Raw genomic sequence first — 115,343 nt, 5'->3', positions numbered from 1 at the left:
CAGTCCGAGCCGCCCATCTTCGACAGCGTGGGGGCCTCACCGCCGGTGTACCGGGTGACCTGGTCGAGGGTGTCGGAGGGTACGAAGAGCCGGTCGCCGGGCTGCCCGCGCTTGCTGGGGGCGTACTCCAGCACGAGGTACTCGCGGGTCGCGCCGGAGATCGTGCGCTGCACCATCTCCACGAACCGGCCGATGCCGTGCTGCTCGTGGACGACGAAGTCGCCGGGCCGCAGCGACAGCGGGTCCACGGCGTTGCGCCGGCGCCGCGGCGCCATGCGGCGCATGTCCTTCGTCGACTGCCCGCCGACACCGGTGATGTCGGACTCGGTCACCAGGGCCGCCTTGAGCCCCTCGGCGACGAAGCCGTGCTCGACGCTGGCGGTCGTGACGGTGACGACCGACGGGGCGGGTTCCTCGACGAGGTCGTCGACCAGCCGCGCCGGGACGTCCTCCCCGGAGAGCATCTCCACGAGGCGCTTGGCCGGGCCGTGGCCCTCGGTGGTCACGACGATGCGCCAGCCGGCCGAGGCGAGGTCGCGCAGCTCGCGCAGCGCCTTCTCCGTCTCACCGCGGTAGCCGGTGACGTCGCGCGCCCCGACCCGCAGGATCCGCACGTCCTCCAGGTCGCGCAGCTCCTCGTCCTCCACCAGGGAGGTGATGGACCACCAGGGGCGGCCGGTGGCCTCGGCGTGCGCGCGGACCTCGGCGAGGGTCGCGAACGAGGACGCCCCCAGGTCCACCGGCGTCTGCCCGCCCGAGGCGGCGTTCACCCACGCCGCGTCGAGGAACTCCGCGCCGGTGGCGACGAGGTCGTGGGCGCGGGCCCGGACCTTCTCGGGGTCGGCCAGCACCACGTGGGTGCCCGCGGGCAGGACGTCCAGCAGCGGCTCCATGCCGTCCACGAGGGCCGGGGCCAGCGACTCCATGCCCTCCACGGCGATGCCCTCGGCGAGCTTGGCCAGCACGTCCGCGGCGCCGGGCAGCGTCTCCGCCAGCTCCCGGGCGCGCTCGCGGACGGCGTCGGTCAGCAGCAGCTCCCGGCACGGCGGGGCCCAGACCCCGTCGGGCTCGACCTCCAGGGTGCGCTGGTCGGCCACGGAGAAGGAGCGGACCTCCTCGACCTCGTCGCCGAAGAACTCCACGCGCAGCGGGTGCGGTCGGGTGGGCGGGAAGACGTCGAGGATGCCGCCGCGCACGGCGAACTCGCCGCGGCGCTCCACCATGTCGACGCGCGTGTACGCCGCGGCCGCGAGCGCCTCCACGGTGGCGTCCAGCCCGACCTCGTCCCCGGCGCGCAGCCGCACCGGCTCCAGGTCGGCCAGCCCCTTCACCAAGGGCTGCAGCACGGCCCGCACGGGCGCGACGACGACGCGGACCTCCCCCGTCGTCGGGTCGTCCGGGGACGGGTGGGCCAGGCGGCGCAGCACGGCCAGGCGCTGGGCGACGGTGTCGCTGCGGGGCGAGAGGCGCTCGTGGGGCAGCGTCTCCCAGGCGGGGAACTCCGCGACGGTGTCGTGCGGGAGGTAGCAGCGCAGCCAGGTGGCCGTGTCCTCGCACTCGCGGCCGGTGGCGGTGACGACCAGCAGCGGCCGCTCGGCGGCGAAGGCGGCCAGGAGCGCGGGGCGCACCCCGACGGGGGCGACGACGTCGAGGGCGCTGCTGCCACCGTCGTGGGCGGTCTCGACGGCCGCGCGGACGGCGGGGTCGGTGCGCAGGACGTCGAGCAGGCCGGTGAGGCTCACGAACACTCCGGTGTCGGGAGGGGCATCGAGGGGGTGCGACCAGCCTACGACCGACCGCCGACACGGGCCCCGCGGCGTTGGAGCGGTGGGCCCCGGCACCCCGGTCGCTACTGTCGCGGCGTGTCCGACCACGCCGTGCACTCCCCCGACGAGCCGCTCCCGACCCGCCGGACCCGCCGGACCCACCGGACCCGCCGGCGCCGCGCGGGACGCCGGCGGGTCCTGGTCGCGCTGGGCGTGGTCCTCCTCGTGCTGCTGGCGTGGGTCGTGGCGGTCGCCGTGTCGGGGTACCAGGCGGGCCGGGCGCTGCAGCGGGTCGCCGACCGGGTGCCGACGCTGGAGCAGCAGGTGCGCGCGCAGGACTTCGCGGCGGCGACGGGCACCGCGGCCGCGGTCGCGCGGGACGCGGCGGCCGCCGACCGGGCCACCGGGCAGTTCCCGTACCGGTGGGCCCAGCACGTCCCCTGGGTGGGTGACCAGCTGGCCGCGGTCCGCGGCGGCGCGCACGCGGCGGCGCTGCTGGCCGGCCCGCTGCCCGGCGCCCTGCAGACGGCCGGGAACGTCGTCGCGGACGGCCTCGTCTCGGCCGACCAGCGCGTCGACGTCGAGGGCCTGCAGGAGCTCGCGCCGGTCCTCACCGACTACCGGGGCCGCGTGGAGGCGGCCCGCTCCGCGCTGCGCGAGGGGGACAGCCCCCGCGTGCTGCCGGCGATCAGCAGCCGCCTGGCCCCGGTGGCCGAGCAGCTCGACGAGGTCGCCGCGCCGCTGGACACCGCGGTGCGGGTGCTGCCGCAGCTGCCGCCCCTGCTGGGCGCCGACGGGCCGCGCACCTACCTGGTGGCGTTCACCAACCCCGCCGAGATCCGGCCCGTGCAGGGCATCGTGGGCGCCTACGCCTACCTGACGATCGACCGGGGGGCGATCTCGCTGACGGCGACGGGCACCGACAACGACCTGTACGCCGCCCGGGCGGACACCTCCGCGGTGAGCGCGGAGTTCGCGGCCCTGTACGGCCAGGACACCTCCATCGTGCAGAACGTCACGGCCGGCGGCAGCGCCGACGAGGCCGGGGCCCTCACCGCGTCCCTGGTCACCGACGCCGGGCTGCCCACCCCGGACGTCGTCGTCTTCGTCGACCCCGTGGGGCTGGCCCAGCTGCTGGGCGAGGACCACGCGCCGCTGCAGCTGGGCCCCTTCGGTGAGGTGGAGACGTCGGACCTGGCGAGGGTCCTCATGTACGACGCCTACGTGACCTACGGGGCCGACCAGGACGCGCGCAAGGCGTTCCTGGCCGCGACGTCGGCCGCCGCCTTCGAGGCGGTGCTCTCCGACGGCCTGTCCACCGCCGCGCTCGACGGCGCCCGCGCGGCCGTCGACTCCGGTCACCTGGCGGTGTGGTCCTCCACCCCGGCCGAGCAGGAGGCCCTCGTGGCGGCCGGGGTCGCCGGGGTCCTGGGCGACCCCGCGCAGGCCGGTCCCGTGGCGCGGGTGGGCCTGACGAACACCGAGCCGTCGAAGCTGGACTACTGGGTGCAGCCGGCCTTCGAGGTGTCGGCCCCGTGCACCGCGGCGGGCCAGGGGCGCAGCTCGCTGACGCTGACCCTGACGAACACCGTGCCCGAGGACGTCCCCGACTACGTGGCCAACGCGACGGCCCGCCGCGCGGCGGACCGGCGGACCGCGCAGGAGACGGTGTCGCTGTGGGTGGCGCCGTGGGTCGGGCTGGAGGGGGCCACCGTGGACGGCGAGGCGGTGGGGACCGCGGTGGACTCCGAGGAGGGCTGGCGGCTGGTCCGGCTCACGGTGGACCTGCCGCCCGGGACCCCCGTCGTCGTGCGGTGGTCGTTCAGCGGCTCCGCCGCCGCCCTCCCGCGCACCGTCACCGGCCCGACGACGGCGAGCACACCCGAGGTCACAGCGGGTAGCTGTACTCCATGAGCGTTCGCCCGTCCGTGTGGATGTCGTCACTCCGATCGCAACACGTCACACGAACAGGGGCGATCAACTGGACTGCCGGGGTGACGTTCCGTCATCCTGGGGGGCGCCTCGCGATCACAGGGTTCGCCGAGGCACCGATAGTGGGGGGAACCACCGTGCGCAAGACCACCGCCCGCCTGGCAGCTGCCGGGGCCCTGACCGTTGCCGCTCTCGGCGCCACCTCCGGGGCGGCCTTCGCGAGCAACTACGCGCCGGCCACGCCGACGCCGAGCGTCTCCGACGTCGTCACCCCGTCGGCCAGCCCGACCACCTCGCGCTCCACCACGCCGGCCGCCGTCGCCGACACCGGCGACGAGCTGGCCTACACCGGCGCCGACGTCCTGCCCTGGGCCGCGGCCGGCACCGTCCTCGTGCTGGGGGGCGCGGGGATGGTCGTCGCGAGCCGTCGCAAGCCGGGGCGCTCGCACTGAGCTGACCGACCACCACGAAGGGCCGCCGGGATCTCCCGGCGGCCCTTCGTCGTTCACGCCGGTCCCCGGTGGTGGAGCCGGTGGCCGGGGCGGCTCAGCGTCCCGCCAGCGCCTCGACGAGTGCTCGTGAGGCCAGGGGGGCGATGTTGTTGGGGTCCTCGTACGACAGCTCCAACCGGACGGACACCGTCAGCTCCTGCTCCGGGTAGGCCACGACCTGGGCGATGGCCGAGAAGTGGCCGTACCCCTCGGCGTGACGAACACCGTCGGCACCCGTCCAGCAGGGGCAGTAGGCCCACACCCCGAGCCCGCCGTCCTGGGCGTCGAGCGTCGTCATCCGGTCCACGAGGTCCGCCGGCAGCAGGGTCCGCTGCACCAGCAGGGCGTCGTAGAACCTCGTCAGGTCCGACGCCGTCCCGGTGACGTCCCCGGAGCCCTGCCCGACCCAGCCCGGCACGGCCGGTTTGTCGGCGTGGAGGGACGGCGTCCCGGCGCGCGCCGAGATCCGGTCCACCAGGGCCGGCCAGCTCTCCCCGGTGACCTCCTGCGCGGCCAGCGACAGCCAGAGGTAGTTCGCCGTGCTGTAGCGGTACCCGTCGACCCGCGGCTGGTCCAGGGACAGCTGCAGGTACGACTGCGGGGTGTAGCTCGTCAGGGCGTTCCAGGCCGGGGAGTCCTGCGGCCCTCCCAGACCGCTCGTGTGGCTCAGCAGCTGCCGGACGGTGGGACGCGCGCCGAAGCGCGTCGCGTCGATCCCCGGGACGTCCGGGACCGGCTCGTCCAGCTGCAGGCGCCCGGCTGCGACCTGCTCCAGCACGACGGCCGCGGTGACGGTCTTGCTCACCGACAGCCAGTCCTGGCGGGCGCCGTCGGCGGGGCCGACCTGCCCCCCGCGGACGTACGTGCCCGACCACGTGCTCTGCCCGGAGCGGACGGTGACCTCGGCCCGGTCGACCATCGGGGACGCGGCGCCCCACTCCTGCAGAGCGGTTCGGAGGTCTCCCGACGGCAGGTCCGCCAGCGGGGCCGACCGGGGCGCGAGCCGGCCGGAGGTGTCGTCGTCGGGGGTGCCGACGACGACGCGACCCGACGGCGGCGGGAGCGCGGCCAGGGCACGGGCGCTGAACACCTGCGTGAGCAGCACGCACACGACGGCGAGGGGCACGCTGGCGCCCACCACCGCGCGCAACGCCGCGGCGCCGGCCGCTCGCGGGCGACCCGGGAGGGGCACGACCCGGACCGACCGGACCGCGGCCACGTCCTCGACCCACCCGAAGGCGAGGACGGCGACGGCGGTCAGGACCACCGTCCCGCCCAGCAGGAGGGCTCCCGAGCGGTGTCCGGTGCTGATCCCCAGGAGGGTGCCGACGAGCAGGATCGCGACGGGGTGCCAGAGGTAGATGGTCATGGCCCGACCGCTGACGAGGGTCGTGGCCCGTCGGACCGCCGCCGCCCGAGCGCACCGGAGCACCAGCGGGGAGCAGCTCGTCAGCAGCGCGAGCCACGCTCCACCGGTCAGCACGAGCGTGATCCAGGACGCGGTGACCGGCTGCCCCTGCCACCAGGACGTCCTGCTCCACAGCAGGGCGCCGCCCATGAGCACCGCGCCGCACACGGCGAGGAGCAGGGAGTGCCTGCGCGCCGGGTTCGGCGTCGGCCAGTCACCTCGCCGGCCCGCGGCGATCCCGAGGACGACGAACACGCCGTAGCAGCAGTAGTCGCCCAGCCCCGACGTCAGACCGGAGCGGTGGACGGGCTGGAAGTGCTCGAACAGCTCCAGCCCGACGGCGGCCGCGGCCAGGACCGCGCAGCCGACGGCCGGTCGCGCGGCGAGGCGGCGGAGCAGCGGGCTGGTCAGGAGGAACCACACGTGCGCCCGGACGTACCACAGGTGGGACGACAGCCACCCGCCGTCCACGCCGGGACTCAGGGGGTCGGCCAGCGGGAGGATCCAGGGCAGCACCTGGCGCCAGCCGGGGAACGGCACCTCGACGTCGGACCAGGTGGCGAACAGCACCGCCGCGATCCCGAGCGACGCCCCGAAGAACCACAGCGGGACGAGGATGCGGCGCAGGCGGTCGAGCAGGACGGAGGCGCCGGGCGTCTGCCGCGCTCCCAGGAGGTAACCGGAGCAGAAGAACAGCAGCGGGACCGCGGGCAGCAACCACGTGATCCACGGTGCGGCGACCGCGTGCCAGGCGACGACCCGCAGCAGCCCGAGGCTGCGCAGGAGGTCGATGACGGGGTTGCGCGAGGTGGCGGGGCTCACGGGAGCCGTCGGCCGGGTGACGGCTGCCGCGGTGGGGCCGCTCACTCGTCACCGCCGCGTCGCACGGACCTGGGGGGAGGCGGTGTGCCCGGGGACGTCCGGGAGCCCGACGGGTCGGTTGGTCGCACGGTGCGCACGCACCCTTCTCGAGGACCCACCGGGGTGGGGCTGGGATGGACGGACCACGCCGGAGCACCGGCGCGGCGCGGGAGTTCGAGGGCGTCGCGGTGCGACGTCGAACTCGTCGTCAGGACGCCCGCAGGTCGATGGTGCGGGCCTCGGGACGGCGGGGACGGGGCAGGTGCGCACGGTCCACCGGGACCGGGGGCGACGTCCGCTGCCACAGGACGGGGAGCTGCACGTACGCGGTGACGAGGTTCAGCGTCAGGACGGCCCACCACTCCCCGAGACCGTGGGTCAGCGCACCGTGGATCAGCCCCGTCCACAGCAGCAGCTGGCTGACGGTGATCCACACCTTGGCAAGACGGAGGATCTGCGAGGCCAGCGGCGCCGCTCCCCTGCCCGCTGCACCGGTGGGCACCCACTCGCGCGTGCGGCCGCGGACGACGTGGAAGATCGCCACCGCGTGGGCGAAGGAGTAGAGGAGCTGGACCCTCAGGACCTCCAGGCGCCACCTGCTCCTGAAGACGACCGGGAGGAGCACCAGCCACAGGACCAGGCTCCCCAGGAGCCAGACGCTGTTGACCGGGTGGACCATCGACGGGAACAGGAGGACCATCGCGATGGCCGGCACGAGGGCGAACGTGGCGTTGACGCCCGTGCTGACGTAGTAGAGGAACCCGGACCAGAAGCACAGGCGCTGCCGGAAGGTGATGTGCGGTTCGCGGTGGAAGCTGCGGTCCATCAACAAGGACATCGACCCCGTGCACCACCGGTACTGCTGGTTCAGGAAGCCGGACAGGCTGTCCGGGCAGACGCCCTTGCTCACCAGGATCGGCACGTAACGCACGTGGAACCCGACGCGCAGCAGGTTGACACCGGTGTGCACGTCCTCGGAGTGACCGATCTGGGCGAACCCGCCCGAGCGCTCGAGGGCGGCCCTGCGGTAGACGGCACACGTCCCCACGCAGATCGCCGCGTTCGAGCGGTCCCGGGCGGGCTGGATCCAGCGGTAGAAGAGTTCCTGGGTCGCGCCGGCGCACCGCTGCAACCACCCCAGCGACGTGTGGGTGTCGAAGAACTGCGGGCTCTGCACGATGCCCACCGAGGGTTCCTCGAAGTACGGCACCAGCTCGTGGAGGTAGTCCGGACGCGGGACGAAGTCGGCGTCGAAGACCGCGATCAGGTCACCGTCGGTCACCCGGTACCCGTGGCCGAGGTTCCCGGCCTTCTTGAGGTGCCCCCTGTCCGGTCGCACCTCATAGCGGAAACCGTGGGCCTGCGCCAGGGCCGCGACGTGGGACCGGTCGCTGTCGTCCAGGACCACCACCGTGAGCCGTCCCGGCCACTGGAGCGCGGCCACGTGGCGGAAGGTGTTGGCGATGAGCTCGACCGGTTCCCCGGCCGAGGGGAGGAAGACGTCCACCGACGGGTGGGCGTCCGGACGGTACGCGGCGACCCTCGCTGCGTGGTCCGACCGGCTGGTGCGCTTGCCCCGCAGCGACGAGCTCAGCGACACCACCTGGGTCAGCGCGTACAGCACCACGGGGACGAGCAGGATCGACGTCCACACCCGGGAGGTGGCGAAGGCGACGAGCGAGTAGGCGATCATCGTGAACGACAGCGCCTGCACCACGAGGAGCCACCGGTGCTGCCGGCCCATGTACCACTGCTTCTCCGCGTCGTCCGGGGGCGACGGGAGGTACCCCTGGACCTCCGTGCCGCGGGGCGCCACGGTGAGCGTCGCCCCCCTCGCCCCTGGTGTCACGGACGCGCCTCGGCGACCTCGACGGCGGTCAGGTCGATGACCACCGGAGCGGCCGCGGGACGCGGGGCGGGGACGTCGGCCACGTCGACCACGCGGGGCCGGGGGACGGCCACGGTGATCCCAGGCACCTGCAGCCGGGCGAGCGCACGCAGCGCGGCCGGGACGGTCTCCATCAACGGCACGGCGAGCATGGACACGACGATGACGACCGCCCAGCCGAGCAGGGCCCACGCCACGTTCCCGAGCGTCACCCCGACCCCGATCCCGAGGGCCATCACGGTGGCCAGCGCCACCTGCGGCCGGAACACGGCGAGGGAACTCCCGGCTCCACCCCGGCCGCCCTTCGGCGTCACCTTGAACGACAGCCGCTTGCCGCGGACGACCCCGACGAACGCGAGGAAGTAGACCGGCTGGACGAAGATGCCGATCAGCCGTCCGGGCAGCATGACCCCGCGCTCGATCCCCGGCCGGACGTTGAGGCGGTTCATGAACCAGTTGTGGACGTTGCGCCACACCAGGTACGGACCGTACGCGACGACGAGCGGCAGGAGCTCGATGTCCGCCGAGGCGATGCCGGAGACGAAGTAGAACAGCAGCAGCGCCGCACCGACCACGAAGGCCACACCGCTGAAGTAGTTCTGCTGCAACCAGAGGTAGAGGATCCGGCCCGGCCAGTCCAGGCTCCGCAGTCGTCCGGGGGTGATGCGGGCGAGGATGTCGAAGCAGCCGAAGGCCCAGCGCATCTGCTGGTTGACGTAGGCCAGCCAGGTGGTGGGTCCCTCACCGATGGCCAGCGGCTGCGGGACGTACGTGCTCTTCCAGCCGGCCGCGTGCAGCTTGATCCCGGTGGCGAGGTCCTCCGTCAGGTGCCCCTCGTAGAACCCCTCGGCCTGCAGCGCGGCGACCCGCACCACGTGGTTGGCGCCGAGCATGAGCGCACGACGCTGCCCGCTCAGACCCCGCAGCACCGAGCCGTAGAAGGAGTACAACTGCTGCGCCGCGGCCCTGGCCACGAAGGAACCGGTGTTCCCGTAGATCTGGGGGGTCACGACCCAGGCCACGTCGGGGTCGTGGAACTCGGCCAGCGTGGTGGTGAGGAAGTCCGTGCGGACGGTGAAGTCCGTGTCGATCTGGGCGACGAAGTCGTACCGACTGCCGTGGGCGGCGTACCAGGCGTTGTGGTTCCCGCCCTTGGTCCGGGCCGCGAAGACCCCGCCGTCTGTGTTCCACTCCGGGTGACCGGACCGCGTGAAGTAGTGGACGCCCAGTTCCCGGCACAGGGCCTTGACCGAGTCGTCGTCACCTTCGTCCAGGACCCAGGTGTCGTGCTCGTAGTCCGCGGCCTGCATGGCCCGCAGGGTGTTCTCCAGCATGCTGATCGGCTCGCTGCCGGGGACGAAGGTCGTGATGAAGGCGACCCGGCGACCGGGTTCCAGCGCCGGCCGGACCACCTCGGGACGGACGGTCGCCGCCAGGACGTGGCTCAGCGCGTCCATGACGATGCGGTGCCAGATCACCGCGGACAACAGCACGAAGAGCGTGATCTCCAGCCAGCGGCCGCGCGGCAGGCCCGTGCTGACGAGCCGGTCGGGGTTGAACCAGTACGTGGCGAAGAACAGGAGGGAGGAGGCGCCGAAGACGATCGACGCGGTCCACAGGCGGCGTCCCCGACGGGTCATGCCGGAACCTCGCGTGCGCAGGTGGTGTTCACGAAGTGCCTTCCATCGGTTCGGGGCGCAGGCTGCCGGTCAGCACGGGTGCGCTGGGACGTGCCCACGGGGCGGTGTCGGTGCGACAGCGAACCTCGAGGCGACCGCCTCGCTGTCAGGAAGTTAGGTACGGGGCATGCGCGCGACAAGCGCCGTGACCCGAACGGCACTCGGCGCGGACCCACTCGGCCCAACGGCGGGCGAGTATTCACCTGCACAGCGTCACCTCGGGACGTCGAACGCGTCCGTCTCCGCAGCAGTCGCCTACTCTGAGTACGTGCCCGCCCCTCACCGTCCCCCGCCCCACGAACTCGTCGACGTGGCCCCGAGGACGACGACGCGTCGCACCGCGGTGGCGGCCCTGGTCGGGACGACCGTGCTGTTCGGAGGCGGCTGCACCAGCGGCTCAGGAGGGAACACGGACGGCGCGAGGCCCCCGGCGACCCCTGCGCGGAAGCTCGTGTGGGAGGACGACTTCGACGGGCCGGCCGGCGCTGCGCCGGACCCCTCCAACTGGACGCCCGAGCACGGCGGGGGTGGCTGGGGCAACGGGGAACTGCAGACCTACACCGACGACATCGCCAACCTCGCCGTCGACGGTGCGGGGAACCTCGTGATCACGGCTCGTGCGCTGACGACGGGCGCGGGCACGTCGTGGACCTCGGCCCGCATCACGACCTTCGGGAAGCGGACCGTCACGAACGGACGGGTCGAGGTCCGCGCGAAGGTTCCCCGGGGGCAGGGGATCTGGCCGGCCGCCTGGACCCTCGGCCAGAACATCCAGGACGTCGGCTGGCCCGCGTGCGGTGAGATCGACGTCGTCGAGAGCATCGACGACGCGACCGAGGTCCTGCAGACCGTGCACGGCCGCAGGGCCGACGGCGAACGCTGGTACCGGACCCTCACCGAACCGGTCTCCGCACCGTTGTCGGAGGACTTCCACGTCTACGCCGCGGACTGGACCCCCGACGCGGTCGTCTTCTCCGTCGACGGCCGGACGACCGGTCAGGTGCGCCGCAGCGACCTGGGCGGGGACGAGAAGTGGCCCTTCGACGCGGCGCAGTACGTGCTGCTCAACGTGGCCGTCGGGGGGCGGTTGCCGGGGTACCCCGACGACACGACCCCCACCACCGCGTCCATGCTCGTGGACCGGGTCAGCCTCTACGAGTGAGGGGTTGCACCAGCAGGTCCGGCAACCCCTCCGGAACGCCCCGCGGGAACAACGCCCCCACCTGGTTCCGGTACCGCCCGATGACCCCGGCCTTCCCCGCCGGGACGGCGAACCGCGTCGCCCCCGCGGGCACCCCCGCCTCCAGCACGTAGGGCACGTCGGCGTACCGCACGACCCGCTGCCCCGTCCGCCGGCCGGCCCGCACGGCCGCCTCCCCCACGAGGACGTGGTCGACGTGCCCGCCGATCCCGAGGGGGGCGACGAGCACGGTGGGCAGTCCGGAGGGTTCGGCGAGCAGTTCGGCGAGGAGCCGGTCGACGGCGGGGACGGCGGGGTCGCGGCGGGACACGACGCCGCGGGACAGGTGGAACTTCCACGTGGGGTAGACGTGGGCGAGCTCGGGGACGAGGGCGGGGACGCGGGGGTGGCGGCGGAACAGGGCGTCGGGCAGCCCGGCGTGCAGGGCGCGGGCGCCGCACGCCGCGACGGCGTCGGTGTCCTCGGCCCGCCGCTCCGCGAACAACCGCGGCGCCGAGGTGGCGCCGCACTGGCGCAGGAACGCCCGCGCGGACAGCGTCAGCGGCGCGGAGCACTCGGTGAAGAACGTCGCGACGGTCGCGGGCCACCCCCGCTCGGCGAGCGCCTGCAGCAGGTTCCCGCAGGACAGGACGCCGTCGTCGAGGTGCGGCGACAGGACGATCCACCGGGAGGGCCCGTGGGCGTCGAGGTCGAAGGGGGGCAGGTCGTCGTGCACGTCGCTCACGCTCCCGCCCGCACGGTCGCGAGGCGCCGGTACAGGTCGTCCTGGCGGCGCGCCACGTCGTCCCAGTCGTAGCCGCGGGCGTGGTCGCGCCCGGCGCGGCCCATCGCCTCGACGGTCGCGGGGTCGCCGGCCAGGGCCGCCAGCGCCTCTCCGTAGGCGTCGACGTCGAAGGCGGGCACGAGGACGCCGGTGCCGGGGACGACGACCTCGCGCAGGGACGGGATCTCGAACGCCACGACGGGGGTGCCGCAGGCGAGGGACTCGGCCGCGACGATCCCGAACGTCTCCTGCCGCGAGGGCATCGCCACGAGCAGGGCGGTGGCCAGCAGCGCGTACTTGGCCTCACCCTCGACGCGGCCGGCGAACACGACGCGGTCGGCGATGCCGAGGGAGGCGGCGAGCGCGGCGACGGCGGGGCGGCCGGCGCCGTCCCCGGCGACGACGAGGCGGCCGGGCAGCCGGTCGGCGACGGCGGCGAAGGCGGGCAGCAGCAGGTCCAGCCCCTTCTGCTCCACCTCCAGGCGGCCGAGGAAGACGACGTCGTCGCCGCGGACCCCGCGGGCGTCGAAGGCGTCGCGGACGACGCCGTTGGGCAGGACGACGACCTCGGCGGCGGGGTTCATGTCCCGCAGCCGGTCCCCGAGGTCCTCGGACATGGCGATGAGGGTGCGGTGCCGGCGGACGCCGAGGTTCTGCACCCAGTGGAACGGCAGGTGGTACTGCCGGGCCTTCTCCTCGGCGCCGAGCCACTGCACGACGGCCACGACGGGGGTGGTCGTCCACAGCTGCGGCAGGAAGCTGCCGACGGGGGCGCCGAAGTCCTCGACCACCAGGTCGGCCTCGTAGCGGCGCAGCGCGAACGGCACGGCGAGGAAGTAGCTGACGATGCCGCCGAAGTAGCCCAGCGGCAGCCCGACGGGGACCCAGCGGACGCCGTTCTCGACGCGTTCGACGGCGCCGGGGTAGCTGGACACCAGGACGGTGACGTCGTGGTCGCGGGCGAGGCGCTCGTCGATCTCGCGGGTGCGGACCGCTCCCCCGCCCGAGCCGGGTTTGCGGGGGTCCTCGAACCCCAGGTGCAGGATCCGCAGCCGGCGCGCGGGGTCGGTGACGTCGGGGGCCGCCGTGGGGGCGCCCACGGCCCGCAGGCCCAGCAGCGCCAGCCCGGCCCCGACGACGAGGGCCAGCAGCACCCAGGCCACCGGGTGCGGGCGCAGGGGCAGCAGGGCGGCGGCGAGCAGGACCGAGCCGGCCAGGACGGGCAGCGGCAGCGCGAACGCGGGCCGCCACGTGCGGGGGACGGCCAGGAACAGGGCCAGGGCCGTGAGGACGAACCCGGCGAGCGCGCCCGCGGCCAGCCCGGGGACCCCGCCGAGGAGGTACCCGGCGACGAGGGCCACGACGTGCCCGGCCAGGGCCGCGGTCTGGGCCAGGACGGACCGCCGGTACAGGGCCCGGGCCTGCACGTGGGTGGCGAGCAGCACGACCCAGCCCAGCACGAGCCCGGCCGCGGACGTCCACGGCAGCACGCCCGACAGCGCGTAGCCGGCGGGGAGGACGACGCCCAGCAGGGACGACGGCGCGACCGTCAGCGCGGCCGCGTAGGGCGCGCACAGCAGGGCGTAGGCCACCGAGGTGCGGCGCAGGACGCGCGCGGACCCGGCGGGGTCGCGGACGACGACGGCGAACACGGACGCGCTCAGGGCGGTCGCCACGAACAGCGGCACGCGGGAGACGATCACGGCCGCCTGGTACGTCGAGGCCTGGGCGGCGTCGTCGGCCAGGACGGCGACGAGGACGAGGTCGGTGGAGGTGAGCACGGCCACGAGGCCCTGCACCCCGACGACGCCGACGGCCGGCGCCCACAGGCGGCGCAGCCGCAGGACGCCCCGCACGGGGCGCAGGTCGCCGCGGGCGACGACGACGCCGACGGCCACGAGCAGCAGGGACCCGGCGAGGAAACCGCCCAGGGCACCGGCGGCGCCGGCCCCGGCGACGACGAGCACGAGGCCGACGACGACCTTGGCCAGCACCTCCCCGATGCGCCCGGCGCCCAGGAGACCGAGGCGTTCCTCGCCCTGCAGCAGCCCGACGCCGGTGGCGGAGCAGAACACCAGGAACACCCCGGCGGCCAGCACCAGGCAGGCCGGGCCGGAGGCGAAGCGCGTGCCCAGCAGGTACGTGACGAGGCCGCCGGCGGCCCCCAGGACGAGGTTGGTGCACACGGAGAACCACAGCGCCGCGCGGCGGTCGGCGCGCGAGCGCGCCTCCAGCAGCGCCTGGGCCAGGACCCACGACACGGACGTGCTGGCGACGGTCCCGGCGGTCAGCAGCAGCGCCTGCCCCGCACCGACGACCGCGAACTGCGCGATGGGCAGGACGTGCGTCAGGACCAGGGAGAAGGCGTAGTTCACGACCCCCACGACGAGGGAGGCGATCGTCAGGACGCGGGCGCCCCGGGCGGTCGCGGTGGTGCTCACCGGGCCCCCGTCAGCAGGTCGGCGCTGGTGGCCAGGCGCATCCGCGAGCACAGCGCCAGACCGAGCCGGTCCATGACCTCGGAGGCGACGGCCTGGTCGCACCCGTGCAGCAGGACGTGCAGGGTGCCGTCCTTGACGACCCACTCGTCGGAGCGGCGCAGGACCTGCGGCAGCCGGGTCAGCAGCGCCTCGCGGTCACCGCCGAAGCCGCGCAGGTCGGCCTCGACGAGGACGGACAGGTCGCTGGACTCGCGGCGCGAGCGGGCGCGCCGGGCGTCGACCTCACCGGCGACGACCCCGGCGAGGCGTTCGGCGCTGGTCTCCCAGGAGAACGACCCGGCCCACTCGCGGCAGCGGTCGGCCATCGCGGCGGCGGCGCGCGGGTCGGCGAGGTCGCGCAGGGCGGTGTCCAGGCCCGCGGCCAGGGAGCTGCCGGTGGGGATGATCCAGCCGGTGCGGCCGGGGACGACGGAGTCGCGCAGCCCGGGGACGTCGTAGGCGACGGCGGGGACGCCGGCGGCGTTGGCCTCGATGACGGTCAGGCCCCAGCCCTCGGCCTGGGAGGGGGCGGCGGTGACCCAGCCGGCGGCCAGCAGCGCCTCGCGCTCGGCGGCGGAGACGAAACCGTGGAAGGTCACCACGTCCTCGAGGCCCAGTTCGCGGGAGCGGGCCTGCAGCGCGGCGCGCTCGGGGCCGTCGCCGGCGATGTCGACGCGCAGGTCCGGGTGCGCGGCGAGCAGCTCGGGCACGGCCTCCAGGAGCAGGTCGAACCGCTTGTGGCTGACGAGGCGGCTGACGACGACGACGTGCGGGGTCGCCGAGCGGGTCCCCGCGGGGACGGCGGGGGCGTGGGCGGTGCCGTTGGGGACGACGTGGATGGGGCCGCGCAGCCGCAGCCGGCGGCGCACGTCGCGGCGGGTGGAGGGTGAGACCGCGACGACGGGCCGGGCGCCGTAGACGCGCCGGGAGGCGGGGCCCTCGAGGAACTGCCCGATGCGGCTGAACGGCCAGGAGAAGTGCAGGGCGAACTGCTCGGTGTGGACGTGGTGGACGACGAGCACGACGGCCCGCCGGCGGCCGGCGAACAGGGGCGCGAAGAACGGGATGCCGTTCTGGAAGTCGACGACGGCGTCGAACTCGCGGCGGTGCCGGAGCAGGAACCAGGCGGCGGCGAGGTACACGCCGAAGGTGCCGCCGCCGCGGACGACCCGCATGCCGCGGTCGACGTCGGTGCGCGCCGAGCCCTCGTGCCGGGCGGTGAACAGCGTCACGTCGCTGCCGCCGGCGACGAGCCGTTCACCGGTGTTCCAGGTGTAGACCTCGGCGCCACCGGCCAGCGGGTGGGTGCGGTCGCGCCAGTTCAGCAGCAGTACCCGCCTGCCCTGCAACGGGAAGAGCGCCTCCTCGGCGGGCGTGCGGGTCTCGACGGTCATGCGGCGCTCCCGGCGGGGGTGGGCCAGCGGTTCGCGGCCCGGTGGATGCGGACGGTGTCGGAGAAGGAGCGCAGGCCGTCCCGCAGGGGCGAGAACGTGGAGCCGGGGACGTCGGTCCACAGCACGGGGACCTCCACGATGGGGTGGCCGGCGCGGCGCATGCGGGCGAGGAGCTCGACGTCGAAGCTGAAGCCGTCGATGGTGCAGTCGTCGAGGACGGCGCGCACGGCGCGGCCGTCGAAGAACTTGAACCCGCACTGGCTGTCGGCGACGTCGGGCAGGAGGGAGCGGGCCGCGAGGCGGAACACCGACCCGCCGAGGCGGCGGAAGGAGCTCTGCTTGACGACGCGGTCGGCCTCGCCGGCGTTGCGGGAGGCGATGACGACGGGCGCGCCGTCCGCCAGCAGCGGCAGCACCCGGTCCAGGGTGTCCATCGGGGTGGCGAGGTCGGCGTCCATGAACCCGACCCAGCGGGCGCAGCTGGTGGCGAAACCCCGGCGCACGGCGCTGCCCTTGCCGCGCTGGCGGCAGCCCAGCAGGTAGACGGGGACCTCACCGCGCGCGGCGGTCGCCAGGTCCGAGGTGCGGTCGACCGACCCGTTGTCGACGACGACCACGGCGCTGGTCAGCGGGAGCCCGGCCAGGTGCTCGACGGCAGCGGCCAAGGTGGCGGGCAGCCGCTCCTCCTCGTCGTAGGCGGGGATGACGACCTCGAGGTCGACGGCGGGGCGGTCGGTGGCGCTGAGGCCGTCCTGCAGCCCGCCGTGGCGGGACGCGACGTCGACCCCGGCGTCGAACCCGTCGACGGGGGTGTCGATGGCGGCGTTGGCGCGGGCGAGCGCCTCGAAGGCCGCCAGTTCCCGGGCGACCGCCGCGGGCGCGGGACGGCCCGGCGTCCCGGGCACGTCGAGGACGTCGGCGCGTGGACCGGTCTGGTCGCGGGGCACGTCGGGCATCACGGGAGGACTCGCTTCGTGGTCGGCGGGGTGCCGGTGGCACCCGGTACGTCCTGGTGGATCGGCCGCCGGGTGGCGGACCGTGAACGCCGGAGGGGTCCCGGCCGCGTTTCGGGCCCCGGTTTCCCCCGACCGGGCCAGCGGGCCGGCCGGTGCGACCGGACCCGTTGCGGCCCAGCGGGTCGGCAGCGGCGCCGGGGCCGGTGGCGAACGGGTGGCGCCGGGTCACGCGCCGCGGCCGGCCTCACCCGGTCGCGCGGGGGCCCTCACCCGTCCGGCGCAGCGCCGGTCCGGGCACCGGCGCGCGCCGGACGGGTGCGGGCCCGGAACGCTGGAGAAGACCGCCCCGGTGGCCGATCAGAACCGGGACACCCGAGCCCCGACCACCGCTGGAGAACCCCCGATGGCCCTCGCCCTGCGCGCCGGCGCGTCCCGACCCGCACCCGGGTCGCACCGCGCCACCGCCGCCGCGGCACGAGCGGCCGGCTGGGCCCGGCTGCGGGCCCACGGGCCGGCCCTCGCCGTCCTCCTCGTGGCGCTGGCCGCGCGGCTGCACCGCATCGACACCTCCTACGAGATCCACATCGACGAGGTGTCCTACGCCGACACCGCGACCGCCGTCGCGGACGGCGGGGGCCTGACGATGTTCGGCGTCCCCTTCCACCTGCACCCGCCGGGCTACTTCGTGCTGCTGGCGCTCGTGGAGAAGGTCCTCGCCGTGGTCGGGATCACCGAGCCGGACCGGTTCGCGCAGGTGCTGCACCTGCGGCCCGTGGGGGCCGTGCTGGGGTCGGTGACGTGCGCGCTGGTGACGCTGCTCGTGGCCCGCCTGGCCGGCTGGACCCCCGCGGTGCTGGCCGGGCTCGTGCTGGCCCTGGACCCCTTCGCCAACCGCTGGGACACCCGGGTCTTCCTGGAGGCGCCCGCGACGCTGTTCAGCGTCGCGGCGGCCAGCTGCCTCGTCGCGGTGGTGCAGCGCGAACGGCCCCGCGGGCGGCTGCTGGTCGGGACCGGGCTGGCCGTCGCGGCCTGCACGCTGTGCAAGGAGCCGTACGCGTTCCTGTCCGTCCTGCCGTCGACGGCCCTGTTCGTGACCGGGCGGCTGGCCCGCCGCCGGGACACCGGCACGGTGCTGGGGGTCGCGGTCGCCGCCAACCTGGGGCTGCTCGCGGCGCTGGCCGCGGCCGGGGAGCTGGGCGACTGGTGGACCGAGCAGGGCAGCGGGCTGCGGCGGCTGGTGGGGCTCGACCAGCACACCGGGTACAACGCGCCGGGGGCCCAGTCGGCGTCGTCGAGCATGACCGAGCACCTGGGCACGTTCGCCCCCAGCGTCGTGCTGGCCCTGGTGGGTGCGGTGTCCTGCGCGCTGGTCCTGCTGCCCCTGCTCCCGCGGCTGTGGCGCACGCGGCGGCTCCTGGACGACCCCGTGCGCGCCGGCCGCGCCGTCACGTCGCTGTGGACGGGCTGCGCCTTCGCCTACGTCGGGTACGCCTTCTGCTTCGGCACCTTCGAGGAGCAGAACGTCTCGATGCTGCTGGCGCCGTCGGCGACGGGTTTCGGGGTGCTCGTGGGGCTGGTGCTGACCCGCCCGAGCCGGGTGCGGGTGGTGGCGACCGGGCTCGTCGTGGGGGTTCTGGTGGGGGTGCAGCTGACGTCCTGGGCGACGGTGCACAGCCGTCACGACGACTCGTACGTGCAGCTGAAGCGCTTCCTGGACGCCCGGGTGCCGCTGGACGCGCGGATCGCGGCGACCGAGGAGACCGGGCAGTTCCTCTTCGGCGACCACGACCTGTCCGGCGCGCACACGACGGCGGCGCTGACCTCCGAGCACGTCGACTTCGTGCTGCTGTCCACCGAACTGGTCTCGCGCGGGTACGGGACGGCGTCGCCGGAGCTGCTGGAGGCGCTGCAGCGGCGCGGGACGCTGGTCTTCACCTCGACGGGTCAGTCGTTGGGCCGTCTGCAGCTGTGGGACGTGCGGTCGGTGACCGGTGGGAGCGGACGGGTGAACGACCTGGAGCTGCCGGCCGTCCCCTGACGTCACGCTGCGCGAGGACGGGGCCGGGAACGGCGGCCCTGCACGGGTCCGCCCGGGGGACGGGGGCTACAGACCGGCCCCCCGGTGCCGAGGACCAGGGGGTGTTCGCAGGGATCCCCGTCGACCGGCGCCGCTTCCTGGCCACCGGTCTGTCCAGCGCCGTCCTCGGCGCCCTGGCGGCGACGGGCGCACCCGCGGCGTGCGCCGTCCCGGGCGGACGGCGCACGGTGAGCGGTGCCGCGGCGGCCGGCGTGCCGGTGCGGACCGCGCCGGTCGTGGGGGTCCTGGGCTCCGACGCGCGCACCGCACCGGACCTGTCCGCCGCCGGCCTGACCTCGGTCACCCTGCAGGTCGCCTGGGACGCGGCCCAGCCCGTCGCGGGGGCGGCCCTGGCCGCCGGCTACGTCGCGCGGCTGAGGGCCCGCACCGCCGCCTACCGCGCGCAGGGCCTGTCTGTCGTCCTGGACACCGGGCTGCAGTACCCGCCGCAGTGGGTGCTGGACCTGCCCGACGCGCGGTTCGTCGACCAGTTCGGCGCCCGGCACACCGCGACCACCGAGTCCGGGGAGAACGTCCCCGACGCCGTGTGGAACCCGAAGGTCCGCTCGGCCCAGGCGGCGTACCTGTCGGCGCTGGGCGCGGCGCTGGGCCGCGGGACGTTCTCCGCGGTCCGCGTCGGCGGCCTGCTCACGGGGGAGCTGCGGCTGCCCCGCGACGCCCACGGCGCGATCGAGGCCACCACCGGGACCGGCTCGTGGTGGTCGTTCAGCCGCTACGCCCAGGCCTCCTCCCCCGTGCCCGGCTACAAGCCCGGCGTCTGCCCGCGCGACCGGGCCAAGGACGCCCGGTTCCTGGAGCACTACCTGTCCTCCCTCGCCGCCTACCAGGACTTCCTCGTGGGGGCGACGGCGGCGGCGTTCAGCGGCGACCTGCTCGTGCTGTACCCCTCGTACGCGGTGCGCCCCGGTGACGTCGCCGGGGCCGTCGCGGCGGCGCTGTCGCGCGGGGCGGTCCGCTACTCCGAGCTCGTCCAGGGCCTCGACGTCGCCCGGCTCGTCGCCCGGCTGGCGACGTACCGGGTGCGGGCCGTCGTGTACTCGACGTGGCTGGACGGCCCGCAGTTCGGCACCGCCGACGGCGACCTGTCCCCCGTCGCCTACCTGGCCCGGCTCGCGGCACCGCTGAAGCTGTCCGTGGGCGGGGAGAACTCCTCCGACTCCGCCGAGGACCTGGCCGCGCTGCGGCTGTGCCAGCAGCGGGCCAAGGCGCTGGGGCTGAGCCACGTGTTCTGGTTCAACGACGTGACGGTCAACCGCGACCCCGTCCTTGCGCGGGCCCTGGCGCGCACCTTCGCGCCGTGACCGGCGGGCGCTGACCGGGGGCTGACCGGGGGGCGGGCGGGGGTGGACGGGGCGCGCGCTACGGTGCGGTCCCCCGCGGCACCCGAGGAGCGACGATGACGTTCACGTCCTGCGTGTTCGACGACATGGCCCGGCCCGACTACTGCGACCTGCACGCGATCGCGCTGCCCGCGGGAGCCCCGGCCGACCCCGCGGTCTGGGCCCGGACGATGTTCTCCCCGCGGGCGGCCCCGCCCTGGGTGGCCGCGGCCCTCGCGGTCCGCCAGGCGCTGGCGCCGCTGGTGGGTGTGCCCCGCGCCGGGCACGAGGCGTTCGGCGTCGTGCGGGTCGCCGGCGACGAGGCGCTCGTCGCGGTCGACGACGTCCACCTGGACTTCCGCTGCGCGCTCGGCGTCGACGTCGAGGCCGGGCGGGTGCGGTGCACGACGGCGGTGCGCCTGAAGAACCGGCGCGGGCGGTTCTACTTCCGGCCCGTGGCCCTCGCGCACGGCCCCGTCGTGGAGTCGATGCTGCGCCGGACGGGGAAGGTCCTGGCCGGGCACGGCTGAAACCGCTCAGGCGGGGGCGTGGAACTTCTGCTGCGCCGCCTCGAGGCCCTCGACGACGAGCTTCTCGACCGCGTCCGCGGCGTCCATCACCAGGAACGGCAGGTCCTTCTTCTCCGTGCTGGAGAACTCCTTGAGCACGAAGTCGGCTGGGTCCTGCCGGCCCGGGGGCCGCCCGATGCCGACCCGGACGCGGGCGTAGTCCTTGTCGCCCAGCGACTTCGAGATCGAGCGCAGACCGTTGTGGCCGCCTTCGCCGCCGCCGCGCTTGAGCCGCACCGAGCCGAAGTCGACGTCCAGCTCGTCGTGCACGACGACGAGGTGCTCGACGTCGGCGTCGAAGTACTTCACCAGTCCCGCGACCTGGCCGCCGGAGAGGTTCATCCAGGACGTGGGGGCGGCCAGCACCACCCGCGGCCCGGGGGCACCGCCGGGCAGGACGCCGAGGCGGACCTCGGCGACCCTGGCCCCGGACCGGTGCCGCTTGAAGGAACCCCGCGTGCGCGACGCCAGCTCGTCCAGCACGACCTGCCCGACGTTGTGCCGGGTGCGTTCGTACTCGGCGCCGGGGTTGCCCAGGCCGACGACGAGCCAGACGTCGCTCACGCGGTCAGTCCTCCAGCGACCGGTCTCAGGCGTTCTCGCCCTCGACCTCGGTGTGCTCCTCCTTGACGATGCCGGCCTCGGCCTCGGCGGCCTCCAGCTCGGCCTCGGCCTGGGCCGCGGTGGCGGCGGCGGTCACGACGACCACGAGCTGCTCGGGGTCACCGGCCAGGGAGGAACCCTCGGGCAGGGTGACCTGCGAGGCGGCGACGTGCGAACCGGCCTCCAGGCCCTCGATCGAGACGGTGACGGCGTCGGGGATGTGGGTGGCCTCGGCCTCGACGGACAGGGTCGTCAGCTCCTGCTGCACGACGGTCTCCGGGCCGGCCTCGCCCTCCAGGTGCACCGGGACGTCGACGGTGACCTTCTCGCCGCGACGCACGACCAGCAGGTCGACGTGCTCGATGAAGCCCTTGATGGCGTCGCGCTGGACGTCCTTGGGGATGGTCAGGTGCGACTGGCCCTCGAGGTCGATGTTCAGCAGGGCGTTGGAGTTGCGCAGGGCCAGCAGCGTCTCGTGGCCGGGCAGCGTCACGTGCAGGGGCGCCTCGCCGTGGCCGTAGACGACGGCGGGGATCTGGGAGCTGCGGCGGATGGCGCGTGCGGCGCCCTTGCCGAAGCTGGTGCGCTTGGTGGCGGTGAGCTTGGTCTCAGCCATGGTGGTCTCCTGGTCTCGGGGTGTGACGACGTGCGAAGGCCCCGGGAGAGGAAGCGACCCATCCACCGCGTCGATCACGGCGACGCTCACGCGTCCGCCCTCGCCGAGGCAACCGGGGACGAGTCTACCCGCTCCTCCGGCGCGCCGAGCGCGCCGGAGGAGCGGGCGGACCTCAGCTGTGCCCGTCGAACAGGCTCGTCACCGACCCGTCGTCGAAGACCTCGCGGATCGCGCGGGCCAGCAGCGGCGCGATGGACAGCACCGTCAGCTGCGGGAACTGCTGCGACTGCGTGATCGGCAGCGTGTTCGTCACGACGAGCTCGGAGATCGGGGAGTTCTTCAGCCGGTCCACCGCCGGGCCCGACAGCACCGCGTGGGTGGCGGTCGCGATGACGTCGGCGGCGCCGTTGGCCTTGAGGGCCTCGGCGGCCTGCACGATCGTGCCGGCGGTGTCGATGAGGTCGTCGACGAGCACGCAGGTGCGGCCCTCGACGTCCCCGACGACCTCGTGCACCTTGACCTGGTTCGGCACGTTCGGGTCGCGGCGCTTGTGGATGATCGCCAGCGGCGCGCCGAGGCGGTCCGACCACAGGTCCGCCACCCGGACCCGGCCCGCGTCGGGGGACACGATGGTGATGTTGGAGCGGTCGACGCGCTTGCCGACGTGGTCGGCCAGGATCGGCAGCGCCCACAGGTGGTCGACGGGACCGTCGAAGAACCCCTGGATCTGCGCGGTGTGCAGGTCGACCGACATGAGGCGGTCGGCGCCGGCGGTCTTGAACATGTCCGCGATGAGGCGGGCCGAGATCGGCTCGCGGCCGCGTCCCTTCTTGTCCTGCCGGGCGTACCCGTAGAACGGCGCGACGACGGTGATGCGCTTGGCCGAGGCCCGCTTCAGCGCGTCGACCATGATCAGGTGTTCCATGATCCACTGGTTGACGTTCGCCGTGTGGCTCTGGATGACGAACGCGTCCGAACCGCGCACGCTCTCCTCGAAGCGGACGTAGATCTCCGAGTTCGCGAAGTCGTAGGCGCTGGTCGGGACGAGCTCGGCGCCCAGGGCGCGGGAGACCTCCTCCGCCAGCTCCGGGTGCGCGCGCCCGGAGATGAGCACCATCCGCTTCTCGCCCGTGGTGGTGATTCCGGTCATCAGTCGGTCTCCTGCCCTTCGGCCCTTGCCCCGTCGGAGCTGTTGTCCTGCGCCCGCTGCGCCGCCTCGGCCGCGGGGGTTCCTGCGCGCTTCTCCAGGGTCCAGCCCTCGAGGTTGCGCTGCGGGGCCACGTTGATCGCGAGCGCCCCGGCGGGGACGTCCTTGCGGATCACGGTGCCGGCCCCGGAGTAGGCGCCGTCGCCGACGGTCACCGGCGCGACGTACATGTTGTCCGACCCCATCCGCACGTGGCTGCCGACGGTGGTGCGCGCCTTGCGGACGCCGTCGTAGTTCACGAAGACCGACGCCGCCCCGATGTTGGAGTGCTCACCGATGGTGGCGTCCCCGACGTAGGACAGGTGCGGGACCTTCGAGCCCCGGCCGATGGTGGCGTTCTTCGTCTCCACGAACGTCCCGATCTTGCCGTCCTCGCCCAGGCGGGTGCCCGGGCGCAGGAAGGCGAAGGGACCGACCTGGGCCCCGGCGCCGACGACGGCGGAGGACCCGTGGGTGCGTTCGACGACCGCCCCGGCGCCGACCTCGACGTCGGTGAGGGTGCAGTCGGGACCGACGACGGCGCCGGTGGCCACGCGGGTGGTGCCGTGCAGCTGCACCCCGGGCCGGAGCGTGACGTCGGCGGCGAGCTCGACGTCGTCGTCGACCCACGTGGTCGCGGGGTCCACGACGGTGACGCCCGCCAGCATCCAGCGGCGCAGGGTGCGGCGGTTGGCCTCGGCGGCGAGGTCGGCGAGCTGGGCGCGGTCGTTGACGCCGCGGATCTCCCACTCGTCCTCCAGCGCCAGGCCCTCCACGCGGGCCCCGTCGGCGCGCAGGATCGCCAGGACGTCGGTGAGGTAGACCTCGCCGGCGGCGTTGTCCCGGCCGACGCGCTCCAGCGCCGGGCGCAGCGCGGCGACGTCGAAGGCGTAGATGCCAGAGTTCACCTCGCGCACGGCGCGCTGCTCGGCGGTGGCGTCCTTGTGCTCGACGACGCCGGCGACGCCGCGCTCGTCGCGCAGGACGCGGCCGTAGCCGGTGGGGTCGTCCAGCTCGGCCGTCAGGACGGTCGCGGCGTTGCCGCCGTCGGCGTGGGCCCGCGCCAGCTGCGTCAGGGTCGGGCCCGACAGCAGCGGGACGTCGCCGTAGGTGACCAGCACCGTGCCCGTCAGGTCCGCCGGCAGGGCCCCCAGACCGCACTGGACGGCGCGCCCGGTGCCCGGGACGTCGTCCTGCAGGGCGACCAGGACGGCGGGGTCCTGGGCCTGCACCGCCTCCCGCACCCGGTCGGCCTGGTGCCGCAGCACCACGACGAGGTGCTCGGGACCGGCGGCGCGCGCGGCGCGCAGCGCGTGCCCCACGAGGGGGCGTCCCCCGAGCGGGTGCAGCACCTTGGGGGTGGCGGACTTCATCCGGGTGCCCTCGCCCGCGGCCAGCACGACGACGGCGACGGGGGCGGCGGGTGCGGCGGCGGGTGCGGTGGCGGGTGCGGCGGTGGGCTGGGCGGTGGTCACGCGGGGCGCGCTCCTCGCGGCTCGTCCGGTCGGTCCGCCCGGGTGCGGGGTCGGACCGGCCGGTGGCGTCGACGGACACGCCGAGGATAACGGCCCCGGGGGGCCCGTCCGGACACCCGCTCGGGGTGAGCTCCCGGGAGAGGATTCGAACCCCTACTGGACGGGACCAAAACCCGCCGTGCTGCCGTTACACCACCCGGGACGGTCGATGCGCCCCCATCCTGCCAGGCTCGCCGCCGGGGCCCGGACGCCCGTCCGGCAGGATGACCCCGTGACCCCGCCCCGTCCCCGCGCCCGGATGACGGGTGGGGAGCGCCGTGAGCAGCTCATCGGGGTGGGCCGTTCGCTGTTCGCCGGCAAGGGCGTCGAGGGCACCACGGTGGAGGAGATCGCGGCCGCGGCCGGTGTCTCCAAACCGGTCGTCTACGAGCACTTCGGCGGCAAGGAGGGGCTGTACGCGGTCGTCGTGGACCGCGAGATCGCCGCGCTGCTGGGGGCCATCACGCGCTCGCTGTCGGGCCGCGGGGCCCCCCGCACGCTGCTGGAGCGGGCCACGATCGCCCTGCTGGACTACATCGAGGGGTCCACCGACGGGTTCCGCATCCTGGTGCGCGACTCCCCGGCCCACCAGGCGACGGGCACCTTCGCCAGCCTCATCTCCGACATCGCCCGGCAGGTCGAGCACCTGCTCGTCGACGCCTTCGCGGCCCGCGGCTACGCCCCCGAGCGCTCGGGCATGTACGCCCAGATGCTCGTGGGGATGGTCGCGATGACGGGCCAGTGGTGGCTGGACACGCGCGAGCCGGCGAAGGAGGAGGTCGCCGCGCACCTGGTGAACCTGGCCTGGAACGGGCTGAGCGCCCTGGAGCCCGAACCGCGCCTGTCGCCGCGGGCGCGGCTCGCCGACCCCGAGGACCGGGCGCTGTGACGACGGGGTCCCCGCACCCGGCACCGGGCGGAGCACCGGACGCGGCGCCGGGTGGGGCGGCGGGCGGCGACGAGGTCGACCTCATCGTCGCCGCGTGGCGGCGCGAGGCCCCGCAGCTGGACGTCGAGCCCCTGGAGGTGCTGTCCCGGGTGGCGCGCCTGGCCCGGCACCTGGACCGGTTGCGGCGCGACGCCTTCGCCGCGCACGAGCTGGAGACGTGGGAGTTCGACGTGCTGGCCGCGCTGCGCCGCGCGGGCTCCCCGCACGAGCTGTCGCCCGGTCAGCTGCTGGTGGAGACCCTCGTGGCGAGCGGGACGATGACCAACCGGGTGGACCGCCTCGCCGGCCGCGGCCTCGTGGAGCGCCGCCCGGACCCCGCCGACCGGCGCAGCGTGCGGGTGCGGCTCACCGCGGCCGGGTCGGCCGTCGTGGACGCCGCGCTGGCCGACCTCGTCGAGGCCGAGCACCGCATGCTCGACGTCCTGGGACGCGAAGAGCGCCGAGCCCTCGCCACGTTGCTGCGGCGGGTCTCGGCGCCCTTCGAGCGGTGAGCGGGGGTCAGTACGCCCCGCGACCGCGGAGCACGGCCCCGGCGGTCTTCCACAGGATCATGAAGTCGAACGTGAAGGACCAGTTCTCGACGTAGCGGACGTCGAGGCGCACCGACTCGTCCCAGTCGAGGTCGGAGCGGCCGTTGATCTGCCACAGCCCCGTCAGGCCCGGCTTGACCAGCAGGCGCCGACGCATGTCGTAGCCGTACTCGTCGACCTCCTTCTGCAGCGGCGGGCGGGGGCCGACCAGGGACATCTCGCCGCGGACGACGTTGATGAGCTGGGGCAGCTCGTCGATCGAGTAGCGGCGCAGGAAGCGGCCGATCCGGGTGATGCGCGGGTCGACCTTCATCTTGAACAGGACGCCGTTGCCGTCGGTGGACTCGCGCAGGTCGATGAGCAGCTTCTCGGCGTCGGTGACCATCGAGCGGAACTTCATCATCGGGAAGGACTTGCCGTCCTTGCCGACGCGCTGCTGCTGGAAGAAGACCGGGCCCCTGCTGTCGAGCTTGATGGCGAGGGCCAGGACGAGGAACAGCGGGCTGAGGACCACCAGGGCCAGGCCGGCGCTGACGCGGTCGACGGTCGTCTTGGCCAGGCGGCGGACTCCTTCGAGCTCGGGGCGCTCGACGTGCAGCAGCGGCAGCCCGCAGACGGGGCGGATCGCGACGCGGGGCCCGATGACCTCGGTCAGGGCCGGGGCGACGACGAGGTCGGCGCGGGTGGCCTCCAGCTCCCAGCCCAGGCGGCGCAGGCCCGGGCCGTCGAGCTCGGGGCAGGCCGTGACGGCGACGACGTCGGCGTCGACGGTGGTGACGGCGTGCCGGACGTCGTCGAGGCTGCCGATGACGGGGATGCCCAGCTCGCGCAGCTCGGCGTCGTCGGCGGCGCTGCCCGGGCCGCCGGGGACGCAGGCGCCGACGATGCGCATGCCGTGGTAGCTGGCGCGGTGCAGCTGCCGGGCCATGCCCGCCACGGCGGCGCGGTGGCCGACGGCGACGACGGTCTGGCCGGCCTCGCCGCGGGAGCGGCGGGCGTGCAGCTGCTGGCGCAGGGAGTAGCGGCCCACGAGGGTCAGCAGGATCGCGATGGGGAAGGCCACGACGACGTACCCGCGGGCGATCTCGAGCCCGAAGGCCCAGGAGCTGGTGCCGACGAGGGCCACGACGGCCAGGCCGGCGGTCAGGACGCGGTGGAACTCCTCGGAACCGACGCCGAGGAAGCGGGGCTCGTAGGTGCGCAGGGCGCCCATCGCGACGACCCACAGGACCGGCAGCAGGACCGCGCACGCGACGACGGCCCGGCCGGAGGTCGAGGCCAGGTCGGCGGGCGAGCCGTTGAAGCGGGCGAAGAAGCCGACGAACGCGGCGAGCGCGGCCGACAGGGCGTCGACGGCGACGATCTTCTGCACGTAGGTGCGCTGCCAGGCGGGTGCGCGCTCGGCCACGCCGAGGGCGGTGCGCTGGCGGGGCACGAGCAGGCGCTCGCGGCGCGCTGCGTCAGCGGCCTCGTCCGCCGGGGATGTGCCGAGGAGCTGGTCGTCGATCTCCCCCGGCGCCGTCCTGGCGCCGGGCACGTCGCTGATGCTCAAAGTCCCCCCTGGACCTGGTCCCTCGCCCGTGGTCACCACGGGCGGCACCGGGGCCGGACGCCCCCACGCAGTGACCACCGGTGCGTGGCAGACAGTAGTAGAGGGCCACCCGAACGACGCAAGTGGTGACAGCCGCGTGCGCGCCCGCCGAGCACGAATCGACCGGTTGGGCTCACCCGTTCGACGCAATGGTCACCCTTGGCGACGGAGAGTGATCAATGCGCGTGGGCGCCTACCCTGGTGCCGTGGCACACCTGCTCGGCGGCGAGGCTCTCCGCCTGGAACACCCGACCCGCGTCGTCTTCGAGTCCATCACCCTCGGCGTCGACGAGGGCGACCGCATCGGCGTCGTCGGGCGCAACGGCGACGGGAAGTCCTCCCTGCTGGGGTTGCTGTCGGGACGGACCGAACCCGACGCCGGGCGCGTGACCCGGCGCGGCGGCGTCCGCGTCGGCGTGCTGGACCAGACCGACGACCTCGACCCCGCCGCCACCGTCGGGCACAGCGTCGTCGGCGACGCCGACGAGCACGTGTGGGCCGGCGACCCCCGGGTCCGCGACGTCATCGCCGGCCTGGTGGCCGACGTCGGCTGGGACGCCCGCGTCGGCGAGCTGTCCGGCGGCCAGCGCCGCCGCGTCGCCCTGGCCCGGGTGCTCGTGGGCGACTGGGACGTGCTCGTCCTCGACGAGCCCACCAACCACCTCGACGTCGAGGGCATCGCCTGGCTCGCCGCGCACCTGAAGTCGCGCTGGCCCGCCGGCGGCGGCGCCCTGCTCGTGGTCACCCACGACCGCTGGTTCCTCGACGAGGTCTGCACCACCACCTGGGAGGTGCACGACCGCGTCGTGGAGCCCTTCGAGGGCGGGTACGCGGCGTACGTCCTGCAGCGCGTCGAGCGCGACCGGCAGGCCGCCTCCGTGGAGGCCAAGCGGCAGAACCTCATGAAGAAGGAGCTGGCCTGGCTGCGGCGCGGGGCCCCCGCCCGCACGTCCAAGCCGAAGTTCCGCATCGAGGCCGCCAACGTCCTCATCGCCGACGTCCCCCCGCCGCGCGACCGCGTCGAGCTGTCCCGCCTGGCCACCGCCCGCCTGGGCAAGGACGTCGTGGACCTGCTCGACGTGTCCGTCGACTACGGCGACAAGCACGTCCTGCGCGGCGTCGAGTGGCGCATCGCCCCCGGCGAGCGCACCGGGATCCTCGGCCCCAACGGGTCGGGCAAGTCCACGCTGCTGTCCCTGGTCGCCGGGACGCTCGAGCCGACGTCGGGCCGCGTGAAGACCGGCACGACCGTGCGGGTCGGGATCCTCGACCAGCAGTTCCGGGAGCTGGCCGACATCGCCGGCGACCGCGTCCGGGAGGTGCTGGCCCGCACGAGGACGACCTTCCAGGTCGACGGCAAGGAGATGACGCCCGCGCAGCTGCTGGAGCGGCTCGGCTTCGCCCGCGAGCACCTCTCGGCCCGCGTCGCGGACCTGTCCGGCGGGCAGGCGCGCCGGCTGCACCTGCTGCTGGTGCTGCTGTCCGAGCCGAACGTCCTCATCCTCGACGAGCCCACCAACGACCTCGACGTCGACATGCTCGCCGCCATGGAGGACGTCCTGGACACCTGGCCGGGCACGCTGATCGTCGTCTCCCACGACCGGTACTTCGTCGACCGCGTCACCGACCAGCAGTACGCCGTCCTGGACGGCACGCTGCGGCACCTGCCCGGCGGCTTCGAGGAGTACCTGCGGCTGCGCGACGCCTCCCGCGCCGGTGCCCCCTCCCCCGCACCCGCCGCCGCGTCGCAGGAGCAGGCGGGACCGGGGCTCAGCGGCGCCGAGCTGCGGGCGGCGCAGAAGGAGATGTCGGCGGCCGAGCGGCGCCTGGGCCGGCTGACGGGCGAGATCGACGCGCTGCACCGCCGGATGGCCGAGCACGACCCGAACGACTACGAGGGCACGATGAAGCTCGCGGACGACCTCAAGGCGCTGGAGGGCGAGGTCTCGGCGCTGGAGGAGCGCTGGCTGGAGCTGTCCGAGGTCGTCGCCTGAGACACCCGCGCAGCCCTCACCGGAGGGGAGGGTCTGGGGCATACTCCACGGGGTGAGCGCGCAGCAGCCCCCGTCGGAGGACCGGCTGAGGCAGCGGGACGCGGTGTGGCGGCGCTTCGTCACGGCCGGGCAGGAGCTCGCCGTGGCCGACGAGACCGCCCGCACCGCGCACGGGTCCCTGGCCGAGCAGGAGATCGCGGTCTGGGTGGAGGAGCAGCGCCAGCTGCACGAGCGTGCCGAGGGCTGGCTCGCGGGCCGCCGGCTGCGCCGGGACCAGCGGGCGCGGCTGCGGCGGCTGCACGCCGCCCGGGAGCGCGCCGAGCGCGAGCACGCCCTCGCCGAGGAGCGCCTGGCGCTGGCCGTGCGGCACCGCGACGAGGCCGAGAACGAGCTGCGCCTGCTCGACGCCCCCTGACGCGCCCTGACGCGCCGGCCCGCTCGCCCCCGGCCCGGCCTCGGACTCGGACTCAGACGAGGGGTTCGAGCACCCGCGCCCCGGGCACCGGGCCCGTGGCCGTCCGCACCCGGCCGGCACCCACCACGGGGGCCAGCTCACGGGCCAGCCGGCGCGCCGCGGGCACCGACCCCGCCAGCAGCGCCACCGTCGGGCCCGACCCCGACACCACCCCCGCCAGCGCGCCCGCCTCCCGGCCCGCGGCCAGGGTCGCGACCAGCTCGGGGGCCAGCGAGCAGGCCGCCTCGGCCAGGTCGTTGGACAGGGCCGCCCCCAGCTCCTCGGGGTCACCGCCGCGCAGCGCGAGCTCGACGGCCTCCAGCCGCCCGTCGCCGAGCGCGTCGGCCCGCCCGTCCAGCGCGCGCAGCCGGTCGCACTCGGCGAAGACCGCCGGGGTGGACAACCCCGCCGAGCCCAGCACGAACACCCACGCGAAGGACGCCGTCGTCAGGACCGGGACCAGCTGCTCGCCGCGGCCGGTGCCCACCGCCGTGCGCCCGTGCAGGCCGAAGGGGACGTCCGAGCCCAGCTCGGCCCCCAGCTCGGCCAGCCCGTCCAGCCCCGAGCGCAGCTGCCACAGCGCGTCGCAGGCGACGAGGGCCGCGGCCGCGTCGGCCGAGCCGCCCGCCATGCCCCCCGCCACCGGCACGCCCTTGCGCACGTGCACGTGCACCGGCTCGTCGACCCCGGCGCGTTCGGCCAGCAGCCGCGCCGCGCGCAGGGCGAGGTTGGAGGAGTCCAGCGGGACGCCCGAGACGTCGGTGCCGTCGGCCGGCTCCACCGAGACGCCCCACTCCCGCGCGGGGGTGACGGTGACCTCCTCGTGCAGCGACACGGCCTGGAAGACGGTCACGAGGTCGTGGTACCCGTCGGGGCGGACCGGGCCCACCTGCAGCAGCAGGTTGACCTTCGCGGGGGCCTGCGCGGTGACGGCGACCACCCTCAGGACTCCTTCGCCGCGGCCGCGACGCGGGCGAAGTCCTCGACCGTCAGCTGCTCCCCGCGCGCCGACGGTTCCACGCCCGCGGCCCGCAGGACCTCCTCGGCGCGCGCGGGCGAACCGGCCCACCCCGCCAGCGCCGCGCGCAGCGTCTTGCGCCGCTGGGCGAAGGCGGCGTCGACGACCGCGAAGACCTCCTCGCGCGTCGCGGACGTCTCCGGCGCCGGGCGGCGGGTGAAGGCCACGAGCCCGGAGTCGACCCGCGGGACCGGCCAGAAGACCGGCGGCGGCACCGACCCGGCCCGCCGCGCGTGGGCGTACCAGGCCGTCTTGACGCTGGGCACGCCGTAGGTGCGGCTGCCGGGGCCGGCCACGAGGCGGTCGGCGACCTCGGACTGCACCATGACGACCCCGCCGCGCAGGGAGCCGAACCGGGCGAACATGGTCAGCAGGACCGGGACGGCGACGTTGTAGGGCAGGTTCGCCACGAACGCCGTCGGCGCGGGGCCGGGCAGCTCGGTGACGTCGAGGGCGTCGGAGAGCACGACCTCGAAGGACGTGCCCGAGCGGGCCCGCGCGGCGACCGTCGTGGGCAGCTCGGCGGCCAGCACGGGGTCGATCTCCACGGCCACGACCCGGTCGGCGACCTCGAGCAGCGCCAGCGTCAGCGAGCCCAGCCCGGGGCCGACCTCCACGACGACGTCGTCGGCGGTGAGGTCGGCGACCCGGACGATGCGCCGCACGGTGTTGCCGTCGACGACGAAGTTCTGCCCGAGGGTCTTCGTCGGTCGCACGCCGAGGCGCTCGGCCAGGTCACGGACGTCCCGGGCCGACAGGAGGGAGCTCAGAGCTTCTTGCCGCACACGGGCCATTGTCCGGCACCGGCGCGCTGGTAGAGCAGCTTGGCGCGGTAGGTCTGCTCCCCGGCCGAGGCCTGGCTCGGCAGGCCGCTGCCGCCGACGGCCCGCCACGTCTGCACCGAGAACTGGTACAGGCCGTGGTACTTGCCGCTGGCGGACACGATGGAGGGGTTGCCACCGGACTCGCAGGCGGCCAGGGCCGACCAGTTCAGGCCGTCGGCGCCCCCGCCCACCGAGCCCCCGCCGCCGCCACCGCTCGCGACGGGCGCGGCGGGCGCGGCCGCCACGACGGGCTTCGGCTTGGCCTTGGTGCCGACCTGGACGACCTCCTCGACGGGCGCGACGTCGACGACCTCACCGGTGGCGGTGTGCTCGGCGCGGACGCCGTCGCGGAAGACGTCGGCGTAGGTGACGGTCTTGGACCCGTCGACGCCGGCGGTGACGACCTTCTTCTCGCCCTGGAACAGGGCGTCGGTCCGCTCGGTGCGCGAGCCGTGGGCCAGCGGCACCTGCTCGGTGCTGGTGGAGCGGTCGACGCGCACGACGGTCACGGTCGCGCCGGCGACGAGCCGGTCGGCGCCGGCGTGGGACAGCTCGTCGCCCTCGCGCACCGTGACGCCGTTCTCGGCGAGCAGGGCGTTCACGTCAGCGGCGGTGCTCGTGACCTGCCGGGTCTGGCCGTCGGCGACGAGGGTCACGGCCTTGGGGGTGGTGACGTCCAGGGCGAGGCCCTGGCGGCCCAGCGGCTCCGAGCGCGAGGCCGACAGCTTCGCGCCGTCGGCGCGCACGTCGAGGTCGGCCAGGGCCGCGTCGACGGTCTGGGCGGTGGTCCAGTAGGTCTTCGTCTCACCGTCGACGGTGAGGGTGAGCTGGCGGCCGTAGCGGACCACGATGGTCTGGCCGTCGGTGATCTCGGTGTCGGCGGCGGGGGCGACGATGTCGTGCTCCCCGACGCTGATGCCCTGGTTCTCCAGGACGTCGGCGACGGTGCCGCCGAAGGCGCTGGCCTGCGTCCGCTGCCCGTCGGCGTCGACGGTGACGTCCTTGTCGAGGGCCGTGAAGGCGACGGTCCCGCCGACGACGGCGGCCAGGCAGGTGCCCCCGGCGACGAGGCGGACGGTCTTGGAGGTGCGGCGGACGGCGTGGGCGAGCGGGAACGGCACGAGGGATCCTTCGACGATGTGCCCGGGCACGAGTCCGGACACGGGCCCCACCGTGGAGGGACCCCCGTCCCCAGGTGACGCCGTTCGGTCCGGCCACCTCGATCCGGCCGACAGGAGCGGACCGTAACCGCTCCGAGACCTCTTCGACAAGTTGCCGTGATCGCTTGAAGCGGGTACGGGCCGGTGCGGGCGGCTCACCAGGGCCCGTACACGGCCTCCGTCGTGGCGGTGAGGGTGGCGCACAGCTCGTCCAGGTCGGCGCCCAGCGTGGCCGCCATGGACCGCACCGTCAGCGGCACCAGGTACCCGGCGTTGGGCCGGCCCCGGTGCGGCGTCGGCGTCAGGTACGGCGCGTCGGTCTCCACCATGACCCGGTCCCGCGGGACGGCCCGCAGCGCCTCGCGCAGCGGTTCGGCGTTCTTGAACGTCACCGTCCCGGCGAAGGACAGGTAGTAGCCCGCGTCGGCGCACTCGCGGGCCATGGCCGCGTCGCCGGAGAAGCAGTGGAAGACCGTCCGCTCCGGCGCCCCGACCTCGCGCAGGACCGCCAGGACGTCCTCGTGGGCGTCCCGGTCGTGGATCTGCAGGGCCAGCCCGAGGTCCTTGGCCAGCTGCACGTGGGCGCGGAACGCCTCCTGCTGCACCCCGACCCCGTCGGGGCCGGTGCGGAAGTAGTCCAGGCCCGTCTCCCCGACGACCCGCACGCGCGGGTGCCGGGCCAGCTCGGCGATCTCGGCGAACGCGGCCTCGTACTCCCCCGCCGCCACGAGGTCGGGGACCTCGTTGGGGTGCAGCGCGACCCCGCCCAGCAGCTGCGGGTAGCGGTCCAAGGCACCGACCGTCCAGCGCGCGGCCGCCAGGTCGCAGCCGATCTGGACGCTGCGCGGCACCCCGGCCGCCGTGGCCGCGGCCAGCAGCGCCTCCACGTCCCCGGGGGTCTCGGAGTCCAGGTGCGTGTGGTTGTCGACGACCGGCACGGCCAGCGGCTCGGGGGCCGGGGGCCGGGCGGAGCGGTCCGGGCTCACGACTGCAGCCGGCCCAGTTCCTCCTCGACGACGGCGGCGACGTCGAGCTTGGTGAAGATCGGCGTCGGCGCGGCCACCGGCGTGCCCGGCACGACCGGCTGCGACCCCCACGCGGGCAGCGACTCCCCGCGCCGGTAGTCGCCCGTGAGGACCGGGTAGGGGCGGCCGTCGTCGAGGTCGGTGACCTCGCGCAGCTCCGGCAGCGGCGAGACCGTGCCCGTCCCCCCGAACGCCTCGTGCACCTTCTGCGCCGAGTGCGGCAGGTACGGCGACAGCAGCGTGCGGCAGTCCGAGACGGCCTGGGCGGTGACGTGCAGGACGGTCCGCATCCGCTCGGGGTCGGAGTTCTTCAGCTTCCAGGGCTCCTGCTCGGTGAGGTACTTGTTCACCTCGCCGACCACGCGCATGGCCTCCCCCAGCCCCGCCCGCTGGCGGTGGTGCTCGATGAGGTCGCCCACCGCGCCGAACCCGGCGCGGGTGGTGCCCAGCAGGGTGCGGTCGGCGTCGGTCAGCTCACCCGCGGCCGGGATCTGCCCGACGTTCTTGGCGATGAGCGAGGCCGTCCGGTTGACGAGGTTGCCCCAGCCGGCGACGAGCTCGGAGGTGGCGCGGGTGGCGAACTCCTGCCAGGTGAAGTCGGAGTCGTTGTTCTCCGGCCCGGCCGCGGAGATGAAGTACCGCAGCGCGTCCGGCTGGTAGCGGGCCAGGACGTCGCGCACGTAGATGACGACGCCGCGGCTGGAGGAGAACTGCCTGCCCTCCATGGTGAGGAACTCGCTGGCGACGACCTCGGTGGGCAGGTTGAGGTTCCCGAACACCCCCGGCTCCCCGCCGCGCGCGCCGCGGCCGTCGTAGGCCAGCAGCTCGGCCGGCCAGATCTGCGAGTGGAAGGTGATGTTGTCCTTGCCCATGAAGTAGTACGACTCCGCGGACGGGTCGGTCCACCAGGAGCGCCAGGCGTCGTCGTCGCCGGAGCGGCGGGCCCACTCCACCGAGGCCGACAGGTACCCGATGACGGCGTCGAACCAGACGTACAGCCGCTTGGCGGGGTTGTCCTCCCAGCCGGGCAGCGGCACGGGGATGCCCCAGTCGATGTCGCGGGTCATGGCCCGCGGCTTGAGGTCCTCCAGCAGGTTCTGCGAGAAGTTCAGGACGTTGGGCCGCCAGCGGCCCGTCGCCGCGCGCGTCTGCAGCCACGACCCCAGCGCCTCCGAGAGGGCGGGCAGGTCGAGGTAGAAGTGCTCGGTCTCCACGAAGACGGGCGTCTCGCCGTTGATGCGGCTGCGCGGGTTCTTCAGCTCGATGGCGTCGAGCTGGTTGCCGCAGTTGTCGCACTGGTCCCCGCGGGCGCCGTCGTAGCCGCAGATGGGGCAGGTGCCCTCGACGTAGCGGTCGGGCAGGGTGCGCCCGGTGGACGGCGAGATCGCGCCCATGCCCTTCTTGGCCACCATGTAGCCGTTGCGGTGCACGGTGCGGAACATCTCCTGCACCACGGCGTAGTGGTTGGCGGTGGTGGTGCGGGTGAACAGGTCGTAGGACAGGCCCAGGGCCTGCAGGTCCTCGGCGATGACGCGGTTGTACCGGTCGGCCAGGCCCTGCGGGCTCAGGCCCTCCTGCTCGGCCTGGACGAGGATCGGGGTGCCGTGCTCGTCGGTGCCGGAGACCATGAGGACGTCGTGACCCGCCATCCGCATGTACCGGCTGAACACGTCGGAGGGGACGCCGAAGCCGGCGACGTGGCCGATGTGGCGCGGGCCGTTGGCGTAGGGCCAGGCCACCGCGGAGAGGACGTGGGTCATGCCGCGGAGTCTATTGGGCCGCCCCGGCCCGGGTCGCCCGGCGGCCGGGCAGGGCGAACAGGAACCCGGCCCCGACCCGCCGGCACAGCGTCTGGAACGCCAGGCACAGCCAGGTGAACGCCGCCGTCAGCGCGAGCGGGTAGAGCAGCACCACGCCCCACAGGACGGCGCGGGGCAGCCGCGCGAACACCGGCTCGGTGACGTCGGCCAGCGGGCGCTGCAGCACCACCAGCAGGACCCCGTGGACGGCGTAGACGGGCAGCGTGCGCCGGCCCAGCCGCAGCAGCGGGGCGGTCAGCCGCGGCAGGCGCGCGGTGGCCACGACCGCCAGCAGGACACCCACGACGACGGCCGCGGCGCGCGTCGGGACCTCCAGCACGGCGTCGGCGGCCAGCGGCAGCGGGACCACCCGCACGGCGCCCAGCACGAGCGCCAGCAGCGCGCCGAGGACGACGAGCAGGACCGGGCGCGGCCGGGACGACAGCGCCCGCAGCGCCGCCGGGAAGCGGGCGCCGGCCAGGAACCAGACGAGGTTCTCCACCACCGAGTGCGTGTCGCCGGAACCGGGCAGCAGCCCGGCGAAGGAGACGACGGCGAGCACCGCGGCCAGGGCCACCGGCACGGCCGCCGGCCACGCGCGCGTCAGGCGGGCCAGGACGAAGTAGAGGGCGAGGGCGTACAGGTACCACAGCCCGTAGGAGGCCGTCAGCAGCGCCTCGGGCAGCTCGGCGGCCCGCGGCGGGGCCATGTAGGTCTCCACGCCGACGGCCGCCGAGACCCCGGCGGCGAGCAGGATCCACAGCGCGTGCAGGTAGAGGTTCTGCCCCACCCGGGCCCGCAGCGTCGCCGCCCACGGCCGGCGCAGCGCCGAGGCGGCGAAGAAGCCCGAGACCGCGAAGAACAGCGGCATCCGCACCGGGCGCAGCAGGACGTCCACCCAGTTCCACACCGGCGGCGAGCCGGCCCGGACGAACCAGCGCGGCTCCGCCACGTCCAGCAGCAGGTAGGACACGTGCCCCACGACGACGAGCAGGATGCAGACCGCCTTCGCGGCGTCCGGCCACGACAGCCGGGCGCGCACCACGGAGGGCCCCCGCCCCTCGACCGGCGCCTGGACCCGTTCCGCCACAGCGTCGTCCGCCACAGCCGTTCCCCCCTCCGGACCGGATGACCGCGCACACGCTAGCGGCAGGGCCTCCCGCCGCGGGACAGCCGGCGGGGGACCCGCCGGGACGGGTCCAGGGGCTACGGTCGGGGCGTGGACTCGCGCCTCGAGAACGTCGTCGTCGACGCCGCGGACCCGCTGCGGCTGGCCCACTGGTGGCGGCAGGCCCTGGAGTGGCGCCTGGGGTACCAGGACGACCACGAGGTCGACGTCGTGCCGCCCGAGGGCGAGCCGGGCCTGGACCTGGTGTTCGTGCCGGTGGCCGACCCCAAGACGGGCCCCAACCGCGTCCACCTGGACCTGGACTCCTCCTCCCCCGCCGAGCAGCGCGAGACGGTCGCGTACCTGCTGGACCTGGGGGCCCGCCGGGTCGACGTCGGGCAGGGCGACGCGCCGTGGGTCGTGCTGGCCGACCCCGAGGGCAACGAGTTCTGCGTGCTGGACCCGCGGCCGGAGTACGACGGCACCGGCCGGCTGGCGGCCGTGGTCCAGCTGGCCCGCGACCCCGGCGCGCTGGCCGCCTTCTACGCGCCGCTGGTGGGCATGTCCCCGGCCCGCAGCTCGGCGCGGGTGGCGGCGCTGCGCGGGGACGGCGGCCCGTTCCTGGAGTTCGTGGCCTCCCCCACCCCGCACACGGTGAAGAACCGGGTGCACCTGGACGTGCGCCCGACGCGCTCGGGCGCCGGGCGGCGGCAGGTCCTGGCCCGGGCGGTCGAGGCCGGCGCGCGGTACGCCCCGCCCGTCCCGGGCGCGAGCTGGTCGACGCTGCTGGACCCCGAGGGCAACGAGTTCTGCGTGCTGGCCGAGCCGCGCTAGGGCGGCGGGCCCCTCAGCCCGCGGTGCTCTCGCGGACGACGAGGTCGCCGGAGACGGTCAGCAGCCGCGGCGGCCCGTGGTGGCCGGCGAGCCGGTCGGCCAGCAGCCCCAGCGCGAGGTCGGCCATCCGGGCCCGGTCCAGCGCGACCGAGGTGAGCGTGGGCGCCGCGAAGCGGGCCTCGTCGACGTCGTCCACCCCGAGGACGGCGACGTCCTGGGGCACCCGCAACCCCAGCCGCCGCAGCGCGTGCAGCGCGCCGAAGGCCACGAGGTCGTTGGCGGCGAAGATGGCGTCGACGTCGGGGCGGGCCGCCACGAGCGCCATCGTCCCGTCGAAGCCGTGCGCGCGGGTCCACTCCGGCAGGGGGCGCAGCAGCGTCGGGTCGAACCTCACCTTCGCGCGGCGCAGCGCCCGGCGGTAGCCCTCGACCCGCTGGGCGACCACCGGCGGGCGGGTGCTGGCCTCGGCCTTGTCGCCCAGGAAGGCCACCACCGAGCGCCCCAGCCCCAGCAGGTGCTGGACGGCGGTGTCGCCGAGGTCGACGGAGTCGATGGTGACGCGGTCGAAGCCGGAGCCCTCGCCGTACTCGCCGATGAGGACGGCCGGGGTGCTGTCGCGGCGCTGCTGCAGCTCCTCCACGGGCAGGCTCTGGGGGGCGAAGACGAGGCCGTCGACGAGGCGGACGGGGAAACCCGTGGCGACCTCGCGCTCGCGGTCGGGGTCGCCGTCGGTCTGCTCGACCAGCACCGTGAGGCCGCGCTCGCGGGCGGCGTCGACCAGCACCGCGGCGAGCTCGCCGTAGTAGGGGCTGGTGAGGTCGGGCAGGGCCAGGGCGACCAGGCCGGTCCGCCCCTGGCGCAGCTGGCGGCCGATCCCGTTGGGGCGGTAGTCGAGCTCGGCGATGAAGGCCTTGACCTTGGCGCGCATCTCGGGGCGCACGTGGGGGTGGTCGTTGACCACGTTGGAGACCGTCTTGATGGAGACCCCCGCGGCCTCGGCCACGTCCCGCAGGGTCGTGGGTCGCCGGCCGGGCGTCGACAGCGGGGGTGGGGGCACCGCCGCATTGTGCCACCGGGTGTCTTGACGACGACGCGGCTTTCGCGTTGACTGCCTTCCAACGTTGCAAGACCTCACACCGACGTGACGCCCCCCAGGAGAGCCACCGTGCGCACCGCCCGCCTCGCCCTCGACCCCGCCTTCACCGTGGGTCCGGTCCCCCGCCGGCTGTTCGGCTCGTTCGTCGAGCACATGGGCCGCTGCGTCTACACCGGGATCTTCGAGCCCGACCACCCCAGCGCCGACGAGGACGGTCTGCGGACCGACGTCCTCGAACTCACCCGCGAACTCGGCCCCACCGTCGTGCGCTACCCCGGCGGGAACTTCGTCTCCGGTTTCGAGTGGGAGGACTCCGTCGGTCCGCGCGAGGACCGCCCCCGCCGCATCGACCGCGCGTGGCGCTCGGTGGAGACCAACCAGTTCGGCCTCGCCGAGTTCGACACCTGGGCCCGCAAGGTCGGCACCGAGACGATGATGGCCGTGAACCTCGGCACCCGCGGCCTGCAGGAGGCCTGCGACCTGCTGGAGTACGCCAACCTCGACTCGGGCACGAAGTTCGCCGACCTGCGCAAGGCGCACGGTTCCAAGGACCCGTTCGACATCCGGCTGTGGTGCCTGGGGAACGAGCTCGACGGTCCCTGGCAGACCGGGCACAAGACCGCCGCCGAGTACGGCCGCCTGGCCGCCGAGACGGGCATGGCCATGCGCTCGATCGACCCCGACATCGAACTCGTCGCCGTCGGTTCCTCCAGCCGGGCCATGCCGACGTTCGGGGAGTGGGAGCAGACCGTCCTGGAACTGTCGTACCACGCGGTCGACTACGTCTCGCTGCACGCCTACTACCAGGAGCACGACGGCGACGCCGCGAGCTTCCTCGCCTCCGCCGTCGACATGGACCTGTTCATCGACCAGGTCGTCGCGACCGCCGACGCCGTGCGCGCCAAGGGCAAGCACACCAAGAAGATCAACCTCAGCTTCGACGAGTGGAACGTCTGGTACCAGACCAGGCCGCACCACGCCCCCGGTGTCCAGCCGTGGGACGTTGCGCCGCGCGTCATCGAGGACGAGTACTCCGTCACCGACGCCGTCGTCGTCGGCACCCTGCTGAACTCGCTGCTGCGCCACGCCGACCGCGTGCACATCGGCGCCCAGGCCCAGCTCGTGAACGTCATCGGCCTGCTGCGCAGCGAACCCGGCGGGGAGGCGTGGAAGCAGACCATCGCCCACCCCTTCGAGCAGGTCCGCCGCCTGGCCACCGGGAACGTGCTCCAGGTCGTCACCACGTCGGACAAGTACGAGACCGCGAGGTTCGACGCCGTCGACGTCGTGGACGCCTCGGCGACCTACGACGACGAGACCCTGACGGTGTTCCTGGCCAACCGCGACCAGGAGGACTCCGCCTCCGTCGAGGTCCCGCTGCGCGGTTTCGGCGTCGACCGGGTCTCGAACGCCAAGTACCTCGCCGCCGCCGAGGGCCAGGACCGGCACACCACGAACCTCGAGGGCGACCACTCCGCCGTCGGGCTGCGCCCCCTCCAGGACGTCACCGTCACCGAGGGCCTGGCCACCGTCGTGCTGCCGCCGCTGAGCTGGGCCGTCGTCCAGTTCCGCAAGGGCTGAGTCACAGCTCCTCGCGCCGGCGGCGCAGCAGTTCGACCAGCTCGACCGACTCGCCGTCGCGGGCGCCGCGGCCGATCTGCAGCGGAGGTTCCGCGGGGTCCACGTGGACCCCGCGGAACCGGCCGGCCAGGCTGGGGGCGACGTCGAGGACGTAGTACTCCCCCGCGGGCCCGACCCCCAGCGAGCCGTCGGCCCGCAGGTACCAGCCGACGACGTCGGTGCGGTAGCGCGCCGCCCCGGCCCGGGCCCGCAGCGGCCCCGGCACGCGCCCGCGCCGCAGGAGGTCGGCCGCGAACCCGCGCAGCAGCTCCCGGGCCCGCGCCGTCTCGGCCGCCCGCGAGCGCTCCCACCACTCCGCCGTCACGACGGCATCGTGCCCCCTCGGGCGCCCCTAGAGCAGCAGGTCCGCCGCACCGGCGAGCGGGCGCCAGGCCGGGACCTCCTCGCCGGCGGCGGCCGGCACCAGCGAGGGCAGCCGGTCGGCCGCCACGAGCGGGCCGAGGTCGAGCCGGGTGAGGTCGCCGATGTCCTCGACGGGCACCTGGAAGGTGCGGAAGCCGCCGAGCTCGGGGACCTGCTGCGCGCTGGGCGCGTCCAGCACCTGCTCGACCAGCGGCGTCTGGTCGAGCACGAAACCGGCGCTGGCCAGGACCGAGACCTCCTGGTCGGGGTCGAGGTCGGCCGGCTGCGGCAGCAGGTAGGCCGCGATCTTGTAGAACCGGCGCGGGACCCGGACCCCGCGGTACTCGGGGTCGTCGTCGGCGAACACGGGGCCGGTGACGACGACGAGGCGGGTGTCCCACTGCCGGGCGTGGGCCAGGACGTGGTCCTCCAGCCCCAGCCACAGCTCCGGCGACTGGTTGAACGTCGAGGCCTGCGGGGCGGCGTTGGCGTAGGAGAACGTGTCGGCGTCCGCCCGGGCGGCCTCGGCGCCCCAGCCCGGGTCGCGTCGCCGGACCAGGTGGCCGCGGTCGAAGTCGTTGCGGTCGTAGAGCGCCGCACCGGCCTGCTCGTCCGGGCCCAGCCGGGGGTCCAGGAACCACGCGTCCCCGCTGCGGGGCACGTCCACCAGGGACGCGCCGTCGACGGCCACGACGGTGGCGGCCGCCAGCCGGCGGTCGGGGCGGTGGACGATCGAGAAGTGCGTGTAGGGCAGGACGACGACCTCGGCCCCGTCCAGGGGCACGGGCAGCGGGACGTAGGGCCCGGGGGCCAGGAAGCGCGGGTCGTACCCCGCGCGCCCCGACAGGTCGGGGGTCCCGGCGCGGCTGACCTCCACGCCGGTGCCCAGCTGCAGTCCCGCACCCGGTGCCGTCTCGCTCATCCCCCCACCGTGGCACCGGCGTCCGACACGGGCCCCCTCGTGCGGTGACGACGGGGTGTCGGTCGTGCGCACGCTGCGCGAACACCGCCGCCGGGTTCAAGCTCCCGCCCCCCGCCGCCGACATCGACGCTGACGGGGATCAACCAGGGATCAACGTCGACGTCGAACGGAAGGGCGGTGCCTCGTGCCGGTGACCCGGGCCTGTGCCGTGCTGCCCGTGCTGCCCGCCGACCTGCCGGTGCTGGACGCCTGCCTGGAGCACCTCGTGGCCGCGGCCGACGAGTGCGCCGCCGCGGGGGTCCCCACCGTGCTCGTCCTGGCGGTGTCGGTGGGACCCGCCGCCCTGCGGCCGGTCCTGGACAGCTGGATCCCGCTGGTCGGGCTCCTCGACGACGTCGAGCTCACCGTCGCGGCCCACCCCGGCGCCCGCGACCGCGAGGACCTGCGGCGCCGCACCGCGCGGGAGCTGCCGGCCGCCCTGCCGGACCCCGCCTCCACCGTGGTGCTGACGACCACGTGCGACGTGGGGGTCGGACCGGACTGGATCGCCGAGCACGTGCGCCACCACCGGCAGGGCGCCCGCGCGAGCACCGGCCCGGTCGCCGGGCTCCCGGGCCCGCACGCGACCACGGCCAACCTGGCGCTGCGCGCGGACCTGCTGGAGCTGGTCCCCCTGGACATGGACGGCCCGGGCTCGAACGGCTCGGGGTCGGACGGCGTGGGGTCGGACGGCCCGGGGTACCCCCCGCTGGTCCACGCCCTCACCCCGGCGGTCTCGACCCTGCGGGTCACCCTTCCGGCGTTCCCCTGAGGTCCTCGGCCAGGATCGCCAGCAGCTCCCGGCGGGCCTTCTCCAGCACGTCCCCGGCGCGCCGGACGTCGCCGGGGCGGCCCGACAGCTCGATCTGCCGGTAGGTCATGGCCAGGGCGCCGATCTGGCGGCGGAACTCGTGCGCCCGTTCCCGGTCGGGGCCGCCGTCGAGGGTCTCCCACGGCGGCGGGGCGTCGCCGTACTCCTGCTCGACGTGGGCCCGGCCCTCGTCGGTCAGCGTGAACTGCTTGGGGTCGTCCGGGTCCGCCGCGACGAGCCCCTCGTCCTGCAGCTGCTGCAGGGTCGGGTACACCGAGCCGGGGCTGGGCTTCCACTCCCCCTCGCTGCGCCGGGTGACCTCGCCGATGATGCGGTAGCCGTTGCTCGGCCCCTCGGCGAGCAGGACCAGTACCGCGGCCCGCACGTCACCGCGCGGGCGGCGGCCGCCCCGCCCGAACCCGCCGCCGAACCCGCCCCGCCCCCGGCCCCCGGGACCGAAGCCGCCCAGGTCGAACGGGAAACCCGGGCCGAAGCCGCCGAACGGGCCGCCACCGCCGGGGCGGTGTCCCCGCGCGTGCTCGAAGTGGCCCCCCCAGGGGCCCGCGAACTTGTCGCCTCTCATGACCGCACCTCCGTGTCGACGCGACACCGAGTGCGTCGCGATGCCTCGACGATATATCGGTAGCGGTCAGAAGTGAAGAGGTGGGCGCGATGGGGCCTCCTCCTGGGGACCCGCCGGTGCTAGCGTGGCGGCAAGCGCTTACCAGACTCCGACGGTGGAGGATCCCGGTGACCATCGACCTGACCCCCGACGTGCGCGGCGCCCACGGCTTCGACGTCGAACCGTGGCGCTTCCGCCGCGAGGCGACCGAGGACGAGCGAGCGGCCCAGGCCGCCCACGTGCGCGGGCACGGCTGGACGCTGGGCGAGGACTGCTTCGTCAGCCCGCTGGCCGCCGTCGAGACCGAGGACCTCACCCTGGGCGACCGCAGCTACGTCGCCGCCCACGCCTACGTCAGCGGTTCCGTGCGGCTGGGCGCCGACTGCACGGTCAACGTCAACTCGGTCGTGCGGGGGGACGTCCGCGGCGGCGACGGGGTGCGCATCGGCGCGCACACCTCGCTGCTGGGGTTCAACCACGGCACCGCACCCGGTGTCGAGGTGTTCCGGCAGCCGCTGACTTCCCGCGGCATCGTCGTCGGCGACGACGTGTGGATCGGCTCGCACGTCGTCGTGCTGGACGGCGTGACCGTCGGCGACCACGCCGTGCTCGCCGCGGGAGCCGTCGTGACCCGGGACGTCCCGGCCGGGGCGGTCGTCGGGGGGAACCCCGCGCGGCGCCTGCGCTGGCGGGTCCCGCCGGCGGGGGCCACCGACGACCTCGCCGCCGCCCTGGCCGCCTTCGCCGACCGCGCCCGCTCCCAGGCCGCCGACGTGCTGGGCCGCTGCTGGGACCCGTCGCTGCCCGGCGGGCAGTTCCTGGACCGGCCCGGCGCCGGGCCGACCGTGCGCGCCCAGTGCGACGCCCTGGAGGTCGCCGCGTACCTGCTCGACGGGCCCCCGCCGCAGCTGCCGCTGGAGGAGCAGCTGGGCCGGTTGCAGTCGCTGCAGGACCCCGCGAACGGGATGGTGCGCCGCTTCGACCCCGACGGCGCCCCGCTCCCCGGGACCCCCGACCCCCGCGACGGCGACGTCCTCTACCACCTGCTGTGCGTCGGCTACGCGCTCGACCTGCACGGCCGGCGGTTCGACCACCCCGTCCGGCACGTCGCGCGGATGGACCCCGCGCAGCTCCTGCGGGAACTGCGCGCCCTGCCGTGGACGACGCGGGCCTGGGGCGCGGGCGCCTGGGTCGACGCGGTCGGGACGGGTTTCCGGTGGAACCTCGACCGCGGTGAACCCGGTGTCCCCGGCACCCTGGAGACGCTGTTCGGCTGGCTCACCCTGAACGCCGACCCGCGCACGGGCGCCTGGGGTTCGGCGGCGCCCGGCGAGGGGGCGCTGCAGGTCGTCAACGGCTTCTACCGGGCCTCGCGCGGGACGTTCGCGCAGTTCGGGGTCCCCCTGCCGCACCCCGAACGGCTCGTCGACACCGTGCTCGCGCACCTGCGCGACGAGCAGGTGTTCGCCGCGGACCGGCGCAACGCGTGCAACGTCCTCGACGTGGCGCACCCGCTGTGGCTGGCCGGCAAGCAGACGTCCCACCGCCGCGCCGAGGTCGTCGAGGCCGCGCGCGGTCTCCTGGCCGACGCGTTGCGCACCTGGCGGGACGGGCAGGGTTTCGCCTTCGCCGTCGGGCGCGAACCCGGGCTGCAGGGCACGGAGATGTGGCTGGCGGTCCTGTGGTTGCTGGCCGACCTGTGCGGGTTCGCCGACGTGCTGGGGTACCGGCCGCGGGGCGTGCACCGGCCCGAGGCGGCGATGTCGCTGCGGGAGTGAGGGTTCAGCGGAGGAGTTCCCTCACCGACCTGCGGCCCCGCGCCGCAGCGACCGCCCCGGCACGTGCCCGGTCCGCACGCCGTCCGCGACGACGGGGACACCCCCGACGAGCACGTGCGGGATCCCCACGGCGGGCCGGCGGGGTTCGGCGAACGTCGCCCCGGCGGCCACGGTGGCGGGGTCGAAGAGCACCAGGTCGGCGACCGCGCCCGGTCGCAGCACCCCGCGGTCGGTCAGCCCGAGCCGGCGCGCGGGGGCGGAGGTGAGGTGGGCGACGCACTCCTCCAGACCCAGGACCCCCTCCTCGCGCACGTAGTGGCCGAGGTAGTGCGCGAACGTCCCCCACGCCCGGGGGTGGGGCCTGGCGCCGACGAGCAGACCGTCGCTGCCGCCGGTGTGCCGGGGGTGGCGCATGATGGCGCGCACGTTCTCCTCGTGCCCGACGTGCTGCAGGATCGTCGTGCCCAGCCGGTCGGCGACGAGCAGGTCCACGAACACGTCGAAGGGGTCGGCGCCGCGGGCGGCGGCGACCCCTTCGACCGTGGAACCGACGACGCCCGCGAGGGCCTGCTCGCGCACCCCCGACACCTGCAGCGTCGCCCAGTCCACGACGACGCCGTGGCACCCGTCGGAACCCTCCACCTCCAGCGCGTGCCGCAGGCGGGGCAGGACGTCGGGGTCCTGCAACCGGCGCAGCGTCTCCGCCGGGCCGCCGGCGGTGGCCCAGCCGGGCAGCACGGCCGCCAGCGTCGTCGACCCCGGCAGGTAGGGGTAGGTGTCGAGGGTCAGGTCGACGCCGTCGGCCAGCGCTCGGTCGACCAGGGCCAGGAACTCGCCCGCGCGGCCGGCGTTGACGGCGAAGTTCATCGTCGCGTGCGTCAGGTGCAGCGCGACCCCCGAGCGGCGCGCCACCTCCACCACCTCGGCGTACGCCTCCAGCGCCCCCCGGCCGTAGGAACGCTGGTGGGGGGCGTAGAAACCCCCGGCGGCGGCGACGACCTCGCACAGCGCGACGAGCTCGTCGGTGTCGGCGTACGCCCCCGGGGTGTAGGTCAGGCCGCTGGACATCCCGAACGCACCGTCGCGCAGACCGTCCGCGACGAGCCCGCGCATGCGCCGCACCTCCTCGGCGGTCGCGGGGCGGTCCTGCGTGCCCACCACGACCATCCGCACCGTGCCCTGCGGCACGAGGTAGGCGACGTTCACGGCCGCGCCCCGGTCGACTCGGTCGAGGTACTCCCCCACGCTGCGCCAGTCCCAGTCGAGGTCGGGGACCCCGTTCCACCCCGCGAGCTGCTCGCGCAGCACGTCCAGGGCGGCGTCGTCGACGGGGGCGTAGCTGAGGCCGTCCTGCCCGACGACCTCGGTCGTCACGCCCTGCGTCGTGCGGGACAGGTGCTCGGGGTCGGTGAGGACGGCGAGGTCGGAGTGGGCGTGCAGGTCGATGAACCCCGGCGCGAGCACGAGCCCGGACGCGTCGAGCACCCGCGCCCCCGCCGTCTCGACCCTCCCGAGCCCGGCGATCCGGCCGTCCACCACGAGGGCGTCCCCCCGGCGGGCGGGACCGCCGGTCCCGTCGACGAGCGTCGCGCCGCGGATCAGCAGGTTCACCCGAAGACCGTCCGCACCCAGTCCACGAGCACCGGCTGGGGCGCCAGGGCGTCGTCCACGACGGGCAGCAGCCCCCACTTGTCGAACGTCGTGCACGGGTGCGACAACCCCAGCCGCAGCACGTCGCCGACGCGCAGGTCCAGCTCCGGGGGGAAGCGGACGAACGCGTGCTGGTCGTTGAGCGCGGTGACCTCGGCCCCCTCGAGGGGGGTCGTGTCCGCGTGACCGCCGCGGCGGACGGCCTGCACCTCGGGCAGCCCCTCGTCGAAGGGCAGGTCGCGCTTGCCGGCGTCGGCGAGCGCCAGCCCCGGTTCGGGGCGGGAGACGACGCGCGCCCAGCCGTGCGCCGCGGCCCGCAGGGGCCCGGCGTCGTCGAGGCGGTCCACGGGCGTGATGCCGCGGTAGAACCCGTCGTCGTGGGCGACGTAGGCGCCCGCGCGCACGACGACGCGCACGCCGCCGGCGGGGTCGTGCAGGCCGGCGAGGACGTCGGCGACGGCGTCGAAGTAGGCGCTGCCGCCGGCGGTCACGACGACCCCGCCGGGCACGGGCGGGTACAGGTCCTCGGCCAGCAGCCGGCGGTGCAGCCCGGCGAGGTCGTGCAGGTAGGTCCGCACGACGGTCAGGGAGGCCGGGGAGGCGTCGTGGGCGAAGGCGCCCTCGTACCCGGCGACGCCGGCGAGCCGCAGCCCGGGCGTCGCGCGCACGGCACGGGCCACCTCCACGGCGGCGGCGGTCGAGCGGGCCCCGGTGCGGCCGCCGAGGCCGCCGAGCTCGACCAGGACGTCGAGGGGCTGGGCGGCCCCGCGCACGTGGGGGGCCATCGCGGCGACGGTGGCGACGTCGTCGGCCCACACCAGGACGCGGGAGGTGCGCGGCTGCGCGAGCCACCGCAGCACCCCGGGGTCCAGGACGGGGTAGGCCGCCATGACCCAGTCCAGGCCCTCGCGCAGCGCGACCGTCAGCTGCCAGCCGGTGGCGACGGTCAGGCCCAAGGCGCCGGCGTCGAGCTGGGCGCGCCACACGGCGGGGGCCATGGTCGTCTTGCCGTGGGGGGCGAGGTCGACGCCGACGTCGCGGGCCCACGCCCGCAGGGTGGCGACGTTGGTCGCCAGGGCGCGGGCGTCGAGGGTGACCAGCGGGGTGGGCAGGTCGGCCAGGCCGGGCCGGGTGGCGGTGAACTCGGCGGCGTCGCGGCCCCAGGCGCCGACGGGGACGGCCTTGAACCGGGCGTCGAGCGGGCCGAGGTCGTGGGCGTCGAGGACCACGGGACTCCTTCGTTGCACTGTACGCAACGGTTGTTGCGCGTCCGCGTGGGCCCGTTCTAGCATCGCGGCGTGCCCCGGTCAAAGGTCCCGCCACCCCCGCGGCGCGCGTGAGCCAGAGCCTCGCCCGCGCGCTGCGGCTGCTGGACCTCGTGGCCGACGGCACGACCACCCTCACCGGGCTCGCCGAGGCCACCGGCAACCACAAGAGCACCGTGCTGCGCCTGCTGCGGGACCTGGAGGACAACGGGCTGGTCCACCACGACGCCGAGCACCGGTACCGGCTGGGCCCGCACCTGTTCCGGCTCGCGGCCCGGGCGCTGGAGGACTTCGACGTCCGCGGCGTCGCGGCACCGCGGCTGCGGTCCCTGCGCGACGCCGTCGGGCAGACCGTCCACCTCGCCGTGCTCGACGGCCGCCGGGCCCTGTACGTCGACAAGCTCGAACCGCGCGAGGCCGCGGTGCGGATGGCCTCGCGCGTCGGGCACGACGCCCCGCTGCACTGCACCGCCGTGGGGAAGGTCTTCCTGGCGGGCCTGCCCGCCGACGAGGCCGCCGACCTCGCCGCGAGCCTGGACCTGGTGCGCCGCACCCCCCGCACGCTGGTCACCGCGGCCGACCTGCTCGCCGAGGTCGGTGCCGTGCGCGAGCGCGGCTGGGCCCAGGACCACGGCGAGAACGAGACGTTCGTCAACTGCGTCGCCGCCCCGGTGCGGGGCCCCGACGGACGGGTCCTGGCCGCGGTGTCGCTGTCCGTGCCCGACGTCCTGCTCCCCCACGAGGGCGTGCTGGCCCTCGTGCCCGACCTGCTGGCCGCCACCGCCGACGTCTCCCGCGCCTGCGGGTACCGGACCACCGATCGCCCCGAAGGAGCCCCCCGGACATGACCACCCGCACCGCCGTCACCACCACCGACGCCCCCGCACCCGCGCACACCTTCTCCCAGGGGGTCCGCAAGGGGCCGCTGCTGCAGGTCTCGGGCCAGGGTCCGGTCGACCCCGTGACGAACGAGTACCTGCACCCCGGCGACGTGCGGGCCCAGACCCTGCGGACGCTGCGCAACGTCGAGGCCGTCCTGCGCGCCGGCGGCGCCACCCTCGACGACGTCGTGATGCTGCGCGTGTACCTCACCACGCGCGACGACTTCGCCGCGATGAACGAGGCCTACGGCGAGTTCGTCACCCGCAACTGCCCCTCGGGCGTCCTGCCCGCGCGCACCACCGTCGTGACGGGGCTGCCGCGCGAGGAGATGCTCGTGGAGATCGACGCGCTGGCCGTCCTGGACTGAGCCGGGCGCGGCGGTGTGGACTGGTCGCCGTGGTCCGGGCCGTGCAGATCCTCACCGTGCTCTCGGGCGCCGGCGCCCTCCTGGTGGCCGGGGTCTTCGCCGCCTTCACCTGGCTCGTGCTGCCCGCGTTCGCGCGCACGGGTCCCGGCGCGGCGGCGCCCGTCATGCAGGCCGTCAACGTGGTCGCGGTCCGCGCCCCGCTGATGACCGCCCTGTTCGGGACGGGGGCGTGCTGCCTGGCGCTGGCCGTCCTGGCCCTGGTCAGCGGGCGCCCCGGGCCGGCCGCGGGGTGCGCGGTCTACCTCGTGGGCTGCCTGGGGGTGACGGTCGCGGGCAACGTCCCGCTCAACGACGCGCTGGCGCGCGGGCGCGTGACCGACTTCGCGCGCTGGGCGGCGGCCTGGGGTCGCTGGAACACCGTGCGCCTGCTCGCCTGCCTCGCCACCGCGGCGGTGCTGTGGGGGACCTCGCCGGACCGGTGAGGCCGGACCGGTGCAGGGCGGTCAGCGGCGCACGGTCAGCGCAGCTTGGTCAGCGGACCTCGACGACGGCGCCGGTCAGGCCCTCGGCCCGCGCCCACGCCAGGGCCTGCGCGGCCGGCAGCGGCCGGGCGAAGAAGAACCCCTGCAGCTCGTCGCAGCCCAGCGCGGAGAGCCGGTCGGCCGCCGCGAGCGTCTCCACGCCCTCGGCGACGACGACCAGGCCCAGCCGGTGGGCCAGGGCGATGACCGAGGAGACGATGACGTCGTCCTCGGGGTGGGCGACCAGGTCGCTGACGAACTGCCGGTCGATCTTCAGCTCGTGCACGGCCAGGCCGCGCAGGTGGACCAGGCTCGTCGAGCCCGCCCCGAAGTCGTCGACCGCGACGCGCACACCGCGCTCGCGCAGCAGGGCGACCGTGGCCCGCGCCCGGGCCGGGTCCTGGATGATGGCCGTCTCGGTGATCTCCAGCACCAGGTCCTGCGGCGACCAGCGGGTCAGCGCGAGCGCCTCCTCCACGACCCCCAGCAGCCCGGCGTCCAGGCTCACCGCGGACACGTTGACGGCCATCGTCGTGTGCACGCCCTGCGCCCGCCACGTCGCGGCCTGCCGCAGCGCGGTGAGCATGACCCAGCGCGTCAGGGCGTGGATGAGGTGGGTGCGCTCGACGAGGGGCAGGAAGTCGGCCGGCTGCAGCAGCCCGCGGGTGGGGTGGTCCCAGCGCACGAGCGCCTCGAAGCCCAGCAGCCGCGCCCCGTCCCCGGAGACCTTCGGCTGGTAGTGCAGGGCGAGCTGGTCCTCCTCCATCGCGGTGCGCAGCTGCCCCATCAGCTCCAGGCCACCGGCCGAGTGCGGGTCGCTCGCGGCGTCGTAGCGCAGCACGCCCGCGCGGGAGCGCTTGGCGACGTACATGGCGACGTCGGCGTGCTGCAGCAGCTCCCCGGACGAGCGGCCGTCGGGGCCGGCGACGGCGATCCCGATGCTGCCCTGCAGGTCCAGCGGCACGACCCCGGCGTGGAAGCCGCCGACGGCCAGCGCCGCCAGCAGCCGCTTGGCGAGGACCTCCAGGTCGGCGTCGGGGCCCGGGTCCGGCACCAGGACGGCGAACTCGTCACCACCGAGGCGGGTGAGGGTGCCCCGGTCGCCCAGGGTCGCGGTGAGCACCCGCGCCACCTGGACGAGCACCTCGTCGCCGGCCGCGTGGCCCAGGGCGTCGTTGACGTCCTTGAAGCCGTCGAGGTCCAGCAGCAGCAGCCCCAGGTCCCCGTCGTGGTCCAGGAGCGCGGTGGCGGTCTCGTGCAGGGCGCGCCGGTTGCCGAGCCCGGTGAGGGCGTCGGTGCGGGTGAGCTCGGCCCGCGCCCGGTCGCGCTGGCGCAGGAGGACGGCCAGGGCCACGGCGGAGGCCACCGCGACCAGGACGGCGGCGGCCCAGGCAGCGGTGGTGGCGGCGCTCACACCGCCCCATCGACACGGAGCGTGAGGAGTTGAGCCGCCCCGGTCAGCCGATCGGCGGAACGCTCCAGCGCAGCAGCGCCTGGCGCTCGTGCTCGTGCCCCAGCTCGCCCCACGTCCCGGCCTCCAGGGCGAACAACGCCCCCGCCGTCGGGGACAGCCCCAGCCAGGTGGCGAGCAGGACGCGCAGGAAGTGGCCGTGGGCCACCAGGACGACGTCGCGGTCCCCGTCCAGGGCCGCGGCGCGGCGCAGGACCCCCCGGGCGCGGTTGGCGACCTGGTGCACCGTCTCCCCCGGGGTGTCCCCCGGCACGACGCCGTCGTGCCAGACCGACCAGGGGCGGCCGAGCTCGGCGGAGATCTCCTCGGTGGTCCGCCCCTCGTACCCGCCGTAGTCCCACTCCACGAGGTCCTCGTCGACCTGCGGGCCGTCCTCGGCGAGGTCGGCCAGACCGGCCAGCTCGGCCGTGCGGCGGGCGCGCTGGCGGGGGCTGACCAGGACGGCCCCGATCCGGCGGCCGGCGAAGACGGGGGCCAGGCGGCGCGCCTGGTCCTCGCCCGCGGCCGTGAGCGGGACGTCGGTGCTGCCGGTGTGCTGGCCCGACAGGCTCCAGGCGGTCTGGCCGTGACGGACGACGAGGATCGACACGCCGTGAGGCTACCGTTCGACCGTTCGACCAGTGCCGCTCGACCCCGCGGGAGCCCCTCAGATGAGCGAGACGACCGGAGCGCGCCCGGACGGGCCGCTGGCCCGGCGGGAGCGGATCGCCGCCCTCGTCGCGGCGCGCGGCACGGCCCGGGTGGCCGACCTCGCCGCCGAGCTGGGCGCGGCCCCCGTCACCGTGCGCCGCGACGTCGAGGCCCTCGCCCTGGCCGGGCGGCTGCACCGGCGGCACGGGGTGGTCAGCGCCGCCCGCCCCGGCGCCACGGCGCTGGGCCGGGTCGTGGCCGTGGGGGAACCGAACGGCTACCTCGCGGAGATCCTGCGCGGGGCCGACGCGGCCGTCGCGGCCCACGGCGGGCGGTACGTGCTGGAGGTCGCGCGCGACCACGCCGCCACGCGCGCGGCCGTCGAGCGGGCCGCGCAGGCCCCGGACGTGTCGGGGATCCTCTACGCCCCGCGCTGGAGCTCCCCCGACGACCTCGCCGCCGACGTCGTCGCGCGCGCCTGCCCCCCGCACGTGCCGCTCGTGCTGGTCGAGCGGTTCGCCCCGCGCGGGTCGCTGCTGGCCCAGCGCGACGCGGTCCGCAGCGACCACGCGACGGGGGTCCACCAGGCGCTGTCGCACCTGCGCGCCCACGGCCACCGGCGCGTCGTGGCGTTCTGCCGCGACGACTCCCCCACCGCCCGCACGCTGCGCGGCTGCTTCGCCGACGCGATGCGCTCGCTGGGGCTGGCGGTGCTGAGCGAGCCACTGCTGAGCTCCGACCGCGCCGACGCCGCCCGGCGGCTGCAGGCCCCCGACCCGGCCGAGGCCGTGCGGCGGCTGGGGGCCACCGCCGTCCTGGTGCACTCCGACACCGACGCGCTGTCCCTGGTGCCGCGGCTGGTGGGGGCGGGGCTGCGGGTGCCCGACGACGTCAGCGTCGTCGCCTACGACGACGTCGTGGCGGGTCTGGGGGACGTGCGGCTGTCGGCGGTGGCCCCGCCCAAGCGCGAGGTGGGGCGGGCCGCGGTGGACCTGCTGGCCTGGCGGGCGACGGCACCGGGAGCCCCCTGCCGGCACCTGGAGATCGCCCCGCACCTGGTGGAGCGGCACAGCGTCCGATCGATCGACCCGCGCTGATCGATCGATCTTGACCGGTCCGCGGGGCGCCCGCGACGGTGGGGCCACCCCCCGGCGAGCCGCTCGCCGCCCCAGACTCGACGAGGAGTCCCATGATCCGCGCCGCGCTCGCGATGAGCCGCCCGAGCTACGACCGGGTCGTCGACGCGTCGTTCCTCGACCGGCTGCGCCGCACCGTCGACCTGGCCCCCGCCCCGCTGACGGAGTTCACCAGCCCGGCCGCCCGGGCCGTCCTGGCCGACGTCGAGGTGCTCGTCACGGGCTGGGGGTGCGCCCCCCTGGACGCCGCGGCCGTCGCGGCCGCCCCCCGGCTGCGGGCCGTCGTGCACACCGCCGGGACGGTGCGCGGGCACGTGCGCGACGCCGTGTGGGACCGCGGCGTCGTCGTCTCCTCGGCCGCCGCCGCCAACGCGGTGCCCGTCGCCGAGTACACCCTCGCCGTCGTCCTGCTCACCGGCAAGGGGGTCCTGGCCGCCGCCGAGGCCTACCGGCGGGTCCGGACCCGCGCCGCGACGGCCGTCAGCGAGCGCGGGGGGAACCTCGGGGCGACCGTGGGGGTCCTGTCGGCCTCCCTCGTGGGGCGCCGGGTCGTGGAACTGCTGCGCCCCTTCGACCTGCACGTCCTCGTCCACGACCCGCACGTGCCCGAGGAGGAGCTGCGGGCCCTGGGCGCCGAACCCGTCGGCCTGCTGGAACTGGCGGCCCGCAGCGACGTGTTCAGCATCCACACCCCGCTGCTGCCCGAGACCCGCGGCCTGGTGGACGCCCGGGTGCTGGCCGCCCTGCGCGACGGCGCGACGGTGGTGAACACCGCGCGCGGCGCCGTCGTGGACGCCGACGCCCTCGCGGCCGAACTGGTCTCGGGCCGGCTCAACGCCGTCCTGGACGTCACCGACCCCGAACCCCTGCCGCCGGACTCGCCGCTGTGGGAGTGCCGCAACGTCCTGCTGACCCCGCACGTGGCGGGGTCGCTGGGCAACGAGCTGCGCCGGCTGACGACCTCGGCCGCCGAGGAGGTCGAGCGCTTCGCCGCCGGCCTGCCGCTGGCCCACCCCGTCACCCGGCCCGCCCTGTCCCGCACCGCCTGAGAGGGGGACCCCGTGTCGTCGCTGTCCGCCGTGCCCGAGGACCGCCGGCTCTCCCCCGTCACCGGCTGGACCCGCGACCACTGGGTCGCGGCCGCCGACGACCTGCTGCTGGCCGTGCGCCCCTGGGCCACCCCCGGTTTCGGGCGCATCGACCTGCCGGGGGAACCGGCGCGGGCCGGCTGGGTCTGCGACGGCCTGGAGGGTTTCGCCCGCACGTTCCTCACGGCCGCGTTCCGGGTCGCCGGGTGCGGCGGCGACGACCCCCACGACCACCTGGGGAACTACCGCCGCGGTCTGCTCGCCGGGACCGCGACGCCCGGCGCCGACGACGCCGAGTCCTGGCCGGTGATCCGCGGTTTCCGCGAGGGCGGGCAACCCATCGTCGAGTCGGCCTCCATCGCCCTGGGCCTGGACCTGACCCGGGAGTGGTTGTGGGACAGCCTGTCCGGTGACGAGCAGGACCAGGTGGAGGCGTGGTTGCGCGAGGCGCTGCGCCACGAACCCGCCCCGAACAACTGGTACCTGTTCCCCATGGCGGTGGCCTCGTTCCTCACCGGGGCCGGCCGCGGGGACGCCGAGACGGAACGGGCGGTCGACCGGGCCCTGGAACTGCTGGAGGGCTGGTACCGCGGCGAGGGCTGGTACACCGACGGCGACGGGCGGATGTTCGACCACTACGTCGGCTGGGCCATGCACCTGTACCCCGTGCTGTTCACCCACCTGCGCGGCGAGGGCGCGGACCCCGAACTCGGCAAGCGGTTCGGCGTGCGCCTGCGGGAGTTCCTCGGGACGTTCGCCCTGACCTTCGACGGCAACGGCGCCCCGCTGCACCAGGGCCGGTCCCTGACCTACCGGTTCGCGGCCGTCAGCTCGGTCGCGGTGGGCGCGGTGACGGGGGCGACGCCGTGGTCGCCGGGGGTGAGCCGGTCGATCCTGTCGGGGGCCGTGAAGTACTTCACCGACCGCGGCGCCGCGCGCGACGGCGTCCACACCCGCGGCTGGCACGGCCCGCACCCGGCGACCGTGCAGCCCTACTCCGGGCCCGCCTCGCCGTACTGGTGCTCCAAGGCGTTCTCGGCCCTGCTCGCCGGTCCCGACCACCCGCTGTGGACGGCCACGGAGGAACCCGTCCCGGCGGCGGGCCCGGCCGCGACGGTCCCGGTCGCCCCCGCGGGGTGGCTGGTGCAGACCACCCCCGACGGCCTGGTCCGGGTGCACAACCACGGCTCGGACCACCACCGGCCCGGCCACCCGGCGGAACCGGACCCGCTGTACGCGCGGCTGGCCTACTCCACGCGCACGGGCCCCACGTCGGCGCGCAACGTCGCGGAGAACACCGTCACCCTCACCCACCGCGGGCAGGAGGGGGTGCGGGTCTCCTTCGAGAACGCCGGGACCGGGCCGGGCTGGGCGGCCAGCCGGCACCACCCGCGGTTCGCCGCGACCGAGCTGCCGCAGGCCCGGGTGCTGTCCCTGGTCCTGGCCCGCGGCGCGTGGGAGGTCCGGGTGTTCGGCGGTGGGGCCCTGCCGGTGGGTACCCCCCTGACCGTCACCGGCTGGGCGCTGGCCGCGGCGGGACCGGCCGGCCTGGAGCAGGCCGTGGAGGGGACCTCGATCACCCTGGGCGACGGTGAGCTGCGGTCGCACCTGAGGGCGGTCGCGGGGTTCGACCGGGCCGACCTGGTGCGCGCCCCCGCCGGCACCGCGTACGGCGCGTGGGCCCTGGTGCCCCGGCTGCGGGGGGCCACCGGCCCGGGACCGGCGGTCGTCCTCGCCGCCCTGACGGCGGCCGACCCGGGCCCGGCCCCCGTCGTGGAGGTCGAGGGCGGCCGGGTCACGGCCACCTTCGCCGACGGTGTCCAGGGCCGAACGTCCCTGGACGGCGAGGTCCCTCGCGTGTCGTGGTGAGCGGAGGTGGTGAGATGTCCCCCGTGGATCCCTTCGCCGACGTCCTGACCGCCAACGCCGCGTACGCCGAGACCTTCGTCGACGACGGCCGCCCCGGCCTCGCCGGGGTCGGCCTCGCCGTGATCACCTGCATGGACTCCCGCATCTCGCCGCTGGAGATGCTGGGTCTGGCCAAGGGCGACGCGAAGATCCTGCGCAACGCCGGCGCGCGCGTCACCGAGGACACCCTGCGCACCCTCGTCCTGGCCCACTACCTGCTGGGGGTGGACCGCGTGCTGCTGCTGGCGCACACCGACTGCGGCATGACGAAGAACACCGACGCGGCCGTGCACGCCAAGGTCCTGGCCGAGGGGGTCGACACGCGCAGCATCGACTTCCGCACCATCTCCGACCAGCGCGCCACGCTCGTGCACGACGTGCAGCGCATCCGGTCCTGGCCGTTCCTGCCGCCGACGATGCCCGTCGCGGGCGGCGTCTACGACGTGCGGACCGGGGCCATCGAGATGGTCGTGGGCGCCGACGTCACCGCCGAGGACGCACCCCGGGGCTGACGGCGCCGGGGACCGGCTGCGGGAGCCGGGCCGGGCGGGCGCCCCTCGTCAGCAGCAGCCCGCACGCGACGAGCGCGCCCGCCACCCCGGCCTGCCAGCCGGGCCCGGCGCCCAGCAGGGACCCCCCGAGCACGGCCCCGCCGCCGATGCCGACGTTGAAGCTCGCGTTGACCACCGCGGGGGCCGCGTCGCTGCCGTCCGTGACGCGCAGGGCGACGGTCTGCAGCAGCGTCGGCAGCGCCCCGAAGGCCGCGCCCCACACGGCGACCACGGCGGTCGTCGGCGCGGCCGACCCGGCCAGGACGACGGCCACGACGCAGCCCAGCAGCACCGCGACGCTCGCGCGCAGCGCCGCCAGCGGGTGCCGGTCGGCGACCACACCGGCCACCAGCACGCCGACGACACCGGCTGCGCCGTAACCGAACAGGACCAGGCTCACGTGGTCCAGACGCACCCCGGCCGCCAGGACGACCGGGGTCACGTACGTGTAGACGCCGTAGTGGCCCAGGGTCAGGGCGACCGTGGCGAGGGCGAGCCCGGGCAGCCCGGGGCGCCGCAGCGCCGGCAGGACCGGCGGCACGTCCTCGTGGGCGGCCAGCGTGGCGGGCACCAGCCGCAGCGCGGCCGCGGCCAGGACGAGCAGCAGCACCGAGGTCGCCCCGAAGGCCCAGCGCCAGCCGACGGCCTCGCCCACGGCCGTCCCGAGCGGGACCCCGAGGCTGAGGGCCAGGGCGATGCCGCCGTTGACCAGGGCCAGGGCCCGCCCGGCCTCCTCGCGCGGGACGAGGGCGACGGCCGTGGCGACGGCGACGCTGAAGACGCCCGCGTGGGCCAGGCCGCCCAGCAGGCGGGCCGCGACGGCGACGGCGTAGCCGGGGGCGGCGACGACGACGGCGTTGCTCAGGGCGTACGCCAGCAGCAGGGCGACCAGCGCGGGGCGCCGCCGCACCCGCGCCAGCGCGGAGGTCAGCGGCACGGCCCCGACGGCGACGACGAGCGCGTAGGCGGTGACCCACCAGCCGATCCCGGCCTCGCCGACGCCGAACGCGGCGGACAGCTGCGGCAGCAGGCCGACGGGCAGGACCTCGGTGGTGACCGCGGCGAACATCGTCGCGGCCAGCAGGGCGGTGGCGGGCAGGGTCCTTCGTCGCGGCACCGCGGCAGCTTATCCTCGTGACGTGAGCAAAACCAGGGCCGACCTCCTGCGGCTCGTCCACCGCACCCCCGGGCTGACCCGCGCCGAGGCCGCCCGCACCCTCGGGACCAGTTCCGGCGCAGCCACCGACGCCGTCGCCACCCTCGTCGCCGAACGCCGTCTCCTAGAGGGCGAACCCCGCTCCGACGGCCGCCGCGGACGGCCCACCCGCCCCCTGCTGCCCCACCCCGAGGGCCCGCTGGTGCTCGCCGGGCAGGTCGACCACCGCGACTGGCGCGTGCGCGTCGTCGAGCTCGGCGGCACCACCGTGACCGAGGAGTCCGGCACCCACGACGGGTCGGCCCCCGCCCCCGTCCTGGACGCCGTGCGCGCCGCCGCCCGCCGCGCCTCCCGCCGCTTCGGCGACCGGCTGCGCGGCGCGGCGCTCGCCGTCCCCGGCCCCGTGCGCGAGGGGTCCCGGCTCGACGCGCCGCTGCTGGGCTGGACCGACGTCGACCTGCGCGCCGCCTGGCCCGGCCGGCTGGCGACCCGGGTCGTGCGGCACGCCAACGACGCCCGCTGCGCCGGGCTGGCCGAGTCCGTGCGGGGCCCGGCCACCGGCGCGGGCCTGCACCTGCACCTGCACCTGGCCGAGGGCCTCGGCGGCGCGGTCGTGCGCGAGGGCCTGCTGCTGGAGGGCCGGCACACCGCCACGGGCGAGTTCGGGCACCTGCCCCTCGGCGACCCCGCCGTGCGCTGCGGCTGCGGCGCCACCGGCTGCTGGGGCACCGCGCTGGGCGGGGACGGCGACCCGGTCGTCACCGCCCTCGCCCGCGGGACGGCGGGCCTGGTGAACTCCCTCGACCCCGACCTGGTCACCCTCGGCGGGCGGGCCGGGGCGCTCGTGGGCCGGCCCGGGTTCGCGGCGGAGTTCGCCCGCGGGCTCATGGACGTGCGCCGGGCCGACCCCCCACCCGTGCTGCCCGCCGCGCTCGGCGCCGACGGTCCGGTCGTGGGGGCCGCCGAACTGGTGTGGGACGCGGTGCTGCGCTGACCCCCGGCGCGCCCGCTGCGCCAGGATGGGCCCCGTGCCCGGGCCCATCCAGTCCATCGAGCGCGCCGCGGCCGTCCTGCGGCTGCTCGCCGGGGCCGGTCAGGGGCTCGGCGTCGTCGACATCGGCAACGCCCTCGGGCTGCCCAAGACGACCGCGCACGGCATCGTCCGCACCCTCGTCGACGTGGGGTTCGTCGTCCAGGACCCCGACGGCGACTACCGGGCCGCCCCCGACCTGGCCGACCTGGGACGCCCCCGCATCGACGCCAACGACCTGCGCGCCCGGGCCGTGAACTGGGCGGACTCCCTGGCCAGCCGCACCGGGGAGTCGGTCCGGCTCGCGACGCTGGCCGAGGGCCGCGCGCTCGTCGTGCACCACGTGTTCCGCCCCGACGACAGCGCCCAGGAGCTGCGCACCGGCCTGTCGCTGCCCGCGCACGCCTGCGCGCTGGGGAAGGTGCTGCTGGCCTCGGCCCCCGTCCGCCCGCGCGGGCGGCTGGTCGCCATGACGGCCCGCACGGTCGTCGACCCCGCGGCGCTGCGCCGGACCCTGGCCGCCGTGCGGGAGCAGGGCTGGGCCCTGGAGGTCGAGGAGCTGGAGGCCGGTGTCGCCGGGATCGCCGCCCCCGTGCGCGACCTCGGCGGGCTCGTCGTGGGCGCCATCGGCATCGACGGGGACAGCGAGCGCCTCGTCGACGCCCGCGGCCGCCCCCGCGCCGGCCTGGTCCCCGCCGTGAGGCAGGCCGCGCGGTCCATCTCCCGCGGCCTCGGGGCCCGCGACGGCTGAGTGCTTGATCACGAGAGTGCTTGATCACGGTGGGGGTTCCCCTCCCGCGGTGATCAAGCACAGTGGTGATCGGGCACTTCGGTGACCGGGCGGGGGGCGGGGGGCGCGTCGGGCAGGATGGCGCCCGTGAGGGACGAGCACCGCGGCTACGTCGTCGCCGTCGACCAGGGCACCACCTCCACCCGGTGCATCCTCTTCGACCACGCCGGCCGCCTCGTCGCCGTCGCCCAGCGCGAGCACCGCCAGCACTACCCCCGCCCCGGCTGGGTCGAGCACGACGCCGCCGAGATCTGGCGCAACGTCGCCCGGCTCGTCCCGCAGGCCATGGCCCAGGTGGAGGCGACCCCGGCCGACGTCGTCGCGATCGGCATCGCCAACCAGCGCGAGACCGTCGTCGCGTGGGACCGGCGCACGGGCGACCCCGTGGGGCCCGCGATCGTCTGGCAGGACACCCGCACCGCCGACCTCGTCGAGGAGCTCGCCACCGACGGCGGCGCGGACCGGTTCACCGAGGTGTGCGGGCTGCCGCTGGCGACGTACTTCTCCGGTCCCCGCATCGCGTGGGTGCTGCGCCAGGACGCCGCGCTGCGCCGGCGCGCCGAGAACGGCGACGTCCTGTTCGGCACCATCGACTCCTGGCTGGTGTGGAACCTGACGGGCGGCCCGGACGGCGGCCGGCACGTCACCGACGTCACCAACGCCAGCCGCACGATGCTCATGGACCTGCGGACCCTCGACTACTCCCCCGGGATGCTGGAGGTGTTCGGGATCCCGCGCCGGGCGCTGCCGGAGATCGTCCCCAGCTCGCAGGTGTACGGCCTGGCCCGCTCGGTGGTGCCCGGCGCGCGCATCGGGGCCGCCCTCGGCGACCAGCAGGCCGCCCTGTTCGGCCAGACGTGCTTCTCCCCCGGGGAGGCCAAGTGCACGTACGGCACGGGCAGCTTCCTGCTGATGAACACCGGCTCGGAGATCACCCGGTCCTCGCACGGCCTGCTGACGACGGTCGCCCACCGCATCGGGGACGAACCGCCCGCGTACGCGCTGGAGGGGTCCATCGCCGTGACGGGCGCGCTCGTGCAGTGGTTGCGGGACAACCTGGGGCTCATCTCCACCGCCCCCGAGGTCGAGACCCTCGCGCGCACCGTCCCGGACAACGGCGGCTGCTACTTCGTGCCGGCGTTCTCGGGCCTGTTCGCCCCGCACTGGCGGGCGGAGGCGCGCGGTCTGCTCATCGGCCTGACGTCGTACGTCACGAAGGGCCACATCGCCCGCGCCGCGCTGGAGTCCACGGCCTGGCAGACCCGCGAGGTCGTCGAGGCGATGGACGCCGACTCGGGGCTGCGGCTGACGTCGCTGCGCGTCGACGGCGGCATGACGAGCAACAACCTGCTCATGCAGACCGTCGCCGACGTCCTCGACGCCCCCGTCGTGCGGCCCATGGTCAGCGAGACCGTGTCGCTGGGCGCGGCGTACGCGGCGGGGCTCGCGGTGGGTTTCTGGCCCGACACCGACGCGCTGCGCCGGCGCTGGCACCGCGCGGGGGAATGGCGGCCCGCCATGGAACCGGAGGTGCGCGAGCGCGGCTGGGAGGACTGGCAGCAGGCCGTGCAGCGGACGTTCGGCTGGATCCGCCACTGACCCGGCGGCCCACCGGCCCGACCCCCGGCCCGGCTCACCGCAGCAGGCGCGCCGCCAGCACCGCCACGTCGTCGAGGTGGTCGGGGCCGAGCACGTCGCGCAGGACCCCGTCGAGGAGCCCGGCCGGAGCCGCGGACCGGTGCGCCGCCAGCGCCGTGAGCAGCCGGCGGTTGCCGTCCCGCAGGTCCTCCCCGCGGCGCTCGACGAGGCCGTCGGTGTAGAGCAGCAGCGTGTCCCCGACGCCGAACGGCACGGTGCGCTCGGTGCGGACGGGGTCGCCCAGCACCCCCACGAGCACGTCCTGCAGGTCGTCGGCGAGCAGCTCGACGCGGCCGTCGGCCCGCAGCAGCGCCGGGGGCGGGTGACCGGCGTTGACCCAGCGCAGGTCCTGCCCGGGACCGAACCGCACGACGGCGACCGTGGCGAGCACGTCCAGGCGCAGCAGGTCCACGGCGGCGTCGAGACGGGCCAGCAGCGCGGCGGGCCCCTGCCCGCCCTCGACGGCGTAGGCCCGCAGCATGGCCCGGACCTGACCCATGCGGGCCGCGGCGTGCACGTCGTGCCCCGTGACGTCCCCGATGACGAGGGTCGTCACCCCGTCGGCGCCGACGACGGCGTCGTACCAGTCACCGCCCACCTGGTCGCCCGTGCGGGCCGGCAGGTAGCGGGCGGTCAGGTCCAGCGAGCCCAGGACCGGCAGGTCGCTCAGCATCGCCTCCTGCAGCGCCCGGGCCGTCTCGCGGCGGTCCTTCAGCTGCGCCACCTGCGCGGTGCGGCGGCCGGCGACGACGGCCGCCACGACCGCGGCCACCCCCACGACGGTGCAGCGGACGACGCTGGCGGCCAGCGGGAGGCCGTCGGCGAGCACGAGGGCGACCGTGCAGGCCAGCGCCAGGACGCCCACCCACGCCGTGTGGCGCCGGGTGCCGCCGACCGCCGTCAGGGCCGGGGCGAGGGCGAGGGTGGCGGCGATGTTCGCGTACGACCCCTCGAAGGCCCGGCCGGCGACGTCGACGACGCACAGGGCCCCGGCCGTGGCCGCGCCCAGCCCCACCCAGCGCAGCGGGGCGGCCGGGGGGCGCCCCGCGGGACCGTCCACCTCCTGGCTCGCCACCCCGCCACTCTCGCGCACCCCCGGCCCGGGCCGCACCACGGGGTCGCGCGGCCGGGCGGGCACGCGGGGCCGGTTCAGCCCGCGTGCACGCGGGGCCGCTGCGCGGGGTCGGGAACGGCGCGCCGGACCACCTCGCGGGTGACGGGCGCGACCTCGCCCACGCCCAGGAGGAGGAACCGGACGATGTTCACCAGCGGGTTCCCCTCCGACCACTCGAACCACACGTCGGGCAGGACCCCCGTCTCGTCGCGCACGGCGAGCGCCACGGCGGCCACGGAGTTCGCGACGGCCGAGCTGCGGACCGTCAGGACGCGGTGGCCGAAGCGTTCCTCCCCGTGGACGACCAGTTCGGTCTCGAAGTCGGAGGCGTCGGTCACGGTGACCTCAAGGAACACCGCGGGTTCGTCGGCGGGGATGTGCTGGTCGCGGCGTTCGTCGTACATCTTGCGGTCGTACTCCTCCGCGTCCCGCTCGTCGGGTTCGTTGGCGATGACGTTCAGCGCCCCGCGGGCGGCGGCGTCGTCGAGGAACCGCCGCGCCGTGTCGTCGAAGCGCACCCCGTCGGCGCGCAGCTCGAAGGCGCGCAGGGCGCGGGAGACCAGCGACACCGCGACGATCGCGGTGATGAAGCAGGCCGCGATCTGGACGCCCTCGGGGCGCTCGACGACGTTGGCGACCGTGGTGTAGGCGAACACGACGGCGACGACGGCGAAGAACGTGCGCGCCCGCCGCTGCCCGTGGCGGTGCGCGGACAGCGTCACCGCGACGGTCGCGGAGGTGATGAGGACCAGGACGCCGGTGGCGTACGCCCCGCCTTGCGCGTCGACGTCGGCGTCGAAGAGCCAGGTGACGAGGAAGGCCACCGCGGTGAACACCAGGACGAGCGGCCGCACGGCCCGGGCCCACTGCGGGGCCATGCCGTACCGGGGCAGGTACCGCGGGACGAGGTTCAGCAGGCCCGCCATGGCCGAGGCACCGGCGAACCACAGGATCGCGATGGTGGAGACGTCGTAGAGCGTGCCGAAACCGTTGCCGAGGTACTCGTGCGCGAGGTAGGCCAGGGCGCGGCCGTTCGCCGACCCGCCCGGCTGGAACTCCTGCGCGGGGATGAGGACGCTGGTGGCGAAGCTGGAGGCCAGCAGGAACGTGCTCATGACCAGCGCCGCGACCGTGAGCAGGGTCCGCGCCCCCGCGACGCGCCGCACCAGGCCCGGCCCGGCCGAGCCGCCCCTGATCTGCGGCATGACGAGGACACCGGTCTCGAAGCCCGACAACCCCAGCGCCAGCTGCGGGAAGACGATGAGGGCGGCCCCGACGACGGCGAGGGGCGAGCTGCCCTGCGCCAGCACGGCTTCCCACCACCGCTGCACCGAGACGGGCTGCCCCGCGACGTGGAGCACGGCGTCGGCGACGACCACGGCGTTGAGGCCCAGGAACGCCACGACGAGCACGACGGCGACGCCGATGGCCTCGGAGAAACCCCGCAGGAACACGGCGCCGAGCAGGGCGAGCAGGAACAGGGTGATCCCGAGCTGGTGGCCCTGGAGGAGCTGCGGGACGTAGGGGTTCTCCAGCGCGTGCTTGGTGGCGTCGGCGGCCGACAGCGTCATGGTGATGAGGAAGTCGGTCGCGGCGAACCCCAGCAGCGCCAGGACGAACAGCTTCCCGCCCCACCAGGGCAGGACCTTCTCCAGCATGGCGATGGACCCCTCGCCGTGCGGGCTCTCCTGCGCCACCCGCCGGTAGACCGGCAGCGCCCCGAACAGCGTCACGAGCACGAGCACGAGGGTCGCCAGCGGCGAGATGACGCCGGCGGCGAGGAAGGCGATGGCCGGCTGGTAGCCCAGGGTCGAGAAGTAGTCGACGCCGGTGAGGCACACGACCTTCCACCACGGGTGGCCGGCGTGCTCCTGCGGGGGCCGCCGGTGGGGGCCGGGCTGGTGGGCCGCGCGGTCGGCGAGGCCCTCCAGCAACCAGGAACGGGCCGACTCACGGGGTGTCACGGCCGTCATCGACGCACGGCACCCCGCACCCGGCAACCCGACCCGCCGGTCTTGACGCCACCTTGACGCCGGCCCGCCGCCGCGGCCGGCGGTTCACAGCTCGAAGCGGTACCCCATGCCCGGTTCGGTGATGAGGTGCACGGGCGAGCCCGGCACCTTCTCCAGCTTGCGGCGCAGCTGCCCCACGTACACGCGCAGGTAGTTCGTCTCGCGCCCGTACGCCGGTCCCCAGACCTCCTGCAGCAGCTGGGTCTGGCTCACCAGGCGGCCCGCGTTGGTCACCAGCACCTGCAGCAGGTGCCACTCGGTGGGGGTCAGCTTCACGGGCTCGCCGTCCCGGGTGACGGTGCGGCGGGCGAGGTCGATGTGCAGGTCGCCGACGTCGAGGACCTCCGGCGCCGCCTCCTGCACCGCGCCGCGGCGGGCCGCGGCGCGCAGCCGGGCGAGCAGCACGTCCATGGCGAAGGGCTTCGTGACGTAGTCGTCGGCGCCGGCGTCGAGGGCCTCCACGGCGTCGGCGGAGGCCGTGCGCGCCGTGAGCACGATGATGGGGACCGGGCTCCAGCCCCGGATGCCCGCGATGACCTCCAGCCCGTCGAGGTCGGGCAGGCCCAGGTCGAGCAGCACCACGTCGGGGTGGGTGGCGGCGGCGGCCTCCAGCGCCGACGCGCCGTCGGCGGCCACGGTGACGTCCCAGCCGCGGGCGGAGAGGTTGATCGACAACGCCCGCCGCAGCCCCGGTTCGTCGTCGACGACGAGCACTCGGCTCATCCGGGCCGGACCTCCGCGAGTTCGTGGACGTGACCGGCCAACGGTAGGTCCAGCACCATCGTCAGCCCCCCACCGGGGGTGTCGGCGGCGTCCAGCCGGCCCCCGACGGCCTCGGCGAGGCCGCGCGCGACGGCCAGCCCGAGCCCGAGCCCGGCCGTCGACCGGTCCCCCAGGCGCTGGAAGGGGGTGAACGCGCGCTCCTTGGCCGCGCCCGGCAGGCCCGGGCCGTGGTCGACGACGAGCAGCCGGACCGCCCGGTGCCCGTCCTCGGTGGAGACGGCCGCGTCGACCTGCACGCCGTTCCCGCCGTGCCGGACGGCGTTCTGCACGAGGTTGGCCACGACCCGCTGCAGCAGGCCCGGGTCGGTCGAGACCGGCGGGAGGTCGGCCGGGACGCGCACCTCGACGCCGGGCAGGTCGCGCACGGCCGCGTGGACGACCTCGTCGAGGTCGACGACGACGAGGTGCGGTTCGACGACGCCGCTGCGCACGCGCGTCAGGTCGAGCAGGTCGTCGATGAGCCCCTGCAACCGGTCGGCGGAGTGCCCCACCTCGGCGAGCAGCTCGTCGCGGACGTCCTCGGGCAGGTCGATGTCCTTGGCGCGCAGGCTGTCCAGCGACGCCTTCAGCGTCGCCAGCGGGGTCCGCAGGTCGTGCGAGACGGCCGTCAGCAGGGCCCCGCGCACCGCGTCGCCCTCCTCCAGCCGGCGCACCTGCGCGGCCTCGGCCCGCAACCGCTGCTTCTGCCGGACCGCCGCGATCTGCGCCGCGAACACCTCCAGCACGCGCCGGTCGTCGGCCACCAGCAACCGGCCCCGCAGGACCAGGCAGGTCAGGTCGTCGACGACCACCTCGGCGTCGGCGTCCCCGGGCTGGGTGCACACGGGGTCCCCCGTCGCCGCGGCGACCGTCCACGGCGACCGCGCGTCGGCGCGTTCGAGCAGGGTCACGGAGTCGACCGCGAAGGTCTGGCGGGTGTGCCGCATCGCCTCGGTCAGCGGGTCGGCGGCCAGCAGCGCCGTGCGGGTCAGCACCGACAGCGCCTCGGACTCGGCGCGGGAGCGCTGGGCGTCGCGGGTGCGGCGGGCCGCGGTGTCGACCGTGCTGGAGACCGCGAGCGCGACGAGCAGGAACACCGCGAGGGCGATGGCGTTGGCGGGCTGGGCGATCGTGAACTGGTGCACGGGCTCGGTGAAGAACCAGTTCACGGCCAGCCCCGCGACGAGGGCCGCCGCCAGCGCGGGCAGGACACCGCCGACGAGGGCGGCGGCCACGACCACGACGAGGAAGGCCATGAGGTCGGTCGACAGGTCCTGGTGGGGCAGCAGGACCAGCAGGCCCGTGACGGCCAGCGGGCCCAGCAGCGCGACGACCCAGCCCAGGACCCGGCGCGACCCCGGCAGCGCCGCCCCGGCGCGCCGGGGCAGCCCGAAGGGCCGGGCCTGCTGGTCGTGGGTGACGACGAGGACGTCGATCGCCCCGGCCCCCCGGACGACGCCGTCGCCGACGCTGCGCCGGAACAGGGACGCCAGGGGACGGTGCCGGCTGGCGCCCACGACGATCTGGGAGGCGTTGACGCCGCGGGCGAACTCCAGCAGCGACGTGGCGACGTCCTCGCCGACGACCTGGTGGTAGGTGCCGCCGAGCGCCTCGACGAGCTCGCGCTGCTCGGCCAGCCGGGCCGGTGAGCTGCGCACCAGGCCGTCGCCGCGGGCGACGTGGACGGCGTGCAGCTCCCCGCCGGCGCCGCGGCCGGCCAGCCGGGCGGCCCGGCGCACCAGCGTGGCGCCCTCCGCTCCCCCGGTGAGGGCGACGACGACGCGCTCGCGCGCGGGCCACGTCGCCTCGATGCCCTGCTGGGCCCGGTACCGCTCCAGCCCCTCGTCGACGCGGTCGGCCAGCCACAGCAGCGCCAGTTCGCGCAGCGCCGTGAGGTTGCCGGTGCGGAAGTAGTTCGACAGCGCCGCGTCGACCCGGTCGGCGCCGTAGACGTTGCCGTGGGAGAGCCTGCGCTGCAGCGCTTCGGGGGTCATGTCGACGAGCTGCACCTGGTCGGCCGCCCGGAGCACGGCGTCGGGGATCGTCTCGCGCTGCTCGATGCCGGTGATGTGCTCGACGACGTCGTTGAGGGACTCCAGGTGCTGGATGTTCACCGTGGAGACGACGTCGATGCCGGCGTCGAGGATCTGCTCGACGTCCTGCCAGCGCTTGGCGTGGCCGCCGGCCTCCACGACGCCGGGCGCGTTGGTGTGGGCGAGCTCGTCGACGACGACCACCTCGGGCCGGCGGCGCAGGACGGCCTCGACGTCGAGCTCGCCCACCTCGAGGCCGCGGTGGTGGGTGGTGCGGCGCGGCAGGACCTCCAGGCCCGCCAGCAGCGCCTCGGTCCGTTCGCGGCGGTGGCACTCCACGAGCCCGACGACGACGTCGGTGCCGCGGTCGAGGCGGCGGTGCGCCTCGTCGAGCGCGGCGAACGTCTTCCCGACGCCGGGGGCGGCGCCCAGGAACACCCGCAGCCGCCCCCGGCGCACCACGTCGGCGGCGGGAGCGGCGGGGGCGGGGCTCACCCGTCCAGTGTCACCCACGCGCGGCGAGGTCCCGCAGCGCCAGGTTGAGGGCGAGGACGTTGACCGTGGGCTCGCCCAGGAACCCCAGCTGCCGGCCGGCGGTGTGCTGCGCCACGAGCCCGTCCACCTGCGCGGTGCTCAGCCCGCGGGCCTGCGCGACGCGCGCCACCTGCTGGCGGGCGTACTCCGGGGAGATGTCCGGGTCGAGCCCGGACCCCGAGGCGGTGAGGGCGTCGGGGGCGACGGCGGCCGGGTCGGTGCCGTCGGCCGCGGCGACCGCCGCGCGCCGCTCCTCGACGGTCGCCAGCAGGTCGGTGCTCTCCGGGCCGAGGTTCGAGGCGCCGGAGGCCGTCGGGTCGTACCCGTCCCCGGCCGCGGAGGGGCGGGGGTGGAACCACTCGTCGCCGGTGAAGGCCTGCCCGAGGAGGCGCGACCCGACCGGGGCGCCGCCGGCGCTGACGAGCTGCCCGTCGGCGCGGCCGGGGGTGAGCCGGCCCACCGCGAACACCGCGAGCGGGTAGGCGACGCCGAGGACGAGGGTGGCGGCGAGGAGGAGCAGCAGGCCCGTGCGGGCCTGGCGCAGGAGGTTGGTGACGGTGAGGGACACGGGGATCAACCGATTCCGGGGATCTGGGAGACGAGGAGGTCGATGAGCTTGATGCCGAGGAACGGCACGACGACGCCGCCGAGGCCGTAGACCCACAGGTTGCGGCGCAGCAGGGCCGCGGCGCTGGAGGGGCGGTACCGCACCCCGCGCAGGGCCAGCGGGATGAGGGCGACGATGACGAGCGCGTTGAACACGACGGCCGAGACGATGGCCGACTCGGGGGTCGCCAGGCGCATGACGTTCAGCGCCTGCAGGCCCGGGAACGTCGTGACGAACATCGCCGGGATGATCGCGAAGTACTTCGCGATGTCGTTGGCGATGGAGAACGTCGTCAGCGCGCCGCGGGTGATGAGCAGCTGCTTGCCGATCTCGACGATCTCGATGAGCTTCGTCGGGTTGGAGTCCAGGTCGACCATGTTCCCGGCCTCCTTGGCCGCGGTCGTCCCGGTGTTCATGGCCACGCCGACGTCGGCCTGGGCCAGCGCGGGGGCGTCGTTGGTGCCGTCGCCCATCATGGCCACCAGCCGGCCGCCGGACTGCTCGCGGCGGATGAGGTCCAGCTTGTCCTCCGGGGTCGCCTCGGCCAGGACGTCGTCGACGCCGGCCTCGGCCGCGATGGCCCGGGCGGTGCGCTCGTTGTCGCCGGTCACCATGACGGTGCGGATGCCCATGGCGCGCAGCTGCTCGAACCGCTCGCGCATGCCCTCCTTAACGACGTCCTTGAGGTGGACGACGCCCAGCACCCGGGCCGTCCCGCGGGAGTTCTCCGCGACGACCAGGGGGGTCCCGCCGGCGGTGGAGACGTCCTCGACGACCTGGCCGACCTCGGCGGGCACCTCGCCGCCGAGGGTGCGCACCCAGTGGGTCGCGGCGGCCGCGGCGCCCTTGCGGACCTGCCGGGTGCCCTGCCCGGTCACCAGGTCGACGCCGGACATGCGGGTCTGGGCGGTGAAGGGCACGAACTCGGCGCCGGCCAGCTCGCCGTCCTCGCGGGCCCGCAGCCCGAACCGCTCCTTGACGAGCACGACGACGGACCGCCCCTCGGGGGTGGCGTCGGCGAGGCTGGACAGCTGCGCGGCGTCGGCGAGCTCGGCCAGGGTCACCCCGGGGGCGGCGACGAGCTCGTGCGCCTGCCGGTTCCCGAGGGTGATGGTCCCGGTCTTGTCCAGCAGCAGGGTCCCGACGTCCCCGGCGGCCTCGACCGCGCGGCCCGACACGGCCAGGACGTTGCGCTGGACGAGCCGGTCCATCCCCGCGATGCCGATGGCCGACAGGAGCGCGCCGATGGTGGTGGGGATGAGGCAGACCAGCAGCGCCACCAGCACGACCAGGCTCTGGGGCCTGCCGGAGTAGATCGCCATGGGCTGCAGGGTCACCACGGCCAGCAGGAACACCAGGGTGAGGCTGGCCAGCAGGATGTTCAGGGCGATCTCGTTGGGCGTCCGCTGCCGGGCCGACCCCTCGACGAGGGCGATCATCCGGTCGACGAAGCTCTCCCCGGGCCGGGCCGAGACCCGGACCACGACCCGGTCGGACAGGACGGTCGTGCCGCCGGTGACGGCGCTGCGGTCACCGCCGGACTCGCGGATGACGGGCGCCGACTCCCCGGTGATGGCCGACTCGTCGACGCTGGCGACGCCCTCGACGACGTCGCCGTCCCCGGGGACCGTCTCACCGGCCTCGACGACCACGAGGTCGCCGACGCGCAGCTGGGAGGACGGGACGCGGGTCTCCCGGCCGTCCTGCAGCCGGCGGGCGACGGTCTCGGAGCTGACCTTGCGCAGCGACGCGGCCTGCGCCCGGCCGCGCCCCTCGGCGACGGCCTCGGCGAGGTTGGCGAACAGCACGGTGATCCAGAGCCAGGCGACGATGACCCAGGCGAACACCGACGGGTCGGTGACGGCCAGGACCGTCGTGAGGACGGCGCCGAGCCCGACGACGAACATGACGGGGGTCTTGACCAGGTGCCGGGGGTCGAGCTTGCGGACCGCGTCCGGCAGCGACTGGACGAGCTGGCGGGGGCTGAACGCCCCGCTGGAGACGCGGTGGGGCGTCACCGGCCGCTGCGTGCCGGGTTTCTCGGTGAGGGTGGTCACGACTGGGCTCCAGAGACGGCCTCGGCGATGGGGCCGAGGGCCAGGGCGGGGAAGAACGTCAGGGCGGTCACGACGACCACGACGGCCAGGTGCATGCCGGCGAACGTGGGGGTGCGGGTCGGCAGGGTCCCGGCGGTGGCGGCCGCGGGTCTCTGCGCCGCGAACGCGCCGGCCAGCGCGAGGACGAACACCATCGGCAGGAACCGGCCGACGTAGATCGCCAGGCCGAGCGCGACGTTGTAGAACGGCGTGTTGGCGGCCAGGCCCGCGAACGCGGACCCGTTGTTGTTGGCGGCCGAGGCGAACGCGTAGAGCACCTCCGTCAGCCCGTGCGGTCCGTCGTTCAGCAGCGCCGACCGCGTGTCGGCGCTCGACAGCGCGACGGCGGTCCCGACGAGCAGCGCCGCGGGGGTCACCAGGATGTAGAGCGCGGCGCAGGTGATCTCCTTCTGCCGGATGCTCTTGCCGAGGTACTCCGGGGTGCGCCCGACCATCAGCCCGGCGACGAACACCGTGATGATCGCCAGGACGAGCATCCCGTACAGACCCGAGCCGACGCCGCCGGGGGTGACCTCGCCCATCATCATGTTGAGCATCACCATGCCGCCGCCGAGCGCGGTGTAGCTGTCGTGGAAGGAGTTCACGGCACCGGTCGAGGTGGACGTCGTCGCCGTGGCGAACAACGTCGAGGCCCACTCGCCGAACCGCGTCTCCTTGCCCTCCATCGCCGAGCCGACGGCCTGCGGGACGGTGCCGAAGCCGTGCGTCTCCGACCAGGTCGTGACGGCGAGGGAGATCCCGAACACGGCGCCCATGACGGCCAGGACGGCGTTGCCCTGGCGGCGGTCGCCCACCACGGTCCCGAACGTGCGGGGCAGGCTGAACGGGATGACGAGGATGAGCAGGATCTCGAAGAGGTTCGAGAAGGGGGTCGGGTTCTCGAAGGGGTGTGCGGAGTTCGCGTTGAAGAACCCGCCGCCGTTCGTCCCCAGCTCCTTGATGGCCTCCTGGGAGGCGATCGGACCGCCGACGATCGTCTGCGACCCACCCGCCAGCGTCGTGTACGTGGTGCCGCCGGAGAAGTTCTGCACCACCCCGGTCAGCAGCAGCACGACCGCACCGACGACGGACAGCGGCAGCATGATCCGCAGCGTCGCCCGGGTCAGGTCGACCCAGAAGTTGCCGATCGTGCCGGCGCCCCGCGAGACCAGACCGCGCACGAGCGCGACCGCGACCGCCAGGCCCACGGCGGCGGACAGGAAGTTCTGGACGGCCAGCCCGGCCATCTGCACGAGGTGCCCGACGGCGGACTCCCCGGAGTAGGACTGCCAGTTGGTGTTCGCGACGAAGGAGACGGCCGTGTTCCAGGCCTGGGTGGGTTCCATGCCCGCCATGCCCAGCGACAGCGGCAGGAAGCGCTGCAGGCGCAGGAACGCGTACAGGAACAGGATCGAGACGGTCGAGAAGCCCAGCACGCCGAGGGCGTAGGTGGGCCAGCGGACGTCGGCGTCCCCGTCGACCCGCAGCACCCGGTAGAGGCCCCGTTCGACGCGCAGGTGGCGGGCACCGGTGAGGGTCCGGGCCATGTGGTCGCCCAGCGGGACGTGGACCGCCGCCAGGACGACGACGAGCAGACCGATCTGCAGGAGCCCGGCGGTCGCGTCGCTCATCAGAACTTCTCCGGGCGCAGCAGGGCGTACAGCAGGTAACCGGCGGTCACGACGGCGAGCACGAGGCCCACCGCCGCCGTGGCGCTCACCGGCGCTCCAGGGCGCGGACCAGCAGGGCGCCGACCACGGCGAGGAGGAGGGTCAGGGCGGTGAACCCGACGTCGAGCACGAGGACTCCTGGGTGAGGTGGACTCTTTGCGGGTTCACCACACCACCGCCGCAGCGCACCACCGGCGGTCCTGACGCGTCCTTGACGCCGCCCTGACGGGTCTTGACGCGGGCTTGACGGGCCGCCGGGCGGGCCCTCAGCGCCGCGCCGGGCGCACCACCGCCAGCAGGACGGCGCCGTAGACGAGCAGCAGCTTGCGAGACATCGGTGTCCCCCTCGGACCGGCCCTCTCCCCGGGCACTCCCCCGCCGGGTGCCCCGCGTCCAGCGTGCCAGAGACCCCGGCGCGCCGGGAGGGGTTCGGCGGAGTCCCCGGGTGCGCCGGCGGCCCGGCCGTCGTGTCGGCGGCGGGTCGTAGGCTGCGCCGGTGCTCCTCGTCCACGGCCTCTGGACCCGCGGGCAGCGCCTCGCCCTGTGGGTCGAGGCGCCGCGGCGACGGCCCGGACCCGCCCGCGCCGCCGACCTCGCCGAGCTGGCCCGCACCGCCCCCCGCGCCGACGCCCTGGCCCGGGCGCTGGGTTCCCCCGCCACCGCGACGCTGCCCGTGCTGCTGCCCTGCACCCCCGCGGGCCGGCCCGCGGCCTCGGCGGGGCGCCCGCGCGCGGACCTGCGGCTGCTGCCCGTCGACCTCGCCGTCGTGGAGCTGCGCGGCGCCCGGGCGGTGGAGGTGCTCACCGAGGTCGCCGCCGGGCCGGCACCGGTGTCCGACGGGCTGCGCTGGCTGGCGCACGTCGCCGCCGGGGCCCGCCGCGCCGTCGACGCCGGGCACGTCGTGCCGGACCTGCACGGCGGCGGGGACCGCTTCACCGCCCGGTGGGTCCCCCTGCCGGACCGGTCCTTCGGCCGCTGGCGCACCGCCGTGGCCGCGGCCTGCCCGCCCGTGCTGCGCGCCGAGCGCTCACCCGGCGGTCCCGCCCAGGCCCTCGACCTGCTCGACGACGTCTGCGCCGTCGTCGTCGACGTCCTCGTCGCCGACCGCACGCGCGACGTCGTCCCGCACGACCTGCCCGAGGGGGCGGCGCTGCGGGACTGGCTGCTCGGGCTGCGCACCGGCGAGCCGCTGCCCGGCACCGGCGGCGCCGGGAACCTGCCGGCCCTGGCCCGCCGGGTCCGCGAGTGGCAGCGCAGCGGCGACGACGCCGGGTACGACGTCCTGCTGCGCGTCGTCGAACCCGATCCGCGCGAGGACGTGCCCGCCGAGCTGGCCGACGGCCACCTCGACACCACCGCCGAGGACGACCCGGCCGACCTGACCTGGCGGTTGCAGGCGCGGCTGCGCCCCCGCGACGACCCCAGCCTCGTGCTCACCCTCGACGAGGCCCGCGCCGACGCCGGGGCCGCCTCCCGCGCCGACGCGGAGGACCCGCTGCTCGTCCTGCTCACCGGCACCGCCCGCGCCGGCAGCGCCCACCCCCCGCTCAAGCGCCTCCTCGGCGGCCGCACCGACGCCGCCGCCGGCGCCGGGGTGGACCTGTCGATCGAGGAGCTGCTCGACCTCGTCGAGGACGGCGGGCCGCGGCTGGCCGCGGCCGGGATCGCGCTGCAGCTGCCCCGGCACTGGACGCGCAAGGCGCTGTCGTTCTCCCTGACCGCCTCGGCGGCCCAGCCCGGCGCGATCACCGACCCCCGCACCCGCCAGGCCGACCTGCTGGACTTCCGCTGGCAGGCCGCGCTCGGGGACTCCCCCGTCACCGAGGCCGAGCTGCTGGCCCTGGCCGCCTCGAAGTCCTCCCTCGTGCGGTTCCGCGGCGAGTGGGTCCAGGTCGACGCCGAGGCGCTGCGGCGCAGCGCCGCCTTCCTGCGCCGGCGCGGGAACGGCCGGGCCACCCTCGTCGACGTCCTCGCCGCGCTCGGTGCCGGGCGGGACCTGCCCGGCCCCGTCACCTCCGTCGACGCCCGCGGCGTCCTGGGCGACCTGCTGTCCGGCGACGCCGCGCAGCGCCTGCCCGAACTGCCCGACCCGCCCGGCCTGCGCGCGCAGCTGCGCCCCTACCAGCGCCGGGGCCTGACGTGGCTGGCGACGATGTCGCGGTGGCGGCTGGGCGCCGTGCTGGCCGACGACATGGGGCTGGGCAAGACGCTGCAGCTGCTCGCGCTGCTGGCCCACGAGCGCGACCAGGAGCCCGGCCCGACGCTGCTGGTGTGCCCCATGTCCGTCGTCGGGAACTGGGCCGCCGAGGCCGCGAGGTTCGTGCCGGGCCTGCGCGTCCACGTCCACCACGGGCCCGGCCGCGCCCGCGGCGAGGACCTCGTGGCGCTCGCCGCCGGGTGCGACCTCGTCCTCACGACGTACGGGCTCGTCGTGCGCGACGTCACCGACCTCGCCGCCGTCGCCTGGCACCGGGTGGCCCTCGACGAGGCGCAGCACGTCAAGAACGCCGGGACCCGCCAGGCCCGCGCCGTCCGCGCGATCGGCGCCGCGCACCGGGTGGCGCTGACGGGCACCCCCGTGGAGAACCGGCTGGAGGACCTGCGCGCGATCCTCGACACGACGAACCCGGGCCTGCTGGGCAGCGCCGCGAGCTTCCGCGACGCCTTCGCGGTGCCCATCGAGAAGCTGGGGCAGGAGGAACCGGCCCGGCGGCTCGCCGTCGTCACCCGGCCCTTCGTGCTGCGCCGGGTCAAGACCGACCCGGCCGTCGCCGGGGACCTGCCGGAGAAGATCGAGATGACCGTCCGGGCCAACCTCACCCCCGAGCAGGCCGCGCTGTACCGGCGGACCGTGGACGACCTCACCGAACGCCTCGCGCGCACCGGGGAGGACCCCGGCGGGATGTCCCGGCGCGGGCTGGTCCTGGCCGCCCTCACCCGCCTGAAGCAGATCTGCAACCACCCCGCGCACTTCCTCGGGGACTCCTCCGGCGTCCTGCACCGCGGCCGGCACCGCTCGGGGAAGCTGGAACTGCTCGACGACGTCGTCGCCGCCGCCCGCCAGGACGGCGAGAAGGTGCTGTGCTTCACGCAGTTCGCCGAGTTCGGCCACCTCCTGGTCCCCCACCTGTCGGACCTGACCGGCGAACCGGTCCCGTTCCTGCACGGCGGGGTGCCCCGGCGCGCGCGCGACGCGATGGTCGCCGGGTTCGCCGAGGACGACGGGCCCGGGGTCCTGCTGCTCTCGCTCAGGGCCGGCGGCACCGGGCTGAACCTCACCGCGGCCAACCACGTCGTGCACCTGGACCGGTGGTGGAACCCCGCCGTCGAGGACCAGGCGACCGACCGCGCGTTCCGCATCGGCCAGCACCGGCAGGTGCAGGTCCGCAAGTTCGTCAGCGCCGGGACGGTGGAGGAACGCGTGGACGACGTCATCACCCGCAAGCGCGGCCTCGCCGAGTCCGTCGTCGGCAGCGGCGAGGGCTGGATCACCGAGCTCGACGCGGACGCGCTGCACGACCTGGTCCGGCTCGGCGACGACGCGGTGGGTGAGTGATGGCGTTCGAGCGGTACGGGAAGCGGCGGCCGGGCGGCGGCGCCCCGCTGCGGTCCCGGCGCGGGCGGATCGCGCAGAACTGGTGGTCCCAGCGGTTCGTCGACACCCTCGAACGCAGCGGGGACCGGGGGCGGCTGCAACGCGGCCGCACCTACGCCCGCGCCGGGCAGGTCGTGGAACTGCGGGTCCGCCCCGGCGCCGCCGGCGCCCGGGTCCAGGGGTCGCGGCCCCGCCCCTACCTCGTCGAGGTGACCGTGCGGGCCTGGACGGCCTCGGAGGTCGAGGCCGTCGTCGCCACCGTCGTGGAGAACCCGCTGCTGCTCGCCCCGCTGTTCGGCGGTGACGTGCCCCCCGGCCTGGTGGACCTGCTGACCGGCATCGGGGTCGACCTGCTGCCCGCCGACCCCGAGGTCACCTACGACTGCAGCTGCCCCGACGCCTCCGAACCGTGCAAGCACGCCGCCGCCGTCGTGTACGCCCTCGCCGAGCAGCTCGACGCCGAACCCGCCACGGCCCTCACGCTGCGCGGGGTCGCGCTGCCCGACCTGCTGCGCCGCATCACCGACGCGGCCTCGGGCCCGTCCGCCCCCGTCGAGGACCTCGCCCTGCACGTCGCCGCCTTCCACCGGCTCGCCGGTGACCTGCCGGACCTGGGCGTGCGGGACCGGGTGCCCGGGCGGACCGTCGCCGACGGCCTCGACGACCTCGTGCTGGGGCCGGGGGCCGCGGGGATCGCCGACAGCCTCCGGCCCTGGTACGTGGCGGTGCGGCCCGGCGACCAGGAGGGGACGCGTGGGCAGCCCCCGGGGCGTCAGTCCCGCGCGTAGCGCTCGACGAAGCGCCGCCACACCAGCGGCGCGGAGGGAGCCGACGTCGTCCGCAACCGCGCGGCGAGGACGTCGAACTCGGCCGGGTCGAAGTACCCCTCGTCCCGGTACGCGGCGCAGCGCTGGATGAAACCCTCCGCGTCCAGCTCGGGGTGGAACTGCGTCGCGTACACGTTCTCCCCCACCCGGAACGCCTGCACCGGGCACGGCGCGGACCCCGCCAGCAGCACCGCCCCCGGCGGCGCCGCGCGCAGCGCCTCCTTGTGCCCGACGTAGGCGTCGAACGTCCCCGGCAGCCCGCCGAACACCGGGTCGGCGCGGCCGGCGGCGGTCAGCGTCACCGGGACCGTGCCGACGGGTTCGCCGTGCGCGCGGTCCACGGTGCCGCCCTGGTGGACGCCGAGGGTCCCGATGCCGTAGCAGGCGCCCAGGAACGGGACGTCGCGGGCGACGACCACCTCCAGCAGCGCGTGCAGCTCCACCTCGACGCGGCGCTGGGCGGCGGACTTGGCCCCCTCGGGGTCGGACGTGCAGTACGGGCTGCCGCCCAGGACGATCCCGGAGTACGCCCCGACGTCGAGCGCGGGCATGGGGTCCCGTTCCAGCCGAACCCGTTCCAGCTCGCCGGGGCCGAGGCCGCCGTACCGCACGAACGCGGCGAACTCGGCCTCGGCGACCGCGTCGTCGACGCGGGTGGCGAGCAGGAGGAACGGTTTCACCCGCGCACCCTAGTCCCGGCGCGGGCCGGGGAGCCCGTCAGGGCTGGACGTCGAAGTCCACGTCGACGGGGGTGCTGACCGAGGCGATCTGCGCGCCGACGCCACTGAAGGACCCCATCCAGCGGGTCGTGCGCAGCGACGTGGCCTGGAACCGGGTGAAGCCCGGCGTCTGCCCGGCGGCGCACTCGAACGGGTAGCGCTCCTGGTAGGCGTACAGCAACTGGGTGAAACTCGCGTGGGTGCGGACCTGCGCCGCCCCGGCCGGGACCTCAGCCAGGCCGTCCTGCCACTTCCAGGTCACGTCGACCATGTCGTTGCCGACCGAGCGGGTCTGCAGGAACCGCTCGCTGCCGCCGACGAGCACCCCGTCGGCCGTGAAGCAGCCCGCGTAGGCGTCGCCGGTGATCGAGGTCGCGATGGACGTGGGCTGGTTCAGCGGCGCCAGCTTCGTCACAACCGTGTCGCCCTGCACCCGGTGGGTCATCCCGGCCGCTGCGGTGAGCCGCACGTCGCGGGTGTTGTTGCCCTCGTTGGACTCCTTGATGCGGCCCGTGTCGTCGACGAACGCGCGGAGCGTGTGGGTGCCGACCGTGGCCGTCCACGTGGCCGAGCCCGCCGGGCCGCCCACGGCCGTGACCGTGGTCGACCGCCCAGGCTCCAAGGAGGCGGTGTACTGGTCGGCCCAGGTGACGAGCTTGCCGTCGACCTGGAACCCGACCCCGGCGATGGTGCCCGCGGGCGTGGCCGCGGTCCCGGTGTTCTTGATGGTGGCCGCGAACCGGACCTGCTGGCCGGCCACCGTGCCCGGCGCCACGGTCACGGCCGTGACCACCAGGTCCGGAGCGGGTGCGGCGGCGCTGACCGCGCCCGCGCCGGCGATCGAACCCACCACGACACCTGCTGCTGCCAGTGCGCGGGCAGCCTTGACGTGCTTCATCTCGTCCCCCCAGGACGTCGTCGCCCTCGTGAATCCCGTGCGGAACGGTGCCGAGCGGCACCGTGCTGTGCGCGACCCCCATCGCGCACAGCACACGCTAGCCCCTCGACTAGCCCGAACGGGTGAGTTTCGACCGATCCGGGAGGACTACCCGCTCAGCTCCCCAGCGGGACGATCTCGGGGGCCTGCAGGCGCACCGCGTCGGCCGAGGCGTCGTCGGGCTGCTCCTGGGAGGCTCGCTCGGCGGCGACCCGCTGCAGGTACGTCGCGACCTCCTTCGCCTTGCGCTCGGCGTCCCAGCCCAGCGGGCCGGCGACCAGGTCGGCGGCCAGTTCGGCCGACTCCGTGCCCCGGTCGTACGTCTCGATGGAGATGCGCGTGCGGCGGGCCAGGACGTCGTCGAGGTGCAGGGCACCCTCGTGGGTGGCCGCGTAGACGAACTCGGCCTTGAGGTAGTCGTCGGCGTGCGGGACGACCTCCCCGAGCGAGGGGTCCTCGGCGATGAGCGCGAGGACCTCGTCGACGGCCGAGCCGTAGCGGTTCAGCAGGTGCTCCACGTGGTCGACGTGGATGCCCGCCTTCGCCGCCAGCGCGTGCCGCTGGTTCCACAGCGCGTGGTACCCCTCGGCCCCCACCATCGGGACGTTCTCGGTGGTCGAGGCGGGGACCTTGCCGTCCAGGCCGTCGACCGCGACGTCGACCGCGTCCTTGGCCATGACGCGGTACGTCGTGTACTTGCCGCCGGCGACGACGACCAGACCCGGGACGGGGTGGCCGACGACGTGCTCGCGCGACAGCTTCGAGGTGGACTCGCTCTCCCCCGACAGCAGCGGCCGCAGGCCCGCGTAGACGCCCTCGACGTCCTCACGGGTCAGCGGGGACTTCAGCACGGAGTTGGCGTGCTGGAGGACGTAGTCGATGTCGGCGCTGGTGGCCGCCGGGTGCGCCTTGTCCATCGTCCAGTCGGTGTCGGTGGTCCCGATGATCCAGTGCCGGCCCCACGGGATGATGAACAGCACGGACTTCTCGGTGCGCAGGATCAGGCCCGTGCGGGACTGGATCCGGTCGCGCGGCACGACGAGGTGGATGCCCTTGGAGGCGCGGACCTTGAACTGCCCGCGGGCCTTGACCAGTTCCTGCGTCTCGTCGGTCCACACGCCGGTGGCGTTGATGACCTGCTTGGCCTTGACGCGGATCTCGGTGCCGGACTCCAGGTCGACCAGGACGGCGCCGACGACGCGCTCGCCCTCGCGGACGAACTCCTTGACGCGCGTGCGGTTGGCGATGAGCGCGCCGTACGTCGCCGCGGTGCGGGCGATCGTCATGGTGTGGCGGGCGTCGTCGACCTGGCCGTCGTAGTACTGGATGGCCCCGACCATGGCGTCCTTGCGGATGCCGGGGGCCTCCTTCTGCACGCCCTTGCGGGTCAGGTGGCGGTGCAGCGGGAAACCCTTGTTGTTCCCCGAGCTCAGCGCCATGCCGTCGTAGAGGGCGACCCCGGAGCCGACGTAGGGCCGCTCGGTGAGCCGCTTGGACAGCGGGTACAGGAACGGCACCGGCTTGACCAGGTGCGGGGCCAGCTTGTTGCGCAGCAGGCCGCGCTCGGACAGCGCCTCGTGGACGAGGGCGAAGTCGAGCATCTCCAGGTAGCGCAGGCCGCCGTGGATGAGCTTGGACGAACGGCTGGAGGTGCCCGAGGCCCAGTCGCGCGCCTCCACCAGCGCGGTCCGCAGCCCCCGGGTCACGGCGTCCAGCGCCGCACCGGTCCCGACGACCCCGCCACCGATGACGAGGACGTCGAGCTCACCTTCTGCCATCTCCCGCAGCGCGTCCGCGCGTGCCTGCGGCGACAGTGCCTTGATCTCCACGTCCTGCTCCTCAGCGTCTTCCGTACCGGTCGTGCTTCTGGTGTTGCTCCATGGTGTGCGCCGGGCGCGCGGTCCGCGCGCCCGGCGCGTTCAGGGAGGGGGGCGTCAGTCGACGTCCACCCAGTTCAACGTCCGCTCGACGGCCTTCTTCCAGCCGGCGTACCCGTCCTTGCGCTGCTGGTCGTCCCAGGTGGGTTCCCAGCGGGCGCCCTCGTTCCAGTTCTCGCGCAGCTCGTCGAGGTTCTTCCAGAACCCGACGGCCAGGCCGGCCGCGTAGGCCGCGCCCAGCGCCGTCGTCTCGGCGACGACGGGCTTGGAGACCGGGACGCCGAGGATGTCGGCCTGCAGCTGCATGCAGAGCTGGTTGGCGGTGATGCCGCCGTCGACCTTGAGCACCTCGACCTCGACGCCGGAGTCGGCGGTCATGGCCTCGGTGACGTCGCGGCTCTGGTAGCAGATGGACTCCAGGGTGGCGCGGGCGATGTGCGCGTTGGTGTTGTAGCGCGAGAGCCCGACGATGGCGCCGCGGGCGTCCGAGCGCCAGTACGGGGCGAACAGGCCCGAGAACGCCGGCACGAAGTAGCAGCCGCCGGAGTCCTGCACCTGCCGGGCCAGGGATTCGGACTCCCCCGCCCCGGAGATGATGCCGAGCTGGTCGCGCAGCCACTGCACGGCCGAACCGGTCACGGCGATGGAACCCTCGAGGGCGTAGACGGGCTTCTCGTCGTTGAACTGGTAGCAGACCGTGGTCAGCAGACCCGCCTTCGAGCGGACGAGTTCCTCACCGGTGTTCAGCAGCATGAAGTTGCCGGTGCCGTAGGTGTTCTTGGCCATGCCGGGGTCGAAGCAGACCTGGCCGACCATGGCGGCCTGCTGGTCGCCGAGGATGCCGGTCAGCTTGACCTTGCCGCCCAGCGGACCGGTCTCCAGGGTCTCGCCGTAGCCCTCGCTGCACGAGGACGGCTTGATCTCGGGGAGCATCGCGCGGGGGATGCCGAAGATCTCCAGGAGCTCGTCGTCCCAGTCGAGGGTCTCGAGGTCCATGAGCATGGTGCGGCTGGCGTTCGTCACGTCGGTGACGTGGGAGCCGCCGCGCGTTCCGCCGGTGAGGTTCCAGATCAGCCAGGAGTCGGTGTTGCCGAAGACGGCGTCCCCGGCCTCGGCGGCCTCGCGCACCCCGTCGACGTTCTCGAGGATCCACTGGATCTTGCCGCCGGAGAAGTACGTGGCGGGGGGCAGGCCGGTCTTCTGCCGGATCTTCTGGCCGCGTTCGTCGCGGTCCAGCGCCGAGGCGATCCGGTCGGTGCGGGTGTCCTGCCAGACGATGGCGTTGTAGTACGGCCGGCCGGTCCGCTTGTTCCACACGACGGCCGTCTCGCGCTGGTTGGTGATGCCCAGGGCCGCGAGGTCCTTGTACGTCAGGTTGGCCTGGCGCAGCCCGCTCTGGATGACCGAGCTGGTGCGCTCCCAGATCTCGATCGGGTCGTGCTCGACCCAGCCCGGCTGGGTCATGATCTGGGTGTGCTCGAGCTGGTACTTCGCGATCTCGTTGCCGCCGTGGTCGAAGACCATGAACCGGGTGGAGGTGGTGCCCTGGTCGACGGCGCCGACGTACTGGGGGGTCTGGTCAGACATGCTGTGGTCCCGTCTCTGCGTTGAGTGGTCGGTCAGTCGTCGGTGTGGACGCGGCCCTCGGGCTCGGCGGCCTCGGGGTCGGGCAGGTGGCGTTCGACGAGCACCCGGTACAGGCCGCCCCCGATGAGGGCACCGATGACCGGGGCCACGATGGGCACCCAGAAGTACAGCTGCCCGCCGGGGGTCTTCATGGCGTCGGAGTAGCCGGTGAGGAACTCCGCCACGCGGGGGCCGAAGTCGCGGGCGGGGTTGATGGCGTAGCCGGCGTTCGAGCCCCAGGCCATGCCGATCCCGACGACGACGAGGCCGATGATGAAGGGGGCCAGGTTCGCGGCCGGCGGCATGGCCTTGGCCTGCGAGATGGCGAAGATGAGGAAGACGAGGATGGCGGTACCGACGACCTGGTCCAGGAAGGCCGTGCCGATGCTGACGCCGGTACCCGGCAGGGTGGCGAAGATGCCCTGCGTCTCGGACGTCGTGCCGGGGTCGACGGTCATGATCGCGTCGTTGTACACCCAGCGCACGATGAGGGCGGCGACGAACGCGCCGAGGAACTGCGCGACCGAGTAGGGCAGGACCTTCTTCCAGGAGAAGCCCTGGAAGACGGCGAGCGCGATGGTGACGGCCGGGTTGAGGTGGGCGCCGGTGGTGCGGCCGGCGACGTAGATGCCGAAGGTGACCCCCAGGCCCCAGGCCCAGTGGATCGAGTCGGCACCGCCGTTCTGGCCGGCGACGACCTGGGCGACGACACCGACGCCGAAGAGGATGAGGACGGCGGTGCCGGCGAACTCGGCGAGCAGTTCGCCGGTGAGGGTGGGGGTGCGGGGCGCGACCCGCCGGGGCGGCGCGGCCGCGGAACTGGTGTGGGACATGGCGAACTCCACGTTGAGTCGTGTTCACGGCGGAAGGTGCGGCGTGGTGCCGTGGTCGTGAAGGTAGGAGGGCCGTGGGAGCGCGTCAACGCCGCGCGTTCGACGATGTCGAACGATCGCCCGGTCGTGAGGGGCTGGTCACCGTGAGCCAGGGCGGTGACTCTCCGTGGTCGTTCACCCGAACGGCTCAAGTCGCCGGTCGAGGCTGCCGATGACGCGACCATGACGACGCTGGACCCGGCCGTGGACGCGCCCCCGGACCTCGCGCTCGGCGTCTCCGCGCCGGTGCGCCACCCCGCGCACCCCGCGTACCCCGCGCACCCCGCGCACCCCGGGAGCGGTGAGCTCGACCGGGTCCTGCGGGCCGGGGCCCTGCACGCGCTGTTCCAGCCCGTCCACGACCTGCGCACCGGCCGCGCCGTCGCGGTGGAGGGCTTCGTCCGCGGGCCGCAGGACGGCGCGCTGTCCTCCCCCGCGCAGCTGTTCCGCGCGGCCTCGGCCGCCGGGCGCGTCGGCGACCTGGACCGGGCGGCGCAGGAGGTGGTGCTGGCCGGTGCGGCCGCGCTGCCCGGCGCGTGGCCGGTGTTCGTGAACTCCTCCCCCGACGGTGTCGGCGACGACCTGCCCACCCCGCCCGGGCCGACGGGGCCGGTGGTCCTCGACGTCCCCGCCCGCACGCTGCGGTCCCGTCCCGGCGCCGCCCTGCGGCTGGCGCGGCGGGCCCGCGAGCGCGGCTGGTCCGTGGCGCTGGACGACCTGGGCGCCGATCCCGGCGTCCTGGCGCTGCTGCCCGTGCTGCGCCCGGACGTCGTGAAGCTGGACCTGCGGCTGCTGGCCCGGCGCACGGCCGAGGAGGTGGCCGTGCTCGCCGGCGCGGTGGGCGCCTTCGCCGCGCGGCACGGGGCGCTGGTGCTGGCCGAGTCGGTCGAGGACGCCGCGGACCTGGCGACCGCACGGGCCCTGGGAGCCGACCTGGTGCAGGGCTGGGGGGTGGCGCACGTGACGCGCACCCCGGCCGGGGAGCCGGGACCGGTGGCGCTGCCCGCGCCGCGCCCGGCGCCGGCCGACGCCCTGGCCCGCCTGGGCGCCGCGGCGCGCCCGGCGGGGGCCGACGTCGTGGAGCGCGTCCTGGAGCAGCTGCGGCTGCGCGCCCGGCGCGGGCCGGACCCGGTCGTGGTCGTCTCCCTCGGCGGCGGCGCCGCGCGGCGGGCCGCGTCCGCGCTGGGCCCGGTGGCCTTCTCGGCGCACGCCGACCTCGACGGGCACGGCCTGGCGGTGCTGGGCCCGCACACCGCGACGGTCGTGCTGTCGGGCCCGGCCCGCGGCGCGGGTGAGCGCGGGCTCGCCGTGAGCCACGACCCGGAGCTGGTGGCCGACCTCGTCGAGCAGGTCCTGACCCGCGACCGCGGGCCCGCCCGCCCCGAGGTCGCGGCGCCGGCGCGCGCGGTGGCGCTGACCGACCTGGTCACCGAGGCGCTGGAGGGCGACCGGCGCACGGGCACGGGCACGGGCCTGCTGCTGGTGGGCGTGGACGGCACGTGCGGGCGCGGGGGCCGGGAGGACCTGGTGCGCCGGATGCGCCGGGCGGTGCGCTCGGTGGACCGGTGGGTCCCGCTGGGGCCCACGCACTTCGCGGTGCTGCTGACGGGGTTGCCCCGCGCGGGCAGCGAGGGCGTCGTCGAGCGCGTGGCCGACGCGCTGCTGCTGGCCGTCGAGCTGGCGGTGGACGTCCACCCCTCGCTGTCGGTGAGCATCGGGGCGAGCCTGGCGCCGACCCGGGCGGCGACGGCGGGCGAGGCGCACCGGCAGGCGGTCCAGGCCCTGGATTCGGCACGTGGTGCCGGAGGCCACTGCGCGCGGATCTGGCCCGTCTGACAAGCTGATCACCCGGGGCTGGGAACGATCGCACAGCGGCGGTCGCCGACGAGGAACGGGTGGGCATGTCGGGGTACTTCGCGCTGCTGCGCGATCCGGTGGTGGCACGGCCCTTCGTGGCCTCGGTGGTGGCGCGGCTGCCGATCGCGACCGCGCCGCTGGGGCTGGTGCTGCTCGTGCGGACGGCCCGGGACAACTACACCCTGGCCGGGATCGTCACGGGGCTGTTCGCCGTGGGCCTGGCCGTGGGCTCCCCGCTGTGGGGCCGGGCGATGGACCGGCTCGGGCAGCCCCGGGTGCTGGTCCCCTCGGCGACCCTGAGCGGGCTGCTGCTCCTGCTGCTGACGGGGGCGACGGTGTGGCCGGCGGTGCCGGCCGTCGTGCTGCCCGTCCTGGCGCTGCTGGCCGGCGCGACGTTCCCGCCGCTGTCGCCGGCGATGCGCTCGACGTGGCGCGTGGTGGTCGCCGAGGAGCGCAGCCGGCGGCGCGGCTACGCCCTGGACGCCGCGGCGGTGGAGACGATCTTCGTGGGCGGGCCGCTGCTGCTGAGCCTGCTGCTGCTGCTGGGCTTCGCGCCGCTGCCGCTGCTGGTGACGACCGTGCTGCTCGTGGGCGGGACCCTGGTCTACAGCCGCTCCCCGGGGGTGCGGCGCACCGTGCCCCACCCCGGGGCCGCGCACGCCCACGGCGGCGGGGCGGTGCTGCTGCACAGCCCGGGGTTCGTGCTGCTGCTGGCGGTGATGGCCGTCATGAGCGTCGGGTTTGGGATCCTCGACGTGTCGATGGCGGGGCTGGCCGAGCACCTGCTGGGCTCGGCGGACCGGCTGGGGGTGCTGTTCGCGCCCATCGCGAGCGGGTCGGCCGTGGGCGGCCTGCTGTACGGCAGCCGGGACTGGCGCAGCCCGGACCGGCGGCGGCTGCTGGTGACGCTGACGGCGTTCGGCGTGCTGCTGTTCTCCGTCGTGGCCGGCGCCGGTGACGACGTCCCGTTCGCGGTGCTGGTGGTGGTGCTGTTCCTGACGGGGCTGACCATCTCCCCCAACCTCATCGCCGCGCAGGGGCTGGTCGACCTGCTGGCCCCGGCGCACCGGCTCGGGGAGGCCCAGGCGTGGCTGTCGACGGCGATCACCGCGGGCGCGGCGGTCGGCAACGCGGTGGCCGGGGTGCTGCTGGACGCCGCCGGGGCGCGCACGGCGCTGACGGTCGCGGCCTCGGCGGTGCTGGCGGGGGCCGTGGTGTGCGCGGCGGCCCAGCGCACGTGGGCCGCGCAGCGGCCGGTGGCCGCGACCGTCCCCCCGGGCCGGGTTCACTAGGCTCGCGCGTCGTGAGCAGCGCACCGTCCTCCCGTCCCACCGCCCTCGTCACGGGGGCCACCGCCGGGCTGGGGGCCGCCTACGCGCGGTCGCTGGCCGGCCGCGGCCACGACCTGGTGGTCGTGGCCCGCGACGTGCCCCGCCTAGAGGCGACGGCGGCGCAGCTGCGCGCGGACTTCGGCGTGGAGGTGGAGGTGCTGGCCGCCGACCTGTCCGACCGGGCGGCCCTGGAGCGGGTGGCGGCGCGGGTCGCCAGCACCGAGCGCCCCGTGGACGTGCTGGTCAACAACGCCGGCTTCGGCCTGCGTCAGCGCTTCTTCGACGGCGTGGTGGCCGACCACGAGCGCATGTTCGACGTGCTGTGCCGGGCCGTCATGGTGCTGTCGCGGGCCGCGACGGGGGCGATGGTGCCGCGCGGGCGCGGGCGGATCCTCAACGTGGGCTCGGTCGCGGGCCTGGTGCCCGGCGGGGGGCACTACTCCGCGGCCAAGGCGTACGTGATCGTGCTGACCGAGACGCTGGCCGGGGAGCTGCGCGGGACGGGCGTGACGGCGACGGTCGTGGAGCCGGGCTACGTGCGGACGGAGTTCCACGCCCGCTCGGGGATGTCCTCGGGGGGCAGCTCGACGCTGTCGAGCCGGATCTGGCTGGACATCGACGACGTCGTGGACGCCTCGCTGGACGACCTGTTCGCGGGCCGGTCGGTCAGCGTCCCCACCAAGCGGTGGAAGGCCGTCTCGACGGTGCTCGACGTCCTGCCGCGCGGCCTGGTCAGCTCGGTGTGGAACCGGATGCCGTCCGGCGCCAAGCGCCGGCACCCCACGGGCCGGCACTGACTTCCCCGTTCTAGAACACGGAGGGTAGTCGAGGGGTAACTTAGAGCACGTGAATGCTGTGCCCTCGGACCGGACCGCCGAGGTGGACACCGGTGACCGCGACGAGCGCGCACGGCTGGAGGCCCTGCGCGACTACGTCGACGTCACCGCTCCACCGCCGGCGCAGCTGCAGGCCGTCGTCCGGCTCGCCACCCGCCTGACCGGGCTCCCCCACGCCGTCGTCAACATCATCGACGAGCAGTACCAGCGCCAGCTCGCCGCCGAGGGCTTCGACCGCGGCATCAGCGCCCGCACCGACTCCATGTGCTACTACACCCTCGGCGAGGGCGCCCCGGTGCACTCCCCCGATGCCCGCGAGGACGCCCGCTGGGCCGGGAACCCCTGGGTGGACGGCAGGCTGGGCCACGTGCGCAGCTACGCCGCCGCGCCCCTGCTGACCCCCGACCACCACGCGCTCGGCACCCTGTGCGTCTTCGACGACACCCGGCCGCAGGAGCTGACCGAGAGCCAGCGCACCGACCTCGCCGACCTGGCCGACCTGGTCGTCTCCATCTTCGACCGCGAGCGCCGCGCCCGCCTGGTGCACGCCCAGGAGGAGGCGCTCGCCGTGGCCCGCAGCGACGCCGACACCGCCCGGGCCCTGCAGGCGGCGCTGCTGCCGCACGCGCTGCCGAGCACCGACCACGTCCGGCTCACCGCCCGCTACCTGCCCGGCACCGACGGCGCCGAGGTCGGCGGCGACTTCTACGACGCCATCGAGGCCGGGAACACCTTCGTCGTCGCCATGGGCGACGTGCAGGGGCACAACGCCTCGGCCGCCGCGCTCATGGGCCGGGTGCGCACGGCCGTGCGCGCCTACGTCAGCGAGGGCCACGACCTGTCGGCCGTGCTGGAGCGCACCAACCAGCTCATGCAGTCCTTCGAGGGCGAGCTGTTCGCCACCTGCTGCCTCATCGCCCTCGACCAGGCCACCGGCGAGGTCGAGGTCGCCAGCGCCGGGCACCCCGCCCCCCTGCTGTTCGCCCCCGGGCCGGTCCGCCCCCTGAGCGTCGACCCCGGCCCGCCGCTGGGCGTGGAGCACGACGCGGAGTTCCCCCGGACCCGACACCGGCTCACGGGCCGCAGCCGGGTGCTGCTCTACACCGACGGGGTCGTGGAGTGGCCGCGCGAGGCCGGCACCGGGGAGGGGACCCTGGAGGTGGCCCTGACCGCCCACGCGTCCGCGCCCGCCGAGACGGTCGCCGACCGGGTGCTGGCCCCCGTGCAGCACGAGCGCGACGACGACGCCGCCCTGCTCGTCCTGGACTACTCCGGCCCCGACCCGGGCCTGCGCGAGACTCGCATCGTCCTGCCCACCGACACCCGCGCCGTGCGGGCCGCCCGCGACCACCTGCGCACGACGCTGGCCGCGTGGGACCTGTCCAGCGCGGCCGACGAGGCCGAGCTCGTGGTGTCCGAGCTGGTGACCAACGCCGTGCTGCACTCGGGGTCGCCGGCCGCCCTGACGCTGCGGCACGACCGCGAGGACCGGCTGCTGTGCGTCGGGGTCGAGGACGGCTCCACCCGGCACCCGCAGCCGCGCGACAGCGACGAGGACGCCACCGGCGGCCGCGGCATGCACATCGTGCAGCTGCTGGCGCACCGGTGGTGGGTGGCGCCGACCGGCGACGGCAAGACCGTCTGGGCCGACCTGCTCGTCGCCTGACCGGCCAGCCTGACCGGCCAGCCTGACCGGCCACCCCACCCGGGCGGGGTGGCCGGGGTGCCTCAGTCGACGATCGCGCCGGGGTTGAGGTTGCGCCCCGGGTCCACCCCGGCGAACAGCGCGCCGACGATCCCGGCCCCGGCCGGGGAGATGTCCTGCTCGATCCAGCGCTTGTGCTCGCGCCCCACGGCGTGGTGGTGCGACAGCGTCCCGCCGTTGTCGATGAACGCCTGCTGGATGGCGCCCTTGACGGTGTCGTAGACCTCCAGCCCGTCGCGGTCGGTCGGGGCCTGGAACGCGAAGGTGAAGTACTGGCACGCCCCGGAGTGGTAGCTGTGCGACAGGTGGCAGAAGATGAACCCCTTCACGCCCACCTCGGCGAACGCCTTCTCCGCCGCGGCGACCACGTTGTCGTGCACCGACTTCAGCGTCGTCCACGACGACGACGTCTCCGACACGTCGCCGTAGGCGCCGCGGTCGAGGATGAAGTCGCGGATGTAGGGGGTGTCGAACTTCTTCTGGTCGTACAGGGTCCCCGGCCCCGAGCCGACGCCGAACCCGCCGTGCTTCTTGACGATCTCGCCCACGAGGGTCTTGTCGCGCCGCACGCTGGTCGCCGAGCCCTCGAAGCCGATGAACGACAGGCACATCTGCGACAGGTCCATGCCCTTGCGCTTGCTCGCGTAGAGCTGCACGCCCTTGTTGAGCAGCTGCCCCAGCGTGCTGCCCTTCTTGGACGTGGCGAGGGTGAACTGCGTCTCGTTGGCGTCCGAGACGCGGGTGATGCTGGGGCTGGCGTCGGAGGCGGCGATGGCGTGCATGGCCTTCAGCCCGCTGGCGTAGTCGGGGAAGAAGTAGGCCTGGATGACGCGCTCCTCGGCCAGGCGGTGCACCTGGACGGTGGCCTCGGTGATGATCCCCAGCCGGCCCTCGCTGCCCAGGACCATCTCCCGGACGCTGGGGCCGGTGGACTGCACCGGCACCTCCGCGGTGGCGACGAGGCCCTTGGGGGTCACGACCCGCACGGCGCGGGTGATGTCGGCGATGTCGCCGAAGCGGTCGGACTGCATGCCCGAGGAACGGGTCGCGATCCAGCCGCCGAGGGTGGAGTGCTTGAAGCTGTCCGGGAAGTGCCCGATGGTCCAGCCGCGGGCGTTGAGCTGCTCCTCCAGGTCCGGTCCGAGCGCACCGGCCTGGATGCGGGCGGTCTTCGCCGTCTCGTCCAGGGACAGGACCGCGCGCATCCGGCCCACGTCCAGGGACACGACCGGGCGGGTCTCCTCGCGCGGGGCCTCCAGGGACCCCACGATGTTGGAACCGCCGCCGAAGGGGATCAGGACGGCGTCGGCCTCCAGGGCGATCCGCAGCGCGGCCTCGGTCTCGGCCTCGGTGCCGGGGTAGACCACGAGGTCCGGCAGGCGACCGAAGTCGCCGCGGCGGATGCGGACCAGGTCGCGCATCGACTTGCCGTAGGTGTGCACGACGCGGTCGAGGTCGTCGTCGTGGACGTGCTCGGCGCCCAGCGCCTCGACGAAGGCCGCGCGCAGCTCCTCGGGGGCCCGGGAGGCGGGGACGTCGAGCTCGGACAGCTCCGGGACCCGCACGGGCGGGGCGTCGAAGTCGATGCCCGCCACCTTCATGACGAACGGCGCCAGGTTCGGCTTGTCCTCGTGGTGGAAGGCGACGCCCTCCTGGCCCCAGCCCCACCACTTCATGTGCTCGACCACAACTGCTCCCCGCTGTTCGCCCCGCTTGTCGGGCGCGAGCCTACGCGTCCCCTGCGACACGGGAGGCCAGGAAGCGCACCGCGAGCTCGTAGCCCTGCACGCCCAGCCCGGCGATGACGCCCGTCGCGACGGGGGTGAGGTACGAGTGCCGGCGGAAGTCCTCGCGCGCGTGCACGTTGGACACGTGCAGCTCCACCAGCCCCGCGCGCAGCTCGGCGCAGGCGTCGCGCAGCGCGACCGACGTGTGGGTCCAGCCGCCGGGGTTGAGGACGACCGGGTCGCCCGCGTCGGCCGCGTCGTGGACCCAGCCGAGCATCTCGTGCTCGGCGTCGGTCTGGCGCAGCTCCACCGCCACCCCCAGCTCCGCGGCGAGCACCTGCAACCGGGCGTCGACGTCGGCCAGCGTCGTGGTGCCGTAGACCTCCGGCTGGCGCTTGCCGAGACGGCCGAGGTTGGGTCCGTTGAGCACGAGGATCGTCACGCGGGGACAGTAGCCCGGGGCCGTGTCGGGGGTCGGTGCCACGCTCCGGGCCGTGAGCACCCCCGCTGAGCCCTTCCGCTGCTTCGGCACCGGCGACGCCCTGTACGCCGCCTACCACGACACCGAGTGGGGGCGCCCCGTGCGCGGGGACCGCGAGCTGTTCGAGCGGATCAGCCTGGAGGCGTTCCAGTCCGGGCTGAGCTGGATCACCGTCCTGCGCCGCCGCGAGGCGTTCCGGGCCGCCTTCGACGGGTTCGACCCCGCGGCCGTCGCCGCCTACGGGCCGGACGACGTGGCGCGGCTGCTGGCCGACCCCGGGATCATCCGCAACCGGCTCAAGGTCGAGGCGACGATCGCCAACGCGCGGGCCGTGCTGGCGCTGCGCGAGGCCGGCGGGAGCCTGACCGACCTCTTCTGGTCCTTCGCCCCCGACCCGCGCCCGCCCGCCCCGGAGTCGGCCGCCGACGTGCCGGCCCTGACCCCGGGGTCGACGGCCCTGGCGAAGGCGCTGAAGGCCGCCGGGTTCCGCTTCGTCGGGCCGACGACGGCGTACGCGGGCATGCAGGCCTGCGGGCTGGTCGACGACCACCTGCGGCACTGCCCGGTCCGGGCGGCCGTCGAGCGGGAGGCGGGCCGCGCCTGAGCGGTGCGCCCACCCGCCCCCCGATCCCGAACGCGCGCAACGGGCGACGACAGCGGTGCCCGGGACGCGGCGGTCCGACACCGCCCGACCGGCGGCAGCCGTTGACGGCGTGTGAAGGTGCTGTGACCGCCGTGGGACGCACCCGCGTGAAGGAACGCGGTCGCGAGTGCGAGAATCGTGGACCGAGCGGGAGCCACGTCCCGGCGAGCCGAAGAACAAGAGGTGTTCACATGGTCGATCGACAGCGAGTCGTCATCGTCGGGGGTGGCTTCACCGGCCTGTACGCCGGCAAGAAGCTCGAGAAGCTCCTTCCGGCCTCCACGGCGGAGCTGGTGATCGTCTCCCCGACGGACCACCTCACCTACAGCCCGCTCCTGCCGGACGTCACCGCGTCCGTCATCGAGCCCCGCCACGTCGCGGTGTCGCTGCGGCAGGTCCTGCCCCGCCACAAGCTGGTCATCGGGCACACCACCTCGGTCGACCCCGAGGCCAAGACCATCACCATCTCCAAGAGCGAGCGCGGCGTCGTCGGCGAGGGCACCCAGGTGCTGTCCTACGACAAGCTCCTGCTGGCCCCCGGTGCGGTCACCCGCCGCTTCCCGATCCCGGGCGTCTCCGAGAACGCCCGCGGCGTCAAGACCATCACCGAGGCCGCGTTCGTCCGCGACCACCTGCTGTCCCAGCTCGACGAGGCCGACAGCCTGCCCGACGACCCGCGCTTCGACGCCGAGCGCGCCGAGCGCATGACGGTCGTGGCCGTCGGCGCCGGCTACACCGGCACCGAGATCGTCGCCCAGACCCACCGCTGGCTGTCCCGCGTCGCCGACCGCTGGTCGAACATCGACGTGCGCGACGTGAAGTGGCTGCTCATCGACGTGGCCCCGGCCGTCCTGCCCGAGCTCGGGCCGCGCCTGGGCCAGTACGCCCTGTCGGCCCTGAAGGCCCGCGGCATCGACGTGCGCCTCGGGGTCTCCGTGGCCAGCGTCGAGGGCAACGTCGTCAACCTCACCGACGGCACCCCGGTGCCCTCGCGCACCCTCATCTGGGGCGCGGGCATCATGGCGAACCCGCTCATGGGCACCCTGGGCCTGCCGCTGGACCGCGGCCGCCTCGTCGTCGACGCCAAGTTCCGCGTCGCCGGCGCCGACGACGTCTGGGCCGCCGGGGACGCCGCCGCCGTGCCGGACCTGGCCAAGCCGAAGCCGGCCGACGGCCCGCAGCCGATCACCCCGCCCACCGCGCAGCACGCCCAGCGCCAGGGCACCCAGGCCGGCAAGAACATCGCCGCGTCCTTCGGCATCGGCCAGGCCGCCGACTACGTGCACAAGGACCTCGGCCTCGTGGCCGACCTCGGGGGCGGCACCGCCGTCGCCAAGCCGCTGGGCATCGAGATGACCGGTCTGCCGGCCAAGATCGTCGCCCGCGGGTACCACCTGTACGCGCTGCCGGCCATGAGCAACCGCATCCGCGTGCTCACCGACTGGGCGCTGCACGTCGTCCTGCCCCCGCAGGCCGTCGCGCTGAACCAGACCCGTCCGGAGGACGCGCTCATCACCCCGGCGCAGAACACGGACATCTACCCCAAGGCCGAGGAGAAGCCGAAGGTCGGCTGACCCCTCCCCCGAGGTGATCTCCGAGGAGGCGGTGGCGCACGTCGCCGCCTGCCTCGGGACCAGCACGAACCGGGCCCGCCGGCTGGCGCACACCGCGCTGCCGGCGGGTTTCGCGCGTGCGGTGACGGTCCCGCGCGTCGTGCTCGTCGAAGGGGCGACCGACGCGGCCGTGCTCGGCGCGCTGCTGGCCGTCCCGGTCGTCGCCGTCGGCGGCAAGCACGTCTTCCCGCTGGCCGTCGCCGTGGCCCGCGCGCACGGGGCCGACGTCGACGTCGTCCTCGACTCCGACGCCGGCGACCACCGCGCGCACCACGGCAGCCGGCGCGTCCAGGCGGCGCTGGCCGCCGCTCCCGTCCGCCTCCACGTCCTGCCCGGGGACCTGGAGGTGTCGCTGGCCGGCTGGGCCTCCTTCCTGCACGCCCTGCACCGCGACGGCGGGGCGCTGGACAAGGACCCCGCCCGCTACGCCGCGGCCGCCCGCGCCGCCTCGCGCGCCGACCTCCCGCCCACCCTCTCGTGCTTGATCACCGAAGTGCTCGATCACGGGAGTGCTTGATCACGGGAGTCAGGCGCGGAGGCGGTCGGCCAGGCCCGTCGCCCGCGCCACCGGGCGGGCGACGGCCGCGGCCACCGCCTGGGCCGAGCCGACGACCCGGACGCGGCTGCGGGCCCGCGTCAGGGCCGTGTAGAACATCTCCCGCGTCGCCAGCGGGGACGTCTGCGGCGCGGCGAGCACCGTCACCGTCTCGAACTGCGACCCCTGGCTGCGGTGGACGGTCATGGCGTGCACCGGCTCGAACGCCGCCAGCCGCGCCAGCGGCACCCGCAGGGGGCCGGTGCCCCGCCCGATGGCGGCCACCAGGACGCCGTCCTCCTCCAGCACCACGCCCGTGTCCCCGTTGAACACCCCCAGGCCGGCGTCGTTGGCGGTGACGATGACGGGCAGCCCGACGTACCGGCCGTCGCTGCGCGGCACCACCCCCAGCTCCTCCACGGCCCAGCGCTGCGCCAGGTGCGACCAGTGCGAGACCCCGCGGGTGCCGCGCCGGTGCGCGCACAGCAGGCGGTGGGTGTCCAGGGCGGCCAGCGCCGTGTCGGCGTCCCCGGCGCGCGCGGCCTCGACGACCGCGCGGGAGCGTTCCACGACGTCGGCGCGCACGACGTCCAGGACCGGCCCCTCGACGAGCTCGGCGTCGGGGACCTCCAGGAACTCCACGTCCGGGCCCCCGGCGCGCAGCAGGTCCACGACGTCGTCGGCGCGTTCCTCGCGCACGGCCTGGGCCAGGGCGGCGATGCGCCCCCCGGAGGCGAACCGGTGGGTGCGCTGGAGCCGGGAGACGCCGTGCGGGGCGGAGTCGGCGGGGGCGACGAGGTCGGCCAGCACCGCCCCGACCTCCACCGACGCCAGCTGCTGCGGGTCCCCCACCAGGATCAGCCGGGCCCCCGGCCGCAGGGCCGCCAGCAGCCGCGCCATGACCCCCAGCCCCACCATCGAGGCCTCGTCGACGATGACGACGTCGTGCGGGAGCCGGTGCTCGGCGTCGAACCGGGCCCGCACCGACCCCGGCCGGATCCCCAGCAGCCGGTGCAGCGTCGAGGCGCCCGCCCCGGCGAGGAACCCGCGCTCGGCGTCGGTGAAGACGTCGCCGCCGGCCGCCGAGACCACGGCCTCGGTCAGCCGGGCGGCGGCCTTGCCGGTGGGGGCGGCCAGCGCGACGCGCGGGACCCCGCCGGACAGGGCGTGCACCGCGGCCAGCAGCCGCGCGACCGTCGTCGTCTTGCCCGTCCCCGGCCCCCCGGCCAGCACCGACACCCCATGGGTCAGGCACACCGCGGCCGCCGCCCGCTGGTCGTCGGCGGGGTCGCCCGGCCACAGCCGGTCCAGGACGGCGGCGACCGCGACGGGGTCGAAGGCGGCCACCGACCCGCTGCGCTCGCGCAGGTCCCGCGCCACGGCCAGCTCCTGGCGCCAGTACCGGTCCAGCCACAACCCGTCCCCCACCAGGTGCACGGGGGCGGACAGGGCCTCCTCGACCGGGCCGGGACCGTGCTCGACCGTCAGCGGGCTGCGCCGCAGCGCCTCCCGCCACGCCTCCGGCGCGGGCCAGGGCACGGCGACGGCGGTCACCTCCCCGGAGTCGTCGACGTCCTCGGGCACGAGCTGGTCGACCTGGGACAGCCGGAACACCACCGACCCGTGCCGGACCGCGCGCACGGCCAGTGCCACCGCCAGCAGGACCGTCTCGTCCTGCTCCCCCGCCACCGCCCCGAGCCGGCGGGCCACGTGCACGTCGGCGGCGTTCAGCAGGCCGGCGTCGTTGACGACCCGCAGCAGACCCGTCGCGGCGCGGGCCACCGCGGGCGAGCGGTCGACGTCCAGGTCGGTCGGTGCGGTCACGGCAGCCTCCCGGCGAGCAGTTCGGACAGGTCGACGACGAGCCCGGCGGGCGGTCGCCAGGACCACACCCCCGGCGGGACGCCGTCGGGGCCGGGGGCGGCGCCGGGGCCGCACATCCCGCGCAGGAACAGGTACAGCGTGCCGCCCAGGTGCCGGGCCGGGTCGTAGCCGGGCAGGCGCCAGCGCAGGAACCGGTGCAGCGCGACGCAGTACAGCAGCGCCTGCAGCGGGTAGTGGGCCGCCAGGACGGCCTCGTCGAGGGCCTCGCGCCGGTAGTGCCACGCCGTGAGGGTCTCCCCCGGCCCGGCGAGCCGGTTCGTCTTGTAGTCCACGACGAGGAACCGCTCACCGTCGCGCAGGACGGCGTCGATGGAGCCGGTGAGGTACCCGCGCAGCCCCTCGGCCGCCAGCACGGGGTCCTCCAGCGCGTCGGCGTAGCGGTGCACCGGGTCCGTCACCGGCAGGTGGCGGCGCAGCAGCCCCGCGACGGCGCCCAGCGTCGAACCGGCCGCCGGGTCCGCGGGGGCGCCGTCCCCGCCGGCCAGCGGCAGCTCGAAGTCCAGCTCGGCCAGCCGGTCGGCGACGGGGAAGTCCGCCAGCGCCCGGTCCGCGGCCAGCGGCCCGAGCCCGGTGCGCAGCACGGGGTCCAGCGCGGCGGCCAGCGGCTCGGCCAGCTGCGGGGCGAACTGCTCGCGGGCCAGGGCGGCCAGGTGCGCGGGACGGTCCGCGACCGCGGGGTCGAAACCCTCCAGCACGGCGTGCACGAGGGTGCCGAAGCCGGTGCCGGCGGGCAGGCCGGTCAGCGGGGAGACGACCTCGCGCCAGCCCAGCGGGTCGGCGTCGGCGCCGGGCTCGGCCGGATCCAGGTCCGGCTCGTCGGTGGTCACCCCGGCCTCCGGCTCGGACAGCACGGCCGGGCCGGCGCCGTGGGCCTCGTGGACGCCGCGGGTCAGGCCGGAGTACGACGTGCGGCGCCAGCCGGTGTCCACGACGGCCCCGAACCGCGCCACCTCCAGCGCGGTCACCGCGGCGGGCTGCGCCGCGCGGCGGACGACCGGCGCGTCCAGGGGCACGTCCTCGACCACCACGGGCGAGCCCGCGGGGAAGAGGCCGGCGAGCCGGGCCGCGAGCTCGTCGTCGGTGGGCAGCGCGATCCGCTCGGGGATCCGCCGGGGGTCCTCGGCCAGCAGGAGGCGGTGCAGCGCACCGCGCTGCGTGGGTGTGCTGGGCGCCCACCACACCAGGAGCCGGGACACCGCGCGGGTCAGCGCCACGTAGAGCAGCCGCAGGTCCTCGCCGAGGTCCTCGGTGTCGGCGGCCCGGCAGGCCGCGTCGTAGCCGGGCGCCGCGGGCCCCCCGACGTGCAGGGCGCGCGGGCCGTCGGGGGCGTGCGCGACGGGCAGCCGGTCCTGGGACCCGCCGCCGCTGGAGTCCCAGCAGAAGGGCACGCAGACGACCTCGAACTCCAGGCCCTTGCTGGTGTGGACCGTCGCGACCTGCACGGCGGCCCGGTCGGTGTCCAGGCGCCGCGACCGTTCCCGGTCCACGTCGCCGGCGGCGTCCTCGACGCGCCCCCGCAGCCACGACAGCAGGCTGGAGACCCCGCCGCCGGGGTTGCGCGCCGACTCGGCGTGCAGGACCTCGGCGATGTGCCGCAGGTCGGTCAGGCGCCGCTCGCCGCCGTCGACGCCCAGCAGGCGGTGGGCCAGCCGGTGGGTCTCGGCGACGGTGGCGAACACGCCCGAGACGCCGCGCTCGGCCAGGACGGTCCCCCACTCGCGCAGCTGGACCGACAGCTCGTCGGTGGCGCGGTCCCCGGCGGCGTCCAGCTCGGCGGCGGTGCGGCCCACGAAGCTGGACAGCGCCGTGCGCCGCACGCGCGGCGCGCGGTGCGGCTGCTCGACGGCCTCCAGCAGCCACAGCCACTCCCGCGCCGCCGGCGTCGCGAAGACGCTGGGCCCGCGGGACAGGACGCACGGCACGCCGCGGCGGCGCAGCTCCTCCTGCACGGCGACGGCCTGCGCGCCGGTGCGCACGAGCACGGCGACGTCACCGGCGGCCAGGGGCCGCTCGGGGCCGCCGCGGTGGGGCCGCACGGTCAGCCCCTCGGCGAGGACGGCGACGACCTGGGCGGCGGTGTCGCGGGCCACGGCGGCCCGCACGTCGGTGACGGCGGGCACCGCTGTGCGGGCGGTGACGGGCAGGCCGTCGCGGCGCAGCACCCGCAGCCGCACGGGCGCGGGGTCCTGCGCGCCGGCGGCGTCGACGAGGGCGGCCCGCGGGTGGCTGCCCTCGACGGGGTGCACGACGATCTGCGGGTCCCCCAGCGCCGCGCCGCGCAGCAGCGCCGCCGTCCCCGCCAGGACCGCGGGGTCGCTGCGGTGGTTCGTGCCCAGCGTCGCGGTGGTCGTGGCGACGCGCACGGCGTCGAGGTAGGCGTTGACGTCGGCGCCGCGGAAGGCGTAGATCGCCTGCTTGGGGTCGCCGATGAGGACGAGCGGGCGGTGCCCGTGGAAGGCGGTCCGCAGGATCTGCCACTGCACCGCGTCGGTGTCCTGGAACTCGTCGACGAGCACGACGGAGTACCTGCGGCGCAGGCGGCCGCAGGCCGTGGGGCCGGCGACGTCGTCGGCCAGGGCGTCCCGCAGCCGGGTGAGCAGGTCGTCGAAGCCCACGACCCGGCGGGAGCGCTTGCGGGCGGCGACCTCGCGGCGCACGCCCTCGGCGAACCGCACCCGCAGGTCCTCGGGGGTGTCGGGGGCGGTGCCGCGCGGTTCGAGCCGGGCGTCGGGGCGGGCCACGGCCTCGCGGGCGATCCGCAGCGCCACGCCCCGCGGGAACGGCGGCGCGCCCGCGCCGGGCCGCACGGCGAACCGGACGTACAGGTCGTCGCAGACCTCCTCGACGAGGTCGTCGACGTCCTCGACGAGGGTGGCCGTGGGGTCGACGTCGGCGGCCGTCCCCAGGCTGGTCAGGACCTGCTGGCAGAACTCGTGGATGGTCGCGACGGTGGCGGCGTCGAAACCCGCCAGGGCCGCGGTGAGCCGGGCGCGGCGCGGCCCGACGTCGCCGGCGGCGAGGTGGCGCACGACGGGGTCGGGCGAGCCCAGCGCCGCGACGGGGTCGGCGAGGGCGTCGCGGGTGCGCACGAGCCGCTCGCGGACGCGGTCGCGCAGCTCGGCGGTGGCGGCCCGGCCGAAGGTCACGACGAGGAGCTGGTCGACGGTCGCGACGCCCTCGGCGACGTACCGCGCGACGAGGCCCGCGATGGTCCACGTCTTGCCGGTGCCGGCGCTGGCCTCCAGGACGGTGGTGCCCACCGGCAGCGGCCCGGTGACGTCGAAGTCGTGCGCGCTCACCGCTCCTCCAGCCGCTGGGCGCGCAGCAGCGGTTCCCAGAAGCGCCGCACCGCGTCGGGGAAGGTCTGCGGGGCGGTGGCGGGCCAGCCCGGTGGTGGGGACCAGTCCAGGAGCACGTCGACGCCCGCGCCCGCGCCCCAGGCGGTGACGTTCTCCTCGTCGGCGTCCTCCTTGGGGAAGGAGTACCCCGACACCCACGACTGCTCGGCGGCGCGGCGGCAGGCGGGGGCGGGCCGCTGGTTCCAGGCGGCGACGGCGTAGGCCATCGCGGTCTCCACCGGCAGCGGCAGCGGGGCCCGCAGGCCGTGGGCGCGCAGGGCGAGCAGGTCGGTGAGCAGGCCGCGGGCCACGGGGGCGGGCACGGGGCCGAGCTGGAGCAGCGCCACGCTGCCCCGCGACCCGCGCCCGACGACGGCGGTGCGGAACTCGGTGCCGGGGTGCGCGGCGGACAGGGCGAGCAGCTCGACCCACGCCCGCACGGTCTGCTTGGCCTTGACCCGCGAGTAGGTGGTCGTCACGGCGACGTCGCCGGTGGCCAGGCCCCCCGGGCGCACGGGCCGCACGCCGCGCACGTTCCCGGTGAGCCGGACCTGGCCGTGGCCGGGCACGTCGAGGTCGAGCTCGAGGTCGACGCTGCGGGCCGGCGACCCGTCGGCGCCGCGGTCGAACTCGGCGGCGACGGCGGCGATGCGGTCGACGGTGGGCCCGACCTCGCGCAGCACGGCGAGGCCCAGGGGCCCCGGCGGCAGGGTGCCGCGCGCGGTCTCGAGGCGGACGACGTCGGCCGGGCCGGCCCCCCGCAGCCGGGCGCTCAGGGCGCGGTCGCCGACGGCCCAGGTGGCCAGGGCGTCCAGCTCCACCGGCAGGGCGTCGGCGGGTTCCTCCTCGCGCGTGGTGGTGGCGACGTCGAGCCGCTGGCGCAGGAAGCCCCGGGCGGGGTGCTGGAAGAACTGCACGAGCTGGTCGAGGTCGAGGTCGGCCACGGGGGCCGGGGGCAGCCCCGCGGGCAGGAACGGCGGCGGCGCGGCGGGCTCGGCGGCGCCGGTGGCGGCCCCGGCGAAGGCGCTGCGGTCGTAGCTGAACGCCCCGGCGCGGCCCAGCGCCCCGGGGGTGAAGTTGCGCGGGTCGGTGGGCTGCAGCGGGTGCCGCACCTCGATGCGGGCCCGCACCCCCGGGTGCGCGGCCTCCAGGCTGTCCAGCAGCTCCCCGACCGGCACGGCCGGGGGCAGCTCGGCGCCCGTGCGGACGTCGCGGCCGGAGTAGGTGACGACGAGGGCGTCGCGCGCGCACTCGACGGCGTCGAGCAGCACCTGCCGGTCCTCGCTGCGCGGGTCCCGGTCGCCCAGGTGCGGGTCGCGGGAGAGCACGTCGTCGGCGTCGGGGTTGGTGACCCGCGGGAACGCGCCGTCGTCCATGCCCAGCAGGCACACCACGCGGTGCGGGACCGAGCGCATGGGCGTCAGGGTGCTCACCGTCAGCGCGCCGGTGCGGAAGCTGGCCCGCTGGGGACGGCCGGCGAACCGCTCGGACACCAGGGCGGCGACGTCGGCGAGGCCGACGGCGGCCGTGCCCGCGCGGGCGGCGTCGGTGGCGACGTCACCCAGCTCGCGGCGCAGCTGGGTGACCTGCCAGGCGGTGTCGGGGGTGACGTCGGCGAGGTCGAGCACGCCCTCCAGCAGCGCCTCGCACCACGCCGAGACGCTGCGCCGCCCGGACAGGCGGGTCACGGCCGCCTCCAGCCGGTCCAGGAGCTCGGCGAAGCGGCCGGCGAGGTCGACGCGGGAGGACTCCACGTCGGCCAGCGGCACGACCTCGGCGCCCGGGGGGCCCACGAGGTCCTCGGCGTGCCCGCCGCCGACGGCGACGCCGACGAGCAGCCGGTCGAGCCCGGCCCGCCAGGAGCCCTGGCCGACGGCCCCCAGCGCCCAGGTGCGGCGGTGCTCGGCGGACAGGCCCCAGTGCACCCCGGCGTCGACGGTCCACTCGCGGAGCTGCTCGAGGTCCTCGTCGGTGAGGGCGAAGCGCTGCCGGACGGCGGCGGCCCCGGCCAGGTCGAGGACCTCGGTGGCGGTCAGCCGGCTCCGGGCCAGGTCCAGCAGCCGGGCCGCGAGCCCGAGCAGCGGGTTCGTCTGGAGCGCGGAGCGGTCGGCGACGGAGACGCGCAGCGTCCCGCCGGGGTGGGAGTCGGTGGAGAAGACGGCCTGGACGAGCGGGGCGAACGCCTCGACGTCGGGGCACACCACGAGGACGTCGCGCGGCTGCAGGCTCGGGTCGTCGTCCAGCAGGCCCAGGACGACCTCGCGCAGCACCTCGACCTGCCGGGCGCGGCCGTGGCAGGCGTGCACCTGCACGGAGGTGTCCCCCGGGTCCGGCGCCGGGGCGGGGACCTCGTCGTCGGCCAGGGCCCGCTGGAGCCGGCCCAGGAGGGTCGGCGGCGGTTCCGGCGCGGGGTGGGCGACGTCGACGAACCCGGGGGCGGCCTGCAGCAGACGGGCCTGCAGCTCGCGCACGTCGCGCGACAGCGACAGCAGCAGCGGGTGCCGCACGACCTCCTGGGCGGCGCGCTCGTGGTCGGCCCGGCGCGGGCCGGCGGGCGGCGCGGTCCGCGACCACAGCGCGGGGCTGGGGTGCTGGAGGAAGAGGTGGACCTCGCGGTGCGCGGCGAGCGCAGCCAGCACCCGCAGCCGGGCCTGCGCCAGGCGCGTGACGGCGAAGACCGTCAGCCGCGACCCCACGCCCGTCAGGGAGGGGTCGGCGCGCAGGGCCGCGCAGACGTCGTCGAGCAGCTCGGCGGGGGCGGGCAGGCCGACGTGGTCGCGGACGGCGCGGAACACCTCCGGCTGCCAGCGCAGGTCCTCGGGGACGTCGGAACCGCCCGCGGCCCACGCGGTCAGCAGGTCGGGGCGGGCGGCGCCGTAGCGGGTGAACAGGTGCGCGAGGCGGGAGGCGGCGGCCGTGCGCCGCACCCGGGGGACGTCCTCGCCCGCCGGGGTGCGCAGGTGGTGGCGCAGGACGGCGAACTCCGGTCGTCGGTCCGGGTCGGCGCCGTCGGCGGGGGCGATGGCCTCCAGGACCTCCAGCACGTCCCAGGTCAGGGCGTCGGGCGCCCACCGCTGCACGGCCGCGGCGGCCTGCGGGCGGGTGCGTCCCAGGACGTCGGTCACGACGGTGTCCAGCAGCTGGGCCGGGGAGGGGAACTCGACGCGGGCGCAGACGCCGTCGTCCCCGCCGGGCCCGGCGCCGAGGTGGTGGGACAGGCGCTGGGCGATCCAGCGCTCGGTGCCGCGCGCGCCCACCGCCAGGACGTCGGGGGTGAACGGGTCGGCGCCGCGGGCGGGTTCGCCCAGGACCCCGGCCAGGCCGTCGACGAGGGCCGCGGCGGAGGCGGAGCGGTGGACGTGGAGCACGGGGACTGTCTACCCGACCGCGCCGACACGCCCGCGGCCGTGGTCTGCTGGCCCGGTGTCCGCTGGCCCGGTGCTGCTGTCGCTGCTCGACCGCTCGCGCACCCGCAGCGGGCAGTCGGACGCCGAGGCCCTGCGGGCCACCGTGCGCCGCGCCGCCCGGGCCGAGGAGCTGGGGTTCCACCGGTTCTGGGTCGCCGAGCACCACGGGGTGCCGGGGGCGGTGGGGTCGGCGCCGACGGTGACGACGGCGGCCGTGGCGGCCGCGACGTCGCGGGTCCGCGTCGGCACGGCCGGGGTGATGCTGCCCAACCACACGCCGTTCGTGGTGGCCGAGCAGGTCGCGACGCTGGCCGCGCTGCACCCGGGCCGCCTCGACGTGGGGGTCGGCCGGTCGCTGGGGTTCACGGCCCCGGTGCGCGCGGTCCTGGGCGCGACGAGCGCGGCCGGTTTCGAGGACCGGCTCGCCGAGCTGCTGGACCAGCTGCACGGCCGGGGCGCGGTGACCGTCCGGCCGCAGGTGCCCGCGCCGCCGGTGTGGCTGCTGGCCACGGGCGAGGGGCTGGTGACGGCGGAGCGCTTCGGGCTGCCGGTCGTCGTGGGCGGCCCGCTGCTGCGCGACCCGGGGCCGCTGCGGCGCTACCGGGAGCGGACGCCGCGCGCGCACGTCGCGCTGGCCCTGGACGTGCTGGTCGCCGACGACCGGGACGCGGCCCGCCGTGAGCTGCTGCCGCAGGCGGTGGCCCTGGCCCGGGCCCGCAGCCGCGGGGTCTTCGGCCCGCTGCCGACGCCCGCCGAGGCCGCCGCGGCCGTCCTCACCGACCGCGAGCGCGCCGACGTCGACCGCGCGCTGGCCGCGACGGTGCACGGCGACGAGGCGACGGTCACCGCCCGCCTCACCGACCTGGTGCGGCGCACGGGGGCGGCGGAGCTGCTGGTGAGCGCCACCCCGTACGCCGAGGAGGTCGAGGCCGGCAACGACGCCCGGGTGGCGCGGCTGGTGGCCGGGCTCAGAACTGGCGGCTGAGCGAGCGGCGCCGGACCCGGCGCTCGATGCGGTCGAACTCCCGGCGCAGCGGGGTGGAGCAGAACTCCCCCAGCGTGACGCCGGCCGCCAGGGCCAGCGCGGTGCCGGAGGCGGTGACGAGCTGGGCCAGCCCCGCCGAGGTGCCGCCGCCGACGATGGAGAAGATCGCCCGGTAGATCGCCAGGCCCGGCAGCAGCGGGACGATGCCGCAGACGGAGACGACCAGGCCCGGCACGCCCCAGCGCCAGGCGGTGCCCTCGGCGAGGAAGCCGACGAGCAGGGCCGCGACGCCCGCGGCGGCCACGGGCCCCATGCCCACGAGCACGCACAGCGCCGACGTGAGCGTGGCGGTGGCCCCGGCGAGCGCCGCGAGGAGCACGGCGCGCCCGTCGGCGTACCCGTAGACGGCCCAGGTGAAGGCGGCGACGGCCCCGGCGAGGACCTGCACGACCAGGGGGTAGGGCTGGCCCGCGGAGAAGCTGAGGCTCAGGGTGATGCCTGCGCGCTGGCCCAGGTCCAGGACCCCGGCGATGCCCAGGACGAGGCCGGTGGTCAGCAGGACGGTCTCGAAAGCGCGGGCCCCGGCGGTGACGTAGAAGCCGGAGATCGCGTCCTCGGCGGAGCCCACGAGGGACAGGCCGGCGAGCAGGACGACGATGCCGGAGCCGACGACGAGGGAGGGCGGCAGGTCCCCCACCCAGGCGGGCAGGTGCGGCTGGGCCAGCAGCAGGGCCAGCGCGAAGCCGGTGGCCAGGCCCGCGCCGGCGACCTGCTGGAAGAAGGCGGGCAGGCCCCGGCGGTTCAGGGCGCTCAGCAGGAGCTGCAGCGCGCACGTCACGACCGCCGCGGCGACCGCGACGGCCCACGTCCCGCCGAGGGTGACGGCGACGGAGGCCGCCAGCCCCACCGAGCCGCCGGCGGCGATCCACGGGCGGTAGGGGCGGCGCCGGGACAGCAGGCGCCGCAGGCGGGCGTCGACCTCGGCCGGGCCCAGGCCGTCGGCGGCGGCGTGGGCCAGGTCGTACAGCGCCGACAGCCGCGAGTAGTCGCTGGCGCGCACCTTGACGACGCGCACGGCCGTCAGGGGCTCGCCGTCGGCGCCGGTGGTGTAGACGATGACGGCGGTGTAGTTGATGTCGATCTGGGTGCCCGTCAGGCCCGCCCCGGCCGCGGCCCGCAGGGTCAGGGCGGTGACGTCGGAGGCCGAGGCGCCCGCGGACAGCAGCGCCTCGGCCATCCGGGCCATGGCGTCCAGGGCCTCCAGGACCGCCGCCCGCGCCAGGGCCGCCTCGACGGGCGGCTCGGTGGCGGGGGCGTCGCCGGCGATGACCTCCGCGAGCCGGAGACGCCAGCGACCGGTACCTCGGAGCGCGAACACGCCCCGGAAGCTACCCGACGGGTGCCGGTCAGCAGCTCAGGGCGAGCCCGCGCAGGACGTCGTCGCCGACGAGGCCGCAGCCGACCTGCGCGGTGCCGAGGTCCACGACGGTCCAGGTGCCGCCGGTCAGGCGCAGGACGGCGGTGGCCGGGTCGAGCGCGGCGGGGTCGGTGGGGGCCAGGTCGGCCGCGGCCCACTCGCCCGCGGCGCGCACGCCGGTCACGGCGTAGGCCGAGGCGGGCACCCCGGCCGTGGCGGGGCTGGTCGTCACGGCCCGCGCGACGTCCTGCGCGAGGACCTGCTGAGGGGCCTGCTGGGGGGCCGGGTCCGCGCTCGCGGTGGAGGCGGACAGGGCCAGGGCGAGGGCGGGAGCGGCCACGGCCGTGAGGGTGAGCGTGGTGCGGCGGTGCATGTCGGTCCGACCTCCATCTCGTGCGGGTGCGTCAGGAGGTGGACGCGCCGGCGGCCCGGGCGGTTGCGCCCGGTTCGCGCGGGTCTTGCGGGGACCGCGTTCAGCCGGGGTCGACGACCCGGTCGGCGCGGTGGGCGGCGGCGGCGACGACGGCGGCGTTGGCCTCGTCGCTGCCGAGCGCCCAGGCCCGGGCCGCGGCGGGGTCCTTGCCGTACGCCTCGTGCCGGGCGACGAGCCGCTCGCGCCGCACGTCCTCGGCGGGCCGCAGGTACCAGGTCTCGTCGAGGAGCCCCTCCAGCGCGGCCCAGGGGCCCTCGCGCAGGAGGAGGTAGTTGCCCTCGGTGATGACCAGGGGCACCTCGCGGGGGACGGGCAGGGCCGAGCCGACGGGTTCCTCGAGGTCGCGGCGGAACTCGGGGGCGTGGACGACGTCCTCCTCCCCCGAGCGCAGCCGCCGCAGCAGCGCGACGTAGCCGCCGACGTCGAAGGTGTCCGGGGCGCCCTTGCGCTCGCGCCGACCCAGGGCGCCCAGGACGACGTCGGCGTAGTGGAAGCCGTCCAGGGGGACGACGACGGCGAGCTGCGGGCCGAGGTCGGCGGCCAGCCGCGCCGCGAGCGTCGACTTGCCCGCCCCGGGCGCCCCGACGAGCCCGAGGACGCGCCGGGGGCCGGAGGCGAGCGCGCGGGCGCGCTCCAGCAGCTCGGGGTAGGCCATCAGAAGACCGGGCCCGGTTCGACGGGGGCGGGTTCGGCGGCGGGGCCCGCCCCGGCGACCTCGGCCTGCTCGGGGCCGAGGACGGCGCCGGTCCAGCGCACGCAGGTCCACCCCTCCCCGGGTCCGCCCTGGAGCTCGACGACGCCGGTGTTCTCCAGGCCGGTGGCGATGACGAACGCGGCCGTCAGGTTCCGGGCGCGCACCCCGGACCAGGTGCGGATCGCCGCGCCGTGGCTGACCAGGGCCAGGGTGTCGACGCCGGCGGCGCGGGCTGCGGCGAGGGCGTCGGCGACGGCGGCGTCGTAGCGGGCGAAGAAGGCGTGGCCGTCCTCGGCGCCGGGTTCGGCGACGGTCAGGTCCCCGTGCAGCCAGGCGGCCACGACCTCCAGGTAGCGCCGGACGGACTCCTCGTCCCCGCGCATCTCCAGGTCCCCGGCCTCGATCTCGCGCAGCCCGTCGGCGACGGCGACGTCGAGGCCGAGGTGGGCGGCCAGCGGCGCGGCGGTCTGCTGGGTGCGCACCAGCGTCGAGGCGGTGACCGCGCCGATGCCGCGCTCCCCCAGCGCGCCCACGAGGGCGCCGGCCTGCTCGCGGCCCAGGGGGCTCAGGTCGGCGCCGGGGACGGCGGTGTCGAGGAGGTGGTCGACGTTGGACTGCGTCTGGCCGTGGCGGACGAGGAAGAGGCGCACGGACGCCACCCAACCAGGCCGCGGGCGCCCCCTCCACCCGGCCCCGCGCGGTGCGGCGCCGTTCAGGCGGCGCTGAGCTCGGCGCGGTGCGCGGCGGCGAACTCGGCGACGGTCACGGCCGGGCGGCCCAGCAGGTCGGGGACGTCGCTGCTGCACAGCCGCCCGTCGTCCTGGCCGCGGCGCACCACGTCCACGAACTGGTGGACGAGGCCCTTCGCCTGCCACGCCGGGGTCCCGCTGAGGCGCAGGACGCCGTAGAAGGCGGGCGCGGGCACGTGGACGTAGCGCACGCGGCGCCCGAGCACCGTCGTGAGGACGCCGGCGACCTCCGGGTAGGACAGCGGGCGGTCGCCGGTGAGCCGGTAGGTCCGGCCGTCCTCGCCGGTCCCGCCCTGCACGGCGGGGTCGGTGAGGACGCGGGCGCCGACGGCGGCGACGTCGGCCACGTCGATCCACGCGGTCGCGCCGTGCCCGCTGGTCTGGGGCAGCCAGCCGCGGCGGATCGCCGACGCCTCCACGAGCAGGTTCTTGGTGAAGGCGCCCGGCAGCAGGCGCGTCCACGCCAGGCCGCTGCGCCGCAGGTGCTCGTCGGCCAGGGCGTGGTCGCGCGCCCAGGGGATGGCCGAGCGGGGGTTGGCGTCGGAGGCGGAGACCTTCACGACGTGACGGACCCCGGCGGCGACGGCGGCGTCGACCGCGTCGCGGTTCTGGCGGAACTGCTCCAGCCCCGGTGGGGTGTTGAGGAACACCTGGTCGCACCCGCGCATCGCCTCCCGCAGGCTGGCGCCGTCCTCGAAGCTGCCCAGGACGGCCTCGACGCCGCGGTCGGTGAAGGCGCGGACCTGGTCGGGGCGGCGGCACAGCACCCGGAAGGGGGTGCCGCGGGTGGTGAGCTCGGTGACGAGGTGGGTGCCGACGTCGCCGGTGGCTCCGGTGACCAGCACCCGCGAGGGGGTGGTGGGTTCGGGACGGGTGGGTGCGGGCACGGCGACCTCCCTGAGTAGCAGGAACCTGTTGGTGAGAGACTGCCCGCTCCCCCAGGAGGTGGCAACCCGACCGTGGACCTGACCGACGCCGACATCGACGCCCTCGTGACGTGGTCGCTCATCCGCGCCGCGCACCGCGCCGAGCGGGAGCTCACGGCGCTGTTCGCCGCCCACGGGCTGTCCCCCGTGCAGTTCGGGGTGCTGTCTCACCTGGCCACCGGCACCGAGTTCACCCAGGCCCAGCTGGCCCGGGCCGTGCTGGTGCGCCCGCAGTCGATCAGCGGGGTCCTGGACGGCATGGTGGCGCGCGGGCTGGTCACCCGGGACGCCGAGCGGTCCAAGGGCCGGCGCAACCCGCTGGCCCTGACCGCCGCGGGCCGCGACCTGCTCGCCGCGGTGTGGCCGGCGGTGCGCGAGGCCAACCGGCCCGAGCGGCTCGGCATGAGCGCGGCCGAGGTGAGCGCCCTGAACGACGTCCTGCTCAGGATGGTCGACGGCGAGCGCTGAGCGTCGCGGGGTCGCGGGTTCGGATCGTTGTGACAACGCTGCCGATGATCGGCAGCGCTGTCACAACGATCCGAACCCCTCCGCGCGACCGGGGACCCGGGTCAGGACACCGGGCCGGGCTCAGAGGACGACGTCGAGCCGTCCCTGCTGGGCGCCGTTGAGCATGGTCATGATCCGCAGCTGCACCTCGACGGGCACCGGCTCCTTGGCCGTGAAGGTCATCCGGCCGATCATGCGGCGCAGGTCCTCGGCGGTCAGGTCGCGCTGGCCGGAGACCATGCCGGCGGCGCGCTCGCGGTTGATCTCGCGCGCCAGGGAGGCCACGGGGGCGGCGCTGACGTCGACGGAGCCGTCCTCGCCGGTGCCGTAGAGGTGGCCGAGCAGGTCGCGGTCGGCCCGGGTCAGTTCGTCCAGCGGGTCCTCGTCGACCCAGTCGGGGGTGATCTCCCGGACGGGGGTGATCGACTCGCTGCCGCTGAGGCCGTCGACGCGGGAGGTCGTGCGCACCGCGGGGGCCGAGGTCACCGTTCCGAGTCGCATCGTCATCTCCTGCTCTTGCCTTGAGGATAGTTGCCCAGAGTGTTCTCTGTGTGACTCCCAGTGTTAGGCAGGCTCGTCCATGATCTGAGCTGAAGTCACCCGGACGGCGTAACGACCGTCCGGGTGACCGACGTCTGACTGGTGGAGCTGCAGGTCAGAGGGGGTCCAGCACGAAGACCGGGATCTCGCGGTCGGTCTTGGTCTGGTAGTCGGCGTAGTCCGGGTAGGCCGCCACGGCCCGCTCCCACCACGCCGCCTTCTCCTCACCCGTCACCTCGCGGGCGGTGTAGTCCTTCTTCTGCGGCCCGTCCTGCAGCTCCACGTGCGGGTGGGCCTTGAGGTTGTAGTACCAGACGGGGTTCTTCGGGGACCCGCCCATGGAGGCGACGGCCGCGTAGGACCCGTCGTGCTCGACGCGCATGAGCGCCTGCTTGCGCAGCTTCCCCGACTTCGCCCCCTTGGTCGTCAGGACGACGACGGGCATCCCGCGCAGCGTGGTGCCCTCCGTCCCGCCCGACGACTCGTACTGCTCCACCTGCTCGCGGACCCACGCCTCGGGGCTGGGCTCGTACTCTCCGGTCAACGGCATGGCCCGACGCTAACGTGCCCCGCGATCTTCCAGCGCGCGGGTGATCCCGAGCTGCTCGACGGCCGCCTCGAACACCGCCGCCAGGTCCAGGGAGAACCGCGGCGTGACCAGCGGGCTGCTCGTCCGGCCCGCCGCCAGGCACTCGTGGACGTGCTCGAGCATGAACCGGTGCCCGTGCGCCACGGCGTGGTCGTGCACCCGGACGTGCTCGGTGCCGTCGGGGCCCTGCGCGTGGACGGTGAAGCCCGGCGCCGCCGGCAGCGGGGAGGCCACCTCCACCCAGCCCTCGCCGGCCTCGATCCACGCCCGCGACGGCGTCCGGGCGACCATCGTCGTCGACAGCGCCGCCACCTGGCCGCCGGGCCAGTCCAGGGCCAGCCCCACCTGCCGGTCGACGCCGGAGTCGGCCAGCGACCCCGTGGCCCGCACCGTGCGCGGGGTCCCGAACAGCGTCAGGGCCAGCCCCACCGGGTAGGGGCCCAGGTCGAACAGGGAGCCCCCGCCGATCGCGGGGTCGTGGAAGCGCGCCAGGGACGGCGGCGCCGGGAAGCCGAAGTCGGCGTGCAGCCCGTGCGGCTGCCCCACGTCGCCGCGGTCGAGCAGCTCCAGCAGCGCCAGCGTCCCGGGCAGGAACCGCGTCCAGTACGCCTCCATGCAGAAGACCGAGCGCTGCGCCGCCGTCTCCAGCAGGTCCCGGGTCGCGGCCAGGCTCACCGTCATCGGCTTCTCGACCAGGACCGCCTTGCCGGCCAGCAGCGCGGCCTTCGCCGGGGCGTGGTGCTGCGGGTGCGTCGTCGCGACGTAGACCGCGTCCACCGCGGGGTCGGCCAGCATCGCGCCGACGTCGCCGTAGGGGTGCACGCCCGGACCGTGGTCGGCGGCGAAGCGGGCGGCGCGCTCGGCCTGGCGGGAGGCGACCGCGACCAGCCTCCCGCCCGGGACGAGCTCCAGGGCCTGCGCGACGGTCGCCGCGATGCCCCCCGTGCCGACGAAACCCCACCCGACGCTCACGTCCGCCTCCTCGTGTCAGAGCACCTCAGCCTTGCGCGGCAGCGACTGCGACGCACCGGGACGGCTCACCGTGACCGCGGCGACCCGCGCGGCCCACTGCGCGGCCTCCACCAGCCCCAGGCCGTCGAGCAGCCCGTCGGCGAGCGCCGCGACGAAGCTGTCCCCCGCGGCGGTCGCGTCGACGAGCTGGGCGGGGACGGCCCCGACCTCGGCGTGCCCGCCGGGGGTCACCACCAGCGACCCCCGCTCGCCGCGCGTGACGATCGTCGTGCCGTTCGGGCGGACGGCGCGGGCCTGGGCGACCAGCCCCTCCACGTCCGCGGCGACGTCCCCGCCGGCCAGGACGGCCAGCTCACCGGCGTTGGGGACCAGCAGGTCCGCCCGCGTCAGCAGCTCCGGCGGCAGCGGCCGCGCCGGGGCGGGGTTGAGCACGAGCAGGCCCGTGCACAGCCGGGCGGCGGCGAGCAGCGCCTCGTCCGGGACCTCGCACTGCAGCAGCACCACGCGCGCGGAGCTGACGGCCGCCGCGGCGTCCTGCACGCGCGCGCCGTCGACCCGGTCGTTGGCGCCGGGGCTGATGACGATGGTCGACTCCCCGCGGTGGACGAGCACGACGGCCACGCCCGTGGGGGTGTCCAGGGCGCTGACGTGCTCGACGTCGACGCCCTCCTCGGCCAGGCGCCGGCGCAGCCCCCGCCCCTCGTCGTCGTCGCCGACGGCCCCGACCATGGTGACGCTGCGGCCCAGGCGGGCGGCGGCCACGGCCTGGTTGGCGCCCTTGCCGCCCAGGCCCCGCTCGGCGTCGGAGCCGCGGACGGTCTGCCCGGCCGGCGGCAGGTCCTCGAGGCGGATGGCCAGGTCGGCGTTGACGCTGCCGACGACCGTCACGTCGTGGGTCTTCTCGGCCTGCGGGCGGCCGTGGCTGTCGTGGGTGAGGCTCACGCCGCACCCCCCTGCTCCGGGACGTCCCCGCGCCCGGGCAGCACCCAGATGGCCGCCACGGCCGGGTCCCCGAGGTCGACCTCGCGCCCCGCGCCCAGCCGCACCACGGTGGTCCCGGCGAACTCCCTGCGCTGCAGCACCTCCAGTCGCAGGTCCAGGCCGATGCCGAGCTCGGCGAAGTACCGCAGCACGTCGGGGTCGGCGTCGGAGATGCGGGCCACGACCCCCACTCCGCCCTCGGGCACGTCGGACAGGTTGTGGGCGCCGGGCTGGGGGACGGTGCCGTCGGCGCGCGGGATGGGGTCCCCGTGGGGGTCGCGCTCGGGGTGCCCGAGCCGGGCGTCGAGGCGGTCGAGCATCCGGTCGGACACGACGTGCTCGAGGACCTCGGCCTCCTCGTGGACCTCGTCCCAGGAGTACCCGAGGTCGGCGACGAGGAAGGTCTCCAGGAGGCGGTGGCGGCGCACGACGGCCAGCGCGCGGGACCGTCCCTCGTCGGTCAGCTCCACGCCGCCGTAGCGCTCGTGGCGCAGCAGCCCGGCGTCGGTGAGCTTGCGGACGGCCTCGGAGGCGGTCGAGGCCGAGACCCCCATGCTCTGCGCGAGCATCGAGAGGGTGATCTTGGCGTCGGACCACTCGCCGGCGGCGTAGACGGTCTTCAGGCAGTCCTCCGCGGCCGGGGTGACCCCGGCCGTCGTCGAGGAGGGCGTCGAGGTGCGGGGCACGGCGCCCAGCTTGCCACCCCCATCCCGCACTCCCACTTTTCGGAGCACCGAAACCGTGGTTACAGTGGTCCGACCGGGACGATCCGGCCCGACGAAGGGGGTTCGCCGTGCACACCACCGGACGCCGCGCCTGGCTGGACGCGGCCGACCTGCTGCTGAGCCTGGCCCTGCTCGTCGTGGCCGTCGGCAGCGCCGTGGAGTCCCGCTGGGGGCAGAGCGCGCTCGCGGTCGTCCTGGCGCTGGCCTGGGCCGGGGCCGTCGCGTGGCGCCACCGCCGGGCCGTGCGCGCCGCGGCGAGCGCCCCGGCCCCCGCCACCACGGGCTGAGCCCTCCCGCCCCGACCCGCGCGCCGGTGCCAGGATCGGCCCCGTGCCGACCCCTGGAACGCCCACCGACCCCACCACCGAGCCGACCGGGCTGACCGCCCTGTCCGCCGCGTGGCGGCGCACCCGCCCCCCGCGCACCCTGCTGCACCTGGACTCCGCGGCGGCCGGCCGCAGCAGCTGGGCCGTGCTGGACGCCGTCGGCGCGCACCTGCGGCGCGAGGCCGAGCGCGGCGGGTACGTGGCGGCGCTGGAGGCCTCCCCCGTCCTCGACACCGCCCGCGCCACCGTGCGGACCCTGCTGGGCTGGGCCCCCGACGAGGGCGTCGTCGCCTTCGTGCACAGCGCCGAGGACGCGCTGCGGCAGGTCCTGCTGCGCTGGCCCGGGGACCTGCCGGTCACCGTCGCGCACCCGCGCGGGGAGTACGGCCCGAACCTGGCGGTGCTGGCCCAGCTGGGCGTCGGCACGAGCGTCGTGGACACCCCGCACCGGTGGGACCCCGAGGCGTTCACGGCCTCCTTCGCCCGGCAGCGGCCGGACCTGGTGCACCTGACCTGGGTCGGCTCGCACCGCGGCACCGTCCAGCCCCTCGCCGACGTCGTGACGGCTTGCCGCGCAGCGGGTCTGCCCGTCGTCGTCGACGCCGCGCAGGCCTTCGGGCACGTGGGCACCACGGGGGCCGCCGCGGCCGACGTCGTCTACGGCACGTCCCGCAAGTGGCTGGCCGGGCCGCGCGGCGTCGGGTTCGTCGCCGTCCGCGGGGACCTGGCGGACCGGACCGGCCCGCTGGAGCAGACCGAGGCGAACGTCGCCGGCCGGCTGGGGTTCGCCGCGGCCCTGACCCAGCACGTCGAGCTCGGCCCCACGGCCGTCCACGCCGGCCTGGCGCAGGTCGGGACGGCCACCCGCCACCGGCTGGCCGCCGCCCTGGAGGGGACGTGGGAGGTCGTGGAGGACCTCGACGAACCCAGCGCGACCGTCACGCTGCGCCCGCTGCGCCCCGTGGACGTCGCGGCGCTGCGGGCAGCGCTCATCGCCGACGACGGCGTCGTCACGACCCACCTGGGCCCCGAGCGCGCCCCCCTGGAGATGGACGGGCCCGCGCTGCGCGTCAGCGGCCACCTCGACACCACCGCCGAGGACGTCGACGCCATGGCCGCGGCCCTGCTGCGCCGCTCCTGACGCGCGGACGGCGGCGCTCGCTGCCACAGTTGACGCAGGACGATCAACCAGGAGAACTCACGGGAGGTTCGACGTGAAGGGCAAGGCCATCTTCCTCATCGCGGGTGCCGCGGGCTACGTGCTCGGCGCGCGGGCGGGCCGGGAACGGTACGACCAGATCTCCTCGGCGGTCGGCAGGCTGTGGGGCAACCCCAAGGTGCAGCAGCGCGTCGTCGACCTCGAGGACCGCGCCGGGGACCTCGCCAAGCAGGCCGGCTCGGTCGCCCAGGAGAAGGTCGGCGCCGCGGCCGGTTCGGTCGCGGGCACCGTCAAGAGCAAGCTGGGCGGCGACCAGTCGCCGGGCGACCAGCCGCTGGGCGACCAGCACCACACCCGCATGCCCACGGACTGACGTCCCGGGTGCGGACCGGCGACGTGGCACCGACGCTGGGGGCATGAGCTCCCCGACCGTCGGTGACCACGTCGTCTCGCGTCTGGGCCGCTGGGGCGCCCGGCGCTTCTACGGGTACCCCGGCGACGGCATCGGCGGTGTCATCTCCGCCGTCGGCCGGGCCGTGGAGGCCGGGGACGCCGAGTTCGTCCAGGTGCGGCACGAGGAGACGGCGGGTTTCGCCGCCACCGCCGACGTGAAGTTCGGCGGCTCACCGCTGGGGGTCGTCGCGGTGACCTCCGGCCCCGGGGCCGTGCACGTCCTCAACGGCCTCTACGATGCCAAGCTGGACCACGTCCCGGTGGTCGCGCTGCTGGGGCAGACCGCGACGAACGCGCTGGGCACCGGTTACTACCAGGAGCTCGACCTCGTCCGGCTGTACGGCGACGTGGCCGGGGAGTTCGTCTTCCAGGTGACCTCCCCCTCGCAGGTGCAGCACGCCGTGGACCGCGCCGCGCGGATCGCCCGGGAACGGCGCACCGTCACCGCGATCGTGCTGCCCAGCGACGTGCAGGACGCCGACGCGGTCCCCGAGGTCCCCGACGGCCACGGCTTCACCCACACCTCCGCCGTCCCGGGGTCGCTGCCGGGCACCCCGCGCCAGGAGGCCCTGGAGCAGGCCGCCGAGGTCCTGCGCTCGGGCCGCAAGGTCGCGATCCTCGCCGGGGCCGGCGCCCTGGGCGCCACCGCGGAGCTGACGGCCGTCGCCGACGCCCTCGGCGCCGGGGTCGCCAAGGCGCTGCTGGGCAAGGCCGTCCTGGACGACCGGGTCGAGTGGGTCACCGGGGCCATCGGCCTGCTGGGCACCCGGCCCAGCTACGACCTCATGCGGCAGTGCGACACGCTGCTCCTGGTCGGCACGACCATGCCGTACACCGAGTACTACCCCGCCCCCGGCCAGGCCCGGGCCGTGCAGATCGACGTCGACGGCACCCGGTGCGGGTTGCGCTACCCCACCGAGGTGAACCTCGTCGGGGACGCGGGGCTCACCCTGGCGGCCCTGCTGCCGCTGCTCGCCGGCGCCGACCCCGACCCGTCGTGGCGCGCCGACATCGCGCGCTGGAACACGGCGTGGGAGGAGTGGAGCGCCGAGCGGGCCCGCGCGGAGGCGGAGCCGCTGAACCCCGAGCTCGTGGTGCGGGGGCTGTCGGCGCGCCTGGAGGACGACCACCAGATCGCCGTCGACTGCGGCACCGCCACGAGCTGGTTCGCCCGCGACCTGGACCTGCGCCCGACCATGACGGCGTCGCTGTCCGGCACGCTGCTGTCGATGGGCGGCGGCCTGCCGTACGCGCTCGCGGCCAAGGAGGCCCACCCCGACCGGCCGGTCCTGGCGCTGCTGGGGGACGGGGCCATGCAGATGAACGGCCTGTCCGAGCTGGTGACGGTCGCCCAGCGGTGGCGGACGTGGGCGGACCCCCGGTTCGTCGTCCTCGTCCTGAACAACCGCCAGCTCTCCTTCGTGGCGTGGGAGGCGCGGGCCATGCAGGCGGAGGTGCCGTTCGGCCCGGCCATGGACGTGCCCGACGTGCCGTACGCCGGGTGGGCCGGGCTGCTGGGGCTGGCGGGCCGCCGCGTGGAGGGCCCGGAGGACCTCGACGAGGTCCTCACCGAGGCGATGGCGGCGACCCGCCCCTTCGTCCTCGACGCGGTCGTCGACCCCGACGTGCCGATGATCCCGCCGCACGTCAGCCTCGACCAGGTCGTCTCGACGGTGAAGTCGCAGCTCAAGGGCGACCCGGCGGCGCGGGGCATCGTCGTGGAGGGGGTGCGCGAGACCGTGGGCGCCGCCGCCCGGGCCGTGCGGCGGCACGTCCGGGACCGCTGAGACCGGCACCGGTGGGACGCACCGCCGGCACCCTGGCCGACGCGGTCGCCGACCACCCCGGGTCCGCGGGACAGGACCGGCGTGGTCGGCCGCTCCCCCACGACGGGTACGGGGTGTC

Annotated in this window: 96 protein-coding genes and 1 tRNA gene (2 of these 97 cut by a window edge); 40 read left to right on the top strand and 57 right to left on the bottom strand. The window is 75.6% G+C overall.

The annotated features are described in order from the left end of the window. Positions 1-1,742: the 5' portion of a transcription-repair coupling factor gene (gene mfd / locus BJ968_RS17390; protein ID WP_179753973.1), read on the bottom strand. The gene continues 1,846 nt to the left of window position 1, outside the view; only the first 1,742 of its 3,588 coding nucleotides appear in the window; its start codon is at positions 1,740-1,742; the stop codon falls past the left edge of the window. A gap of 120 nt (positions 1,743-1,862) precedes the next feature. On the opposite strand from mfd, the gene BJ968_RS26870 reads away from it, so the two are divergent. After that, on the top strand, positions 1,863-3,680 hold the full coding sequence (locus tag BJ968_RS26870) for a DUF4012 domain-containing protein (protein ID WP_179753971.1): 1,818 nt from the start codon (positions 1,863-1,865) through the stop codon (positions 3,678-3,680). A 140-nt stretch (positions 3,681-3,820) separates the two neighbouring features. Then, positions 3,821-4,150: a hypothetical protein gene (locus tag BJ968_RS17380; RefSeq protein WP_179753969.1), complete on the top strand. Its 330-nt coding sequence runs from the start codon at positions 3,821-3,823 to the stop codon at positions 4,148-4,150. A gap of 94 nt (positions 4,151-4,244) precedes the next feature. Here the strand turns inward: BJ968_RS17380 and BJ968_RS17375 are convergent, their stop codons facing one another. From BJ968_RS17375 to BJ968_RS17365, 3 genes are all read right to left on the bottom strand, one after another. Beyond that, positions 4,245-6,419: an acyltransferase family protein gene (locus tag BJ968_RS17375; RefSeq protein WP_179753967.1), complete on the bottom strand. Its 2,175-nt coding sequence runs from the start codon at positions 6,417-6,419 to the stop codon at positions 4,245-4,247. Positions 6,420-6,666: 247 nt separating this feature from the next. Next, entirely contained in the window at positions 6,667-8,307 is a 1,641-nt protein-coding gene (locus tag BJ968_RS17370; protein WP_218885135.1) for a glycosyltransferase family 2 protein, read from the bottom strand. Beyond that, the gene (locus BJ968_RS17365) at positions 8,304-9,986 is read right to left on the bottom strand and encodes a glycosyltransferase family 2 protein (protein ID WP_179753963.1); all 1,683 of its coding nucleotides are present in this window, start codon (positions 9,984-9,986) and stop codon (positions 8,304-8,306) included. Before BJ968_RS17365 ends, BJ968_RS17370 begins: the two co-directional genes overlap by 4 nt. A 307-nt stretch (positions 9,987-10,293) precedes the next feature. Here BJ968_RS17365 and BJ968_RS17360 point away from each other — a divergent pair, with 307 nt between their 5' ends. Beyond that, a complete protein-coding gene (locus tag BJ968_RS17360) occupies positions 10,294-11,187 on the top strand; it encodes a family 16 glycosylhydrolase (RefSeq protein WP_179753961.1) in 894 nt (297 codons plus the stop codon). On the opposite strand, the gene BJ968_RS17355 is transcribed toward BJ968_RS17360, so the two are convergent. The 4 genes from BJ968_RS17355 to BJ968_RS17340 are packed head-to-tail and all read right to left on the bottom strand — an operon-like array spanning position 11,171 to position 16,819. Beyond that, positions 11,171-11,950 (bottom strand): PIG-L family deacetylase, encoded by a 780-nt coding sequence (locus BJ968_RS17355; RefSeq protein WP_179753959.1) that lies wholly within the window; start codon positions 11,948-11,950, stop codon positions 11,171-11,173. The genes BJ968_RS17360 and BJ968_RS17355 overlap by 17 nt on opposite strands. Next, positions 11,947-14,430: a glycosyltransferase gene (locus BJ968_RS26865; protein ID WP_179753957.1), complete on the bottom strand. Its 2,484-nt coding sequence runs from the start codon at positions 14,428-14,430 to the stop codon at positions 11,947-11,949. Before BJ968_RS26865 ends, BJ968_RS17355 begins: the two co-directional genes overlap by 4 nt. Then, positions 14,427-15,863: a glycosyltransferase family 4 protein gene (locus tag BJ968_RS17345; RefSeq protein WP_179753956.1), complete on the bottom strand. Its 1,437-nt coding sequence runs from the start codon at positions 15,861-15,863 to the stop codon at positions 14,427-14,429. The genes BJ968_RS26865 and BJ968_RS17345 overlap by 4 nt, the downstream gene beginning before the upstream one ends. Further along, entirely contained in the window at positions 15,860-16,819 is a 960-nt protein-coding gene (locus tag BJ968_RS17340) for a dolichyl-phosphate beta-glucosyltransferase (RefSeq protein ID WP_179753954.1), read from the bottom strand. Before BJ968_RS17340 ends, BJ968_RS17345 begins: the two co-directional genes overlap by 4 nt. A gap of 403 nt (positions 16,820-17,222) precedes the next feature. Between BJ968_RS17340 and BJ968_RS17335 the strand changes: the two genes are divergently transcribed. The 3 genes from BJ968_RS17335 (at position 17,223) to BJ968_RS17325 (ending at position 20,766) form a co-directional block, all read left to right on the top strand. Beyond that, complete coding sequence (locus tag BJ968_RS17335; protein ID WP_179753952.1) at positions 17,223-18,857, top strand: ArnT family glycosyltransferase; 1,635 nt, start codon at positions 17,223-17,225, stop codon at positions 18,855-18,857. 101 nt (positions 18,858-18,958) lie between these two features. Beyond that, on the top strand, positions 18,959-20,218 hold the full coding sequence (locus BJ968_RS17330; RefSeq protein ID WP_179753950.1) for a hypothetical protein: 1,260 nt from the start codon (positions 18,959-18,961) through the stop codon (positions 20,216-20,218). A gap of 95 nt (positions 20,219-20,313) precedes the next feature. Then, positions 20,314-20,766: a DUF2867 domain-containing protein gene (locus tag BJ968_RS17325; RefSeq protein ID WP_179753948.1), complete on the top strand. Its 453-nt coding sequence runs from the start codon at positions 20,314-20,316 to the stop codon at positions 20,764-20,766. Between the two features lie 6 nt (positions 20,767-20,772). On the opposite strand, the gene pth is transcribed toward BJ968_RS17325, so the two are convergent. The 5 genes from pth to BJ968_RS17300 all read right to left on the bottom strand — a co-directional run bounded on the left by pth (position 20,773) and on the right by BJ968_RS17300 (position 24,887). After that, positions 20,773-21,369, bottom strand: a complete 597-nt coding sequence (pth, locus tag BJ968_RS17320; protein WP_179753946.1) for an aminoacyl-tRNA hydrolase — start codon at positions 21,367-21,369, stop codon at positions 20,773-20,775. 25 nt (positions 21,370-21,394) lie between these two features. Continuing rightward, complete coding sequence (locus tag BJ968_RS17315) at positions 21,395-22,024, bottom strand: 50S ribosomal protein L25/general stress protein Ctc (protein WP_179753944.1); 630 nt, start codon at positions 22,022-22,024, stop codon at positions 21,395-21,397. A gap of 172 nt (positions 22,025-22,196) precedes the next feature. Then, entirely contained in the window at positions 22,197-23,174 is a 978-nt protein-coding gene (locus tag BJ968_RS17310) for a ribose-phosphate diphosphokinase (RefSeq protein ID WP_179753942.1), read from the bottom strand. Continuing rightward, positions 23,174-24,685, bottom strand: coding sequence for a bifunctional UDP-N-acetylglucosamine diphosphorylase/glucosamine-1-phosphate N-acetyltransferase GlmU (gene glmU, locus BJ968_RS17305; protein WP_343078092.1), 1,512 nt, complete (start codon positions 24,683-24,685; stop codon positions 23,174-23,176). Before glmU ends, BJ968_RS17310 begins: the two co-directional genes overlap by 1 nt. Positions 24,686-24,815: 130 nt before the next feature. Continuing rightward, positions 24,816-24,887 (bottom strand) — tRNA-Gln (locus BJ968_RS17300). 96 nt (positions 24,888-24,983) lie between these two features. Between BJ968_RS17300 and BJ968_RS17295 the strand changes: the two genes are divergently transcribed. Then, positions 24,984-25,613, top strand: coding sequence for a TetR/AcrR family transcriptional regulator (locus BJ968_RS17295; RefSeq protein WP_179756908.1), 630 nt, complete (start codon positions 24,984-24,986; stop codon positions 25,611-25,613). An 83-nt stretch (positions 25,614-25,696) separates the two neighbouring features. Continuing rightward, positions 25,697-26,164 carry a MarR family transcriptional regulator gene (locus tag BJ968_RS17290; RefSeq protein WP_179756906.1) on the top strand — a complete coding sequence of 156 codons (468 nt, stop codon included), beginning with the start codon at positions 25,697-25,699 and terminating at the stop codon, positions 26,162-26,164. Positions 26,165-26,171: 7 nt separating this feature from the next. On the opposite strand, the gene BJ968_RS17285 is transcribed toward BJ968_RS17290, so the two are convergent. After that, positions 26,172-27,638 (bottom strand): sugar transferase, encoded by a 1,467-nt coding sequence (locus BJ968_RS17285; RefSeq protein WP_425491584.1) that lies wholly within the window; start codon positions 27,636-27,638, stop codon positions 26,172-26,174. 335 nt (positions 27,639-27,973) lie between these two features. Here BJ968_RS17285 and BJ968_RS17280 point away from each other — a divergent pair, with 335 nt between their 5' ends. Both BJ968_RS17280 and BJ968_RS17275 read left to right on the top strand, forming a co-directional pair. Beyond that, complete coding sequence (locus BJ968_RS17280; protein WP_179753940.1) at positions 27,974-29,788, top strand: ABC-F family ATP-binding cassette domain-containing protein; 1,815 nt, start codon at positions 27,974-27,976, stop codon at positions 29,786-29,788. A 52-nt stretch (positions 29,789-29,840) separates the two neighbouring features. Further along, positions 29,841-30,203 carry a hypothetical protein gene (locus tag BJ968_RS17275; protein ID WP_179753938.1) on the top strand — a complete coding sequence of 121 codons (363 nt, stop codon included), beginning with the start codon at positions 29,841-29,843 and terminating at the stop codon, positions 30,201-30,203. A gap of 52 nt (positions 30,204-30,255) precedes the next feature. Here the strand turns inward: BJ968_RS17275 and BJ968_RS17270 are convergent, their stop codons facing one another. From BJ968_RS17270 to BJ968_RS17245, 6 genes are all read right to left on the bottom strand, one after another. After that, on the bottom strand, positions 30,256-31,182 hold the full coding sequence (locus BJ968_RS17270; protein ID WP_179753936.1) for a 4-(cytidine 5'-diphospho)-2-C-methyl-D-erythritol kinase: 927 nt from the start codon (positions 31,180-31,182) through the stop codon (positions 30,256-30,258). A 2-nt stretch (positions 31,183-31,184) separates the two neighbouring features. Then, entirely contained in the window at positions 31,185-32,054 is an 870-nt protein-coding gene (gene rsmA, locus BJ968_RS17265) for a 16S rRNA (adenine(1518)-N(6)/adenine(1519)-N(6))-dimethyltransferase RsmA (protein ID WP_179753934.1), read from the bottom strand. After that, positions 32,027-33,247 (bottom strand): ubiquitin-like domain-containing protein, encoded by a 1,221-nt coding sequence (locus BJ968_RS17260; protein ID WP_179753932.1) that lies wholly within the window; start codon positions 33,245-33,247, stop codon positions 32,027-32,029. Before BJ968_RS17260 ends, rsmA begins: the two co-directional genes overlap by 28 nt. A gap of 152 nt (positions 33,248-33,399) precedes the next feature. Further along, entirely contained in the window at positions 33,400-34,230 is an 831-nt protein-coding gene (locus BJ968_RS17255; RefSeq protein ID WP_179753930.1) for a TatD family hydrolase, read from the bottom strand. Next, entirely contained in the window at positions 34,227-36,029 is a 1,803-nt protein-coding gene (gene metG, locus BJ968_RS17250; protein ID WP_179753928.1) for a methionine--tRNA ligase, read from the bottom strand. The genes BJ968_RS17255 and metG overlap by 4 nt, the downstream gene beginning before the upstream one ends. A gap of 10 nt (positions 36,030-36,039) precedes the next feature. After that, positions 36,040-37,173, bottom strand: a complete 1,134-nt coding sequence (locus tag BJ968_RS17245) for an acyltransferase family protein (protein WP_179753926.1) — start codon at positions 37,171-37,173, stop codon at positions 36,040-36,042. 114 nt (positions 37,174-37,287) lie between these two features. On the opposite strand from BJ968_RS17245, the gene BJ968_RS26860 reads away from it, so the two are divergent. Beyond that, positions 37,288-38,010 (top strand): VOC family protein, encoded by a 723-nt coding sequence (locus BJ968_RS26860; RefSeq protein WP_179753924.1) that lies wholly within the window; start codon positions 37,288-37,290, stop codon positions 38,008-38,010. A gap of 13 nt (positions 38,011-38,023) precedes the next feature. Here the strand turns inward: BJ968_RS26860 and BJ968_RS17235 are convergent, their stop codons facing one another. Further along, a complete protein-coding gene (locus BJ968_RS17235) occupies positions 38,024-39,067 on the bottom strand; it encodes a substrate-binding domain-containing protein (protein ID WP_179753922.1) in 1,044 nt (347 codons plus the stop codon). Positions 39,068-39,175: 108 nt separating this feature from the next. On the opposite strand from BJ968_RS17235, the gene arfA reads away from it, so the two are divergent. Continuing rightward, positions 39,176-40,687, top strand: a complete 1,512-nt coding sequence (gene arfA / locus BJ968_RS17230) for an arabinosylfuranosidase ArfA (RefSeq protein WP_179753920.1) — start codon at positions 39,176-39,178, stop codon at positions 40,685-40,687. Between the two features lies 1 nt (position 40,688). Here arfA and BJ968_RS17225 read toward each other — a convergent pair whose 3' ends face one another. Both BJ968_RS17225 and BJ968_RS17220 read right to left on the bottom strand, forming a co-directional pair. Then, a complete protein-coding gene (locus tag BJ968_RS17225; RefSeq protein ID WP_179753918.1) occupies positions 40,689-41,051 on the bottom strand; it encodes a hypothetical protein in 363 nt (120 codons plus the stop codon). A gap of 27 nt (positions 41,052-41,078) precedes the next feature. Beyond that, positions 41,079-42,011, bottom strand: coding sequence for a DNA/RNA non-specific endonuclease (locus BJ968_RS17220; protein WP_179753916.1), 933 nt, complete (start codon positions 42,009-42,011; stop codon positions 41,079-41,081). Between the two features lie 190 nt (positions 42,012-42,201). Between BJ968_RS17220 and BJ968_RS17215 the strand changes: the two genes are divergently transcribed. Then, complete coding sequence (locus BJ968_RS17215) at positions 42,202-42,822, top strand: hypothetical protein (RefSeq protein ID WP_179753914.1); 621 nt, start codon at positions 42,202-42,204, stop codon at positions 42,820-42,822. Here the strand turns inward: BJ968_RS17215 and BJ968_RS17210 are convergent. Beyond that, positions 42,800-43,444: a PadR family transcriptional regulator gene (locus BJ968_RS17210; protein ID WP_179753912.1), complete on the bottom strand. Its 645-nt coding sequence runs from the start codon at positions 43,442-43,444 to the stop codon at positions 42,800-42,802. The genes BJ968_RS17215 and BJ968_RS17210 overlap by 23 nt on opposite strands. Positions 43,445-43,611: 167 nt before the next feature. Between BJ968_RS17210 and BJ968_RS17205 the strand changes: the two genes are divergently transcribed. Continuing rightward, the gene (locus BJ968_RS17205; RefSeq protein WP_343078090.1) at positions 43,612-45,261 is read left to right on the top strand and encodes an acyltransferase; all 1,650 of its coding nucleotides are present in this window, start codon (positions 43,612-43,614) and stop codon (positions 45,259-45,261) included. Positions 45,262-45,282: 21 nt separating this feature from the next. Here the strand turns inward: BJ968_RS17205 and BJ968_RS17200 are convergent, their stop codons facing one another. Together BJ968_RS17200 and BJ968_RS17195 are read right to left on the bottom strand one after the other, a co-directional pair. Further along, a complete protein-coding gene (locus BJ968_RS17200) occupies positions 45,283-46,872 on the bottom strand; it encodes an amidohydrolase family protein (RefSeq protein WP_179753908.1) in 1,590 nt (529 codons plus the stop codon). After that, on the bottom strand, positions 46,869-48,203 hold the full coding sequence (locus tag BJ968_RS17195; protein WP_179753906.1) for an alanine racemase: 1,335 nt from the start codon (positions 48,201-48,203) through the stop codon (positions 46,869-46,871). Before BJ968_RS17195 ends, BJ968_RS17200 begins: the two co-directional genes overlap by 4 nt. Before the next feature lie 44 nt (positions 48,204-48,247). Between BJ968_RS17195 and BJ968_RS17190 the strand changes: the two genes are divergently transcribed. The 3 genes from BJ968_RS17190 to BJ968_RS17180 are packed head-to-tail and all read left to right on the top strand — an operon-like array spanning position 48,248 to position 49,907. Next, on the top strand, positions 48,248-49,024 hold the full coding sequence (locus tag BJ968_RS17190) for an IclR family transcriptional regulator domain-containing protein (RefSeq protein ID WP_179753904.1): 777 nt from the start codon (positions 48,248-48,250) through the stop codon (positions 49,022-49,024). Further along, positions 49,021-49,425, top strand: coding sequence for a RidA family protein (locus BJ968_RS17185; protein WP_179753902.1), 405 nt, complete (start codon positions 49,021-49,023; stop codon positions 49,423-49,425). Before BJ968_RS17190 ends, BJ968_RS17185 begins: the two co-directional genes overlap by 4 nt. 41 nt (positions 49,426-49,466) lie before the next feature. Then, complete coding sequence (locus tag BJ968_RS17180) at positions 49,467-49,907, top strand: anthrone oxygenase family protein (RefSeq protein WP_179753900.1); 441 nt, start codon at positions 49,467-49,469, stop codon at positions 49,905-49,907. 49 nt (positions 49,908-49,956) lie between these two features. On the opposite strand, the gene BJ968_RS17175 is transcribed toward BJ968_RS17180, so the two are convergent. Together BJ968_RS17175 and BJ968_RS17170 are read right to left on the bottom strand one after the other, a co-directional pair. Then, positions 49,957-51,360: an EAL domain-containing protein gene (locus BJ968_RS17175; RefSeq protein WP_179753898.1), complete on the bottom strand. Its 1,404-nt coding sequence runs from the start codon at positions 51,358-51,360 to the stop codon at positions 49,957-49,959. A gap of 43 nt (positions 51,361-51,403) precedes the next feature. After that, positions 51,404-52,006 (bottom strand): histidine phosphatase family protein, encoded by a 603-nt coding sequence (locus BJ968_RS17170; RefSeq protein ID WP_179753897.1) that lies wholly within the window; start codon positions 52,004-52,006, stop codon positions 51,404-51,406. Between the two features lie 61 nt (positions 52,007-52,067). Here BJ968_RS17170 and BJ968_RS17165 point away from each other — a divergent pair, with 61 nt between their 5' ends. From BJ968_RS17165 to BJ968_RS17150, 4 genes are all read left to right on the top strand, one after another. Beyond that, positions 52,068-53,144 (top strand): substrate-binding domain-containing protein, encoded by a 1,077-nt coding sequence (locus BJ968_RS17165; protein WP_179753895.1) that lies wholly within the window; start codon positions 52,068-52,070, stop codon positions 53,142-53,144. Positions 53,145-53,236: 92 nt separating this feature from the next. Continuing rightward, positions 53,237-54,232, top strand: coding sequence for a hydroxyacid dehydrogenase (locus BJ968_RS17160; protein WP_179753893.1), 996 nt, complete (start codon positions 53,237-53,239; stop codon positions 54,230-54,232). Positions 54,233-54,244: 12 nt separating this feature from the next. Further along, positions 54,245-56,140 carry a DUF2264 domain-containing protein gene (locus tag BJ968_RS17155; RefSeq protein WP_218885134.1) on the top strand — a complete coding sequence of 632 codons (1,896 nt, stop codon included), beginning with the start codon at positions 54,245-54,247 and terminating at the stop codon, positions 56,138-56,140. A 14-nt stretch (positions 56,141-56,154) separates the two neighbouring features. Then, positions 56,155-56,691 carry a beta-class carbonic anhydrase gene (locus tag BJ968_RS17150; RefSeq protein ID WP_179753890.1) on the top strand — a complete coding sequence of 179 codons (537 nt, stop codon included), beginning with the start codon at positions 56,155-56,157 and terminating at the stop codon, positions 56,689-56,691. Here BJ968_RS17150 and BJ968_RS17145 read toward each other — a convergent pair. Further along, entirely contained in the window at positions 56,663-57,847 is a 1,185-nt protein-coding gene (locus tag BJ968_RS17145; protein ID WP_179753888.1) for an MFS transporter, read from the bottom strand. The two genes, BJ968_RS17150 and BJ968_RS17145, sit on opposite strands and share 29 nt — an antisense overlap. A gap of 22 nt (positions 57,848-57,869) precedes the next feature. On the opposite strand from BJ968_RS17145, the gene BJ968_RS17140 reads away from it, so the two are divergent. The 3 genes from BJ968_RS17140 (at position 57,870) to glpK (BJ968_RS17130) (ending at position 61,305) form a co-directional block, all read left to right on the top strand. After that, positions 57,870-58,880 carry an ROK family transcriptional regulator gene (locus BJ968_RS17140; RefSeq protein WP_343078088.1) on the top strand — a complete coding sequence of 337 codons (1,011 nt, stop codon included), beginning with the start codon at positions 57,870-57,872 and terminating at the stop codon, positions 58,878-58,880. Between the two features lie 34 nt (positions 58,881-58,914). After that, positions 58,915-59,667: an IclR family transcriptional regulator domain-containing protein gene (locus BJ968_RS17135; RefSeq protein ID WP_179753887.1), complete on the top strand. Its 753-nt coding sequence runs from the start codon at positions 58,915-58,917 to the stop codon at positions 59,665-59,667. A gap of 126 nt (positions 59,668-59,793) precedes the next feature. After that, the gene (glpK, locus tag BJ968_RS17130) at positions 59,794-61,305 is read left to right on the top strand and encodes a glycerol kinase GlpK (RefSeq protein ID WP_343078086.1); all 1,512 of its coding nucleotides are present in this window, start codon (positions 59,794-59,796) and stop codon (positions 61,303-61,305) included. 34 nt (positions 61,306-61,339) lie between these two features. Here the strand turns inward: glpK (BJ968_RS17130) and BJ968_RS26855 are convergent, their stop codons facing one another. The 8 genes from BJ968_RS26855 to kdpF all read right to left on the bottom strand — a co-directional run bounded on the left by BJ968_RS26855 (position 61,340) and on the right by kdpF (position 72,222). Beyond that, positions 61,340-62,419, bottom strand: a complete 1,080-nt coding sequence (locus tag BJ968_RS26855; protein WP_179753882.1) for a SpoIIE family protein phosphatase — start codon at positions 62,417-62,419, stop codon at positions 61,340-61,342. A gap of 74 nt (positions 62,420-62,493) precedes the next feature. After that, the gene (locus BJ968_RS17120; RefSeq protein WP_179753880.1) at positions 62,494-64,431 is read right to left on the bottom strand and encodes an APC family permease; all 1,938 of its coding nucleotides are present in this window, start codon (positions 64,429-64,431) and stop codon (positions 62,494-62,496) included. Between the two features lie 84 nt (positions 64,432-64,515). Then, positions 64,516-65,193: a response regulator gene (locus tag BJ968_RS17115; RefSeq protein WP_179753878.1), complete on the bottom strand. Its 678-nt coding sequence runs from the start codon at positions 65,191-65,193 to the stop codon at positions 64,516-64,518. Continuing rightward, positions 65,190-67,724, bottom strand: coding sequence for a DUF4118 domain-containing protein (locus BJ968_RS17110; RefSeq protein WP_179756897.1), 2,535 nt, complete (start codon positions 67,722-67,724; stop codon positions 65,190-65,192). The genes BJ968_RS17115 and BJ968_RS17110 overlap by 4 nt, the downstream gene beginning before the upstream one ends. A gap of 46 nt (positions 67,725-67,770) precedes the next feature. Then, positions 67,771-68,367 (bottom strand): potassium-transporting ATPase subunit KdpC, encoded by a 597-nt coding sequence (gene kdpC, locus BJ968_RS17105; RefSeq protein WP_179753876.1) that lies wholly within the window; start codon positions 68,365-68,367, stop codon positions 67,771-67,773. A 5-nt stretch (positions 68,368-68,372) separates the two neighbouring features. Next, complete coding sequence (kdpB, locus tag BJ968_RS17100; RefSeq protein WP_179753874.1) at positions 68,373-70,463, bottom strand: potassium-transporting ATPase subunit KdpB; 2,091 nt, start codon at positions 70,461-70,463, stop codon at positions 68,373-68,375. Next, positions 70,460-72,133: a potassium-transporting ATPase subunit KdpA gene (gene kdpA / locus BJ968_RS17095; protein ID WP_179753872.1), complete on the bottom strand. Its 1,674-nt coding sequence runs from the start codon at positions 72,131-72,133 to the stop codon at positions 70,460-70,462. Before kdpA ends, kdpB begins: the two co-directional genes overlap by 4 nt. Beyond that, complete coding sequence (gene kdpF, locus BJ968_RS25885) at positions 72,133-72,222, bottom strand: K(+)-transporting ATPase subunit F (RefSeq protein WP_170127220.1); 90 nt, start codon at positions 72,220-72,222, stop codon at positions 72,133-72,135. Before kdpF ends, kdpA begins: the two co-directional genes overlap by 1 nt. A 446-nt stretch (positions 72,223-72,668) precedes the next feature. Between kdpF and BJ968_RS17085 the strand changes: the two genes are divergently transcribed. After that, on the top strand, positions 72,669-75,728 hold the full coding sequence (locus BJ968_RS17085; RefSeq protein WP_179753870.1) for an SNF2-related protein: 3,060 nt from the start codon (positions 72,669-72,671) through the stop codon (positions 75,726-75,728). Continuing rightward, the gene (locus BJ968_RS17080; protein WP_179753868.1) at positions 75,728-76,555 is read left to right on the top strand and encodes an SWIM zinc finger family protein; all 828 of its coding nucleotides are present in this window, start codon (positions 75,728-75,730) and stop codon (positions 76,553-76,555) included. The genes BJ968_RS17085 and BJ968_RS17080 overlap by 1 nt, the downstream gene beginning before the upstream one ends. Here BJ968_RS17080 and BJ968_RS17075 read toward each other — a convergent pair. The 5 genes from BJ968_RS17075 to BJ968_RS17055 form a co-directional block, all read right to left on the bottom strand. Next, positions 76,540-77,274 (bottom strand): glutamine amidotransferase, encoded by a 735-nt coding sequence (locus tag BJ968_RS17075; protein WP_179753866.1) that lies wholly within the window; start codon positions 77,272-77,274, stop codon positions 76,540-76,542. The genes BJ968_RS17080 and BJ968_RS17075 overlap by 16 nt on opposite strands. 37 nt (positions 77,275-77,311) lie before the next feature. Beyond that, the gene (locus tag BJ968_RS17070) at positions 77,312-78,163 is read right to left on the bottom strand and encodes a CARDB domain-containing protein (protein WP_179753864.1); all 852 of its coding nucleotides are present in this window, start codon (positions 78,161-78,163) and stop codon (positions 77,312-77,314) included. A 203-nt stretch (positions 78,164-78,366) separates the two neighbouring features. Continuing rightward, on the bottom strand, positions 78,367-80,028 hold the full coding sequence (locus BJ968_RS17065; RefSeq protein WP_179756895.1) for a glycerol-3-phosphate dehydrogenase/oxidase: 1,662 nt from the start codon (positions 80,026-80,028) through the stop codon (positions 78,367-78,369). A gap of 156 nt (positions 80,029-80,184) precedes the next feature. Next, positions 80,185-81,714, bottom strand: a complete 1,530-nt coding sequence (gene glpK / locus BJ968_RS17060; RefSeq protein ID WP_179753862.1) for a glycerol kinase GlpK — start codon at positions 81,712-81,714, stop codon at positions 80,185-80,187. Positions 81,715-81,746: 32 nt separating this feature from the next. Next, a complete protein-coding gene (locus BJ968_RS17055; protein ID WP_179753860.1) occupies positions 81,747-82,586 on the bottom strand; it encodes an MIP/aquaporin family protein in 840 nt (279 codons plus the stop codon). Positions 82,587-82,808: 222 nt separating this feature from the next. On the opposite strand from BJ968_RS17055, the gene BJ968_RS17050 reads away from it, so the two are divergent. From BJ968_RS17050 to BJ968_RS17035, 4 genes are all read left to right on the top strand, one after another. After that, on the top strand, positions 82,809-84,461 hold the full coding sequence (locus BJ968_RS17050; RefSeq protein WP_179753858.1) for a bifunctional diguanylate cyclase/phosphodiesterase: 1,653 nt from the start codon (positions 82,809-82,811) through the stop codon (positions 84,459-84,461). A 65-nt stretch (positions 84,462-84,526) separates the two neighbouring features. Continuing rightward, positions 84,527-85,774: an MFS transporter gene (locus tag BJ968_RS17045; RefSeq protein ID WP_218885130.1), complete on the top strand. Its 1,248-nt coding sequence runs from the start codon at positions 84,527-84,529 to the stop codon at positions 85,772-85,774. A gap of 11 nt (positions 85,775-85,785) precedes the next feature. Continuing rightward, entirely contained in the window at positions 85,786-86,610 is an 825-nt protein-coding gene (locus BJ968_RS17040; protein ID WP_179753854.1) for an SDR family NAD(P)-dependent oxidoreductase, read from the top strand. Between the two features lie 58 nt (positions 86,611-86,668). Then, entirely contained in the window at positions 86,669-88,315 is a 1,647-nt protein-coding gene (locus BJ968_RS17035; protein ID WP_179753852.1) for a SpoIIE family protein phosphatase, read from the top strand. A gap of 62 nt (positions 88,316-88,377) precedes the next feature. Here the strand turns inward: BJ968_RS17035 and BJ968_RS17030 are convergent, their stop codons facing one another. Further along, positions 88,378-90,042 carry an FAD-binding protein gene (locus tag BJ968_RS17030; RefSeq protein WP_179753849.1) on the bottom strand — a complete coding sequence of 555 codons (1,665 nt, stop codon included), beginning with the start codon at positions 90,040-90,042 and terminating at the stop codon, positions 88,378-88,380. 40 nt (positions 90,043-90,082) lie between these two features. Next, complete coding sequence (aroQ, locus tag BJ968_RS17025; protein ID WP_179753847.1) at positions 90,083-90,523, bottom strand: type II 3-dehydroquinate dehydratase; 441 nt, start codon at positions 90,521-90,523, stop codon at positions 90,083-90,085. A 52-nt stretch (positions 90,524-90,575) separates the two neighbouring features. Here aroQ and BJ968_RS17020 point away from each other — a divergent pair, with 52 nt between their 5' ends. From BJ968_RS17020 to BJ968_RS17010, 3 genes are all read left to right on the top strand, one after another. Then, positions 90,576-91,166 (top strand): DNA-3-methyladenine glycosylase I, encoded by a 591-nt coding sequence (locus BJ968_RS17020; RefSeq protein WP_179753845.1) that lies wholly within the window; start codon positions 90,576-90,578, stop codon positions 91,164-91,166. 230 nt (positions 91,167-91,396) lie between these two features. Further along, positions 91,397-92,779: an NAD(P)/FAD-dependent oxidoreductase gene (locus tag BJ968_RS17015; RefSeq protein WP_179753843.1), complete on the top strand. Its 1,383-nt coding sequence runs from the start codon at positions 91,397-91,399 to the stop codon at positions 92,777-92,779. A 13-nt stretch (positions 92,780-92,792) separates the two neighbouring features. Then, the gene (locus BJ968_RS17010; RefSeq protein WP_179753841.1) at positions 92,793-93,335 is read left to right on the top strand and encodes a toprim domain-containing protein; all 543 of its coding nucleotides are present in this window, start codon (positions 92,793-92,795) and stop codon (positions 93,333-93,335) included. 9 nt (positions 93,336-93,344) lie between these two features. Here BJ968_RS17010 and recD read toward each other — a convergent pair whose 3' ends face one another. The 3 genes from recD to recC are packed head-to-tail and all read right to left on the bottom strand — an operon-like array spanning position 93,345 to position 101,943. Next, the gene (gene recD, locus BJ968_RS17005) at positions 93,345-95,177 is read right to left on the bottom strand and encodes an exodeoxyribonuclease V subunit alpha (RefSeq protein ID WP_218885129.1); all 1,833 of its coding nucleotides are present in this window, start codon (positions 95,175-95,177) and stop codon (positions 93,345-93,347) included. Then, positions 95,174-98,536 (bottom strand): UvrD-helicase domain-containing protein, encoded by a 3,363-nt coding sequence (locus tag BJ968_RS17000; RefSeq protein ID WP_343078083.1) that lies wholly within the window; start codon positions 98,534-98,536, stop codon positions 95,174-95,176. The genes recD and BJ968_RS17000 overlap by 4 nt, the downstream gene beginning before the upstream one ends. Beyond that, positions 98,533-101,943, bottom strand: a complete 3,411-nt coding sequence (recC, locus tag BJ968_RS16995) for an exodeoxyribonuclease V subunit gamma (protein WP_179753839.1) — start codon at positions 101,941-101,943, stop codon at positions 98,533-98,535. Before recC ends, BJ968_RS17000 begins: the two co-directional genes overlap by 4 nt. Before the next feature lie 55 nt (positions 101,944-101,998). Here recC and BJ968_RS16990 point away from each other — a divergent pair, with 55 nt between their 5' ends. After that, entirely contained in the window at positions 101,999-102,967 is a 969-nt protein-coding gene (locus tag BJ968_RS16990) for an MsnO8 family LLM class oxidoreductase (RefSeq protein ID WP_343078082.1), read from the top strand. Here BJ968_RS16990 and BJ968_RS16985 read toward each other — a convergent pair. The 5 genes from BJ968_RS16985 to BJ968_RS16965 all read right to left on the bottom strand — a co-directional run bounded on the left by BJ968_RS16985 (position 102,951) and on the right by BJ968_RS16965 (position 107,147). After that, positions 102,951-104,345, bottom strand: coding sequence for a threonine/serine exporter family protein (locus tag BJ968_RS16985; RefSeq protein ID WP_179753837.1), 1,395 nt, complete (start codon positions 104,343-104,345; stop codon positions 102,951-102,953). The two genes, BJ968_RS16990 and BJ968_RS16985, sit on opposite strands and share 17 nt — an antisense overlap. A gap of 28 nt (positions 104,346-104,373) precedes the next feature. Then, on the bottom strand, positions 104,374-104,757 hold the full coding sequence (locus tag BJ968_RS16980) for a hypothetical protein (protein WP_179753835.1): 384 nt from the start codon (positions 104,755-104,757) through the stop codon (positions 104,374-104,376). A 100-nt stretch (positions 104,758-104,857) separates the two neighbouring features. Then, positions 104,858-105,472: a nucleoside/nucleotide kinase family protein gene (locus tag BJ968_RS16975; RefSeq protein WP_179753833.1), complete on the bottom strand. Its 615-nt coding sequence runs from the start codon at positions 105,470-105,472 to the stop codon at positions 104,858-104,860. Beyond that, the gene (locus BJ968_RS16970) at positions 105,472-106,161 is read right to left on the bottom strand and encodes a histidine phosphatase family protein (RefSeq protein ID WP_179753831.1); all 690 of its coding nucleotides are present in this window, start codon (positions 106,159-106,161) and stop codon (positions 105,472-105,474) included. The genes BJ968_RS16975 and BJ968_RS16970 overlap by 1 nt, the downstream gene beginning before the upstream one ends. Positions 106,162-106,223: 62 nt before the next feature. Then, positions 106,224-107,147, bottom strand: coding sequence for an NAD(P)H-binding protein (locus BJ968_RS16965; RefSeq protein WP_179753829.1), 924 nt, complete (start codon positions 107,145-107,147; stop codon positions 106,224-106,226). 72 nt (positions 107,148-107,219) lie between these two features. Between BJ968_RS16965 and BJ968_RS16960 the strand changes: the two genes are divergently transcribed. Next, on the top strand, positions 107,220-107,654 hold the full coding sequence (locus BJ968_RS16960) for a MarR family transcriptional regulator (protein ID WP_179753827.1): 435 nt from the start codon (positions 107,220-107,222) through the stop codon (positions 107,652-107,654). A 120-nt stretch (positions 107,655-107,774) separates the two neighbouring features. Here the strand turns inward: BJ968_RS16960 and BJ968_RS16955 are convergent, their stop codons facing one another. From BJ968_RS16955 to BJ968_RS16935, 5 genes are all read right to left on the bottom strand, one after another. Continuing rightward, positions 107,775-108,194: a hypothetical protein gene (locus tag BJ968_RS16955; RefSeq protein WP_179753825.1), complete on the bottom strand. Its 420-nt coding sequence runs from the start codon at positions 108,192-108,194 to the stop codon at positions 107,775-107,777. A 154-nt stretch (positions 108,195-108,348) separates the two neighbouring features. Next, positions 108,349-108,783, bottom strand: coding sequence for a nitroreductase family deazaflavin-dependent oxidoreductase (locus tag BJ968_RS16950; RefSeq protein WP_179753823.1), 435 nt, complete (start codon positions 108,781-108,783; stop codon positions 108,349-108,351). A gap of 9 nt (positions 108,784-108,792) precedes the next feature. Then, positions 108,793-109,794, bottom strand: a complete 1,002-nt coding sequence (locus tag BJ968_RS16945; protein WP_179753821.1) for a Gfo/Idh/MocA family oxidoreductase — start codon at positions 109,792-109,794, stop codon at positions 108,793-108,795. A 15-nt stretch (positions 109,795-109,809) separates the two neighbouring features. Further along, positions 109,810-110,736 carry a PfkB family carbohydrate kinase gene (locus BJ968_RS16940; RefSeq protein WP_218885128.1) on the bottom strand — a complete coding sequence of 309 codons (927 nt, stop codon included), beginning with the start codon at positions 110,734-110,736 and terminating at the stop codon, positions 109,810-109,812. Further along, on the bottom strand, positions 110,733-111,461 hold the full coding sequence (locus BJ968_RS16935; protein WP_179753820.1) for an iron dependent repressor, metal binding and dimerization domain protein: 729 nt from the start codon (positions 111,459-111,461) through the stop codon (positions 110,733-110,735). The genes BJ968_RS16940 and BJ968_RS16935 overlap by 4 nt, the downstream gene beginning before the upstream one ends. Before the next feature lie 107 nt (positions 111,462-111,568). On the opposite strand from BJ968_RS16935, the gene BJ968_RS16930 reads away from it, so the two are divergent. From BJ968_RS16930 to BJ968_RS16910, 5 genes are all read left to right on the top strand, one after another. Continuing rightward, positions 111,569-111,787 carry a hypothetical protein gene (locus BJ968_RS16930; RefSeq protein ID WP_179753818.1) on the top strand — a complete coding sequence of 73 codons (219 nt, stop codon included), beginning with the start codon at positions 111,569-111,571 and terminating at the stop codon, positions 111,785-111,787. 43 nt (positions 111,788-111,830) lie between these two features. Further along, a complete protein-coding gene (locus tag BJ968_RS16925; protein ID WP_218885127.1) occupies positions 111,831-112,967 on the top strand; it encodes an aminotransferase class V-fold PLP-dependent enzyme in 1,137 nt (378 codons plus the stop codon). A 73-nt stretch (positions 112,968-113,040) separates the two neighbouring features. Continuing rightward, positions 113,041-113,358 carry a YtxH domain-containing protein gene (locus BJ968_RS16920; protein WP_179753816.1) on the top strand — a complete coding sequence of 106 codons (318 nt, stop codon included), beginning with the start codon at positions 113,041-113,043 and terminating at the stop codon, positions 113,356-113,358. Between the two features lie 43 nt (positions 113,359-113,401). Further along, entirely contained in the window at positions 113,402-115,225 is a 1,824-nt protein-coding gene (locus tag BJ968_RS16915; RefSeq protein ID WP_179753814.1) for a thiamine pyrophosphate-requiring protein, read from the top strand. Between the two features lie 11 nt (positions 115,226-115,236). Further along, positions 115,237-115,343, top strand: the 5' portion of a protein-coding gene (locus BJ968_RS16910) for a hypothetical protein (RefSeq protein ID WP_179753812.1). Its footprint extends 133 nt past the window's final position; 107 of the gene's 240 nt are visible here — the first part of the coding sequence; it begins with the start codon at positions 115,237-115,239; its stop codon lies off the right edge, out of view.

It is taken from the genome of Kineococcus aurantiacus (assembly GCF_013409345.1).
Lineage (GTDB): Bacteria > Actinomycetota > Actinomycetes > Actinomycetales > Kineococcaceae > Kineococcus > Kineococcus aurantiacus.
This window is presented reverse-complemented; position numbering and strand designations above follow the sequence as displayed.

Excerpts from the sequence above, each read along its gene's own strand:
- BJ968_RS16975 (WP_179753833.1), bottom strand. The coding sequence starts at position 105,472 with ATGGCCTACCCCGAGCTGCTGGAGCGCGCCCGCGCGCTCGCCTCCGGC.
- BJ968_RS17325 (WP_179753948.1), top strand. The coding sequence starts at position 20,314 with ATGACGTTCACGTCCTGCGTGTTCGACGACATGGCCCGGCCCGACTAC.
- BJ968_RS17050 (WP_179753858.1), top strand. The coding sequence starts at position 82,809 with ATGACGACGCTGGACCCGGCCGTGGACGCGCCCCCGGACCTCGCGCTC.
- BJ968_RS17310 (WP_179753942.1), bottom strand. The coding sequence starts at position 23,174 with ATGACCGGAATCACCACCACGGGCGAGAAGCGGATGGTGCTCATCTCC.
- BJ968_RS16915 (WP_179753814.1), top strand. The coding sequence starts at position 113,402 with ATGAGCTCCCCGACCGTCGGTGACCACGTCGTCTCGCGTCTGGGCCGC.
- kdpA (WP_179753872.1), bottom strand. The coding sequence starts at position 72,133 with ATGAGCGACGCGACCGCCGGGCTCCTGCAGATCGGTCTGCTCGTCGTC.
- BJ968_RS17165 (WP_179753895.1), top strand. The coding sequence starts at position 52,068 with ATGAGCGAGACGACCGGAGCGCGCCCGGACGGGCCGCTGGCCCGGCGG.
- BJ968_RS17280 (WP_179753940.1), top strand. The coding sequence starts at position 27,974 with ATGCGCGTGGGCGCCTACCCTGGTGCCGTGGCACACCTGCTCGGCGGC.
- rsmA (WP_179753934.1), bottom strand. The coding sequence starts at position 32,054 with ATGGCCCGTGTGCGGCAAGAAGCTCTGAGCTCCCTCCTGTCGGCCCGG.
- BJ968_RS17115 (WP_179753878.1), bottom strand. The coding sequence starts at position 65,193 with ATGAGCCGAGTGCTCGTCGTCGACGACGAACCGGGGCTGCGGCGGGCG.
- BJ968_RS17345 (WP_179753956.1), bottom strand. The coding sequence starts at position 15,863 with ATGACCGTCGAGACCCGCACGCCCGCCGAGGAGGCGCTCTTCCCGTTG.
- BJ968_RS16955 (WP_179753825.1), bottom strand. The coding sequence starts at position 108,194 with ATGCGACTCGGAACGGTGACCTCGGCCCCCGCGGTGCGCACGACCTCC.
- BJ968_RS17220 (WP_179753916.1), bottom strand. The coding sequence starts at position 42,011 with ATGAGCGAGACGGCACCGGGTGCGGGACTGCAGCTGGGCACCGGCGTG.
- BJ968_RS16950 (WP_179753823.1), bottom strand. The coding sequence starts at position 108,783 with ATGCCGTTGACCGGAGAGTACGAGCCCAGCCCCGAGGCGTGGGTCCGC.
- BJ968_RS17150 (WP_179753890.1), top strand. The coding sequence starts at position 56,155 with ATGTCCCCCGTGGATCCCTTCGCCGACGTCCTGACCGCCAACGCCGCG.
- BJ968_RS17295 (WP_179756908.1), top strand. The coding sequence starts at position 24,984 with ATGACGGGTGGGGAGCGCCGTGAGCAGCTCATCGGGGTGGGCCGTTCG.
- BJ968_RS17340 (WP_179753954.1), bottom strand. The coding sequence starts at position 16,819 with ATGCCCGACGTGCCCCGCGACCAGACCGGTCCACGCGCCGACGTCCTC.
- BJ968_RS17015 (WP_179753843.1), top strand. The coding sequence starts at position 91,397 with ATGGTCGATCGACAGCGAGTCGTCATCGTCGGGGGTGGCTTCACCGGC.
- BJ968_RS17055 (WP_179753860.1), bottom strand. The coding sequence starts at position 82,586 with ATGTCCCACACCAGTTCCGCGGCCGCGCCGCCCCGGCGGGTCGCGCCC.
- BJ968_RS17210 (WP_179753912.1), bottom strand. The coding sequence starts at position 43,444 with ATGAGAGGCGACAAGTTCGCGGGCCCCTGGGGGGGCCACTTCGAGCAC.
- BJ968_RS17195 (WP_179753906.1), bottom strand. The coding sequence starts at position 48,203 with ATGCTAGAACGGGCCCACGCGGACGCGCAACAACCGTTGCGTACAGTG.
- BJ968_RS17045 (WP_218885130.1), top strand. The coding sequence starts at position 84,527 with ATGTCGGGGTACTTCGCGCTGCTGCGCGATCCGGTGGTGGCACGGCCC.
- BJ968_RS17120 (WP_179753880.1), bottom strand. The coding sequence starts at position 64,431 with ATGACGGCCGTGACACCCCGTGAGTCGGCCCGTTCCTGGTTGCTGGAG.
- BJ968_RS17185 (WP_179753902.1), top strand. The coding sequence starts at position 49,021 with ATGACCACCCGCACCGCCGTCACCACCACCGACGCCCCCGCACCCGCG.
- BJ968_RS16980 (WP_179753835.1), bottom strand. The coding sequence starts at position 104,757 with ATGCACCGCCGCACCACGCTCACCCTCACGGCCGTGGCCGCTCCCGCC.
- BJ968_RS17365 (WP_179753963.1), bottom strand. The coding sequence starts at position 9,986 with ATGACCCGTCGGGGACGCCGCCTGTGGACCGCGTCGATCGTCTTCGGC.
- BJ968_RS17080 (WP_179753868.1), top strand. The coding sequence starts at position 75,728 with ATGGCGTTCGAGCGGTACGGGAAGCGGCGGCCGGGCGGCGGCGCCCCG.
- BJ968_RS17335 (WP_179753952.1), top strand. The coding sequence starts at position 17,223 with ATGGCCCTCGCCCTGCGCGCCGGCGCGTCCCGACCCGCACCCGGGTCG.
- BJ968_RS17315 (WP_179753944.1), bottom strand. The coding sequence starts at position 22,024 with ATGGCTGAGACCAAGCTCACCGCCACCAAGCGCACCAGCTTCGGCAAG.
- BJ968_RS17065 (WP_179756895.1), bottom strand. The coding sequence starts at position 80,028 with ATGGCAGAAGGTGAGCTCGACGTCCTCGTCATCGGTGGCGGGGTCGTC.
- BJ968_RS17160 (WP_179753893.1), top strand. The coding sequence starts at position 53,237 with ATGATCCGCGCCGCGCTCGCGATGAGCCGCCCGAGCTACGACCGGGTC.
- metG (WP_179753928.1), bottom strand. The coding sequence starts at position 36,029 with ATGACCCACGTCCTCTCCGCGGTGGCCTGGCCCTACGCCAACGGCCCG.
- glpK (WP_179753862.1), bottom strand. The coding sequence starts at position 81,714 with ATGTCTGACCAGACCCCCCAGTACGTCGGCGCCGTCGACCAGGGCACC.